This window comes from Vibrio sp. 10N.261.51.A3, from assembly GCF_041471965.1.
Classification (GTDB): Bacteria; Pseudomonadota; Gammaproteobacteria; order Enterobacterales; family Vibrionaceae; genus Vibrio; species Vibrio crassostreae_C.
Genome location: NZ_JBFRPK010000001.1, coordinates 1 through 87,647, shown reverse-complemented (window position 1 = coordinate 87,647; position 87,647 = coordinate 1). Strand labels below are relative to the sequence as shown.

The following is an 87,647-nucleotide window of genomic DNA, read 5'->3' as shown; positions in this document are numbered from 1 at the left end:
GGTGTTGTAGCTAAAATCTTCGCTTAATAGCATTTAGATTTTTGCACTCTCTTCATTAAAAGAGCACGCATCTGAAAAGGGGAGCTTCGGCTTCCCTTTTGTTTTCTCAAAAGAAATATTACCTTCCATCTATCTTCTTCCCTCTCGATACAAAACCAACTTCCAATAAATTGCGATTATTTTCCAACACTACTTGCATACTAAAGTGTGATCTGTATAATGCATCGCACTGGCTAACGCTGGTTGTGAACCAATGAGCACTGAGGAGTAGGTCTTACCTAGTAATGTATACTCAGCTTATGTTCGCGGTTAATAAAAATAGTAAACTTCTTGTTTACTTCAAAAGTTAACTGACAATGCGTCCTAATTTTGGGTGCTACGGTTTCACATAAATCAATCGGCATTCTCTCGTTTTATCGGGCTTGAGTGGCGATATTGTTTGTGTAATTTTTAATAATTGGAGCTCTGTCTCATGCAGAACCAACGTATTCGTATCCGCCTTAAAGCGTTTGATTACAAGCTAATCGATGCTTCAACTGCGGAAATCGTTGAAACAGCAAAACGTACTGGCGCACAGGTTCGTGGTCCTATTCCACTTCCTACTCGTAAAGAGCGTTTCACTGTTCTTACCTCTCCACACGTCAACAAAGATGCACGTGATCAGTACGAAATCCGTACTCACAAGCGTTTGATCGACATCGTTGAGCCAACAGATAAAACTGTTGATGCTCTAATGCGTCTTGATCTTGCAGCTGGCGTTGATGTTCAAATCAGCCTAGGTTAAGGGAGATAAGAATAATGATTGGTCTAGTCGGACGTAAAGTGGGTATGACCCGCGTATTTACTGAAGAAGGCGTTTCTATCCCAGTAACTGTTGTTGAGGTTGAAGCGAACCGTATTTCTCAAGTTAAAACTCTTGAGACAGACGGCTACGCAGCAATCCAAGTAACTACTGGTGCTAAGAAAGCTAACCGTGTAACTAAACCTGAAGCTGGTCACTTCGCGAAAGCGGGTGTAGAAGCAGGTCGCGGTCTTTGGGAATTCCGTTTAGAAAACGGCGAAGAGTTTGAAGTTGGCGCTGAGCTAAACGTAGAACTTTTCAACGAAATTAAAAAAGTAGACGTTACTGGTACATCTAAAGGTAAAGGCTTCCAAGGCGCTATCAAGCGTTGGAACTTCTCTACTCAAGATATGACTCACGGTAACTCTTTGTCTCACCGCGCACCGGGTTCAATTGGCCAATGTCAAACTCCAGGCCGCGTGTTTAAAGGCAAGAAAATGGCAGGTCACATGGGTGCTGAGCGTGTAACGACTCAAAACCTAGAGATCGTACGTGTTGACGCTGAGCGCAATCTACTCCTTATTAAAGGTGCAGTACCGGGCTCAACAGGCGGAAACGTGATCGTAAAACCTGCTGTTAAAGCATAACGTCTAGGAGTAAGTAATGGAATTGATGGTTAAAGGTGCTGATGCACTAACTGTTTCCGAGACTACTTTCGGACGTGACTTCAACGAAGCTCTTGTACACCAAGTAGTTGTTGCATATGCAGCAGGTGCTCGTCAAGGTACTCGTGCTCAAAAGACTCGTTCTGAAGTATCTGGCGGTGGCGCTAAGCCATGGCGTCAAAAAGGTACTGGCCGCGCACGTGCTGGTACAATTCGTAGCCCAATCTGGCGTACAGGTGGTGTTACTTTTGCTGCGAAACCACAAGATCACAGCCAAAAAGTAAACAAAAAAATGTACCGCGGTGCTATGAAGAGCATTCTTTCTGAGCTAGTTCGTCAAGAGCGTTTAATCGTTGTTGATAACTTCTCTGTAGAAGCACCAAAAACAAAAGAACTTGTAGCTAAGCTTAAAGAGCTTGAGCTAAGCGACGTTCTGATTGTGACTGGCGAAGTAGATGAAAATCTATTCTTAGCTGCTCGTAACCTATACAAAGTAGATGCACGTGATGTTGCTGGTGTTGATCCAGTATCACTAATCGCTTTCGACAAGGTTCTAATGACTGCTGACGCAGTTAAGCAAGTTGAGGAGATGCTAGCATGATCACTGAAGAGCGTATCTTAAAAGTTCTACGTGCTCCGCACATCTCTGAAAAAGCAACTATGGCAGCTGAGAAAGCGAACACTATCGTTTTCAAAGTAGCTAAAGATGCAACTAAGAAAGAGATCAAAGCAGCTGTAGAAAAGCTATTTGAAGTTGAAGTTAAGTCTGTAAATACTCTTGTATTAAAGGGTAAGACCAAACGTCAAGGTATGCGTGAAGGCCGTCGTTCAGACGTTAAGAAAGCCTACGTTACTTTGAAAGAAGGTCAAGATCTTGACTTCGTTGGCGGCGCGGAATAACAGGAGTAGTAAAAATGGCTATTGTTAAATGTAAGCCGACTTCCCCTGGTCGTCGTCACGTCGTTAAAGTTGTTAACGCTGACCTACACAAGGGTAAGCCATACGCACCACTTCTAGAGAAAAACTCTAAGAACGGTGGTCGTAACAACAACGGTCGTATTACAGTACGTCACATCGGTGGTGGTCATAAGCACCATTACCGTGTAATTGACTTCAAACGTACTAAAGATGGCATCCCAGCGAAAGTTGAGCGTCTAGAATACGATCCAAACCGTAGTGCTAACATCGCTCTAGTTCTGTACGCAGACGGTGAGCGTCGTTACATCATTGCACCTAAAGGTGTTAACGCAGGCGACCAGATTCAATCTGGCGTAGATGCTGCAATCAAAGCAGGTAACACTCTGCCGATGCGCAACATCCCAGTAGGTTCTACTGTACACTGTGTTGAACTTAAGCCTGGTAAAGGTGCTCAACTAGCTCGTTCGGCTGGTGCTTATGCTCAAATCATCGCTCGCGATGGTGCATACGTAACTATCCGTCTACGTTCTGGTGAGATGCGCAAAGTTCTTTCTGAAGGTCGTGCAACGATCGGTGAAGTTGGTAACTCTGAGCATATGCTACGTGAACTTGGTAAAGCTGGTGCTTCACGCTGGCGCGGCGTACGTCCAACCGTACGTGGTGTAGTAATGAACCCGGTGGATCACCCACATGGTGGTGGTGAAGGCCGCACATCTGGTGGTCGTCACCCAGTTTCTCCTTGGGGCGTTCCTACTAAGGGCTTCAAGACTCGTAAGAACAAGCGCACTGACAAGTACATCGTACGTCGTCGCACTAAATAATTTATAAAGAGGAATCGCCATGCCACGTTCTCTCAAGAAAGGTCCTTTTATTGACCTACACTTGCTGAAGAAGGTAGAGAAAGCGGTGGAAAGCGGAGACAAAAAGCCTATTAAGACTTGGTCCCGTCGCTCAATGATCATCCCAACAATGATTGGTTTGACCATCGCTGTCCATAATGGTCGTCAGCACGTTCCAGTTTTCGTTACCGAAGAAATGATCGGTCACAAACTGGGCGAATTTGCACCAACTCGTACTTATCGCGGTCATGCTGCAGATAAGAAAGCTAAGAAGAAATAAGGAGTAGATGATGGAAGCTTTAGCTAAACATAACTTTGCTCGTATTTCTCCACAGAAAGCTCGCTTAGTTGCAGACCAAATTCGCGGTAAGTCGGTAGACCAAGCTCTAGAAATTCTAACTTTCAGCAACAAAAAAGCTGCTGTATTAGTTAAGAAGGTTCTTGAGTCAGCTATCGCTAACGCGGAACATAACGAAGGTGCAGATATCGACGATCTAAATGTCGCTAAAATCTTCGTAGATGAGGGCCCTATCATGAAGCGTATTATGCCTCGTGCTAAAGGTCGTGCGGATCGTATCTTGAAGCGTTCAAGCCACATCACTATTGTTGTAGCAGATCGCTAAAGACTAGGAGAGTAAGCAATGGGTCAGAAAGTACATCCTAATGGTATTCGTCTTGGCATCGTTAAGCCTTGGAATGCTACATGGTTTGCTAATACCAACGAATTCGCTGACAACCTAGACGGCGACTTCAAGGTACGTCAGTTCCTTACAAAGGAACTACAAAAAGCATCATTATCTCGTATCGTTATCGAGCGTCCAGCTAAGAGCATCCGTGTGACTATTCACACTGCTCGTCCTGGCGTTGTTATCGGTAAGAAAGGTGAAGACGTAGAGAAGCTACGCGCAGCTGTAGCTAAAATCGCAGGTGTACCAGCGCAAATTAACATCGCTGAAGTACGTAAGCCTGAGCTAGATGGTCAGCTTGTAGCTGATAGCATCGCGTCTCAACTAGAGCGTCGTGTTATGTTCCGTCGTGCAATGAAGCGTGCGGTACAAAATGCTATGCGTCTAGGCGCTAAAGGCATCAAAGTACAAGTAGGCGGCCGTCTTGGCGGTGCTGAAATCGCACGTTCTGAGTGGTACCGTGAAGGCCGTGTGCCTCTACACACTCTACGTGCAGACATTGATTACGCAACTTCTTCGGCTCACACTCAATACGGTGTGATCGGCATTAAAGTTTGGATCTTCAAAGGTGAGATTCTAGGCGGTATGCCAGCTGCTAACGCAGTAGAGCCAAAAGGCGATAAGCCTAAGAAGCAGCGTAAAGGCCGTAAGTAAGGAGTCGAACGATGCTACAACCAAAACGTACTAAGTTCCGCAAGGTTATGACTGGTCGTAACCGTGGTCTAGCTAAAGGTACTGAAGTAAGCTTCGGCGAATTCGGTCTTAAAGCTGTTGGCCGTGGTCGTCTGACTGCACGTCAAATCGAAGCGGCACGTCGTGCTATGACACGTCACATTAAGCGTCAAGGTCAAATCTGGATTCGTGTATTCCCAGACAAGCCAATTACTGAAAAGCCTCTTGAAGTTCGTCAAGGTAAAGGTAAAGGTTCAGTTGCGTACTGGGTTGCTCAAATCCAACCAGGCAAAGTTATGTACGAGATGAATGGCGTACCTGAAGAGTTGGCACGTGAAGCGTTCCGCCTAGCGGCACGTAAACTGCCTGTTAAAACTACTTTTGTAACTAAGCAGGTGATGTGATGAAAGCACAAGATCTACGCGAAAAGAACGTTGAAGAGCTTAACGCTGAGCTATTGAATTTGCTACGTGAACAGTTCAACTTGCGCATGCAAGCTGCAACTGGTCAACTTCAGCAAACTCATACTCTAAAAGCTGTACGCCGTGACATCGCACGTGTGAAAACTGTTTTGACTGAAAAGGCAGGCGCATAATGAGCGAAACTAACCGCATCCAGCAAGGCCGTGTAGTAAGCGACAAGATGGACAAGTCTATCGTTGTTGCTATTGAACGCACTGTAAAACACCCAATTTACGGTAAGTTCATCAAACGCACGACTAAAGTACACGCACACGACGAAGACAACACTTGTGGCCTAGGCGACAAAGTTGAAATCGCTGAGTGTCGTCCTCTGTCTAAGACTAAGTCTTGGACATTGGTTAAAGTTCTAGAAAAAGCGAAGATTTAATCTTTGTAATTCTATAACTTATAAGCGGCTCCAAATTATTTTTTGGAGCCGCTTGTTTTTTGTCTACCCAATTTAAAAAAAGGGTGGTACAATTCGCGTCCCTTTTAAAGAGGCAGCCCGACCCGAGAGGGTCTAGTTTTAATATTTAGCGGAGCACTAACAATGATCCAGATGCAAAGTACACTTGACGCAGCAGATAACTCTGGCGCGCGCAAGGTAATGTGTATTAAGGTTCTGGGTGGCTCTCACCGCCGTTATGCACATATCGGTGACGTCATCAAGGTTACAGTGAAGGAAGCGATTCCTCGCGGTAAAGTAAAGAAAGGTGATGTTCTGAAGGCGGTAGTAGTGCGCACCCGTAAAGGCGTTCGTCGCCCAGACGGTTCTGTCATTCGCTTCGACAGTAATGCTTGTGTATTGTTAAATGACACTACTGAGCAACCAGTCGGCACACGTATCTTTGGTCCTGTGACTCGTGAACTTCGTAACGCGAAATTCATGAAGATTGTATCACTAGCACCTGAAGTTCTGTAAGGAGCGGCAATATGGCAGCTAAAATCCGTCGTAATGACGAAGTAATCATTCTTGCTGGTAAAGATAAAGGCAAGAAAGGTAAAGTAACTAAGGTTCTGACAACTGGTAAAGTTATCGTTGAAGGCATCAACCTTGTTAAGAAACACCAAAAGCCGGTTCCGGCTCTAGGTCAACAAGGTGGCATCGTTGAACAAGAAGCAGCTATTGATGCTTCTAACGTTGCTGTTTTTAACGCGGCTACTGGTAAAGCAGACCGTATCGGTTTCCGTATCGAAGATGGCAAGAAAGTTCGTTTCTTCAAATCTAACGGCGAAACTGTTTCTAACTAATTAGAAGTAATTTGGAGTTCTACTATGGCGAAACTGCATGATTACTACAAGTCGTCTGTAGTCGCTGAGCTTACCAAAGAGTTCAGCTACACAAGCGTCATGCAAGTCCCTAGGATTGAGAAAATCACCCTAAATATGGGCGTTGGTGAAGCAATCAACGATAAGAAACTGCTAGAAAACGCAGCAGCTGATATGGCAACGATCTCTGGTCAAAAGCCACTTATCACTAAAGCGCGTAAATCTGTAGCTGGTTTCAAAATTCGTGAAGGCTACCCAATTGGTTGTAAAGTAACCTTGCGTGGTGAGCGCATGTGGGAATTTTTAGAGCGTTTAATCTCTATCGCACTTCCACGTGTACGTGATTTCCGTGGTGTTAGCGCTAAGTCTTTTGACGGTCGCGGTAACTACAGCATGGGCGTTCGCGAGCAAATCATCTTTCCGGAAATCGACTACGATAAAGTCGATCGTGTCCGCGGTCTTGATATCACTATCACGACTTCTGCGGGTTCCGATGAGGAAGGCCGAGCTCTGCTGGCTGCCTTTAACTTCCCATTCCGTAAGTAAGGGTAGGGTTACTGTTATGGCTAAACAATCAATGAAAGCACGTGAAGCTAAACGTGCAAAACTAGTAGCTAAGTTCGCTGAAAAGCGTTCTGCGCTAAAAGTTATCATTAGCGATGTAAACGCATCTGAAGAAGATCGTTGGAATGCGGTTCTTAAACTGCAATCTCTTCCACGTGATTCAAGTGCATCACGTCAGCGCAACCGTTGCAACCAAACTGGTCGTCCACACGGTTACCTACGTAAATTCGGTCTAAGCCGCATTAAGGTTCGTGAAGCTTGCATGAAAGGCGAGATTCCGGGTCTTCGTAAGGCTAGCTGGTAATTGCCACTTAATCATTTGGAGTAAATCTTATGAGCATGCAAGATCCGATTTCGGATATGCTGACCCGAGTTCGTAACGGTCAGGCAGCAAACAAAGTTGCTGTAAAAATGCCTTCTTCAAAGCTTAAAGTTGCAATTGCTGCATTACTTAAAGCTGAAGGTTACATCGTAGACTTCGCTGTTAACAGCGAAGCAAAACCTGAGCTAGAAGTTACTCTTAAGTACTTCCAAGCTAAACCTGTAATCGAGCAAATCAAGCGTGTATCACGTCCTGGTCTAAGAGTTTATAAAAATAAAGACTCTTTACCTACAGTGATGGGTGGTCTTGGTATTGCAGTTGTTTCTACTTCCAAGGGTCTGATGTCTGACCGTGCTGCTCGTAAAGCAGGTCTTGGCGGTGAAATCATCTGTTACGTAGCTTAAGGAGTAGATTATGTCTCGTGTTGCTAAAGCACCTGTCGCTATTCCAGCTGGCGTAGAGGTGAAACTAAACGGCCAAGAAGTTACTGTAAAAGGTAGCAAAGGTGAGCTTACTCGCGTTCTTAACAGCGCCGTAGTTATTGCACAGGAAGAAACCAACCTAACTTTCGGTCCGAAAGAAGGTGTTACTAACGCATGGGCACAAGCTGGTACAGCTCGCGCTCTAGTTAATAACATGGTTGTGGGTGTTACTGAGGGCTTCACTAAGAAGCTAACTCTTAAGGGTGTTGGTTACCGTGCTGCTATGAAAGGCAACTCTGTAGCTCTAACTCTTGGTTTTTCTCACCCAGTAGAGCACGCTCTACCTGAAGGTATTAAAGCTGAGTGCCCTAGCCAAACTGAGATCATCATTACTGGTTGCGATAAGCAAGTAGTAGGTCAAGTTGCGGCTGACATTCGTTCTTACCGTGCTCCTGAGCCTTACAAAGGCAAAGGTGTTCGTTACGCAGATGAAAATGTGCGTACTAAAGAAGCTAAGAAGAAGTAAGGTATCACTATGGATAAGAAAGCATCTCGCATCCGTCGTGCTACACGTGCACGTCGTAAGATTGCAGAACTTGGTGCAACTCGCCTGGTAGTACACCGTACTCCTCGCCATGTTTACGCACAAGTTATCGCGGCAAACGGCTCTGAGGTTATCGCAGCTGCTTCTACTGTAGAAAAAGCGATCCGTGAGCAAGTTAAGAACACTGGTAACGTTGATGCAGCTAAAGCAGTTGGTAAAGCTGTTGCTGAGCGCGCTCTTGAAAAAGGCGTAGCTTCAGTTGCATTTGATCGTTCTGGTTTCCAATACCACGGTCGAGTAGCGGCGCTAGCAGAATCTGCTCGCGAAGCTGGTCTGAAATTCTAAGGTAGGGTTGGAAGATGGCTAAAGAACAACAACAAGCTAATGATTTGCAAGAAAAGCTGATCGCAGTTAACCGTGTATCTAAGACGGTTAAAGGTGGTCGAATCATGAGCTTTACTGCACTAACAGTAGTTGGTGACGGTAACGGTCGCGTAGGTTTCGGTTACGGCAAAGCTCGTGAAGTACCTGCTGCGATTCAAAAAGCAATGGAAAAAGCGCGCCGTAACATGGTTACAGTATCGCTTAACGAAGGCACTCTTCACCACCCGGTGAAAGGTCGTCATTCGGGCTCTAAAGTTTACATGCAGCCAGCTGCAGAAGGTACAGGTGTTATTGCCGGCGGTGCAATGCGTGCTGTACTTGAAGTTGCGGGCGTACATAACGTACTTTCTAAAGCATACGGTTCAACGAACCCGATCAACATCGTTCGTGCAACGATTGGTGCTCTAGTAGACGTTAAGTCACCAGAAATGGTTGCTGCTAAACGTGGTCTAACTGTTGAATCTATTTCGGAGTAAGCACACGATGGCAACTATTAAAGTAACTCAAACTAAAAGCTCAATTGGTCGCCTACCTAAGCACAAAGCGTGTCTTAAAGGTCTAGGTCTTCGTCGCATCAACCATACAGTAGAACTTGAAGATACACCGTGCGTACGCGGTATGATCAACAAGGTTTACTACATGGTTAAGATTGAGGAGTAATCAGAATGCGTTTGAATACTCTATCACCGGCTGCTGGCTCTAAACCTTCTAAGAAGCGTGTAGGTCGTGGTATCGGTTCTGGCCTTGGTAAAACAGGTGGCCGCGGTCACAAAGGTCAAAAGTCACGTTCTGGCGGCTCTGTTCGTCCAGGTTTTGAAGGCGGTCAAATGCCTCTAAAACAACGTCTACCTAAATTCGGTTTCACTTCTCGTAAGAGCCTAGTGTCTGCTGAAGTTCGTCTAGCTGAGCTAGCGAAAGTAACAGGTGACGTAGTTGATCTTAACAGCCTTAAAGCTGCTAACGTTATCACTAAGAACATCGAGTTTGTTAAGATCGTTCTTTCTGGTGACCTAAGCAAAGCTGTGACTGTTAAAGGTCTACGCGTGACTAAAGGCGCTAAAGCTGCAATCGAAGCTGCAGGCGGTAAAATCGAGGAATAATCTCGAGGAACGAGGTACAGATGGCTAAGAAACCAGGACAAGATTTTCGTAGTGCTCAGAGCGGCTTAAGTGAACTAAAGTCGCGCTTATTATTCGTAATTGGTGCACTTTTAGTATTCCGAGCCGGCTCTTTTGTGCCGATCCCTGGTATTGACGCAGCTGTACTTGCCGATTTGTTCGATCAGCAAAAAGGTACCATCGTAGAAATGTTTAACATGTTCTCCGGTGGTGCTCTTGAGCGTGCATCTATATTAGCATTGGGTATCATGCCGTACATTTCGGCATCGATCGTAGTCCAATTGCTAACTGTAGTTCATCCAGCGTTAGCGGAACTCAAGAAAGAGGGTGAAGCAGGCCGTCGTAAGATAAGCCAATATACACGCTACGGCACGCTTGTACTTGCAACATTCCAAGCTATTGGTATCGCAACAGGCTTACCAAACATGGTCGACAATCTGGTTGTTATCAACCAAACCATGTTTACGCTTATTGCTACCGTGAGTTTAGTAACTGGTACCATGTTCTTAATGTGGTTAGGTGAACAAATCACTGAGCGAGGAATCGGTAATGGTATTTCCATTCTGATTTTTGCAGGTATTGTTGCTGGATTGCCTTCTGCAATCGGTCAAACAATCGAGCAAGCGCGTCAAGGTGAATTGCATGTGCTTCTTCTGCTGTTGATTGCTGTATTGTCTTTTGCTGTTATTTACTTCGTAGTTTTCATGGAACGTGGTCAACGTCGTATCGTCGTTAACTATGCGAAACGTCAACAAGGTCGTAAAGTTTTTGCAGCACAAAGCTCTCACTTGCCTCTTAAGATTAATATGGCAGGTGTTATTCCAGCGATTTTCGCATCAAGTATTATTTTGTTCCCAGGAACATTAGCGCAGTGGTTTGGTCAAAATGGTGAAAGCAGCGCGTTCGGTTGGTTAACTGACGTGTCATTAGCTCTTAGCCCAGGTCAACCTTTGTATGTAATGCTTTATGCAGCAGCTATAATCTTCTTCTGTTTCTTCTATACAGCGTTGGTGTTTAACCCACGTGAAACAGCTGATAACTTGAAGAAGTCTGGTGCATTCGTACCCGGTATCCGCCCAGGTGAGCAGACAGCGAAATATATCGATAAAGTGATGACTAGACTAACCCTTGCGGGCGCTCTATACATTACTTTTATATGTCTGATTCCTGAGTTCATGATGGTCGCGTGGAACGTTCGTTTCTACTTTGGCGGCACATCACTACTAATCGTAGTGGTAGTTATCATGGATTTCATGGCACAGGTACAGACTCATCTGATGTCACAACAGTATGATTCTGTGTTAAAGAAAGCGAATCTGAAGGGTTACGGCCGTTAATTCGGTGGTAACAATTTCGATTCCATTTACGGAGTTTAGCAATGAAAGTTCGTGCTTCCGTTAAAAAAATCTGCCGTAACTGTAAAGTTATCAAGCGTAACGGTGTCGTTCGCGTGATTTGCAGTGAGCCAAAGCATAAGCAACGCCAAGGCTAATTAGCAGAAATTTTTACTTGAAATACAAGGTAGAGTCGAGTATATTCCTCGGCCTACCTTTTGCGTGCAAAAGAAGTAGTATGCCGCAGCGTATCCATAACGGGCTTTGCTGCGGATAATTCTTTTATGAACCCCTTAGGAGTGAATAATGGCCCGTATAGCCGGCATTAACATTCCTGATCATAAGCATTCTGTAATTGCACTTACTGCAATCTACGGTATCGGTAAAACTCGCTCTCAAGCTATTCTAGCTGAAGTGGGTATTGCTGAAGATGCTAAGATCAGTGAACTAACTGAAGAGCAGATCGATCAACTGCGTGATGGTGTAGCTAAGTACACTGTAGAAGGTGATCTACGTCGTGAAGTATCGATGAACATCAAGCGTCTTATGGACCTTGGCTGTTACCGCGGTCTTCGTCATCGTCGCAGTCTACCACTACGTGGACAGCGTACTAAAACCAACGCTCGCACCCGTAAGGGTCCGCGCAAGCCGATCAAGAAATAGTCGGATAAGGTAGAGTACAATGGCAAAACAACCAACTCGCGCGCGTAAGCGCGTACGCAAGCAAGTAGCTGATGGCGTAGCGCACATTCATGCTTCTTTCAACAACACAATCGTAACTATCACTGACCGTCAAGGCAACGCTCTTGCATGGGCTACAGCAGGTGGTTCAGGTTTCCGTGGTTCTCGTAAATCTACTCCGTTCGCAGCACAAGTTGCAGCTGAGCGTTGTGGTGAAATGGCTAAAGAATATGGCCTAAAGAACTTGGAAGTTATGGTTAAGGGTCCAGGTCCAGGTCGCGAATCTACTGTTCGTGCACTGAACGCTGCTGGTTTCCGTATCACTAACATTGTTGATGCGACACCAATCCCTCATAACGGTTGTCGTCCACCTAAGAAACGTCGCGTTTAAGTTTCGTTTCTAGGAATATTGGAGAAAGATCATGGCAAGATATTTGGGTCCTAAGCTTAAGCTTAGCCGTCGCGAAGGTACTGACTTATTCCTTAAGTCTGGTGTCCGTGCGATCGATACCAAGTGTAAAATTGATAACGCACCAGGTGTACACGGCGCTCGTCGCGGTCGTCTATCTGAGTATGGCGTTCAGCTTCGTGAGAAGCAAAAAGTTCGTCGTATCTACGGCGTTCTAGAAAAACAATTCCGCAACTACTACAAAGAAGCTGCACGTCTTAAAGGCAATACAGGTGCAAACCTGCTTCAGCTTCTTGAAGGTCGTCTTGATAACGTAGTTTACCGTATGGGCTTTGGCGCTACTCGTGCTGAATCTCGTCAACTAGTTAGCCACAAGTCTATTCTAGTTAACGGTAAAGTTGTAAACGTTCCTTCTTTCAAAGTAGCGGCAAACGACGTTGTTTCTATCCGCGAGAAAGCTAAACAGCAATCTCGTATTAAAGCGGCTCTAGAAGTTGCTGAACAACGTGAAAAGCCAACTTGGATTGAAGTAGATGCTGGCAAAATGGAAGGTACATTCAAGCGTATGCCTGAGCGTTCTGACCTATCAGCTGACATCAATGAACACTTGATCGTCGAACTTTACTCTAAGTAAGGTTAAAAAAAGAGAGGACACAATGCAGGGTTCTGTAACAGAATTTCTTAAGCCGCGTCTTGTTGACATTGAACAGATCAATACGACACACGCGAAAGTAACTCTTGAGCCATTAGAGCGCGGTTTCGGCCACACTCTAGGTAATGCTCTTCGCCGCATTCTTCTATCTTCTATGCCGGGTTGTGCCGTAACAGAAGTTGAAATTGAAGGTGTGCTACACGAATACAGCACTAAAGAAGGCGTTCAGGAAGATATCCTGGAAATCCTTCTAAACCTTAAAGGTTTGGCTGTACGCGTTGCTGAAGGCAAAGATGAAGTGTTTATTACACTGAACAAATCAGGCTCAGGCCCTGTTGTTGCAGGTGACATCACCCACGATGGTGATGTAGAGATCGCTAACCCTGAGCACGTAATTTGTCACCTAACGGATGACAACGCTGAGATCGCTATGCGTATCAAAGTAGAACGTGGTCGTGGTTACGTTCCAGCTTCAGCTCGTATCCATACTGAAGAAGATGAGCGTCCTATCGGTCGTCTACTAGTTGACGCTACTTACAGCCCGGTTGATAAAATCGCTTACGCTGTAGAAGCGGCACGTGTAGAACAACGTACTGATTTAGACAAGCTTGTTATCGATATGGAAACGAACGGTACTCTAGAACCTGAGGAAGCAATCCGTCGTGCAGCTACTATTTTAGCTGAACAACTGGATGCGTTCGTAGATCTTCGTGATGTACGTGTACCTGAGGAGAAGGAAGAGAAGCCAGAATTCGATCCTATCCTACTACGTCCTGTAGACGATCTTGAACTAACAGTTCGCTCTGCTAACTGTTTGAAAGCAGAAGCGATTCACTACATCGGTGATCTTGTACAGCGCACTGAGGTTGAGCTACTTAAAACGCCAAACCTTGGTAAGAAATCTCTTACAGAGATTAAAGATGTGCTTGCTTCACGTGGTCTTTCTCTAGGCATGCGTCTAGAAAACTGGCCACCAGCGTCAATCGCTGAAGATTAATCGAAAAGTTAGAAGGATTAGGTCATGCGCCATCGTAAAAGTGGTCGTCAACTCAACCGCAACAGCAGTCATCGCAAAGCGATGTTCAGCAACATGGCTAGCTCTCTTGTTCGTCACGAAGTTATTAAAACTACCGTGCCTAAAGCAAAAGAACTACGTCGCGTAATTGAGCCATTGATTACCCTAGCTAAGACAGACAGTGTTGCTAACCGTCGTCTTGCATTTGCTCGCACTCGTGATAACGAAGTTGTGGCAAAACTATTTAATGAACTAGGCCCGCGTTTCGCGGCTCGCCAAGGTGGTTACACTCGCATTCTTAAATGTGGTTTCCGTACTGGTGATAAAGCTCCAATGGCTTACATTGAGCTTGTAGACCGCCCAGCTGCTGAAGAAGCTGCTGAGTAATCTATACTAGATTCTTAATACAAAAGCCGAGCATTAGCTCGGCTTTTTTGTGTCTGTAGAACAAGGAATAGACAATAGAAATTGCACCATGATGTTTGGCATTTTTTGCTTGTCTTGTCTGCGCCATTTTTCAAAAATATCTCGTATCTCGTATCTCGTATCTCGTATCTCGTATCTCGTATCTCGTATCTCAAATATCTTTTCTTCCACGCACAAAAAAGAGCACCGAAGTGCCCTTATTAGATTTTAAGCTAGCTATTAATAACTAACGATTATTGCCATATAGCTGAAAGTGAATCCATCAGGCCGCTCGTCGCACCTTGTGACTGCAATGCTTGAAGAATGATTGGCGCAAATGTCGTAACCATTGATGGATCCATGCCTAATCCAGAAAACGCACTTTCAACGGCACCTTGTGAGCTTAGTAGCGATGATAGACCAGTAGACTCAAGGCTCGACATACCCGGAATAAGTGTCGCGAGTTCTTTGTTGTCGGCTGTGCCAAGAGAGTTTTGTGCAAGGGCTAACATTGAACCAATACCGCCAACTGCTTGGTCGCTGGTAACAGAAGCTTGGTCAGCTACCGTATCCACAAGCGGTGTTGTTTCGTTCTGCTGAGACCACATATTCACTGCAGCCATCAGTGCAGTTTGGGATAGTTGGGAATAGTTGGTATCTGATGATGAACTGGTTTGTTCAGAGTCGCTAGTGCTAGCGCAAGAGACAACAGCAAGGCTGCTTAAAACTGTGATGAGTACTTTCTTCATTATTCGTCCTTAAGTAATAAAGTAATTTACTCTTTCACTATAAACGAAAAACGGCGATGTAGTCACATCGCCGTTGGATTATTTCAATTTTATTTACCTATAGTATTTTGTTTTACTAAAGGTTTTTATAAAAATCAAAGAATTGCTAGAAGTTCTACTTCAAATACTAGAGCAGCAAATGGTGGGATTGCAGCACCTGCGCCACGCTCACCGTATGCTAGATCTTGAGGGATGTATAGCTTCCACTTAGAGCCAACAGGCATCATTTGTAGAGCTTGTACCCAACCTTGAATTACGCCAGTTACTGGGAATTCAGCAGGTTGACCGCGAGATACAGAGCTGTCGAAAACAGTACCGTCAGTTAGTTCGCCGTGGTAGTGAACACGTACTTGCTTGTCTGCAGTTGGGATTTCGCCAGTACCTTCAGTTAGTACTTCGTACTGAAGACCAGACTCAAGAACCGTTACTTCTGAACGAAGAGCGTTGTCAGCTAGGAAAGCTTCGCCGTCAGCAGCAGCAGCTTTAGCTAGTTCTTGACGTGCAGCTTCACCACGAGTGTGTAGCTCTTGTAGTGCGTTGTTGATTTCGTCAACTTCGATAGCTGGCATGTCGCCAACTAGAGCTGTTGCGATACCAGCAGCGATTGCGTCAACGTTTAGGCCTTCAAGACCAGAACCAGCAAGTTGTTGGCCCATTTGTAGACCGATACCGTAGCTAGCTTTTTGCTCTACAGTTTCAAATTTTACTTCAGACATGAAAAGTCACTCTTTTTGTCAGTACGAAAAGGGTAAGAATACCAGTATTAGCAGCGTGAAGAAACGGCTAGTCCCTGATCACTTGCGCTTTACCGTGCCCAAATCACAGCCATGTCAATTTTCTCGCTTTGGGCCTTGTTGTGACGGAAAGATCTATACTGTTGGTACTTTGGTTTTTATACTGTAGTTATTCAATGTATAGGACGCAGTGGTATGAATCGTCGTCAAAAGAAAAAACAGAAAGTTGACCACTTAGCAGAATTCAAGGATCGACTGAATCAGGTCAAAGAGAAATTGAGTTCGATCGATGTGAAGAAAATGAAAACCTCGACAGCGCAAACTTGGGGTTCATTGCCGAAGTTACACCAAAGACTGTTGATGGTGATTTCTCCGATCGTACTGATATTACTTTTTGTGCCGCTACCAGAACCTAAAGTAGACACAGCTCCAACAACATCGCGCGTTGAGCTTGAAATAAACACCGTCGGCTTAAGCGAACAGCAAAATGCCAAGAACAGCTCATTAGAACCGAGTAACAAAAATTGGCAGGAGTACCTTGTTAAGCAAGGGGATACGTTAGCGCAGGTTTTTCGAAACAACGATTTGCCATTGTCTGACTTGAATGCGTTAGTGCGAATTGAAGGTGCAGATAAGCCGCTCAGTCAGATTCGTAAAGGCCAGCTGGTTCGTTTCAAACTTGCTGAAACTGGGCAGTTGGACATTCTTCAGCTAGAGAAAGGCGACACTTCGGTGATGTTCTTCCGCTTATCCGATGGTGGCTTTGGTCGCAGTAAGTAGATGAATAGTGAGCCTGAGTTAAAGCGCTTCACCAGACACAGATAAACGATAGAAAAGAGCTAAGCATTAGCTCTTTTTTTTGGTCGCTTGAAAGGGGCGAGTGGCAAGATGATAAGCATGATTCCGATAAAGGTTAATGTATCCGGAATCTCATCGAACCATATTGCACCTATTAGCGCGACAAACACCAATCCTGAATACTCAGCCAAGGCAATTTGGCTAGAGTGTGCTTTTTGATAGGCAGCAACCGCAAGGCCGTTGTAACTTAAGATTAGCGTCGCACTCAGGGCTATGTATCCCAAATGCTCCACAGACACTGGCTGCCAGTATAAGAAGCACAGTACTAATGAGGCTGGAATAGAGAATAAGGTTGTCCACCACAGCGTAGTGACCACCGTTTGCTCACTAGGAAGCTTTCTTACGAGTACATTAAATAGTGCTAGGGTGAGTGCTGTCCCCAAAGCAAACAGTGCCGCCCAATGAAATTGTGATGGCCTCAAGACAATCAATGCACCAATAAAACCTATGGTTGTGCCGATAACCTTGCCGAGTGCCGGTTGCTCTTTCAATAGCAACATTGAGAGCGGCAACATCAGTAAAGGCGCGACATAAAATACTGCGTTGGCGGTTGCCAAAGACAAGTGAGTGATCGCGACCACCATGCACCCACTGCCGATCAGAATTAACTGACCTCGAATGAAGGTTACCTTAGCCTGCTGTAAGCGCCGTTGTTCTTTTTTCTGCTGTAGCCACAAAGGGGTGATGATGAGCAGAGATATCAACTGTCGGAAAAAAATATACTGTAAGGGCGGTACTTCGCCATTTAACAGCTTTACCGCTACGTCGGAAAGCGAGGCAAACAAGTTACCTGCAACCAACAATAGAATACCGGCAGTGATATTCGTCATTATTTTTCTAATCTCATGTCTATATGAGGAATGTCATCTTCGAGGTACATATCCGAGATGGTGTTGAAGCCGTGGCTCGCATAGAAGTTTTCTAGGTGTTGCTGCGCGCCAATATCAATGGCCGTATTTGGCCAAAGAGCCTCGCAGCGTGTTAATGCTTCTTTGATTAATTGATGCCCCAAGCCACCACCTCTTGCCGATTGCTTGGTTGCGACTCGACCGATGCTGGTGTTGTCGTAAGAGGTACCTGGTGGTAATAAACGTGCACACGCTACCAACTCTTCATCAGCATAGCCAAGCAGGTGCTCAACACCCGCGAGTGTATCTTTACCGTCCAGCTCTGGATAAGGACAAGTCTGCTCGACCACAAATACATCGACTCTTAATTTAAGTAGTTGATAAAGCTGTTGTGTTGAGAGTTCAGAAAAAGGAATTGAGTGCCAAGTAATCATGTTTACATCCAGAGATTATCGATGCTCTGAATGTACTATGCGCGATGATTGTTGGCATTAACTATTGTTAATTCGACCTTTAATTCTGCTCAGGCTGATTGCGGTTATTCCTAGGTAGGCTGCAATTTGATTGTCGTTCAAGCGCTGCTCAAGGTCGGGATAGTGCTCGCAGAACAGCTGATAGCGTTGCTCTGGTGTATAGAGCAGCATGAAGCGTTCTTTGTTTTCCTTATGCATCAGTTGTGTTTCTAACAGCTTTAAATACAAAGGATTATTTGATGCACGCCACTCGATAACCGCATTCATTGGCAGCTCTAACATGGTGATGGGTGTCAGCGTTTCTAATAGGTAAGGAGAGGCTTGGTTCTTTATCAGACTCTCAAAGCCGATGATCCAATCTTGTTCCCAATAGAACTCTTTGCTGTATTGCTTACCATCATCAGTGAGGTAGCAGGCATGGCACAAGCCTTCAAGTACAAAGTAGATTGAACTCGCCATCTCACCTTGATTGATCAAGATGTGTCTGGTTGGCAGCTCAAGTGGCTTGGCGACAGCGAGTAGAGATTCAATCTGGCTTTCAGAGAAGTCGAAGCTTTGTAGTTGTTCGATAAAAGAGGTGTGCATGAAAAATAACCTAACCCAAATAAGTGCCGAAATCATCGCACTTATTTGGAGAGAGGTACAGAGCGGGATAAATCAGCGGCGTGCGTGTTGCTCTAGGTAATCTTGAGCAAGCTCTCTGCCCATGTATTTACCCAGAGTCTTCAGTGGTACCTTTTTAAGGTTCACCACAATCAAGCCATCCAAGGCATCATTAAACGATGGGTCGACATTAAAACACACCAGTTTACCGTTCATCCCTAGATATTGGCGCAGCAGTACCGGCAGGCCTTTACCTTGCTCCATGCGTGCTAACACTTTAGAGAGCAGAGGCACACTCGCCAGTGAAGAGAGCAGGTGATTTTGCCAGAACACATGACTGCTGGTATTGAGTGGTGACGAAGGTGAAACCAAATTCGCCTTTTCCTCATCATAATGGTGGATTGATAACGTGGTCGCGATCAACAGACGCGCATTGTGGCTGTAATCATTGCTGATACTGACTGGGCCGAACAGATGGGTATATTGAGGGTGACGAGACACAAAGGTCGCAATGCCTTTCCACAATAGTAACAGTGAGTTCAGGCTCTTTTGGTAAGGTTTACTTACTACCGATCGCCCAAGCTCAATGCTGTTTTCTAGAGTATCAATGAATTCTTGGTTGTAGTTAAACAAGCTACGAGAGTAGAGCTGATCAAGCCCGTGCTCAGCGATGAGTTTGTCGACCATACCGAGTCGATACGCGCCAACCAGTTCTGCCTTGGTTTTATTCCACACAAACAGTTGATGGTAGTAAAGGTCATACTCATCTAAATCACAGGCCAGCCCGCTGCCTTCTCCGACTTCTCTAAAGCTTTCTTCTCTTACTCGACCAATCTCGCGCATTAAGTTAGGAATGGATTGGCTTGGTGTGCAGTAGACCTCAAAGTTCCCTTGCTCGAGCAGTTTCATCTCTTCAGGGAGTGAGTCTATCTCTATTGATAAGACTTCTGGTGGAATAGGCGCTATCACTTGGGTATCGAAAGAGGGCGCGTGGATTGGCGTGTTCGGACTATCTTGTTGACTCATTAGATAGGTATTAAGTCGTAGGTAGTTGACGATATCCATCTCTTTTTCAAACGATTTTATCTCTGAATACGGAATCGATGAGCCAATCGAGATAGAGATAGTTGTCGCTTGTTTATTAAGAAGTTCACGCCCGAGTAGAGCGGTTCTCAACAGTGGATGAACGCGACCCGCTTGATAGAAAAGCTCACTGTTCTTGCCATTGATAAAGATAGGTACCGTGGTGGCTTGGTGACGTTTGACGAATTTCGCTACCGACTTGCTCCACTCGATGTCTGTCAGTGTTTTTGCCCCTTTACGGTAGCTTGATACTTCACCTGCTGGGAATACAATCAATAGTCCACCATCAGCCAAATGACGATTGGCATCTCGAATCGCTTTGGCATTGGTGCGTTTCGATTCTTTACTGTTAAAGACATCGACACCGATGAAAAGATCATCCAGTTCAGGCAGGCGCTTAAGTAACTCATTGGCCAGCACCTTCACATCCTTTCTTACTGATCCTACGAGATCGGCAAGGATCACGCCTTCGATGGCGCCAAGCGGGTGGTTCGCCACAATCACGACAGGCCCTTCTTCCGGGATGTTTTCCGTGCTTCCCGATGCAACCGAGTAGTCGATATTGAGCGCCGACAGGGTGTGATGCATGAATTCAAAGCTAGATAACTCGTTTGGTCGATCTTGATAGAGTCGGTCTAGCTTAGATAGCCCAGTTGCCCACTCGACAACAGACTCACCTAAACCAAAAGGCGTGTAACGTGGTAAACGAAAAGGACTATCAATCATAATGAAATTACCTTACTTAATCAGTTGCGGCCAAACTTTATCGGCTTGTTGAATATGCTGTGCTTGGTCTTGTTCCCAACGCTGCTTAATCTCTTGGTCGTAGTTGAGGTAAAGCTTGTTATCAACAATCGTCCATTGATGTGGGTCACCCGGTGCAAAGTCACTTTTCGCTGATACAGCCCAAGCGCAATAGCCACCATATTGAGGGGCATATTTTTCAGGATTATTAACAAATAAAGTCAGATTCTTTTCAGAAGAGAAATACCAATCCGCGCCTTTGTACTCAGTGCTGAATTTTTTACTGCCTTCAATGGGCTTACCGGAAGTGAAATACGCGACGGTATCGTAGCCATCGAGCGCCTTACTGCTAAAGAAGCCAGTGTAGATTTCATCGGCAGCAAATACGTACGGGCTAACAAGTAGCAGAACCATGGTGAATAGTTTTCTCATGATGGACTCCATCTATAGATTGATTGCGGGTGATAAATCAAAGGTAAAGCGCTGCTGATTTATCTGGCATGGTTTAATGGGTTCGCATGGTGAGCCGGGTGCATAAAACATAGAGGCTTGGCCATGCAGATTACGTAAGTGTGTAAAGCTCACTGTATGTGCGTCTTCGCGATGCATACAGGTTGCTAAATGAGGTTGTTCGTTGTGATGGTGAGAGTGAAACTTAAGTAAGTTCTGTTGATTCTTACCTGTTGCCATAAGCTGATCGTATTTTGCTTGTCGGTAAGCTTGCACTCGCTCTAAATCAACACCGGATGAGAAGAGTGGAGAATCGGTGTCGACTATTTGCTGTTGAATACCATCCCACATGTAGGCGATAACCAGACCATTGTGTTGGGTTAGATTGGGCGCGAAAGCCAGCAAGGTAAATGGGGCAAAAGAGTGTAGGTCTAGCTTGTGAAATGCTTCAGAGAGCTGACTGATATTACGACTCGATGATAGGTTTTTAAGTAGCAAACCGCGGCTTACTAAAGGACCAACGGGCACTGTGCCTTGATAGTTATTGAGTAGGCACAGCGAAAGCCCGAACTCATTAATACTTATCCAGCTACCGCCGCCAGTTGGGTCGAGTGGCATGATGATATCGACACCGTTGACTCGATATTGTCTAGGTGGCATTGCCAGTGCCCGCGTCTTTTGTTCATCACGATTAAAAAAGACCTGATAACCATTTTCTTCAAGCAGCCAAGATACTGAACACATATTATTGCTCCCTCAGATAGCTGCTGGTGGTTGGGGCATAACCAAAGGTGTTGCAGGTCTCGACGTCTAGGAAGGTGGTGATCACCTTGATCATAGCGTAATGATGATTGGCATGCAGTGCGGCAAAGGTGACCTCTCTTTCGAGCGTTGAAGGCAGGCTTGCGAACACTTGAGCGTCCATCGAAACTTCGGTTTGGATCATGATAGGCGCTTCGAGATCTCGACGGTCTAATCGCTCAAGCCAGTTGATCACATAGTGGATCTCTTTGACTGCAATAGAGCGGTCGTATTCGACAGGATGACCACGACGACGAGTGTTGTAATCAACGGTCTCATCCTCTTTTAAAATCAAGGCGTGAAAAAGATCCAGTGTGTGACGAGTATGTTCACCGATAGAGCTTGTAACGTGTGGCTTTGCTCGTGTTAGGTAATCGCTGTCAGAAATCGCTAACAAAAACTCTAGACCCTGATTCAATATCTCTACCGCTCCCTTGATGCTAGGAGAGAAAGAAGTAAGGGCGCTCGGCTGGGCTATGGGGTTCATTCATGATCCTCGTGAAAAGTTAGTCGGTAGTCGGATATTGTTGAACAAGACGTCGCTCTTCTTGCCACGCCGCAAATAAGCTCTTGAAAGAAGGGGATTGGTGGCCTCGTTGTTTTTGCTGAGCGCCAATATCAAAAAGAATGCGATATTGCAGAAGTAGCGTGGAAAATATCTCTCGCAATGGGGTGTTGCGATCCCAGATATGTCCAGCCTCACTGCTTGCGCCATTGACCTCAAGAATCGTGAAATCCTCGCCGTTCATTAGGCTGTGCATGTCCTTAAACTTGACGTCGAGTCGACCAAAGTGAAAGCCATCGAAGTCGTCGAATATCTCGTCTAAGCGTTCGGTTAAAGCCTGAGTGATGTATTGATTACCGTCTCGGAAGATACAGCCACGGCTATGGCTGCCTGCAAACGCGAGTTGGAACTCTTCGCCCTCTGCGAGCACTTGATCCAATTTATCTTCATGTCTCGGTAGATACAGGTGACTAAGCTGCCCAGCACGCGGGCTATTTTCAATTAACTGTTTGAGTGTCGACTTGCCATCACCCATCACCATTGGTGCGTATTTGAGTGTGATCGAGATGATCTCGCCTTGCTTTTTGTTTGGGTAACGAACATAGAAAACACCCGCTTCGGCTTGATAAGGCGCCTTTTTCTGCAGTAGAAAGCGAGCATTATTTGGGAAAGATTCAACATACTGCTCAAGTTGATCTTGTGTGTTGATCAGCTTAACTCCGACACCTCGACAGCCAAGATCCGGCTTAGCCACGATAGGGAAATCAAGATCCGTTTGTATGAGTGCGCTGCGTGCGTCTTCGGCTTGTTTTTTACTGCTGAGATCCGTTTTGGTTAGGGTGATAAACGGTGAGATCCAACGCTGACTTGAAGATCCGGCAAGGCTTAATATCTCGTGTTTTGATTCGCCGACCATGCCACTGAGTTTGATGCTCGGATTGGCGATGAGCGGCAGCGCCCAGTCAAAGTGCCGTAACCCTTGCATCAGGCTTTGAATCACCACTGGCGTGTAGAAGAACCAAGTTGGAAGAAACTCATAAGGAGAGACGCTGCGCACGGTATCTTTTTCAAGCAAAGGCATGCCTGCATTAATTTGATGTGCTGGAATGATGCGAATATCTTGCGGTGAACTCATGATAATCCTCTAGAGTAGGTTCTATTCATTAATCGATTGCCGATAAACAGCAAAGCGATGGCACACGGGATGATGATCCATTGATATTCAGAGGCTTGCAGCCACGCTGATGTCCCTAAATAGTAGATGGCAGAGAAGACAATGCCAGTCCAGAGCGCAGTGGCACTAATCACGGCAAACAAGAAAGTAGGCAGTGGGATGGCGAAAAAGCCACTTAAGGTAAAGCCGACGGTACGAAGCCCGGGAATAAAGCGGATAACAAAAAGGCTGCTGAATGCGTTCTGACGTAATTTGGTACGAAGCGAACGAAAGTACTTATTAGTGAGGGCTTTATATCGAACACCTCGGAAGTAACGTCCTGATTTACCCAGGTAATAAAGACCGAGATCACCCGTGGCAATACCGATGAAAATAGCAAGCAGCGCATATTGAGGAAGTATTAGACCTTGAGTCGCGATACCTGCCGCCGTAACAATCGCAAGATCTTCAAGCAGATAAGAAAGCGCGATGATGCCAAGCATCAGCCATAGCAGCGACTCCTCCCCTGAATGTAACCATGCTTGAATGCTCTCGACGGTGCTCATTAAATGCCCTTATCTATCCTATAGATGAATGGCTTAACCACCATTCATTGAGTGTGGTAAATTAAATAGACAGGAGGAGCAGATAAAAACTTACAGCTGATTAGTGTTTTTTTGTGTTGGATTCATTCAATTGGTGGTTTGAGTCGTGCTGTTTGACTGCTGTTTGACTGCTGTTTTGAAGCTGAAGGCGTGGCATTTGGAAGCGGGTTGAACGAGAGTTTGTCGTTCGAAAATTAGGGCTTTGGGCTGAACATTTAGAAGAAAAGAAAAAGGCTGAGTCGTAAAACTCAGCCTTTCAGAACGTTAACTATGGATTACTTAAGCAATCTATTTAGTTAGGTCAATCTGGTAAACAGCAAAACCAACATCGTCAGTCGCAACACGTTTCATCGGGTATTGACCTTTCTCTTTAATGAACTCTGCTGCTTTGTCGCTTGGAGATGTTTCAAAGCGGATATCTAGCTTGTTATCCGTTTTGATTGGTGCAAATGACCAATTGTTATCTGCGCTTGGGCTCACTTGACCTTGTTCTTTGCTTACGCGAGAGATGTAGTTTGCAAGAACAGTACGGTTCTCATCTGGTGCATCAAATGCGATGAAGTTTTCACCTGTGCCTGGGAACTTAGCGCTGTATGCACGGTAGTTGTTGGTTGCGATCAGGAAGTCTTGCTTCATGTCGATTGGCTTACCTTGGTAAGTTAGGCCAACAATACGCTGTGAGTCAGGGTTAACGACTTTACAGTTTGCATCGTATTTCGCAGGTTGAGTTACGTCGATTTGGTAATCAACACCGTCGATAACATCGAAGTTGTAAGTGCGGAAGTTCTCCCACTCGATCAACTGTTGTGGTGCTGTTGAGTTAACATCAACTTGGTTGAATTGACCAGCAGAACACTCAAGCCACTCTTTTACTTCGTGACCTGTTACCTTCATCGCAACTAGTGTGTTCGGGTAAAGGTATAAGTCAGCTGCGTTACGGAATGTCAGTTGACCAGATTCAACTTCAGTGAAGTTCGCTGGGTCATTCTTACGGCCACCAGCTTTGAATGGTGCAGCCGCGGAAAGTACTGGCGTACCATCTAGGTCAGGGTCACCTTGGATGAACTGTTCAACGTAATCTTTCTGTGCAAGGTTAACGATTTGAACTGTTGGATCGTCTTGTACTAGAGACAAGAAGCTGTACATCACATCGTCTGCTTTACCAATCGGTTGGTTAACAAACTCACGAGTACCAGCGTGGTCTTTTTCTAGTGCTGTTACGATGCCTTCATCAGCCGCAGCAAGAGATTTCTTCTCGATCTTGTCGTAGATAGGGCGTGCTTCTGATTGGCCTTTAACGACTTCCCACTTACCGTCTTTTTGTGCCAGTGTTAGGTCCATAACACCAACGTGGCTACCCCAACGACCTGGCATTACTGCCGCAACGCCGTTCATTGTGCCCGTTTCGTTGTCGATGCCTTGAATGTCATCAAAACCTTTACCTGGGAACACTGCGTGAGAGTGGCCGAATGCGATCGCATCAATGCCATCTACTTCAGATAGGTAGAACGTTGAGTTCTCTTCGCCATTTTTGTATGGGTCAGTTGATACGCCTGAGTGAGGGATAGCAACGATAACTTCAGCGCCTTCCGCTTTCATTTGAGGCACTAACTCGTTAGCCGTCTCAATGATGTCACGAGCGATTACTTTACCTTCAAGGTTCTTCTTATCCCACGTCATGATTTGTGGTGGAACGAAACCGATGTAGCCGACTTTTACTTCATGCTCTACGCCTGCAGTATCTTCAAACGTGTGCGTCTTGATGATGTAAGGTGTGAAGTAGTGTTCTTTGGTTTTTGCGTCGTAAACGTTAGCACTGATGTACGGGAAATCAGCGTCGTTGATTGACTCTTCTAGGAAATCAAGACCGTAGTTGAATTCGTGGTTACCTATGTTTGCAGCGTCGTAGCTTAGCTGGTTCATAGCTTTGTATGCAGGGTGAACTTCACCCGCTTCGATGCCTTTGTCTGCCATGTAGTCACCCATTGGGCTACCTTGCAGCAAGTCACCGTTATCAACTAATACGCTGTTGGTTACTTCGTTTTGAGCTTCTTTTACTAGAGTTGCAGTACGTGCTAAGCCGATTTTTTTCGATGGCTTGTCTTTGTAGTAATCGTAATCCATTAGGTTGGTATGGATGTCCGTTGTCTCTACGACACGTAGTTTAATCACTTCATCGGTATCTGGTGTTGTTGTACAGCCTGCTAGAGTCAAACCAAGACCCGCAAGCACAGCCAATGACAAAGGTTTCATTGCAACTTTCATTTTGTAGCTCCAAAGTGGATAGTAGAAAATTCGTTGCGTAATGTAACAAAATGGAATGAAACAATGATTACAACGAATGTTAATTCGTGACTTAGATCGACTACTTTATGGTGTTCTGCAAGACGCCTCCCAAACCTGATTAATCGATGTGCAACTGATATCGATAATATTAGTCCATTCATTTCACCTGCTTATCGATAAATTCAATCCCTTATCAGCTTTTCGAATAAAAAATGAAATTTTAGAATTTCCAGTAATATGAGAGGCTCGTCATAATGCCTATATCAAGGACGTATCAGGCAGACGAATAGCAAGGATAGCTCAACACGAAGCTTCTGTTTTCTTCTAGTGCCAATACTCCCATTCACTCAAGTGGATGAGTTAAATCCCATGCTTGGCAAGACCAAGTAATGAATTGCTCGTAACGCGAGCCTTAAAGGAAGCACTGAAATGGACCAAGAACGTTTAACCCACCTAAAACAGCTCGAAGCGGAAAGTATTCATATTATCCGTGAAGTAGCGGCTGAGTTTGATAACCCAGTGATGATGTACTCCATCGGAAAAGATTCTTCTGTGATGCTTCATTTAGCTCGCAAAGCGTTTTATCCAGGCAAGATTCCATTCCCGCTATTGCATGTAGATACGGATTGGAAATTCCGCGAGATGATTGAGTTTCGTGATCGTACGGCTAAAAAGTACGGCTTCGACCTTTTAGTACATAAGAACCCAGAAGGTATTGAGATGGGTTGTAGCCCATTTGTACATGGTTCTTCGAAGCACACTGACATCATGAAAACACAGGGCCTTAAGCAGGCGTTAAACAAGTATGGGTTCGATGCGGCTTTTGGTGGTGCGCGTCGTGATGAAGAAAAATCTCGTGCGAAAGAACGTGTTTATTCTTTCCGTGATAAGAACCATACGTGGGATCCAAAAAACCAGCGTCCAGAGCTTTGGCACACCTACAACGGTCAGGTTAATAAGGGCGAAAGCATTCGTGTCTTCCCGCTATCTAATTGGACTGAGCTCGATATCTGGCAATACATCTATCTAGAGAGCATCGATATTGTTCCACTTTACCTTTCAGACAAACGCCCTGTAGTTGAGCGTGATGGCATGCTGATCATGGTTGATGATGACCGTATGGAGCTGCAAGAAGGTGAAGTGATTGAAGAGAAAAGCGTTCGTTTTCGTACTTTAGGCTGTTACCCATTAACCGGAGCGGTTGAATCTGAGGCGAATACGCTAACGGGCATTATTGAAGAGATGCTGGTGGCGACGTCTAGTGAGCGTCAAGGTCGAGCGATTGACCATGATCAGTCGGGCTCTATGGAGCTGAAAAAGCGCCAAGGTTATTTCTAAGAATCTAAGGAAAGAAAAATGAATAGTGCAGTAGAAGCCGAATTGGCTGAACTAGGGATTGAAGGTTATCTAAGTCAGCATCAGCATAAATCTATGCTTAGATTTTTAACTTGTGGCTCGGTAGATGACGGTAAAAGTACGCTAATCGGTCGCTTACTCCATGATACAAAACAGATTTATGAAGATCAGCTAGCGGCGGTTCACTCGGATAGCCAACGAGTGGGAACGACAGGTGAGAAACCTGATTTGGCACTGCTTGTTGATGGTCTGCAGGCTGAGCGTGAGCAAGGGATCACGATCGATGTGGCTTACCGCTACTTCTCGACTCAAAAACGTAAGTTCATTATTGCTGATACTCCTGGGCATGAGCAGTATACGCGCAATATGGCAACAGGCGCTTCAACGTGTGATCTGGCGGTGATCTTGATTGATGCTCGTAAGGGCGTTCTGGATCAAACACGTCGTCACTCGTTTATCTCTAACCTGCTTGGTTTGAAGCATTTCATCGTTGCTGTAAACAAGATGGATCTCGTGGATTACGCGCAAGATCGTTTTGAAGAAATTCGCGATGAATACCTAGAGTTTGCAGAAAACCTAGAAGGCGAAACCAATATTCAGATCTTGCCAGTATCGGCGCTTGAAGGCATCAACGTTGCTGCACCAAGTAAAGAGCTTGCATGGTTCGAAGGCCCATCTCTGCTAGAAGTGTTAGAGAACGTCGACATTGACCAAAAGCGTTCGGCAGGTGAATTCCGATTCCCAGTTCAGTACGTCAATCGTCCTAACTTAGACTTCCGCGGTTTTGCTGGCACCGTTGCCTCTGGCCGTGTCAGTGTCGGTGATGAAATCAAGGCGCTGCCGTCGGGTAAAACCTCTAAGGTTGCACGCATTGTAACTTTTGATGGTGATTTGGAGTCTGCGCAAGCGGGCTTGGCAGTAACACTGACTCTTGAAGATGAGATTGATATCAGTCGTGGTGATTTGATTGTGCTAGAAAACGCGCAGATTGAATCCACTAACCACGTATTGGCTGACATCGTGTGGATGACAGAGCAACCATTGCAACCAGGCAAAGCTTACGACATCAAGATCGCAGGCAAGAAAACCGTTGGTCAGGTTGAAACGGTTCGTCACCAATACGACATCAACAACCTATCGACTCACGCTGTCGATGAGTTGCCATTGAATGGCATTGGCTTGTGTGAATGGTCACTGAACGAGACTGTCGCGCTGGATAAATACCGTGAAAGTGCCGATACCGGTGGCTTCATCGTTATCGACCGACTAACCAACGTGACGGTTGGCGCGGGTTTGATTCGAGACCGTTTGGACTCTGTTGAACAGCAAGTCGGTAACTTCTCTGCATTTGAACTTGAGTTCAACGCATTGGTTCGCAAACATTTCCCTCATTGGGATGCCAAAGATCTAAGCCAACTACTGAAGTCATAAACGACCAAGTAACAGCTTATTGAATCAGGCGGAAACCGATCGTTTCCGCCATAAAGGACGGGTATATGTGGCAACAAGGATTTGTATTAGCGATTTTGCTCGGCATCATTACTTGCCTGCTCGTTACCCGTATTAAGCCAAGCTTTATCTTTGCTGGCGCGGCGTTTATTGCTTTTATGGCTGGCATGATCGACTTGTCGAGCTTGGCTAATAACTTCACTAACTCCTCGTTACTGACTTTAATTCTTCTGATCCTCGCATCAAGTGCGTTGGAGAAAACTCGCTTAATCAGCTGGGTTAGCCGCAATATCTCTGAAGGTAGGCTAGGTACCGTGGTTGCGAAGTTGGGTATTTCTACAGCGTTACTTTCTTCTTTTACTAATAACACCGCGGTGGTTGTTTCTTTGATCGGGGCGATCAAACGTAATCAACAGCACGCGCCGTCTAAGTTACTTATCCCTTTGTCATACGCTGCCATCTTAGGTGGCACCCTGACATTGATCGGCACCTCTACCAATTTGATCATCAATAGTTTTGTTGAAGATGCAGGTTTACCGAGCTTAAACTTTTTCACACCTACCTTGATCGGTTTAGCGGTTTTGGTCGGTGGGGTATTGATCCTTATTCCTCTTAGCTATTTTCTACCCAGCTACGATGATGGTTCTCAAGATGATCTGCCTTACTTTCTCGAGGCGCGAGTTGAGCCAGGTTCTCCATTAGTTGGCCGTAGCGTCAGTGAAAATAATCTTAGAGCTCTTAGAAAACTGTTCTTAGCCGAAGTGATTCGAGACGGTAAAACCACCGCGTCGATTGACCCTGATTTTATTCTTCAAGCTCGCGACCGATTGCTGTTTTGTGGTGATGTAGAGAGTGTTGCAACACTGCAAGAAATCCAAGGTTTAACCCTGTTTGGTCAGCATCATTTGAATGGCCAGAGCTTTGTTGAAGTGGTGGTGAGTTCGTCGGCAAGCTTCTGTAACAAAACCCTGAAAACCAGCCAATTTAGAGATCGTTTCGATGCGGTTGTGGTTGCTATTCGTCGTGGCCATGAACGCCTAGAAGGTGGGCTAGGGAATATCACATTGACCGCTGGTGATACCTTGATTTTGGTTCCAGGTAAACGCTTTGAAGAACAGCGCCAACAACACAACAAAGAGTTTGTGTTGATGAATGACTTAGATTCGAGTGCCAAGCTTGATGCCGACAAATCGACGTTCGTGTTGCTCGGCTTTGCTAGCGTGATTGGTTTAGCCCTTATCGATGCAGTACCTATTATCAAAGGCTTAGCTGGTTTTCTACTGTTGCTGGTGGCATTTGGCGTGGTGCAACTGGGTGAGCTCCGCCGCCGTTTCCCTGTTGATATTGTGGTGATCGTGGGCTCTGCACTTTCTATTGCTCAACTGATGATTTCATCGGGTTTATCTGAGCGGATGGGGCTGATGTTTATGGAGGCGTTTAATGGCTGGGGCGTATTCGGTGCGTTAGTTGCTACCTACTTTATGACTTTGGTTTTGACAGAGCTGGTGACCAATAATGCGGCTGCAGCACTCTCATTTCCGATTGGCTACAGTATGGCAGTAGGTTATGGCGTTGACCCTATGCCGTTCATCATGGCGGTACTGTTTGGTGCCAGTGCCAGTTTTATCTCTCCATACGGCTACCAAACCAACTTACTTGTTTATAGCGTAGGTAATTACCATTTAACGGATTATCTGCGTATCGGCATTCCAATCTCGATTGTATATTCGGGCTTGGTGCTGACCCTAATTCCTTATTTTTTCCCATTTTAATGCTGTTTATTTAAAGGACTAATTATGACCGCAGTACTCAAATCCAAAGATGAGAATGTTGTGTGGCATCAACACTCGATTGATAAAACATTTCGCGCGGATCTGAAATCACAAAAGCCAGCCGTGCTCTGGTTCACGGGGTTGTCTGGTTCTGGTAAATCGACAGTCGCTGGAGCATTAGAAAATCGCTTGGCACAGCTTGGTTACCATACTTATTTATTGGATGGCGACAATGTGCGTCATGGATTATGTAGTGACCTTGGCTTCTCTGAGCAAGATCGTCGAGAGAACATCCGTCGTATTGGTGAGCTTGCTAAATTGATGGCAGATGCAGGCTTGATCGTGTTGTCAGCCTTTATTTCTCCGCATCAAGCTGAAAGGCAACTCGTGAGAGATTTATTGCCGGAAGGTGAGTTTCTTGAGGTGTTCGTCAATACGCCATTAGAGGTTTGCGAACAGCGTGACCCTAAAGGTCTGTATAAGAAAGCACGTGCCGGAGAGATCCCGAACTTTACAGGTATTAGTTCAGTGTACGAAGCGCCTCAGAACCCTGAGATTGATCTACCTGCAGGTGAGAAGACACTCGATGAATTGGTCGAACTGTGTATTGATGCGTTGGAGAAGCGAAATATCTTAGCCAACTGAGATCGTTGGTATGACTAAGGCTACTCAGCTGTTTATCTGTTTATTCACGACCGATAAATAGTGCAGCCTTAGTTTACCGAGACAAGAAACCTATCCTCTAGATTCTCTTTATTCCTCTCTATACTTCACTTTTTACACCGTCTATTTTAGCTCCGTCGAGTGTCTAGACGGTGTAATTTACGCTGCTTTTCACTTCTGTCTGTACTGTGAATTTCTGGCTCAATAGTGCAATCAGTTGATCGTAATACTGCGTGTTTGGCTTGTTACCGAGCAAGGTACAAAGCTCATTGCCTGTAGGGCTGAATCGGTAGTAAACCAGCTTCACGCCTTTTGATAATGGTGCCAGTGACATGCTCTTACCTTGATAGGTTAGGTGCAGGGCTGGATCGAAATCAATCTCTCCGGATTCTAATTCTGTGCCCAGAATAATCCCGAGCTCTATCAAGTGGAGCAAGCTGGAGTAGGGCAGGTTGTGCCCACCAAGGTTGATGGTGTTGGTGGTGTCCCTTTTGCCAAAGTTGAATAGCCCAGCATGAGATTTAAAGCCGAGTAAGAGCTTTCTGCTGTTATCGCTACCAAAGCTACAACCCAGTGATGCTGCCCTTTGTAGGGTTAACGCTTCTTTTGGTGTCATGTCTTTTAAGATTTGCAGTGCCTTCATCGACGTCGAGCCTGGGTTGGTGACTTCTCGTTTCAGTACTTGAGCCCATAGCCTCTGCATCGATGTATTGTGGATCTCTTGTGCCATGTCGAAGAAACGGTATAACCAGTCCTGATCCGGGTCTCCAGCCGCTTCATCCTTACATGAAGAGTGCGCCAACTTTAGAATCTGTTCTAGGTTCTTTTGGCGAAGCTCTCTACGTTTTTTCTCTCGCAATAGTGCCCGTTCGATAAGCGTACTCTCAGCTTTATCCTTTGGCTTGGCACTATGACTAATTAAGAAATCGAGGCCGAAGCTTTGTGCGATGTGCAGCATTCTGCTGGCACTGTCGGCAATATGAGGCTTTTTCTCATGCTTATGCTGTGTGTCGCTAGCATGCTCAATGATCACTGGCTGTTTGGTTTTTGACATAAGAGTACCGTTAGGAGACGACTCAAAACCAATCGTAGTAAATAATTGCTCAGCCTAGCTTGTTAAAACGCTTGATAACTGAGCTACAATTTTTGATTGTAGAATAACTACTTATCAAAAAGCTCCGCCTTGTTCTCAAGGCTTTTTCCTACGCTATTTCTGAACACTTACTTATTGTGATTGGTATAACTGTCTAAAATGTAACTCTTTATCTTATTGGTGGCTAGATTTTGCGAGCATAGTTGAAGGTTTCAACAAATTTTTACTTTTGTTAATGATAATAAAATGTTAAATTTGTTGTAATTCTCAAGGAGGAGTTATGAATCAAGTCAATGATAACAAGCTGAAGAAACAGCTTAGTATAGGGTTATTACTCGCGATTTATGTCGCTGTTCTAGCTTACTTATCTAATTACATCGCGTAATTCAGAAGAAAATTATCGTTATTAAACTGTTATTGAATGATCACACTCGTTCAGTGACGGCAGCTCATCCTTGAGCCACCCTTCTAATGACTACATGTCGTCATACTCTTCAATCGCAGTACCTTCAATAAGATAACCGGTTTGCGCTAAGTCATGGCTGATTGACTCAGTTTTCAGCGTTCCGACCAAATAGATCACATCCCATAACTGCTGTATTGGTGCACCTTTCGGGAACTTCACGTAGATGATTTGGTTCGGTGGCGGCGGTGGCACGTGGATACATGCGCCAAAGTACGGTACCAGCAGAAACTCAGTGATCATATTCTCATCACCTTCCAATGGAATCACAAAGCCAGGAATCTTCACTGTGCTGCCATTCAGCTCTGGGCGAACAGCACCAAGTGTCGATTGTTGAGGTTTGTCCATACTATTGTGGTCAACCATCGGCATACCAAATGAATCTAGCTGAGCACGTTCTGATTCTGGAATCAAATCAATCCATTCAAGTGTTAATACCGATTCGTCATTCTGAGTGGTTTCAGCGTGAGCTGTACTGATAAATGGGAACAGAAGTAGCCCAAGTATCAGTAGGAATTTGCGTTGCATCGTAGGTTCCTATTTTAGATTCGAATCGTCATGCCATCAGACAATGACTGGCGGTAAGCCCTGAAAGCGGGAATAAAGCCGATAATGATTCCGGCAACTTGTACCAGCATAAGCAGTTTCCACTCATGCGGTGTGATTGCGGATATCGATATGTTGATACCATAACTTTGTTGCACAATAGGAGCAACTACTGCGATCAGCGCAAACAGCACTGCAACACCTAATGTAATGCCAAGGAAGGTTAGTGCACTGGCTTCACTGATCAGTAAACCAAACACATGACGAGGTCTTGCGCCCATCGCACGTAGGATAGCCATCTCTCGACGCCTTTCTTGCAAGCTAGTGAGTAGGCTACTGAGCATACCCAATAATCCGGCGACAACAACAAACCCTGAAACAATCAGTAATGCTTGTTCTGCTACAGCCATCATTCCCCACAATTCGTGAAGCGCAATGCCCGGCATAATGGCGCTTAAAGGTTCTTGGCGGTAGTTATTGATTTCTCGTTGCAGTGCGAAGGTTTGGATCTTCGATTTAAGGCCAACCATCATCGCGGTAATCTGCTTCGGTTGGAAGTCACGTTGCTTTAGCGCTTCAGCATTCGGTGTGTGCCCGAGGTTGGCACCTGATTCCCAGCCAACATGAATTGCTTCGATTGCCTCTAGCGATACGTGTACGGTTTTGTCTACTGGTGTTCCTGTTGGCGCGAGTATTCCCACAATCTTGAAGGGCAGATTATCGTGACGGCTAAACGCAACATCACTGATACCGTGCGCAAGAATGATTTGATCACCTATTTTGTAATCTAGCTTCTTCGCGACGTCGGCACCAATCACTACGTCAAATAGCTGATTAAACTCTTTGCCTTGCTGAAAAGTAAGTGGTTGCTTACTTCCATAGCGATAATTCTCGAAGTAGCTATGGTTCGTGCCCATTACGCGGAAGCCTTTATGTGAATCACCCAATGAGATTGGGATCGCCCACTTTACAGCGTTGTGCTGGCTAAATTCTTCATAGCTTTTCCAGTCGATGTTGTTGGTCGCATTACCGATTCTAAATACGGAATAAAGCAGCAGGTTTACCTGACCAGAGCGGCCACCGACGATAAGGTCAGTACCTGAAATCGTATTGGCGAAGCTGCTCTTAGCTTCGGTTCTTACACGTTCCACACCGAGTAATAGAATGACGGATACAGCCACAGTGAGAATAGTTAGAATGGCTGTGGCTTTACGGTTGAGTACGCTTTTTAAGGCTAAGTGAGTAATTACTTTCATACGACAACCTTAGCTTGGTTAACGGTTTTTAAATCTATGGTTCGAGTGAACAACTTTTCTAGTGTTGGATCATGGCTAACAAAGATAAGAGTAGAACCTGCCTGGTTGGCTTGTTCTAACAACAGTTCGATAAAAGCTTCTCGGTTGTCATGATCCAAAGCCGAGGTTGGCTCGTCGGCAATAATGATTTTGGGTTGGCCGATCAAAGCACGAGCGGCAGCAACACGTTGTTGTTGACCGATGCTCAACTCGGTAACGGGCTTGTCCATTAAAGCTTGAGGTAGCTTTAATCGGAGTAACAACTCTCGAGCCGTCTCTTGTAAGCTTTTCTGGCTTTCAGCGACTTGCTGTTTACGAATCTGTGAAAACTGGCAAGGAAGCGTCACGTTATCGATAACTGATAGATAAGGAAGCAGGTTAAATTGTTGGAAAATATAACCAATATGATCGGCTCTGAATTTATCTCTTTGACGAGGTGTAAGCTGAGTGAGGTCTTGATCAAGGATAGAGACTTCTCCTTGCTCAGCTTGGTTGATTCCGGTCAGTAGCCCTAACAAAGTTGATTTTCCACAACCACTTGGTCCTTTAATAAAAAGGTGCTCTTGGGCTTGGATGTGAAGAGAGGGGATCTCTAGCGTTGGTGGTAATTCAGGCTTCCAACGAAAGCTGATATTTTCGAGTTTGACCACAAGTGATGAACTGTCAGAAGACATGCTAGCTCCAATAATTAAAGCGGTGTATCTACTGGACAGTAATTTGAAACATAAATTCCCAGGAACACACCGATTTGAACAGCCAAGTAAGCGATGACTTACCTGGCTGTTTATTTTACGTTTAATCCGATCTATGAGTGATTAGAATCGGAAACTAATACGCTCTGCGTTAAGCACTTCTTGTACTTGAGCTGTGTCTGTTAGTAGGTTCACCGTCATTTTTTCAGTGTTGCTGAACTTAGAGAACCACTGAGTGCTAACTGTGTCTAGCTTAGCAACATCTGAACATTCATAGTGGTACTCAACAGTGAACTCACCGTGGCCACCTTCTGAGTGATCGTGGTGGTCGTGACCTTCGTGGTCATCATGATCGTGCTCAGCGTGGTCATGGTCTTTGTGGTCATCATGATCGTGTTCAGCGTGGTCATGGTCTTTGTGGTCGTCATGATCGTGTTCAGCGTGATCATGGTCTTTGTGGTCGCCATAACCGTGTTCCGCATGGTCATGGCCTTCATGGTCGTTATGACCGCCTTCTAAGGTGTTTGCTACTGACTTGAACTTCAGAGTACAACTCGCATTGTTAAAACTAAACAGCTCTTCTGGCTTGTTTAATTGTGCGATAGCCTGTTCAAACACTTTCTTCTGTTCTGCAGTTTCTGGAGCATGTTCAAACCCAACCACATCAGCGCCGGGAGCTGTCACTTCAACAAGCAATTCTTGCCCATCTTGCGCGATGTTTACTTCAACTTGGCCATGTACGTGTGCATCATGAGAGCGGAATTCTTCGTTAGCTAGAACATTTGTAGAGACAGTCATGCCGATAACAACGGCTAAAAAAGTAGGTTTCATGTTTTTTCCTGAATAAAGGTTAATTAAAAAGTAGTGGTAATTAAGCGATATTTACAGGAGGTGAGCGTGCCAAATAAGCGAAATATAGCCGCTGTAGTGAAGTTACTGACTCTGTAATAGCGACAGTAAATTCCGAATGGAACTCTGGAATCTGTGGTAGTGAGTGCGCTGTGATGAACTGATTAAGCGAAAACAGCTCACAATGGTGTGAAGTGTGGTGCTCTGGTGCGATATCCACAATGTGTGTTGCGGCTAACACGCTTAACATGAGCATAAGCCCAAGCAAGAAGCCTGTTTTGCGTTTCACATTGTTGGGTGTGTTTTGCCACATCAGGATGATTAACCACAGAATTAAAAAAAGGATACTGTTATAATATAACAATATCCTTTGGTTAGGTCTCGAAAAAGACGCGAATATCTTATTAAAGGCTCGCTTTAATCAACTCAATGACTTGAGTGACTTCTGATTCGTTTAATGCACCTTCTTTTACAAACAAGATTTTACCTTGCTTGTCTTGAACGATAATCGCTGAGCTTTCTTCTTTTAGAGCCCATGTTGACGCAACGGCGCCGTCTTCATCTAGGACCATAGAAGACCATGGAAATTCTTCTTTGCTGCTTTCGGCAGAGGACTTAACAAAAGACCCAGTACCCCAAATCGCATCATCTTGGTTGATGATAGTGGTGGTTTGGTAGCTGTCTTCTGAGAATTTCGATGCGGTAATGGCTGCCATCAGTGGTGCGTTGAGCTCTTTAGAGCTGCTGCGGCCAGCGATAGCTTGAACGACGCGAACTTTACCTAGAAGATCATTGGTTGCCCAAGCTTGATATCCAGTATTTCCGTCGTTTAGAACAATCTCACCATAGTTACTCACATCGACGGCAGGTAGGGTAGCGCCTACTGATAGGTTGTGAGCATTGGCGAAGAGTGGAGAGGCTGCGGCTAGAAAAGCCAGTAGAGTTTTGTTTTTCATTATATTTTTGTTCCGCTTATTGGTTTGCACAGGAAGTATAATATGAAATTTGAAAAATGCCTCTTTAACTTTTTTATCGTACGACGTAGAAAGAAGTTGCAGGCTTGTTACCAAAAGGTATAATGCATCAATATCAAGATGAACAATAGATTATCTTGCTGTTTGCTAAAGGAATTAGCGATTAAATGTGCTTTGAACAGCGACGCTGTTCAGGTATGTGACTGTAGTACTCAAATGGAATTGAGGTTGTATTATGTTAAGAAAATTTTCTACTTACCGTCCACGTCAGGTGGCGCGTTTCGTTAAAGTCCTGTTCAAAGGCCAATTTGCTATTGAAGGTGTTGGAGAGTTTCGCTTCGACCAAGGCAAGGTGCTACTTCCTGAAGTTTCAGACAAACAAAAGCTCACTATTTTTAAAGAAGTTAACGGCACCATTGCAGCGTTGCCGGTGTAACTGAGCTTTATCGATTTGTCTTGCACCGAATAGATTAACAATGAAAAGGGCTTCCTGATGGAAGCCCTTTTTTAATGCGTGTCGTTCACGATGGTATGTCGAACGGCACTTTATTGTGGAGGGAAGCACACACCTGTTCCACCCAACCCGCAATACCCATTCGGATTTTTAGCTAGGTATTGCTGGTGGTAGGTTTCTGCGAAAAAATATTTTCCAGCAGGCAGAACTTCCGTCGTGATCTCGTTGCCTAAAGATTCAGTCATTGCTCGTTGATATTCACGTTTAGAGTGCTCAGCGATAGATTGTTGTTCTTCACTGAAGGTGTAAATCGCAGAACGGTACTGAGTCCCTAAATCGTTGCCTTGGCGCATCCCTTGAGTTGGGTCATGACGCTCCCAAAAGGTTTCAAGTATTCGAGCTAGAGAGGTTTGTTCACTATCAAATATGACACGAACGACCTCGGTATGGCCGGTTTGCCCAGTACATACTTGTTCATAAGTGGGATTAACTGTGTATCCGCCAGCGTAACCAACGGATGTTGAAATAACGCCATCCAATTGCCAAAACAAACGCTCAGCTCCCCAGAAGCACCCCATACCAAACAGGACTTCTTGTTGAGAGCCCGTGGGTGCATCGAGCAGGTCGGTTTGATTGACGAAATGGCGCTCAGTGATTCGAATTGGGTCAGCATTTCCCGGTAGTGCGGTTGCTGCAGAAACCAGTTGTTGTTTGTTTAGCATGTTATATTCCTTTTCGCATACGTTTACCGCGCTGGCTTTTATTTAACGTGGGTTCATATTAACTGTTGGTCAATATTGAATAAGTCTTTAAATTAGACCGTGTTATTCCAGGATTTATTACAGACTCAATGCCTATTTAGCGGTATTATTTCTTTTCACTTATTAACGTATTGATAACTTCTTCACCAATTAAACATGATAAGAAAAACTTTACCAGTTCTGATTGGCACTCTATTGTCATCGACGCTCGCTTTCGCTGACGTTTCCCTTGAAATCAAAGGGCTAGATGGAGCGCTTGAGGATAATGTTGATGCTTATCTGAGTGCGATCCCTGAAGAAGAGTATTCGGTTTCACTAAGATTCCAATCCCGCTTGGAATCTATGATTAAAGAAGCCCTGAATGCGTTAGGCTACTACCACCCTATAATCACATTTACTCACTCCGAAGATGATACCGAAATGACCGTTACGGTTGAGCCGGGAGAGCCTGTTGTTATTTATACTTCAGATATCGTTCTAACTGGTGAAGCCAAGGATGACCCAGACTTTTTAGCCTTGATAGCGAAGAGTAGCTTGTCTAAAGGTTCGACTCTGAATCATGGTAATTATGACTCTTTGAAATCGTCGATCCGCAACCTTGGCTTAGCGAAAGGCTACTTCGATGGTGCTTATGATCTTAGTAAGCTAGAAGTCGCTCCTGAATTGAACCGCGCTTATGTTCGTCTTCATTATAACAGTGGTATCCGCTATCACTTTGGTACTACTCAGGTTACTGGTAGCCAGATAGAAGAAGATAAGGTGCAGTCACTTAAACCATTTGAGGATGGCGAACCTTACTCAATCACCAAAGTCGGTGAGTACAACCAAAACCTGTCCAATACGGATTGGTTCTCCTCGGTATTTGTTGAACCAGATTTAAGCCAGTTAGGCGAAGGCCGAGAGATCCCGATGAAGGTTAGCCTTGCTCCGCAAGCTCGTAACCAAATCGAAACGGGTATCGGTGTATCCACCGACCTTGGCGTAAAAGGCACTCTGAAGTGGAAAAAACCTTGGGTTAATGAACAAGGCCATAGCTTCAATAGCAGCCTGTCGATTTCTAAACCTGAACAGACGATTACCGCTACCTATAAAATCCCTCTGGATGACGTGCTGAACGACTACTATCAAGTTAAGTACGGTATGAAAAACTTGGATAATCGTGATACCAAGAGTTTGGAGTCAAACTTAGCGCTAGAAAGATATTGGCGACTGGATAACGGTTGGCAACGCACGGTCTTCATTCGATACTTGGTCGAAAACTATGAGCAAGGTTTGCAGGATGATTTAGCGCAATTTGTGCTGCCGGGTATCTCTTTCTCACGCACTCGAACGCGAGGCGGTTCGATGCCGATGTGGGGCGATAAACAAACCATTATGGTTGAAGCGGGTGATGATACCTTGTTATCTGAAACTAAGGTTGTTCGTTTTCAAGGTCAAACCGCTTGGATTCGAAGCATTGGCGACAATCACCGAGGCTTAACTCGACTTCAATTTGGCGGCAACTTTGCCGACGAGTTTGATAAGCTATCTCCCTCCCTAAGATTCTTTGCTGGTGGTGACAATAGCATTCGTGGTTATGGTTATGAGTCGATCTCTCCTCGAGATGAAAGTGGCGCACTAACGGGTGCCAAATTCATTGCAACCAGCTCGTTTGAATACCAATACCGCTTGGTTGGAAACTGGTGGGGCGCAGCATTCTACGACATTGGTGATGCCTTCAATGATAAACCTGAATGGAAACATGGTACCGGCGTCGGGGTTCGTTGGGCGTCGCCCGTCGGCCCTGTGAGCTTAGATTTTGCTTGGGGTCTAGATGCAGCAAAAGGTGATGAGTTCCAGTTACACTTTAGTTTAGGGCCAGAATTATGATCAAAGTGATGGGCAAGTGCATCAAGTGGACGTCGATCTCATTGACGTCTATTTTGCTGTTGTTGATAGCCTTGCTAGGTTTTGTTTTGTTCACCAATCCAGGGTTGAACACTGTGTTGTGGGGCGCTGAAAAAGCGTTGCCACAGCTTAAAGTGGAAAGCACTAAAGGGGCTCTGTTCCCGAGCTTTACGCTTAATAATGTTCAGTTTAAAGATGACAGCCTGCATATAGACACCAAAGTTCAAAAGCTGAACTTGGCGATTAATCCTCGCTGTCTGCTCGACCCTAAGTTGTGTGTCGATCGTTTAGCGATTCAAGGATTGGACTTCGCATTTACTGAACTGCCTCCGGCCTCTACAGAAGAAACAGAACCTACTCCGCCCGTAACATCGGTAAAAACACCGTTGCCAATCGTAATCAACCGTATCGCTTTGTCTGATATCAAGTTGAATATCTTAGGGCATGAAATTGAATGGAGCTTGTTCTCTACGGCTTTGAGTATGCAGGGCGAAAAGCTAACTGTATCGCCAACCTTATTCAATGATCTTAAGGTTAAACTCGCTGAGTCGACAGAAGAACCGCAAGCAGAAAAGGTTGAGCCAAAAGCTGCCGTTAAAACGGCTATCGAATTGCCGGAAGTCTGGATTCCTCTGCAGGTTGTGTTGGAGCGTTTTGACCTCAACCGTTTCACCTTAGAACAAGAAACACCAATCGTTGTTAACCACCTTGGGCTAGAAGCTCGCGCGGGCAAACACACGGTTGATGTTTCAACTCTCGAACTCGATATGCCACAAGCAAGCGCCAATCTAACCACGAAGGTTGAGCTCAAGGGCGGTTACCCGCTAGAACTTTCTTTGGATGCGTTGGTGAAAGAAACCGACCTTGTTGGGCAGAAGTTGTCTCTGAAAGCACAAGGCAGCGTGGCTAAGCTAAACCTAGACTCCCAATTTTCTGAGCTGATTGAGGCAAAGTTGTCTGGGGATATTCAACCCTTAGAACCGACTCTGCCATTTGACCTTCTTTTAGAGGGCGGACAAGCACAGTGGCCCCTTACCGGAAAAAGCGATTACCAAGCGACAATTGAGCAATTTAAAGCTGATGGCTCACTAGATGGTTTTAATGTTCTTCTTAAAGGTGAAGCCGATGGTAAGGAAATCCCTGAATTAGCCATCGATCTACAGGGTAAAGGCACGACGGAACAAATTGTTCTCGAGCGTCTAAAGCTCAACACGCTAGGCGGTGAGCTTAACGGTGTCGTTAAAGCGAACTGGAAGAGTCTCGTTAACTGGCAAGCTGACGTGACACTCAAAGATATTCAACCGGGTCTGCAGTGGCCAGAAGCTGAGGGCAACATTAGTGGAAACATCGTCACCTCAGGTGAGTTGACTGAAGCGGGCGGCTGGGCGATTGAACTGCCTAAATTGGATATTGAAGGGATCTTGCGAGAATACCCTCTGGATATCGAAGGTCAGTTGTCAGCGTCTGATCGCAGCGCGAGCGGTGAACCAAAACTGAAAACCAGTGGTTTGAGCTTAGCTCACGGTGTTAACTCGATTAAGGCTCAGGGTGAGCTTGATAAGAAATGGGACATGGGTGTTGAGATTCACTTCCCTGAGCTTGTAAAAAGCGTCCCTGATTTGAAAGGTAAAGTGATTGGTAACATCCAGCTCAGTGGTCCAACGAAAAAGCCTGAAGTCGATCTCGCTCTAAATGTGGATAAGGTAGATTGGAATAACGAAGCAACACTAGAATCCTTGTCGCTTAATGGTTCTGTGGTTCCTCTGCCATTGCCTGAAGCTCAAGCTGATCTTGAATTAAAAGCTAACAACCTAACCTATCAAGATCAGAGCGTAAAAAGCATTGATCTCACGGTGAGTGGTGGTGAGAAGAAACACACAGTGACACTTGATGTGATATCCGACATCGTGTCTACAAGCTTAGCTATTTCCGGAGAGTTGATTCAAAAGCCTTCTCTTATTTGGTATGGATCGTTAGACAGAGTCAAAATCACCACTCAGCAAGGCCCTTGGGTGTTAGATCAACCTGTCGCGATAAATGCGGATGTTGATAAACAGTTTGCCGATGTTCAAGCGCACTGTTGGAAACAATCGGGTTCGAGCGTGTGTTTGGATGAAGACGTTCGTGTCGGAAAATCGGGTGAGGCCAAGGTAGCCATCAATCAATTCGATTTCGAGCAGATTAAAGCCTTTGTGCCTAAAGAGACGCAATTACAGGGCTTAGTCAATGCGACTGCTCATGCAAAGTGGTCTGAACAAGATGAGCCTGAAGTCACGGTAAGCGTTGATATGCCGAAAGGTCAGGTTGTTCAACAAGTGGGTGAGCCAATCACACTGGGTTGGGAAAGCGTTGCATTGAATGCCCAACTGAAAGACAACAAACTGGATGCCGATTTTAAGTTGGATGTTTCCGACAATGGTGACCTGTCTGGCACGGTGTCGTTACCGGATATTCTTGCCGAAGACAAAATGGTCGATGCGGCAATTAAGCTGACCACGTTCCATCTTGATTTCTTACAACCAATTCTAGGTGAATACAGCTTATTGAAAGCCGACCTTGAGAGTGATCTTCAAGTTAAAGGCTCTCTGATGCACCCTCAAGTCTTTGGTCAATTCTCTGTTGATGGTATTCAAGTCAAAGGCGATGTTACGCCTGTTGATGTGAAAGGTGGCCGCATCGACCTCGACTTTGATGGTTATAGTGCAAAACTGGATGCGAATGTCGAAACACCTGATGGTCACCTTGATATTGAGGGAACCGGAGATTGGCAAGATCTTAAAGCATGGCATTCGAACGTTAGAGTTTTCGCTGATGAGTTGATGGTTGATATCCCACCGATGGTTAAGGTGAAGGTCGTACCTGATATGACTATTGATGTCACACCAGATCTGGCGAAAATCACCGGTGATATTGCATTACCATGGGGACGAATTGTTGTTGAAGATTTACCACCGTCAGCGGTTGGCGTCTCTTCTGATCAGGTTATTTTGAATAAAGATCTAGAGCCAGAAAACGAAGATACGAATCCATTCAATGTGATGACGAATATTAATATCTCCATTGGTGATGACTTTAAACTGTCTGCCTTCGGTCTTGAAGGTGATTTGGTCGGTAAGCTCAACGTGGCTCAAAAAGACCAAGGTCCATTTATTACAGGTGAAGTGAACATCGTCGATGGTACTTATCAATCATTCGGGCAAGACCTCTTGATCGAAGAGGGTAAGATCCTAATGAATGGACCACCGGATCAGCCATACGTAGCCATCAACGCGATTCGTAATCCTGATAATACTCAGGATGACGTGACCGCTGGTATTCGAGTGACTGGCCCTGCGACAGAGCCTACCATCGAGATTTATTCTGACCCAGCGATGCCACAAGCGAACGCACTGTCTTATATTTTGCGTGGCCAAGATATCGACGGTGAGTCGAGCGGTTCGATGACAACGACTTTAATCGGTTTGAGTTTAGCGAAGAGTGGTAAGGTTGTTGGTGAAATCGGTGAAGCCTTTGGTGTAAAGGACTTGCAACTGGATACTGCAGGCTCTGGCGATGACTCTCAAGTGACGGTAAGTGGTTACATCCTGCCTGGCTTACAGGTGAAGTATGGTGTGGGTATCTTTAACTCGTTAGGTGAGTTTACCGTTCGTTATAGATTGATGCAGGATCTCTATGTTGAAGCTGTTTCTGGCCTAGACAGTGCTGTGGATCTTCTCTATCAATTTGAGTTCGAGTAGAGCCGTATGGGAGGGCATATGCAGCATCTTGTTTTTGTCTATGGAACCTTGAGGCAAGGTCAGTCCAATCACCATTATTTGCAGGGCTGCGATTTATTAGGGCAGTTTGATACACCTAAGGAATACGCACTTTTTGATTTAGGTGCCTATCCGGCGATGATTTTGGGAAAGAAAAGTGTCGCTGGTGAGGTCTATATCATTAACGACGAAATTTTAGAGTCGCTCGATCGGCTAGAAGATGTTCCTGTTGAGTATCGTCGCGAGCAAATAGAGACTATATTTGGATTAGCATGGGTATATTTGTATCAGCTTGATCTAACAGCTAATAAAGAAATACTTTCGGGTAACTGGTGTCAGCGGAACAATGATTCCTAACTAGTTAATCACCTTACGAGACAACAAAAAGCCAGCACTGAGGTGCTGGCTTTTTAATAGCGTTAGTTTGAGAATGAAATGAGAGGGTTACTCAGGGTTCAGCTCAAGAAACTCTTCTACTTTACGTACCATTTTTGTTGAACCAACGAAGAAAGGCACACGTTGGTGTAGCTCAGTTGGTTTGATATCCATGATACGCTGTGCACCGTCTGATGCAATACCGCCAGCTTGCTCCATAAGGAAAGCAATAGGGTTGCACTCGTAAAGCAGACGCAGTTTACCTTGAGGGTGACTTTGCGTGCTTGGGTACAAGTAGATGCCGCCTTTCAAAAGGTTACGGTGGAAATCTGATACTAGAGAACCGATGTAACGTGATGTGTAAGGGCGGTTGTCGCTTGGCTCATTTTCTTGGCAGTACTTGATGTACTTCTTAACACCCGTAGGGAAGCGGATGTAATTACCTTCGTTGATTGAGTAAATCTTACCTTCGTCTGGAATCATCATGTTTTCATGAGATAGGCAGAAGGTACCCAGTGATGGGTCGTAGGTGAAGCCATTTACGCCAGCACCTGTTGTGTATACAAGCATGGTTGAAGAACCGTAAATCACGTAACCCGCGGCTACTTGCTTGTGTCCTGGCTGTAAGAAATCTTCTTGTGTTGGTGGTGTACCGATCGGTGATACTCGACGGTAGATAGAGAAAATTGTACCAACCGATACATTTACATCGATGTTTGATGAGCCATCTAGTGGATCCATCAGTACAACGTATTTTGCGTTTTTGTTGAGCTCTTTATTGAAGGCGACAGCTTCGTCTTCTTCTTCACTTGCAACACCACAAACTTGGTCGCGGGCTTCTAGAGCCGCTTTAAATTTGTCGTTCGCGTAAAGGTCTAGCTTTTGCTGCTCTTCACCTTGCACGTTGTCTGTACCAACAGCGCCAGTGATGTCGACTAGGCCAGCCTTGTTGATCTCACGGTTAACAATTTTTGCAGCAAGTCGAATAGACGACAAAAGGGATGATAGATCACCGCTTGCATGGGGGAAGTCACTCTGTTTCTCAACAATGAACTCACCAAGGGTGCGCATCTCAGACATGTTATTTCCTTAAACTTCTCTCAATATTAGGGGGGATTTGAGCACTGTAGATTCGGCCTCTTGAGTGGGCTTTATTCATCTAGACGCTTACCTAAATTCTAAAGGTTAGATCTTTTTAATGGTAATGAACTAAGCGACACAGATCTCACTTACTATGTCGACTCAATTTGTTTTGCATTGCCGCTCGCTTTTAATCGCCATTTAATGATAATGAGTGCAAGCCGTTTTAATTAGACATCGTTTATTTAGCCAAGCGTTTGGAAGCAATTTATGCATATTCATATCTTAGGAATTTGTGGCACCTTCATGGGTGGTGCTGCGGTATTGGCTCGTCAATTAGGTCACAAGGTTACGGGTAGTGACGCGAATGTTTACCCACCAATGAGCACCTTGTTGGAATCACAAGGGATTGAAATTATTGAAGGGTTCGACCCTAGCCAATTAGAACCAAGGCCAGATCTCGTGGTTATCGGTAACGCAATGAGCCGCGGTAATCCGTGTGTAGAGTATGTGTTGGATAACAACCTTAGATACACCTCTGGTCCTCAGTGGTTGCAAGAGTTCCTGCTGCAAGACCGTTGGGTGTTAGCGGTATCGGGAACGCACGGTAAGACCACGACATCAAGCATGTTGGCTTGGATCTTGGAAGACTGTGGCTATGCACCGGGCTTCTTAGTTGGCGGAGTGTTGGGTAACTTTGGTATCTCTGCTCGCCTTGGTGAAAGTATGTTCTTCGTGGTAGAAGCCGACGAATACGACAGTGCTTTTTTCGATAAACGATCTAAGTTCGTTCATTACCACCCAAGAACCTTAGTGATGAATAACCTAGAGTTCGATCATGCGGACATCTTTGACGATCTTGAAGCGATTAAGCGTCAATTCCATCATTTGGTGCGCACTGTGCCGAGCAATGGCCGTATATTCTCACCTAAGCAAGATACTGCTATTGAAGATGTTCTAGCTCGCGGTTGCTGGAGTGAAACTGAATCGAGTGGCGATCAAGGCGACTGGGATGCCAAGAAACTGGTCAAAGACGGCTCTCAATTTGAGGTTTACTTCCAAAATGAATGTGTTGGAACCGTAAATTGGGACTTGGTTGGCGACCACAACGTAAATAATGCTTTGATGGCGATAGCAGCTGCACGTCATGTGGGCGTGACACCTGACCTTGCTTGTGAATCACTAGCTACCTTTATTAATACTAAGCGCCGCTTGGAGTTTAAAGGCGAGGTGGCAGGTGTGTCTGTTTATGACGATTTTGCTCATCATCCAACGGCGATTGAACTTACGCTTGGCGGATTACGTAATAAGGTCGACACTAAGAAAATCATTGCCGTTTTAGAGCCTCGTTCTGCCACCATGAAACGTGGTGTGCACAAAGAAATACTGGCTGATTCGTTGAAGCAGGCGGATTCTACCTACTTATTCCAACCGGATAACATTGATTGGTCAGTTCAAGATGTTGCAGACGCTTGTCACCAACCGGCACACGTGAGTGATGACATGGATGCATTCGTTGCTAAAATTGTCTCAGAGGCACAAGCTGGCGACCAAATTTTGGTAATGAGTAATGGTGGCTTTGGTGGCATTCACCAAAAACTGTTGGATGGATTGGCACTCAAAGGCTAACTGCATCCACGACCTTATAATTTGAAGTAATTGAGAACATGACAAAACACGATAAAGCGATAACTCTTGCTTTCACTGGCGCATCCGGTGCGCCTTATGGCCTGCGTTTGCTTGAATGCCTTTTGGCAGCCGATTATCAGGTCTACTTGCTGATTTCATCGGCAGCGCGAGTGGTATTGGCGACCGAGCATGAACTTAAGTTACCGGCTGGGCCAGATGCGGCGAAACAAGCTTTGGTTAAACATCTTGGCTGCGACCCTGAGAAGCTGGTGGTGTGTGGCAAAGATGATTGGTTCTCGCCGGTTGCCTCTGGTTCAGCAGCGCCGAAGCAGATGGTCGTTTGTCCATGTTCAGCGGGAAGCTTGGCTTCGATTGCACATGGCTTGTCGGATAACCTGATCGAGCGAGCAGCAGATGTGGTCATGAAAGAGCGAGGCCAATTGTTGTTGGTGGTTCGTGAGACGCCATTTTCGACGCTTCATCTAGAGAACATGCACAAGCTTTCGACCATGGGCGTGACGATCATGCCTGCAGCCCCAGGTTTTTATCATCAACCTAAGTCAATTGAAGATCTGGTCGACTTTATGGTAGCGCGTATCCTTGATCACTTAGGTATCGAACAAGGTTTAGTGCCACGTTGGGGCTACGATCAACGTAATTGATCTAAACTTGATAGCTTATTGTTAAAAATCAAATTACAATTCTGAACACTCATCGGGGAGCGAACCATTCAAATAATGAATGCGAGCTGAGATCAAGCAGGTGCTTGGGACCCGTAAACCTGAACCAGATAATGCTGGCGTAGGAATTGAGTTAGGAACAACCTCTACCGTTCTCCTCCCTCAAACCTGTGCCGCTCAGACCATGGAGAGCGTCCAGTGAAATTCACATTAACTACCCTTGCTGTTACTACAGCTATTTCTTTTTCTGCCTTTGCTGCAGACAACACTTTGACTATATACACCTATGACTCTTTTGCTGCGGATTGGGGCCCTCGTCCTGCCGTTGAAAAAGCATTCGAAGAGAAGTGTGGTTGTGATGTGAATTTTGTCGCTCTAGAAGATGGCGTGTCTATTCTTAACCGTTTACGTCTTGAGGGCGGCAACAGCAAAGCCGATATCTTGCTAGGTCTCGACAACAACCTGATGGCTGAAGCGAAAGCGACGGGCTTATTGGCTGAGCATAATGTTGATACGTCATCGGTAACGCTTCCTAATGGTTGGAACGACAGCACTTTTGTACCCTATGACTTTGGCTACTTTGCTTTTGTTTACAATAAAGAGAAACTGGAAAACCCGCCGAAGAGCTTGAAAGAACTGGTTGAGCAGCGTGATGATCTTAAGGTCATCTACCAAGATCCACGTACATCAACACCAGGCCAAGGCATGATGCTTTGGATGAAATCAGTATACGGTGATGAAGCGACAGCAGCATGGAAGAAGCTTGCTCAGAAAACAGTGACTGTAACCAAAGGCTGGTCTGAAGCTTACTCTATGTTCCTAGAAGGCGAGTCGGATTTAGTGTTGTCTTATACAACTTCTCCGGCTTACCACATTATTGCTGAAAGCGATTCTAAGTATGCAGCAGCAAGCTTCGAAGAAGGGCATTACACTCAAGTGGAAGTGGCCGCTAAGGTTAAAGGCAGCAAGAACGAAAAGCTTGCTGATGAGTTTATGGCGTTTATCCTAAGTGATGAATTCCAATCGGCGATGCCAACAGGCAACTGGATGTACCCAGTGACCGATATTGAGCTTCCAAAAGGGTTCGAGCAACTTACGGTTCCTCAGCAAGCGTTAAGCTTTACGCCCGAAGAAATTGCAGCTAAGCGTAAGCCATGGATTCGTGAATGGCAGAGTGCACTTACTTTTTAATTTGCTTTTAAAAAATTAGCTTTCTAACTTTCTGTATTTAAAGGTTTGTTCGATGTTAACTGAGCGAACCATTTACGGTAAAAAATCAATCTATGATAAAGAAAACACCTAAGGTTGGGATTTGGGTAGCGATACTCATTACCGCCTTCGTGGTTTCAGCAGTTGGGGCATTGCTTAGCAATGCCCCTTCTCTTGATATCAGCCAAGTATGGTCCGATCCCTACTATTGGCATGTAACGAAATTCAGTTTTTATCAGGCGACACTCTCAACGGTGCTGAGTGTTGGCTTTGCTATACCTATTGCTCATGCGCTGTGTCGTAGACAATTTTTTGGACGCGCTTTGTTGTTAAGGCTGTTCGCGTCGACCTTAGTCCTGCCAGTGTTAGTGGGTGTATTTGGCTTACTTGCGATCTATGGCAATAGTGGTTGGTTAGCTAAGTTTTTGGCGAACTTCGATATTGAATTGCCATTTTCCATATACGGATTGAATGGTATTTTGCTGGCGCACGTTTTCTTCAACTTGCCTTATGCCAGTCGCTTACTTCTGCAAGCGTTAGATACCGTGCCTGCCGAGCAACACAAGCTTTGTGCTCACTTGGGTATGAGTCATTGGAACAAATTCAGATGGGTTGAATGGCCTCGCTTAAGACAGCAATTACCACATGTGTGTGGCTTAGTCTTCATGTTGTGTTTTACCAGCTTTGCTACCGTGATGGCGCTAGGCGGTGGACCTAAATCAACCACTATCGAGCTCGCTATTTATCAGGCGATTAAATTCGACTTTGACCTTCAAGCTGGTGCCTTGCTCGCGATATGGCAAATGCTGCTGTGTGGTGTGCTAGCGGTGAGCATTCAACGCCTATCGAAGCCTATTTCAGTGACGGCCAGTCAGTTGTCTGAAGAGAAATATTTGGTTAAGGACAGCTGGTGGTCAAAAGCTTGGGATAGCTTTTGGATCATCATGGTCTCAATGCTGGTATTGCCGCCATTAGCTATGGTTATCGTCAGTGGAATTAACTCGCAGGCATTAACCGTACTCAGCAGCGAGCCGTTTTGGGCGGCGTTAATGACCTCGGTTAAAGTCGCGTCATTAGCAAGTGTTATCGCAGTTGGTATTGGTATCGCCATACTACTGACTAGCCGAGCATGGCGTTTACAGAACAAGAATTTTCGAGCCGATAAAATCGAGCTGATTGGCACTATTATCTTGGTGACTCCGGGGCTGGTGATCAGTACGGGTATCTTCTTATTACTGCGTTCATTCACCGATGTATTCAGTTTAGCTTTCTTTATCGTGATTGCCGTCAACAGCTTAATGGCGCTGCCTTACGTAATTAAAACCCTAGCTCAACCTATGCTGCATTTGTCTCAGCAGTACCAGTATGTGTGTGCAAGCTTGGGTATGACAGGTTTCACGCGTTTTAGGTTAGTGGAGTGGCGAGCATTGCGTAAGCCGATGGCGCAAGCCTTCTCGATTAGCTTTATGTTGGCGATGGGTGACTTAAGCGCGATTGCTTTGTTTGGTAGCCAAGATTTTAGAACTCTGCCTTTGTACCTATTCCAATTGTTAGGCAGCTATCAAATGGAAGCGGCGGCGGTAGTTTCTGTGAGCTTACTGTTACTGAGTGTCGGCAGTTTTAGCTTAATAGAATTCTTATTTACTCGAAGATCTAAGCTCGATGCTAAAGAATTAAGGAACCGATGATGTTAGTGATGAAAGATGTGGATTACCATTATCACAGAGAGTTGTTTAGCTTTGATTTTCAAGCTGAGCAGGGCGATATTGTTGCGCTTATGGGGCCGAGTGGTGCGGGTAAGTCTACACTGTTGGCGCTAGTTGCTGGTTTCATCGAGCCTACATCGGGTGAGATATCAGTGGCTGGGCAGTCGCTTATTGGTAAAGAAGCACATCAGCGTCCGTTGGCGATGTTGTTTCAAGAGCACAACCTGTTTGCCCATCTCACGGTACGTGAAAATATTGGTTTAGGTCTGCACCCGGGATTAAAGCTTACGGCAACCCAAAAGCTCAAAGTTGAGCAAGCAGCCGCACAAGTAGGTGTTGCAGAGTATTTGGATAGATTGCCTGAGCACTTATCCGGTGGTCAACGCCAGCGTGTCGCGTTAGCGCGTTGTTTTGTCCAACCTCATGATATTTGGCTGCTTGATGAACCTTTCTCTGCGCTTGACCCTTTGCTGCGTGAAGAGATGCTTAGCTTAGTGAAGCGATTAGCGGCAGAGCGAAATATTACGGTCTTGATGGTGACTCACCATTTAGGTGACGCACGCAGTATCGCGAATAAGTTTGTGTTTGTGGCGCTAGGTAAGGTGTTGGTTGAAGACTCGATAGAGGCACTGACGGCGGATCATCCACAGACAGAATTAAGCTCATTTGTTAAAGCGGGTGAGTGACGAATCATCACTCCTGTGAGTATTTATTGATATTGAGTGCTTCTTGATATCGAGTACGTCAAAAACAAAAAGACCTAGCATGTGCTAGGTCTTTTATTCACTCTATGAGTAAAGCGAGATAACGATTAGTCTTCTAGCTTTAGCTCTTTTAAGATTTGGAAGATTTCACGAGAAGCCTTTGCTGGCTTGTTCGCTGATTTCTCTTTGTTAGCTTGGCGAGCTAGCTGACGAAGACGCTGACGGTCTGCTTCAGGGTACATGTCCATGACTTCTGAAATGGCAGCATCGCCTTCAGCAACAACGCGATCACGCAGTTGCTCAAGCTTGTGCAGTTCAGCGGTTGCTTGCGAGTGCTTGTTACGTACTTTATCCAAAGCCGCTTGAATTGGCTCAGGATCAACATTGCGCATTACTTTACCAATGTATTGAAGTTGACGGCGCTTCGCTTCATTTTTAAAGCGTTGTGCATCTTTAATCGCTTGTGCCAAATCTTCAGACAGAGGAAACTTGTCTAATACAGAAGGCTTCAGGGAAACAAGTTCTTCCCCCAGTTTTTGTAGCGCTTCCATGTCGGTTTTCATTTCTGTCTTACTTACCCAGATGATTTCTTCTTCTGGTTCCCATGGGGCTTTTTGGTTTTTGCGAGCCATCTTTTCTGCCTATGTCACTATCTCAAACGAATATATTGCCTATTTTAGCAAGAATCTTGGGGAGAAAGCGAAATTCTTGTTATCCTACGTAATATTGACCTAAAAAATTAGAATAGATATGGATGTAAAACAGCAAGTCGCCCAGCAAAGAGTTGAGCTAGAAGCCGCAGTAGCTAAAGCGTTGGATATGGCATCAGTGAGTGCAGACGCAGCTGAGGTCGCTATTACTAAGTCAACGGGTTTAAGTGTTTCAACACGTATGTGTGAAGTGGAAAACGTTGAATTTAATAGTGATGGTGCGCTAGGTATTACTGTTTATCGCGGCCAGAAAAAAGGCAGCGCATCTACATCTGATCTGAGTGAAAAGGCGATTGCTCAAACCGTCGCGGCCGCACTTGATATCGCTCAGTACACTTCTGAAGACCCATTTGCCGGTCCTGCGGCAAAAGAATACATGGTAAAAGAAATTCCAGATTTGGATCTTTTTCACCCTGATGAACCAAACCCTGACTATGCCGCTGAGATTGCGATTGCTGCTGAGAAGCAAGCGTTAGCTTATAGCGATAAGATCAAACAGAGTGATGGCGCAAGCTACGACAGCCACTATGGCGTTAAGGTTTATGGTAACAGCCATGGCTTACTAGCAAGCTATGCTTCTAGTCGTCATAGCACGAGCTGCTGTGTAATTGGACAAGGCGCTAACGGTGAGATGGAGCGTGACTACAGCTACACCGTTGCACGTCACCGTGACGAGCTGTGGACGCCTGAGCGTGTAGGTCAAGAAGCTGCAGAAAAGACCATTAGCCGTTTGGATGCGAAAAAGCTACCAACAGGCCAGTACCCAATTATGTTCGCTAATGATGTGGCAACTGGCTTGATTGGTCACCTTGTTATGGCGATCAGTGGCGGTAACCTTTACCGCAAGTCGTCATTCCTATTGGATCATCTCGGTCAGAAAATCCTACCTGACTGGTTTAACATTTCTGAGCGACCACATATCTTGCGTGGTTTGGCTTCAAGCCCATTCGATAGCGAAGGTGTGTTCACTCAAGATCGTGAAATCATCACTGACGGTGTGCTAGCAACTTACCTACTAACGAGCTATGCCGCACGTAAGATGGATATGACGCCAACCGGTCATGCTGGTGGTATTCATAACTGGTTCGTTAAATCGACCGGTCAAAACTTTGAGCAGATGCTAAAAGAGTTGGGTACTGGCTTCCTAGTCACTGAAGTGATGGGCCAAGGCGTAAACACCGTAACGGGTGATTATTCACGTGGCGCTGCAGGTTTCTGGGTTGAAAACGGAGAGATCCAATACCCAGTATCAGAAGTAACAATCGCAGGTAACCTAAAAGACATGTTTACTCAGATTGTTGCTGTGGGTAACGACGTAGAAACACGTTCGCAAATTCAAACGGGTTCTATCCTGCTTGAGTCGATGAAAGTCGCGGGTGAGTAATTCAATTAAAGCGAATCTGATGAATTAAAAAAGGGAGCCGTGGCTCCCTTTTTGTTTTCTGTATTTCGCCAAAAATTGGCTAACTGCTTATGCTAACTAGATCAGTATGGTCGCTAAGCCTAGGAACACCGATAGGCCAATAACATCGGTTACTGTGGTCAGTGCCATACCGCCAGCAAGGGCTGGATCGATATTCATCTTCTTCAACATCACTGGGATAGTTACACCAGCAATACCTGCGACAATCAAGTTGGTCATCATCGCCGCTGAGATGATGCCTCCCAGTATCCAGTTACCTTTCCAAGCTACAACGATACCACCAATGATAACGGCCCATAGAACGCCGTTTAGGAAGCCGATGGCTGCCTCTTTGAGTAGCAGTTCGCGTTTGTTACTGTCACCGATATGACCGAGTGCCAAACCACGAATCACCAGAGCAACGGTTTGGTTACCCGCAACACCCCCCATCGAAGGCACGATAGTCATCAGAACCGCAATCGCTGCCATTTGATCGAGCGTTGCTTCAAACATGTTTGATACAGATGCTGCCGCCAGTGCTGCGAGTACGTTAGCACCAAGCCACACACTACGACGACGAGCAGATTTTACGACCGGTGCGAAGGTATCTTCGTCATCGTCCATACCCGCCATACTCATCATTGAGTGTTCGGCATCTTCACGGATAACATCAACCACGTCATCGATGGTGATACGACCAACAAGGTGCTGGTTACTATCGATGACAGGCGCAGAAACCCAGTTACGACGTTCAAACAGGCTCGCGATATCTGACGCACTGGTTTCTACCGCGATCGCTTCGTCGGCATCATCCATCACTTCTGAAACAGGGACATCAGGTTGAGTCGTTACTAGCGTGGTAAGTGATAGGTTACCGATAAGACGTTCTTCTTCATCAATAACATACAGAGCATCAGTTGCATCCGGCAGTTCGCCACGCATACGCATGTAGCGCAATACAACGTCAACATCGACATCACCACGAATCGTGATTACGTCGGTGTTCATGATCGCACCCGCTGAATCTTCAGGGTACGACAGGGCAGTTTCAACTAATGCACGATCGACGGAGTCCATTTGAGAAAGGACTTCGCGAGAAACATCGTCGGGTAGGCTTCGAAGTACGTACGCGACGTCATCGGTTTCCATACCTTCGGTTGCTTCTGCCAAGGTCTCAGGTGCCATTTTCGACACAAGAGCATCTTTGACGTCTTCGTTTAGTTCATCAAGAATTTCACCGTAGTCTTCAGGATCGGTGAGTTGCCAGAGTACGTCACGACTTTTGCGAGGGGAGGCTTCTAAAAGGTGTGCAATATCTTCAGGCTCCATGTCCTGAAGTTGTCGGCGTACGTGAACAAATCGGCCGTTTTCTAGGGCTTCGCTGACTTCTTGGAGGGTTTGGTGAGCTTGGTCGAATTCTAATTGCTCTGCCATATTTTCCTCCTATCTCATTATTCTAACAATGGTTGGAATAGTAACTTAATTCTGGGGCTTATTTAAATCATAAACTTAGATAGAACTAAGATTTAATATTGGTTGGTTCGTTGTTTGAGTCTTAGGCGTTGTGAGTGAAGCGTTTTCGCTACTCACCCTCATCAAACTTGTCTTCAATGAGATGACAGACGGCATCCAGTGCTTGCTGTGAATCGGTACCTGCAGCTTGAATCGTAATATGTTGCCCTTGCGCTGATTCCAGCATAAGTAACCCCATTACGCTGTCTGCTGTTGCTGTTTTATCTTCTTCGCTATGGATAGTGATGGTTGCATCAAAGCTTTGTGCAAGCTCAACCAACTTTACGGCTGCTCTAGCGTGAAGACCCAAGCGATTTTGGATCAGTACAGTTCGAGTTAATTCCATGGTTAGCCCTGTTGGTGCTTCTCTAGGGAGGCGTGTCTGATTTGAACTTGATGGCCAAGTTGCTCAAAGTACTCACCAATTTTCTGGGTTAGATAAACCGAGCGGTGTTTGCCGCCAGTACAGCCAATCGCGACCGTTAGGTAACTGCGATTGTTCTTCTCTAACATTGGTAACCACTGTTCAACAAAGCCTTGGATCTGTTGCTTGAGTTCCAGAACTTCTGAGTGTTCTTCTAGAAAGGAGTGAATTGGTGCATCTAGCCCGGTTAGTGGTCGTAGTGCAGGTTCCCAGTGAGGGTTTGGTAAGAAGCGAACATCAAACACGTAGTCGGCATCACTTGGCAAGCCATACTTAAAACCGAAAGATTGAAAGACGATGATCAGCTCTTGCTTCTCTTTGCCTTCAACTTTAAATCGAACCTTTTCACTCAATTCGTAGAGGTTGCAGTCACTGCTGTCGATCACAATGCTGGCGTGCTCTGCGAGAGGTGTCAGAAGTGTCTTCTCTAAATCAATCGCTTGCTCAAGAGAGAGCTTTTCTTGGCCAATTGATAAAGGGTGGATTCTGCGGGTTTCGCTGTAGCGCTTAAGGAGTGTCTGCTTGCTGGCATCGAGGAACAATACATCAACATCGATGTTTGTAGCTGACTCGAGTTGCTCGAGCGTGTCGGTGACTAACTGAGGCTCTTTCGGTAGGTTACGTATATCAATACTTACCGCAACGTTTTGGTTGCTTTCGCGTACCGATTCGACAAAGTTGTTGAGCAGGTTTACTGGTAGATTATCGACACAGTAATACCCCAAGTCTTCTAGGACTCGTAACGCAACACTTTTCCCGGCCCCTGATTGGCCACTAACCACGATTAATCGCATGTTATTGCTCGCAAGTTGGCACTTGAATCATGATGTCGTAAAGCTCTTGATCGCTCTGAGCATTACGCAGCTGTTTAAGAGTCTGCTTGTCGTTTAGTCGTTCTGCCATACAAGAAAGGGTTTTTAGATGCTCTTTGCATTGTTCGCTAGGAACAAGCAGGGCAAATAGTAGGTCGACAGGACGATTATCAATCGCATCAAATTCGATAGGATCTTGGCATTGCAGTAATACAGCTATCGCTTTATCACTGACATTCATACGAGCATGGGGAATCGCGATACCATTACCAATACCGGTACTGCCCATCTTCTCACGGCTCAACATACACTCAAATAGCTCTGTTGAATCTTGACCGCAGCTCTCAGCTGCTATCTGGCTGATGAGCTCAAGGGCTCTTTTTTTGCTTGTGCATTGGACTGCACTTTTGGTGCAGTCCAATGAAAGTACTTCGCTTAATTGCATGTTAGTGACTACTTAGCTTTTCTTTGTGCTTGTTGAGTTGGCGGACGAGTTTATCAACCAATGAATCAATCGCGGCATACATGCTTTCATCTGTTGCTGTCGCATGGATTTCCCCCTGATTTATATGCAGGGTAGCTTCTGCGATTTGATTGATTTTCTCAACTTTTAAAACAACCTGAACGCTATTGATATGATCAAAGAAGCGCTCAAGTTTGTCGAATTTGGTGTGAACATAGTCTTGCATTGAATCGGTAAGATCAACGTGATGGCCTTGAATATTGATTTGCATAGACTTTCCTTTTCAGTTAGTTGCCTGATCATAGTTGCTAAGTAACTAGCGACTAAATGAGCTTATAGCAGGCGTTTACGCTGACTCGATGGGGCAATGCCCAGAGACTCACGGTATTTCGCTATGGTACGTCTAGCTACCTGAATTCCTTGGTCAGCCAGTAAAGCAGCAATCTTACTATCACTTAGAGGCTTCGCGGTATTTTCCGCTGCGACAAGCTTCTTGATGAGTGCGCGAATTGCTGTAGATGAACATTCACCGCCATTGTCAGTGCTGACATGGCTTGAGAAAAAGTATTTGAGCTCGAAGATGCCACGTGGCGTATGCATGAATTTTTGAGTCGTCACACGAGAGATCGTGGATTCGTGCATATCAACAGCTAACGCAACATCATTAAGAACCATTGGCTTCATCGCTTCTTCGCCATGTTCGAAGAAATCACGCTGATGTTCAACAATGCATCGCGCAACTTTGAGTAGCGTCTCATTTCGGCTCTCTAGGCTTTTAATTAACCACTTTGCTTCTTGCAAATTTGAGCGGATGTATTGATTGTCGGCGCTGTTGCCTTTACTGCCCAGATCAGCGTACTGCTGATTCACTTTCAACTTAGGCACGCTATCAGGGTTAATGGTCACTAACCATTTGCCAAGGTCTTTGAAGACAGATACATCTGGAACCACATACTCAGTTTCATCCGGAGTAATCTTACTGCCAGGACGAGGGTCCAGCTGTTGAATCAGTTGCAAAACTTCACGTAGTTCTGCTTCTTTCAACTTGGTCTCTTTGATAACCAGTTTGTAATCGCGATTGCCGAGTTGGTCGATATGGCTAGTAAGTACTAACTTAGCTTCGTTAAGCCAAGGCGTATCTTGGGGAAAGGTTGCCAGTTGCAGTAACAAGCAATCTTGCAGGTTGACTGAACCGACACCTAGCGGATCAAACTGCTGAATTCGTTTACGTACCGCTTCAATTTCATCAAGCTCGATCTCTTCATTGTCGAAGTTTTCAAGGATGTCTTCACAAGTTACAGTGAGGTAGCCGTAGTCGTCGATGGCATCGATTAATGCAAAAGCGATGCTTCGGTCGGTGTCAGTGAATGGCGTTAAGTCGAGTTGCCAAAGTAGGTAATCGTGCAGGCTTTGAGTGGTTTCGCCTTGATAAACCGGCATGTCGTCATCAATCGCAATACCCGTGTTACCGGTGTTCGCGCTGTAGACGTCTTCCCAAGTTGTGTCGATTTCTAGTTCGTTGCCAATCTCTGATTTTTCGATTAAGTCTGAGCTATCAGGTAAGTCTTGCTCTGTGGCTTCAACAGTTTCTTTTTCGTCACTGCTAGGTTTTTCTTCCGATGTTGGCGTATCTTCATTGCCTTCTTCGACATCGAGTAGTGGGTTAGATTCAAGTGCTTCTTGAATCTCTTGCTGCAAATCTAAAGTAGACAATTGCAACAAACGAATCGCTTGCTGCAATTGAGGAGTCATTGCTAACTGTTGGCCTAGCTTAAGTTGTAATGAGGGTTTCATTCAGTGTGACTTACCTAGTTATTATTCTTAGAACTCTCGATACTCTCTATATAATCATAGACGGAATTGTTCGCCTAGATAAACTTGTTTAACTTGTTCGTTATTGAGAACATCTTCAGGAGTACCCTCAGCGATCAGGTGTCCTTGGCTTACGATGTAAGCTTTTTCACACACGTCTAATGTTTCACGAACGTTGTGGTCGGTAATCAAAACGCCCAAGCCGCGATCACGCAGGTGAACAATGATTTTTTTGATATCGATTACTGAGATCGGGTCAACACCGGCGAATGGTTCATCCAATAGAATGAACTGCGGGTTTGCTGCTAGTGCACGAGCAATCTCTACACGACGACGCTCACCACCCGACAGAGCCATACCATTGCTGGTGCGGATATGTTGGATGTGGAACTCTTCTAGCAGGTCTTCCAGCTTATCTTGGCGTTGTTCGTTGGTCATTTCATCACGGGTTTGTAAAACCGCCATGATGTTGTTCTCTACGGACAACTTACGGAAAATCGATGCTTCTTGAGGCAGGTAACCGATACCAAGACGAGAGCGGCTGTGCATTGGTAAGATACTGATGTCTCGGTCATCAATGCTGATGGTACCTTCATCACGCGCCACCAAACCAACAATCATATAGAAAGATGTGGTTTTACCTGCACCGTTAGGCCCAAGCAGACCGACGATCTGGCCTGACTCTACCTGTAAGCTTACATCGGTAACAACCTTACGTTTACTGTAGGTTTTCGCTAGGTTTTTTGCTTTAAGAACAGCCATCGTTACTTATTCACTTCCGTTGGTTGTAAAACCGTTGACACTCGTTTGTTTTCACCACTGTCAGCGACTAATTTCTGAGAACCGATCTGGTAAGTGATCTTAGAACCGCGAATGATGCTGCCATCTTGAGATAACATCGCATTCTTAGTCATGATCAGTCGGTCGGCAACAAGCTGGTAGTGCAGGTCGTCAGCTTCACCGTAGAGTGTCTTACCGTCGTCAGTAAGCTGAGAGAAGGTTGCTGGCTTACCGAAGCCTTGAATTTCTTCAATCTCACCGTTTACGGCGTTACGAGTAACAATAACCTTATCGGCATTGATATTGATGCTGCCTTGTTTAAGGTTCACATCACCAAGGAAAGTCACTTGGTTACTTTTCATATCCAATTGCTGGCTGTCTGAGTCAATGTAGACAGGTTGCTCACTATCCGAAGACAGAGCATAGACATTTGGTGCCGCAAGGGTCAAAGCGAATAAACTAAGGTGTAAGAGTTTCATATCTACCTTGAACAGAATTAAAGAGGATTGCATTGTTGGTACCGAAGTTACCTTTCATTGCTTGTCCCTCAGTTTCAAAAAATGTACCGATCATATGGACCGGAGTCTCTGAATAAAAATCTCGGCTAGGCAGCTCAACAACCATTTTATCTGTGGTCATTGTATCGAAGCTGGCTTCTGGCAACAGGTTCTTTGCCACGACGTTGTCATAAAACGTGACAACTTGATTCTCATCCATAATCGCGCGATCAGCGGTGACTTGCCATTCAATCGTGTGCCCTTCACGGAATACCGAAAGAACTGGGTTTTGAAAGTGCGTATCGCCAACTACTGAGTAGTGTTCTAAATACGTCGATTCAACCTGATAGCTGCGAATACCGCTTTCGTCGTAGCTAATGTTGTTCAGGCTTTTGCCACTAAACGCGGGCAGCTCCAAATTTGGAGCCACTTGTATCGTTGATGTTTGCTCTTTGTCGTACAAGTAATAGGTCGACCAAGAGGCAATAAATATGAGTATTAAATAGATAATACGAGTAAAACTCATATGCTTAAACCTTTATGCACGTCGAGTTCATTTCTTGCTTGTAAAATAAGGTCACAGACTTCACGTACCGCGCCATGACCACCGTTAATGGCTGTCACGTAGTTTGCACGCTTTGCAAGTAGCGGGTGCCCATCTGCCACACAGACCTTCAAGCCAACTTTTTCCATTACAGGCCAGTCAATCAGATCGTCTCCGATGTAACCTGTATTTTCAGGGTTTACAGAAAGCTTATCGCAAATATCTTGGTATGCCTTAACTTTATCGTCTTGACCTTGATAAATCAGCTTAATGCCTAGAGCGGTCATACGATTCTCAACAATTTGAGATTTGCGACCCGTGATGATCGCGATTTCAATGCCTGCGTTCATCAGTGATTTGATACCGTAACCGTCACGAGTGTGGAAGGTTTTCAGCTCTTCACCGTTGTTGCCCATGTAGATGCGACCATCAGAGAAGACACCATCGACATCGCAAATCAGCAGTTTGATCTCTTTTGCAATTGCAAATACATCTGAATTAACAGTGCCGTATAGAGTTTCGACTGTCTGTGTCATTACATTACTCCTGCTTTCAGTAAGTCATGCATGTTTAACGCTCCGACTAATTTACCTTCTTGGCATAACATCAGGCCATTGATGCTCTTCGCTTGCATCAAGTTTAAGCCCTCAACCGCGAGCATGTTTGGCTCGGCTACCGTCGGGTTTAGCGTCATCACATCACCGATCTGCGTGTTATGGATATCAACGCGTTTGTCTAAGATACGGCGTAAATCACCATCGGTAAAAATACCGGCCATTTGGCCATCTTCACCAACGATTGCTGTCATGCCTAAGCCTTTCTGAGATATCTCTAGTAGAGCGTCTCTTACTAGTGCGTCGGGTGCTACAACAGGAAGTGAATCGCCTGTGTGCATGATGTCGTCGAGCTTCAACAGCAGCTGACGACCTAAAGCGCCACCAGGATGAGACAGGGCAAAGTCTTGAGCGGTGAAGCCTCGAGCCTGCAAAAGTGCAACGGCTAATGCATCACCCATGACCAAAGTCGCCGTGGTGCTTGTTGTTGGTGCTAAGCCCAGCGGACAAGCTTCTTCCGGTACTGAAATTTGTAAATGGATATCAGACAGGGTTGCCATGTTTGATGCTGGCTTGCCTGTCATGCTGATGATCTTGATGCTCAGACGCTTTAACACAGGAAATAGGCTGAGGATTTCTCCCGATTCGCCGGAGTTGGATATTGCAATCACAATATCACCAGGTTCGATCATGCCTAAGTCGCCATGCGCCGCTTCGCCTGGGTGAACAAAGAAAGCCGATGTCCCGGTACTTGCCAATGTTGCTGCGATTTTGTTGCCAATGTGGCCTGATTTACCCATGCCCATCACAACGACTTTGCCTTTGTTGTTCAGGATAAGGTCGCAAGCTTTACAAAAATCATCATTAAAATATTGGTCTAATTGAGTGAGACCTGCAACTTCGGTTTCCAAAACTTGTTTTGCAACGCTGCGGTAATCAAATGGCTGAGACATCAAATACTCCAAGTACGGGAAGTTAAATCAACAATTAAGCCGACATGTTCATTAATAGGTAACTTTGGTAGGCCACGAACGTCACAATTAACACGCCGCCTTCAATACGATTCACACTACGAGATTTTCCTAGTGCCATCACAACAAGTAGTAGCGATACGCCTAGCATTACCCAGAAGTCACGACCCATAGCGAACTCGCTCAAGATCGAAGGGTTTAGGATGCCCGGGATACCCATAACAGCAAGGATGTTGAATACGTTTGAACCAATGATATTACCTACAGCCATATCATCTTCACCCTTCATAACGCCGGCTAGTGATGCTGCAAGTTCAGGAAGGCTAGTACCAACAGCAATGATGGTTAAACCAATGACAAGGTCGCTCATGCCGAAGAACTTCGCGATGATCACAGCGTTATCTACCAGCATATCAGCAGCTAAAGGTAGGACGATTAGACCAATCACGACCCACATTGCAGCCTTAGGGTTACTTACGCCTTCAGGGATCTCTGATTCTTGCTCATCAAGGAAAGCATCGCCGTTCTTTTTCTCGCTGCGGCTGATTTGCAACATAGCAAACAAAAACGCGGCAAAAAGAACAAACAACAACACGCCTTCATAGAAGCCTAAATGGTTATCCCACAATAGGGCGCCCGCTAGCAGAGTGACACCGATCATTAATGGTAGTTCACGACGAATCACGCCTGAGCTAATCGATAACGGCTTGATAAGGGCTGTAATACCTAAAATCAGCGCGATGTTGGCGATGTTAGAGCCCAGTACGTTGCCTACAGCTGTATCTGTTTTGCCATCAAGGGCTGCTGTCGCAGAAACCATCATTTCAGGAGCCGAAGACCCCATTGCTAAGATCGTCATACCGATAACTAGTGGTGAAATACCGAAGTTGCGAGCAAGAGCAGCGGCACCGTAAACCAGCTTATCTGCACTCCACACCAAAAAACCTAGACCGATAATAAGAAACGCAATCGCTTCAAGCATGATGATTCCTAAAAAATTAATAAAAACGGAGAATTAACCGCTAATTTTGACCTGTTGCTAGATAAAAGGGAAGTCACTCGGCAAATTAATTACCAGTTAGCAGGCAAGAAAGAGAGCTCAATAGATAATTTCCTAATGCTTTCAAATCCCTGCATAGATTCCTGTTTAATATGAATTAATTGAACAGTGCTTTTAATTCTAAAGTAGACTCATTATTATTGCAGCCATAATTGGCGTTTTTTAAAGCAAGGAAACAACAAAAATATGTTGAACACTGAGCTTGTGAAAGTTAAGAACCTCAGCTTCTCACGTGGTGAGCGCGTTATCTTTGATGACATCAGTTTAGAGGTGCCTCAAGGCAAGATAACCGCAATCATGGGGCCGTCTGGGATTGGCAAAACGACTTTACTGCGTTTGATTGGTGGGCAACTGCCGCCAGATGAAGGCGAAATTTGGTTTGATGGCGACAATGTCCCTGCATTATCACGTCGAAAGCTGTATCGAGCACGTAAGAAAATGAGCATGCTATTTCAATCGGGTGCGCTTTTTACGGATCTCAATGTCTTTGATAATGTGGCGTTTCCGCTGCGAGAGCACACTGAACTTAATGAAAAATTCATTCGTACCATCGTATTACTTAAGCTTGAAGCGGTAGGATTACGTGGTGCTGCGCAATTGATGCCGAGTGAGTTGTCTGGCGGAATGGCTAGGCGTGCCGCACTGGCGCGCGCAATCGCACTGGATCCAGAACTTATCATGTACGATGAGCCGTTTGTTGGCCAAGATCCCATCACCATGGGCGTATTGGTTGAATTGATACGAAATCTCAATCAAGCCTTGGGCTTAACCTCGATTGTTGTTTCTCACGATGTGCCAGAGGTGATGAGTATTGCTGATTGGGTTTACCTCATGGCAGATAGCAAGATTATTGCCGCTGGAACACCTGATGAGTTGTACAACAATAGCGATCCGAGAGTGCAGCAATTTTTGCAAGGCGAAGCCGATGGTCCAGTACCATTTAGATTCCCTGCGAAGAGCTTAGAAAAGGATTTGTTTTAATATGATTGTTAAAACTATTGCGGGTGTCGGTAAGCGTACACTTGCGAGCTGTGAGTCATTTGGTCGAGCAAGCCTGATGTTATTTGGGGCTTTGTTTGGCATCCCGCGACTAAAAAACTTCCCCTTATTAGTAAAACAACTTTATAGCGTTGGCGTTCAGTCATTGGCTATTATTTTAGTTTCGGGTCTGTTTATCGGCATGGTGCTCAGCCTGCAGGGCTATGTCGTGTTAATTGACTACGGCGCTGAGGGAAACCTTGGTCAAATGGTCGCGCTTTCACTGTTGCGTGAGTTGGGGCCTGTGGTGACTGCGTTATTATTTGCAGGTCGAGCCGGTTCAGCACTCACGGCAGAGATTGGGTTAATGAAGGCAACAGAGCAGATCTCAAGCCTTGAGATGATGGCCGTTGACCCTCTTAAACGCATTATTGCACCACGTCTTTGGGCCGGGCTTATCTCAATGCCATTGCTTGCTATGATTTTTATGGCGGTAGGTATTTGGGGCGGTCAACTGGTTGGTGTTGATTGGAAAGGCATTGATCACGGCAGTTTCTGGTCTGCGATGCAGTCTTCAGTAGAACTTGGCCGAGATATTGGTAACAGCATGATCAAATGTATGGTCTTCGCTATCACCGTAACTTGGATCGCACTTTTCAATGGTTATGACGCAGTACCGACTTCAGAAGGTATCAGTCAGGCAACCACACGCACTGTAGTGCACTCTTCTCTAGCGGTACTAGGGCTAGATTTTGTTCTTACCGCATTGATGTTTGGGAATTAATCATGCAACAAACTCGAAAATTAGAATTATGGGTCGGCACCTTTGTTATTGCCGGAATTTGCGCAATCTTAATCATGATCTTTCAAGTCGCTGACGTAAAAGGCATAGGTTCGAACCATACTTACAATCTAAAAGCGACCTTTGACAACATTGGCAGCCTAAAAGTTCGTTCTCCAGTGAAAGTGGGTGGCGTCGTTGTTGGACGAGTTAAAAGCATTGAGCTTGATACCGAGAGCTACCTTCCTGTCGTTGAACTGTCTATTGACGGGAAGTACTCACAATTTCCAGATACCTCTAGTGCTCAAATTTTAACATCTGGCTTAATTGGTGAGCAGTACATTAGTCTGGTTCCAGGCTTCATTTTTGATGATGAAGAGATGTTGGTCGATGGTGATTCAATTGAAGACACTAAGTCAGCATTGGTACTAGAAGATTTGATTGGCCAAGTGCTGTATAGCGTTGGTGGTTCTAATGACAGCGAAGCTAAGGAATAAGATAATGTTGAAAACTATTAGTTATTTAAAAGCTATTGGTTACTTGAAATCAATGTTTATGGCGGCAATGGCGTTGCTTATTTCTACCCAAGCCTTTGCTGCAGAATCGATTGACCGTACTCAGCCTTACCAGATGATGACTCAAGTTGCCGAAGTGGCATTTGAGCGTTTGAAGAGTGAACAAGACAACATCCACCAAGATCCAGAGTTATTGAAGGTCATCGTGGAAGAAGAGTTGATGCCTTATGTGAATGCACAATATGCAGCTCTTAAGTTACTTGGACCAAACTTGAAAGGCGCGGATAGAAAAGACGTGGGCGTGTTTATCGATTCATTCCGTAAATACCTTGTTTCTTCTTATGCCCAAGTGCTGACTCAATACACAGATCAGACGATTGAATTTGGTCCAGAACCAAAAATCAAAGGGGATAGCCGCATTACCAGTATCAAGGTCGACATCATCGATACGCCGCGACCAAACATTAAGCTTGAATTTAAGCTTCGCAAAGACAAGAAATCTGGCGAGTGGAAAGCATTTGATATGGTTGCCGAAGGTATTAGCTTGTTGTCGAGCAAGCAATCGGAGTGGAATACTAAGATTCGTCAAGAAGGCATCTTACAAGTTGCAGACGAACTAGAGAAATTAGCCGCACAACCGATTCGTTTTGAGAGTAACAAATAATGAGCCATTCTCAATGGCAAGCACTAAGCTCTAAAGAGTATCAACTGTTCGGTGATTTAGACCGAGACAGTGTCCCTGCAATCTGGCGTATATTGGAAAAGTGGCAAACGACGGAATCGAGCGTTGAAATTGACCTTAGCCATATAAATCGAGTCGATTCAGCAGGAATGGTGATGCTAATTCACTTATTAGAGCATGCAAAAAATCAAAACTGTCATATAATGCTCAGTTTCGTGCCAGAACAATTACGAACGTTGTTCCAATTGAGCAATATCCAGCCAATGATGGCAGAACACATAAAAAATTAGGCAGGAGCTATTTGTGGACAGCACAAAAGTACAAGAATTATTAGCAGAAGCACTGAACCTTCAGGAAATTTTCGTGAAAGGGGAAGGCAGTCATTACGAAGTTGTTGCGGTTGATCCATGTTTTGACGGCATGAATCGAGTTAAGAAGCAGCAACTAATCTACGGCCCACTAATGGAATACATTCAACGCAATGACATCCATGCTCTTTCTATTAAGGCTTTCACGCCGGAAGAGTGGGAACGTGATAAGAAACTGATGTCACTTTAAGGTTTATGATGGAAAAGTTTCGAGTTATTGGATCGGATAAGCCGCTAAGCGGTGAAGTGACGATCTCAGGCGCAAAAAATGCAGCGCTACCTATCTTATTTGCTTCAATTCTTGCTGAAGAGCCAGTGGAAGTAAGTAACGTTCCTCACCTACGTGACATCGATACTACGATGGAACTGCTTAAGCGTTTAGGCGCAAAAGTATCGCGTAATGGTAGTGTTCATGTTGATGGCAGCGAAATTAATGAATTTTGTGCGCCTTACGATTTAGTGAAAACAATGCGTGCTTCTATCTGGGCTTTAGGTCCTCTAGTCGCTCGTTTTGGTGAAGGCCAAGTGTCACTTCCAGGCGGTTGTGCAATTGGTGCTCGACCTGTTGATCTGCATATCCACGGCCTAGAGCAACTAGGTGCGACCATTAAGTTGGAAGATGGTTATGTGAAAGCAAGTGTTGATGGCCGTCTGAAAGGCGCGCACATCGTGATGGATAAAGTAAGTGTGGGTGCCACCATTACTATCATGTGTGCAGCAACGCTAGCGGAAGGAACAACAGTACTCGATAACTCAGCGCGTGAGCCTGAGATTGTTGATACGGCTGACTTCCTAAACAAACTGGGTGCTAAAATTTCTGGCGCAGGTACAGATACGATTACTATCGAAGGCGTTGAACGTCTTGGTGGTGGCCAACACTCTGTGGTTGCTGACCGTATTGAAACAGGTACTTTCCTGGTTGCTGCTGCTGTTTCTGGCGGTAAAGTGGTTTGTCGCAACACCAACGCTCATCTTCTTGAAGCTGCCTTAGCGAAGCTTGAAGAAGCGGGTGCGAAGGTTGAAACGGGCGAAGACTGGATCAGTCTTGATATGACGGGTCGTGAACTGAAAGCGGTGAAAATCGTAACGGCACCTCACCCTGGTTTCCCAACCGACATGCAAGCACAGTTTACTCTGCTTAACATGATGGCGAAGGGCAGTGGTGTTATCACTGAGACTATCTTTGAAAACCGTTTTATGCACATTCCTGAGTTACAGCGAATGGGTGCAAAAGCGGAAATCGAAGGCAACACGGCTATCTGTGGTGAAACGGAAAAACTGAGCGGCGCTCAAGTAATGGCAACGGACCTTCGCGCATCTGCGAGCCTTGTAATTGCTGGCTGTATTGCTCAAGGTGAAACCATCGTTGACCGTATTTATCACATCGATCGTGGCTACGATAAGATTGAAGATAAATTGTCAGCCTTAGGCGCAAACATTACACGATTTCGTGAGTCGAGCTAACTTAGGTTAGTGACTTCATGAATCAGTAAGATAAAAACATAAAAGTCGGAACCTTGGTTTCGGCTTTTTTATAGTTGTATTTACCGCAAGTAAATCTATTGCTCATTTTTGCGTGAATAGATGAATCAACTTGGCGGTCGGTGAGGAACAAAATGATAGCAATATTACGTATTTTCGCAGTGGCGATATTTGCGATTCTTATGTTTGTATTTGGTTGTGGTTACTGCCTATTAAGTCCACGCAACCCGAAACACGTATTTACCTTTGGCCGTTATTTCGGTCGCATGTCGAAGATCTTCGGCATGAAGTTAGAGCTTCGCATCCCAGAAGATGCTTACTCTCGCGGCCAACATGTTTATGTAGCGAACCACCAAAACAGCTGGGATCTATTCACGATTTCATCTGCGGTAACGCCAAAAGTGGTAACTGTTGGTAAAAAGAGCCTAGTGTGGATGCCTCTATTTGGTCAGCTTTACTGGTTGACGGGTAACATCCTAATTGACCGTGCTAACCGCAGCAAAGCGGTAGGTACGATTGATCAGGTCGTGACGAGTCTAAAAGAGAGCGATGTTTCAGTTTGGATGTTCCCTGAGGGCACTCGTTCTCGTGGCCGTGGTCTGCTGCCATTCAAAACAGGTGCATTCCATGCTGCGATTGGTGCTGGCTTACCTATCATCCCTATCGTATGTAGCTCAACAGGTGGCGTGAAGCTAAACCGTTGGAACAATGGCCACGTGATTGTTGAAATGCTGCCACCAATCAGCACCGAAGGCTACGACAAGTCTAATGTTCGTGAACTGGCTAACCTAGCTCGTGAGCAGATGGCTGCGAAACTTGAAGAGTTAGACAAAGAAGTGGTTGAGCTTAATAAAAAGTAATTATCTAAGCGAAACGATGAACAATAAAAAAGGTTGCCAACGGGGCAACCTTTTTTGTATCTAATAAACACTCAGCATTACGCTAAGTCGTTTATCCGAAGGTGTTTAATCTAGAGATTAAAAGCTATTTGCGAACCGCAATAGCTTCGATCTCGATACCTACATCTTTTGGTAGACGAGCTACTTCAACACATGAACGTGCAGGGTAGTTTGCAACGCCGTGCTCATCGAAGAATTTGCCGTAAACCTCGTTTACTGTGCCGAAGTCGTTTAGGTCTTTAACGAATACCGTTAGTTTTACGATGTCTTTTACAGTCAGGCCTGAAGCTTCAACAACCGCTTGAACGTTGTCTAGAGATTGGCGAGCTTGCTCTGCGATATCAGCAGATACTTCACCAGTTGCTGGGTTTACTGGGATTTGACCAGAAGTCAGTACCATGTTGCCAAGGTCAACGCCTTGTACGTATGGGCCGATTGCAGCTGGAGCAGATTCTGTGTGAAGTACTTTAGTCATTGGTTTATTCCATCAGTTATTAGATAAAAATCAATTTTCAGTGTGCCTTCAAACTTTGGATAGGTAAAGTGCAAAATACCCCGCACAGGCGAGGTATTTGATAGTTTTTACATTCGGTCTGCTTTGCCGTATGACGTTATCTTTCTGTTACGATCTCGCGAGAGAAGACTTTTTCGCAATACTTACACTTCAATCGAATATCTTCTTTCTTTTCAAAGATCTTAAAGCTACTTTCAACCGGTTCATTGTGAGTAATACAGTTAGTATTTGGACACTCGAACACATCGTTGATTTGCTCAGGAAGTTCTAGTGGTAGCTTCTTAACTACTTCGTAATCTTCGATTTGGTTTACTGTTGCATGAGGCGCATAAAGTGCCAGCTTGCTCGCCTGTTCTTCTGTGATAAACACATTCTCAATCTTGAGCAGGTCTTTTCCGCCTAGTGCAGAAGACGGTAGATTCAGGCCAATCGTCACGCGCTGATGAGAATTGTGCATGTCGAACAGTTTTAGCACCTTGATCCCGATATTAGCTGGGATATGGTCGATAACAGTACCGTTTCTGATTGCTTCAACTTTTAATTGAGTCTCTTTAGACATGATATCTCTCCTCTACAGCGTTTCGTTAAGAACAAGGGCTAGCAATGCTTCACGAGCGTAAACACCATTCTCTGCTTGCTGGAAGTAGTAAGCGTAAGGTGTTTTATCGACATCGACAGTAATTTCATCAACGCGAGGAAGAGGGTGCAGAACCTTCAGGTTATCGCGTGCATTTTCCAGCATCGAAGCGGTCAGGATGTATGCGGATTTTATGTGCGCGTATTCTGACTCATCGAAGCGCTCTTTTTGAACTCGAGTCATGTACAAGACATCGAGCTCAGGAATCACATCTTCCATGTCCGTCAATAGTTGGTACTTGATGCCCGCTTCATCAAGCTCTTCGCAAATGTAGTCTGGCATCGCTAGAGCTTCTGGAGCCACGAAGTAGAAACAGATGTTGTCGAACTTCGCTAGTGCTTGAGTCAATGAGTGAACCGTACGGCCGTACTTAAGGTCACCAACGAATGCAACGTTTAGGTTGTCGAGGCGGCCTTGTGTCTCAGCGATAGAGAATAGGTCTAGTAACGTTTGTGTTGGGTGTTGGTTTGCGCCGTCACCTGCGTTAATAACAGGTACACCGTTTGAGAACTCAGAAGCCAGACGCGCTGCGCCTTCTTGAGGGTGACGCATCACGTAAGCGTCAACGTATGAAGAGATAACCTGTACCGAGTCCGCTAGCGTTTCGCCTTTCTTTGCCAAAGAAGTGTTACCACCACTGTCGAAACCAATCACATCACCACCGATGCGTTGAATCGCAGTTTCAAAAGAGAGACGAGTTCGCGTAGAAGGTTCGAAGAAGCAGCTGGCAACAACTTTGTTCTTGATGAGTTCTGGGTTTGGCTCAGCCTTTAGCTGACCTGCCGTTTGAACAATTAATTCTAGCTCTTCACGAGAAAGCTCTGGAATTGAGATGATGTGCTTTTGATAGAGCGAATTCGCCATGATCTTCTTCCCCACAATAATGTATTGGCCATAAAAAAGCCCCCCATAATGGGAGGCTTTAAAAAAGTGCTGAAAAGCAGAATAGACGGCCTGGTAAGCATCTTAGCTTACGAGCAATATTTGGTGTTTTCACAATATTACTATGTGTTATCACAATATTGGTTGGCGTCATTTTCACTACTCTCAGACAAATTGCCAAGAATTATACGCTTTCAATTTGTGAGCGCAAGCGATTACATCAAGCTTTTGTTTACTTTCATTATTGTCTATTGACCAAGCGTCGCGACCATCACCGCCTTGATGGTGTGCATGCGATTTTCAGCTTCATCAAATACAATCGAGTAGTCAGATTCAAACACTTCGTCAGTCACTTCCAAGCCGTTCATTCCATACTTGTCAGAGACTTGCTGACCAATCACAGTTTCATTGTTGTGGAAAGCGGGTAGGCAGTGCATGAACTTCACTTGAGGGTTACCAGTTAGCTTAATGACATCCATATTCACTTGGTATGGTTTCATTACCGCCACACGTTCGTCCCAAGCTTCAGGGGCTTCGCCCATCGAAACCCAAACATCGGTGTATAGGTAATCACAACCTTTCACGCCTTCAGCAACGTCTTCAGTTAACGTGATTTTTGCGCCAGTGTTTTGCGCAATGGTTTGGCACTCTTCAACAAGCTGCTCTTCTGGCCAAAAGGCTTTTGGCGCGACAAGGCGAATATCCATGCCCATCTTCGCGGCTCCGACTAACAGAGAGTTACCCATGTTATTGCGTGCATCGCCTAGATAAGCAAAGCTGATTTGGTGTAGATGCTTCCCGCGGCCATGCTCAAGCATAGTGAGGAAATCAGCCAAAATCTGAGTAGGGTGGAACTCATCGGTTAAACCATTCCAAACCGGCACGCCCGCATAAGCGCCTAAGTCTTCAACGATACTTTGGCCAAAGCCACGATATTCAATGCCATCGTACATGCGTCCCAATACACGCGCCGTATCTTTCATTGATTCTTTTTGACCAATCTGAGAACCAGAAGGGCCAAGGTAAGAGACTTGAGCACCTTGATCAAAGGCGGCCACTTCAAACGCACATCGTGTTCGAGTTGATGCTTTCTCGAAGATCAAAGCAATGTTTTTGCCGTTGAGTTTCTTCTGCTCAGTGCCTGCATACTTAGCTTTTTTTAGGTCAGCAGACAGGTCGAGTAAAAACTGAATCTCTTTAGGAGTAAAGTCGAGAAGTTTTAGAAAGTTACGATTGCGAAGATTAAAGGCCATCTCTCGCTCCTTGCGTATATAGAATCAATGAAGAACTTAGTTAAACATAAAAATGCTATATTTGTGAATATTTATTTTATTAATTTGATAAAAAAGGCCAGTAAATGAATACTGGCCTAGATAAGATTATTGAGTCTGTTTAACTGAGCTCTTTGACTTAGATACCATCTCTTTCGATAGGGCAACTCATACAGCGCGCGCCGCCACGACCACGGCCTAGCTCGTTGCCAGGAATCGTTAGAACTTCGATACCCGCTTTGTCGTATTTCTCATTGGTGTAAACATTACGTTCATAACCAATCACGGTACCTGGTTTCACTGTCAGTACGTTGTTAGCGTCATTCCACTGTTCACGCTCAGCTTCGTAGTTATCACCGCCGGTAGTGATGATCTTCAGTTGATCAAGGCCTAGTGCGCCTTCAATCGCTGACAGGTAGTTTTCAGCTTTCTCGACACGCATTTCGCCGTTTTCTTTTGGCGTTAAGCGCCAAGTGTCGAGGTCTTTACGAACGATCTCTGGATAGACAGAGAACGTGTCGATATCCATGTGTGTCATCACCGTATCAAGGTGCATACAAGAGCGGTGTTTTGGTAGATCGATCGCAATCACTTCGCTCGCTTGGCCTGATCTAAATAGGCTAGCCGCTAGGTTTTCGACACCTTGTGGTTTCGTACGCTCTGAAATACCAACCAGTACCGCACCTTTACCGATAACCAGTACGTCACCGCCTTCAATGTTAGCGTTGTCGTAGTGAAGGTCTTCGTCACCAAAGTACTTAATGAAATCTTGGCCTGCGAACACTGGGTGCCAGCGGTAGATAGCACGCAGGTGGTTCGTTTCACGTTGACGTGCAGGCTTCATCATTGGGTTAAGCGATACACCACCGTAAACCCAGCAAGAAGTATCTCGCGTAAATAGGTGGTTAGGCAGTGGCTCGATAACGAAATCGAGTGGTCGATGCATTTTAGGCAGCATCGATGATGATTTGATAGGAAGCTCAGAGTAGGCCAAGCCACCGAGTAAGATCGTTGCTAGATGCTCATTATCCATTTGAGCAAGGTAGTTTCTTAAGTCACGGGCGAAAGTCGGCCCATAACGGAAATCTGAGATTTGAGTATTCAGCAACCACTCACGAGCCTGAGATACGGCAAGCGTTTCTACTAGCAGGTCATGTAGCAGTAGTACTTCTACGTCTTGGCTGCGCAGCGTTTCTGCAAAGGCATCATGTTCTTCACCAGCGGCTTCAACGGCAAGTACATCATCAAATAGAAGATCATGACAGTTTGAAGGGGTGAGGTGGGTGAGTGCTCTTTCAGGTCTATTTAGGAGAACTCGTCTCAATTGACCGACTTCGGAGCCAACGTACAGCTTACTCATTTTGCATCCTTACTATTAATCCAGCGTCTATTTATGACAAGCTTGTCCGTAATATGCAAGTTTTGTAGATTGAGTTAATACAAGGTATTTGGGTAATAATTGGTCATAAAACCTGTGATTTTTAAGTTTATACAGATTAAATTCCAACTAACTGGCTATCGAACGGAACAACGTTTTTGAGGATCTATGCTCAATTCGTGGCTTGTTAGAATTGAATTTTGCTTATTAATAGTGATTTTTTATTCACTATTATGCACTTTTTGATAACAAGCTGAGGATTTATGCACCCCAAAAGCGGTTTAGCGTATGCACCTAACGTGACTAATCACGCAAGTTTTATTCAATAAGCCCTAAAGTGGCCACAAAAACGAAATGCTAAAATACGGCGCAGTTAATAAAATGTTGAAAATTTGTTTCTGTGATTTTGATTTCACTTTTGAATTGATATTGGCGCTGCGATCTCGCGATAAACTTACCTTTCTAGGCCTGATCTGGGTGGCTTTTCTGGACGATCCGTGCCATATTTCGTGGCAATCAAATTTGATCTTTTCATAGTCAACACTCTGGAGCAGACACATGTCTCACGAAGATGAATATCTATCAGTAGCGGAATTAATTGAATTTCAAAAGGAAGAGACTCGCGACATCATTACAGCATTAATTGAAGATGGTAGCGATCCTGAAGCTCTATACGATATCGAGCATCACCTATTTGCTGAAGATTTCGATGTGCTTGAGAAAGCGGTTGTTGAAGCATTCAAAATGGGCTTTGAAGTGCTTGAAGCTGAAGAGACAGAAGACGAAGATGGCAATAAGCTACTTTGTTGTGATGCAACGATGCAATGTACTCTGAATGCAGAAGCGATTGATGAGCAAGTTGAGAAGCTTGTAAACCTTGCAGAGAAGTTTGACATTATCTACGACGGTTGGGGCACTTACTACGAAGGTGAAGATGCTATCTACCCAGACGAAGATGATGAAGGCGAAGAGTAATTCTTTCCCAATTTTAAAAAATGCCAGCCTCGAGCTGGCATTTTTTTACCCTCAGAAAAATAAATGTCTTTATATGCATTCATTCATTATAATGCGGTCAAAATTGATCTAGCTCAAGGAATGATATGCGGTTGCTTCTCGATGGTCTTTGGCAAATTTCGCCACTGACGGATCTCTCTATCCCACAAGATGACATCACCTTTCCGGCTCCGTTAAGCTCAAAGCTCCCTGATAGCTTGAGTGAAAGTCAAATTGCAGAGCAAGAGTGGCACCTGATGCACGACATCGAAGTGGATGACGCTATGTTAGCGTGTCCATTTGTTGAGTTAGTGATGGCTGGAGTCGATTATTTTGCTGAAGTTCGACTTAATGGTGTGGCTGTTTTTGATTGTGATGGTAGCCAAGCTGAATACCGTAAAGATATCCGTCCTTATATGCAGTCCGGCCGAAACCGTTTCGAGATCCTTTTCCTTGAAGAAGAGGAGAGCCTATTGCTTGAAGAAGACATGGATGACTCTGTATCTTCACAGGCTATCGCTAAATCTGATTCACGCATCGGGATTTGGCAAGCGCCATACCTGCAGTTCGTTCGAAACGTCAAGCTAGAGCAAGTTGTCACAGAGCAGATCTGGCACCACGGTGGTGGCTGTGAGTTTAAAGTGGATGTTATCTATCAAACGCTAAAGGCGGGGTTAGTATCGGCATCCATCAAGTTTAATGGTATGACTCTCGTGATGCCGATTGATGTACGCGCTGAACATACTGGCGTCGTGTTCCAGGTCGAAGCTCCTATCATTTTTGATATTGAGAATCCTAACCCCAAGTATCTATACCCATTAGAAGTGGTACTTGATGGGCAAGAAGAGAGTTCTTTTGTTGCCTTGAACCCAACTTCTTGCGTCAGTAACTTTTTACGCTAATTCATAATCTTTTAGTGCTACCTTCTTTCGCTATAGCGGCGCATTCTGCTTATAACGACTTGGCCATGACAACCTCACAAGCGTCGTGGCCTGTTTCTCCCCAAGCTGACTCAAGATGCTCAAACCCAAGCTTCTCATAGAGTTTGACCGCAGCACCCAAGCACTTCGTCGTTTCTAAATACATGTGTTGATACCCAAGTTGCTTGGCTTGCTTTAAGCTCAAAGCGACAATTCGCTTGGCTAGGCCATGCCCTCGAGTTTGCGGTAAGAAGTACATCTTTTGTAGCTCACACACATTGGGTTTACCTGCTAGAGGGGCAAAGCCACCGCCTCCGACGATCTTTCCGTTGTGTTCGATAACCCAGTACATTGCATTCGCTTGGCTATAGACAGAGTACATATCATCGAGTGTTGGGTCGGCTACGCCATAACCTTTATCTTCTGTGAGTCCATGCTCAGCCGAAACTTGGCGAATGATTTGTGCGATGCTTGGGTTGTCTTGCGGTGTAATGGGTCTAAGGGTGAACTCAGCAATTTGTTCCATGATCTGCCTATGAAAGGGTCACTAATATGTGACCCAATATATGGTGACTAAGCATGTTGGTGCAAACAGAATTGTTGTTGTGCCATTTGGTCGCCTGATTTACGTAACCAGACTTTCTCGTGGAAGTAGTAAGCAACGGTATTTAAAGTTGGCTCTAGCAAAGCCATCACGCCGCCTATGAAAGCATCTCCAGTCAACAAGTAGACAACGGTAAAGGCAACACTAAAGTGGATGGTAGCAAAGCTTGCTGTTTTTAATTTGGTCATCCACTGGCGAGCTTTAAGAGCTGGAACTTGAGCCCACGCCTTTTCATGAAAATAGAAGGCAACAGTATTCACAGAGGGCTCAATCATAGCGATTAAGCTACCAATTAAGATGTCGCCTGTTAGTACATAAGCGACACTAAATGCGATAGTAAAATGTAATGCAGCAAAGGTTAGTGTCTTTTTCATGATAATTACTCAGTCGTTGTGTTGTTTTGATAGGTCTATTATTGAGAATTATTATCATTAAGTATAATGGGAAGTAGAGATTAATTTGATAGATGAAACCTATCAATCAGTGTGGCTAGAGTGAGAAGCATTGGATTATTGGAATCAGGGACATAAAAAAAGGCTGGTCACCAAGACCAACCTTTCTATTTAGACCGAGAAGTTTGAAGCCTTCTCGTTCACTCGGTTTTAAAGCGCAGCGATTGTCGCTTTTTGCTCTTCAAGCTTAACAAGAGTTTCCTTGTAGCCTTCAAGCTTTTCACGCTCTTTCGCGATAACTGCTTCTGGTGCTTTAGCAACGAAACCTTCGTTACCTAGCTTACCTTCGATACGTTTAATCTCGCCGTGAGTCTTAGCGACTTCTTTATCTAGACGAGCAAGCTCTGCATCTTTGTCGATAAGACCCGCCATTGGGATCATCAACTCAGATTTGCCAACCAGTTTAGTTGCACAAGCAGGAGTCTCTTCACCATCAGCTAGAACTTTAATATCGTCTAGCTTAGCTAGAGAAGTAAGAACGATCTTGTTCGCTTCGATACGAGCGGCATCTTTCTCATCAGCAACCTTGATCATTACTTCTAAGCCTTGGCTTGGTGCAATGTCGTATTCCGCACGTAGGTTACGGATAGCAGTGATGAAAGTCTTAACCCATTCGATGTCGTCAACGATCTCAGCATTGAAGTTAGCTTCATTAAACTGAGGAAGCGCTTGAGTCATGATTGTCTCGCCTTCAACGCCGTCTACTAGCGGATTAACGCTCTGCCAGATAGATTCAGTGATGTAAGGAAGAACAGGGTGAGCAAGACGCAGAGTCTTCTCAAGAACCGTGATAAGCGTGTAACGAGTCGCTTGTTGTTGAGCTTCAGTACCTTTCCAAAGAACAGGTTTAGTTAGCTCTAAGTACCAGTCACAGAATTGGTTCCAGATGAATTCGTAAAGCGTGTTTGCTGCCATGTCTAGACGGTAGTTGTCTAGGTGAGCATTAAACTCTTTCGCTGCAACTTCAAACTGAGACTCAATCCACTTATCGGCTAGAGAGAATTCCATGTTTGCGCGGTCTTCTACAGACAGTGACATGCCACAGTCGTGCTCTTCTGTGTTCATTAGTACGTAACGGCTTGCGTTCCATAGCTTGTTACAGAAGTTACGGTAACCTTCAAGACGCTTCATATCCCAGTTGATGTCACGGCCAGTTGAAGCCATAGCAGCAAGAGTGAAACGCAGTGCGTCAGTACCGTATGGTTCGATACCGTTTTCGAAAGTCTTACGTGTCGCTTTTTCGATCTTAGCAGCCAGTTTAGGTTGCATCATGTTGCCACAACGCTTTTCTACTAGCTCTTCAAGGCCGATGCCATCAATCATGTCGATTGGGTCAAGTACGTTACCTTTCGACTTAGACATCTTATCGCCGTTTTCATCACGGATAAGACCTGTCATGTAAACAGTTTTGAAAGGTACTTGAGCCTTGCCATCTTCGTCTTTCACGAAGTGCATGGTCATCATGATCATACGAGCAACCCAGAAGAAGATAATATCAAAACCAGATACTAGTACTTCAGATGGGTGGAATGTTTTCAGTGCTTCAGTATCTTCAGGCCAGCCTTGTGTGCCGAACGTCCAAAGTGCAGAAGAGAACCAAGTATCCAGTACGTCGTCGTCTTGCTTAAGCACAACAACAGGCGCTAGGTTGTTCTTTTCACGAACTTCTTCTTCAGTGCGACCTACGTAAACTTTACCATCGTTGTCGTACCATGCTGGGATACGGTGGCCCCACCAAAGTTGACGAGAGATACACCAGTCTTGCACGTCACGCATCCACGCGAAGTACATGTTTTCGTACTGCTTAGGTACGAATTGGATTTGACCATCTTCAACCGCTTTAACTGCAGGTTCTGCAAGAGGCGCTGTGCGCACGTACCATTGGTCAGTCAGCATTGGTTCGATAACCACGCCACCACGGTCGCCGTAAGGGACAGTCAGGTCGTGATCTTTGATCTCTTCAAGAAGACCAAGCTCATCGAATTCAGCAACGATAGCTTTACGTGCAGCAAAACGCTCCATACCTTGGTACTTAGCAGGGATACCTGTTGAGTAAACATCGCTTTCTTCGCCGTTAGTCGTGAAGACTTCAGCAGCATCACGGATATCAGCATTGAACGTTAGGATGTTGATCATCGGTAGGTTGTTGCGCTTACCCACTTCGTAATCGTTAAAGTCATGAGCTGGAGTGATCTTCACACAACCCGTGCCTTTTTCCATGTCTGCGTGCTCATCGCCTACGATAGGGATAAGACGGTTTACAACAGGAAGTAGGATTTCTTTGCCGATAAGATCTTTGTAACGAGGATCTTCTGGGTTAACAGCAACACCAGTATCGCCAAGCATGGTTTCAGGACGAGTAGTCGCAACAACGATGTAGTCTTTACCATCTGCCGTTTTAACACCGTTCGCTAGCGGGTAGCGGAAGTGCCACATGAAACCTTTTTTGTCTTTGTTTTCAACTTCAAGATCCGAGATTGCAGTGTGCAGTTTAGGATCCCAGTTTACTAGACGTTTACCACGGTAGATTAGGTCTTCTTCGTATAGACGAACAAACACTTCTTGAGTCGCAGCCGATAGGCCGTCATCCATAGTGAATCGTTCACGATCCCAATCTACAGATGCACCAAGACGACGAAGTTGTTGAGTGATCGTGCCACCTGATTCGCCTTTCCATTCCCAGATCTTGTCGATGAAAGCTTCACGGCCGTAGTCGTGTTTTGTTTTGCCTTCTTCGGCAGCAATCTTACGCTCAACAACCATTTGAGTTGCGATACCTGCGTGGTCAGTACCCACTTGCCAAAGCGTGTTTTTGCCTTTCATACGTTGAGCACGGATAAGCGTATCCATGATCGTATCTTGGAACGCGTGACCCATGTGTAGGCTGCCAGTGACGTTCGGTGGCGGGATCATGATGCTGTAAGCTTCTTTTGATGTGTCACCGTGTGGCTTAAAGTAGCCTTTCTCTTCCCAAGTCTTATACAGAGCTTGTTCGATTGATGTTGGGTTGTATGTCTTTTCCATAGTGCTCTTAAACGGATACTGTGAATGGTTAATCGTGGTCAAACTTCATAAGTGAAGCTTCTTGAATCTAAATCCAAAGATAGCTTTAACTATGAGGTTTGACTATGGATGTTGAATCTCGATAGTTTGTAGCTGATATCTAGCTTGACGGTAAATTTTATACCTTTCTCGAGCGAGTTGCTTAGCTTTTTCTTCGCAAGGGACGAAGTCTATCACCTGAGCAAAGGCGTTCGCAAAGGTTGTATGATTATCGGCCAGATTAATTACTAGCTGACGATTCCAATTATGTTTTACGCCTTGATAGCCAATTTCGATGTTGGTTGAATACTTCGGGCCTTCGCCAACCAAGTTGTGCGCAATAAAATCACAGGGTTCGACTTGCCAGAAAACTTCAGCAATACGCTCGGCATGCTCTTTGTCATTACAGTTGAGATAAAGTTTAGCGCCTTGTTTTGCAAAGTGCTGAGCAAGAAACAGCACATAGTGAGCAAAACCATCTTCGCTGGCTTGCGGGCTGTCTGAAGGCACAATGTAAAATGTAGCAGTCTGCATACTTAATACTCGAACTGAAAATCGTGGATATCAATGTTACTTGGTTAACAGGGTCTAACAAATAGCGCTTATTAAAAAAGGGCCCGTAGGCCCTTTTTATTATTTTGAAGATTGCTCTTCAGTCTCTTGGCCGCTGCGGTTCAATAAGAATTGGACTAGCATTGAGACAGGACGACCTGTCGAGCCTTTCGCTGCGCCTGACTTCCAAGCTGTACCAGCACTGTCGATGTGTGCCCAGTGGTACTTCTTAGTGAATTTAGACAGGAAACAACCAGCAGTGATTGTGCCGCCAGGACGGCCACCGATGTTCGCCATATCAGCGAATGGGCTGTTTAGCTGCTCATGGTACTCGTCTGCCATTGGTAGACGCCATGCACGGTCACTTGCTTGCTCTGAAGCATTAACAAGTTCGTGAGAAAGTGGGTTGTGGTTCGATAGAACGCCACTGATGTGGTGACCTAGAGCGATAACACATGCGCCAGTTAGCGTAGCAACATCGACAACACAGTCAGGTTCAAAACGCTCAACGTAAGTTAGAGCATCACATAGAACCAAGCGACCTTCAGCATCAGTGTTGAGTACTTCAACCGTTTGGCCTGACATTGTCGTTAGGATATCACCTGGACGGTAAGCATTGCTGCCCGGCATGTTTTCACAACCGGCTAGGATACCAACCACGTTAATAGGCAGGTTCAGCTTAGCCAGTGCTTTCATTGTACCGAATACAGACGCCGCACCACACATGTCGTACTTCATCTCATCCATGCCTTCACCAGGCTTAAGCGAGATACCGCCTGAATCGAAAGTCAGACCTTTACCTACTAATACAATCGGCTTCGCATCTGGATCCGGAGCGCCTTTGTATTCCATGATAGACATCATCGATTCATTTTTAGAGCCACGGCCAACTGCTAGGTATGATGTCATACCCAGTTTTTCCATCTCTTCTTCGCCAATGATCTTAGTCTTCACTGTCTCGTAATCGTCGGCTAAACGACGAGCTTGAGAAGCAAGGTAAGCAGGGTTTGCGATGTTTGGTGGCATGTTGCCTAGATCTTTAGACGCTTTTACACCTGAAGCAATAGCAAGGCCGTGAGAGATTGCTTTCTCACCCAGGCTCAATTCGCGACGTGTTGGTACATTGAATACCAATTTACGTAGTGGGCGACGAGTCTCTGGCTTGTTGCTCTTGAATTGGTCAAATGTGTAAAGACCATCTTTAGTCGCTTCTACCGCTTGGCGAACTTTCCAATAAGTGTCGCGACCTTTAACGTGAAGTTCTGTAAGGAAACATACAGCTTCCATAGAACCTGTTTCGTTTAGTGTACTGATGGTTTTTTGGATAATTTCTTTGTATTGACGCTCGCCTAGCTCACGTTCTTTACCACAGCCTACCAGTAGAACACGTTCTGAAAGTACACCAGGTACTTGATGCAGTAGTAGCATCTGGCCAGGTTTACCCTCTAGATCACCGCGACGAAGCAGTGAACTAATGTAGCCATCGCTAATCTTATCTAATTGCTCGGCTACTGGAGAAAGGCGGCGCGGTTCGAATACACCGACAACGATACATGCGCTGCGCTGTTTCTCTGGGCTGCCACTTTTTACACTGAACTCCATGCGTACTCCTACATCCTGAAGACAAATCGAACTAAATGTTAGATAATGGGTTCTTACTTGTTGGATCCTATAATGGAACTAACCTTAAAGAAGAACGCTAACACTTAGCTAAAAATTTAAAAAAATAAAAGGTTCAACGGGAAATTATAGTGATTCAATCAAAAAAACAAGTTTTGTATAGGTAATTTGAGCGTGATTATTGTTAGATATTTGATCCGCGAGACAATCAAGAGCCAATTTGCGATCTTTTTTGTTCTCTTTCTCGTGTTTCTCAGCCAAAAATTCATCAGTGTTTTAGCGGATGCCTCTGATGGTGATATCCCTGCGAGTCTTATATTGTCGATTGTTGGCTTAAATATGCCAGCGATGGGCCTATTGATGCTTCCACTCAGTATCTATATTGGTATTTTGCTTACTTTTGGCCGCCTTTACGCTGAAAGTGAAATAGTGGTCATGAACGCCACCGGTATCGGTAATAAATTCCTGATCCAATCTGCGCTTTACCTCGCTTTAATTACGGCATCTGTTGCAGCCTTTAACTCATTTTGGTTATCTCCTTGGTCACAAGACAAAGTTGAACAAATGTATGAAGAAGTAGCTGCAGAGAACAGCGTTGATTTGCTACCAAAAGGTAAGTTTGAAGGTACGCCGGATGGCTCTTCTGTCGTGTTTATTGATGATATCGACGGTAATAAGTTAGAAAACGTGTTCGTAGCTCAAATGCGTCCGCGTGATTCTGTACTGCCAAGTGTGATGTTCTCGAAGTCAGGTGATGTAAAAGAGCTCAGTGATGGTCGCCAAGTGATCGTAATGTACGATGGTACTCGTCATGAAGGCATTCCGACTCGCCTCGACTACAGGGTGACGCACTTTGAAGAATACGAAGGCCTGATTGGTCAGCGTGAAGTTGAGAAGAAAGGTCGAGACTGGGAAGCGATCCCTACGCTTGAACTGATTGGTAACTCAAATAATAGTGCGAAAGCAGAGTTGCAGTGGCGTATTTCTTTGGTACTTTGTATTCCATTGTTGACCATGCTTGTCGTGCCACTGTCTGCGGTAAACCCTCGACAAGGTCGTTTTGCGAAAATCGGCCCAGCAATACTGATTTATCTCACCTATTTCTTAGCAATCAGTGCAACCAAGTCTTCAATCGAAGAGGGGAGCATTCCTGCGGTAATCGGCATGTGGCCAATCAATGCGTTATTGTTATTTGTCGCGATTGGTGCCAACTTTATGGATAGCGTGCCAGTAAGGCGTTTGAAAGAAAAATTCAAGAATAAGAGGTTGGCTTAAGCCGTGTTTAAGATTCTCGATTTATATATAGGCAGAACCATCATCGCAACGACGTCACTGGTATTGGTGACGTTTGTTGGTCTCTCTGGGATCATCAAATATGTAGAACAGCTAAGAAAAGTTGGCCGTGGTACATACGATCTATTACAAGCGCTGTATTTCGTTTTATTGAGTATCCCTCGTGATATCGAAATGTTCTTTCCAATGGCTGCATTGCTTGGCGCATTGATAGGGCTTGGTATGCTTGCTGCAAGTTCTGAGCTTGTCGTTATGCAGGCAGCTGGTTTCTCTAAGTTAGATATCGGCCTATCAGTACTTAAAACAGCTATTCCACTGATGATCGTGGTGACATTGCTTGGTCAATGGGGAGCACCGCAAGCGCAGAAAATGGCTCGTGATTTAAGAACTATCTCGATTGCTGGTGGTAATATTATTTCGACGCAAAGTGGTGTCTGGGCTCGTGATGCCAATGACTTCATCTTCATTGTCAAAATCGATGACCAGAAGCTATATGGAATGAACATGTGGCGCTTTGATGAAAACAAGGCACTTAAAACCGCTATTTATTCTGACGAAGTTGATTACGTTGGAGACAACGTGTGGACGATGAAGGATGTAGAGATCACGTCTTTTGAAAACGAACTTCAAATTACTAAAGAAAGTTTACCGACTTACTCTTGGGAAACGTCATTAGCTCCAGATAAGTTGGCGATAGTAACGGTTAAACCAGAAGAGCTATCGTTAAGTGGGTTGTATGATTATGTTTCTTATCTGAAGGCGTCAGAGCAAGATGCATCACGCTATGAATTGGCGCTGTGGAGAAAGATAACCCAGCCAATTTCGATCGCGGTTATGATGTTGATGGCACTGTCGTTTATCTTTGGTCCTTTGCGTAGTGTGACCATGGGTGCGAGGATTTTGTCAGGTGTTATTGCTGGCTTTACCTTCTATATATCCAGTGAGTTCTTTGGCCCAGTGAGTTTGGTTTATCAAATACCACCCGCCTTTGGCGCAATAGCCCCGAGCGTGGTGTTCCTTGGAATTGCCATCATGCTCTTGAGGCGGAAACTGTAAATAGTAAAAAGGAAGGCATAACGCCTTCCTTTTTTGATCTTGATTGGAGCTAACTTAAATCACATTATCGTGCTTGTGGTAACACAACGACTTCGGTCTTTGCCCAGATATCGTGAAAGCCACGTTTTTCAGGATCGAATGGAACACATAGGTTTGCTAGTCCAAAACCTGAAGTACCTAAACGAATCAGCGCCTGAGTTACTGTGATCGCTGAGCCATCTTTGTTTTGAACGCGCAGCTTCCAAGCTCTCATGCCGAGAGTTTGACCAGCTCTAGTCCAGAAGAACACGAAGAAATATACCCAAACGGCGACTAAGTAAAAGGTATATGCAGGGCTCCAAATCGGATGGTTGGTTAAGAAGTCACTAACATCGGCATAACCGCTGTGGTTAAAAATGCCGAGAGCCATGAGCGCGTGCAGTAGAGCGACAATGACGCCAGCCGCCAACATTTCAATAGCGATTACGATCAGAGCGTCGTAGAACAAGGCACCAAATCGGCGCATGACTCCTGCTGGTGGCAGAGTGTTTGTTGATGTCATGTGTTATTACTTCTTTAAAAATTGAGGCGTCAGAATATAGTTTAAGGCTTAGCCTGAAAAGAGACATGACGCACAGCTTATGACTTAGTGGCGAAATTATCGGCAAACACACATGAATTCAAGTTTTTATACTTGCCACATCAGTTCGCATACGTATAATGCCAAACATCGAAAGGGCAATGCCCCAAGATAATGCCGGTATGGTGAAATTGGTATACACGACGGATTCAAAATCCGTTGCCTTCGGGCGTGGCGGTTCAAGTCCGCCTACCGGTACCATATTTAAATGACAAAGCCTCGACGAAAGTCGGGGCTTTGTTGTATCTGGGATATAGGAAGCGTTGCCTTCGCGGTGGCGGCAGGAATGCCTGTCCAATCAGTCCGCCTACCGGTACCAAACATAGAAAGGTCGCTTTTATAGCGACCTTTCGTCGTTTTGGGCGTTTGTGAATTTTAAATCCAGCGTGTCGGCTTGGATGCAAGCCCAGCCAAGTCACCTACCGGCACCATATTTAAATGACAAAGCCTAGATGAAAATCGGGGCTTTGTTGTATCTGGGGTATAGGAAGCATTGCCTTCACGGTGGCGGCAAGAATGCCTGTCCAATCAGTCCGCCTATCGGTACCAAACATAGAAAGGTCGCTTTTATAGCGACCTTTCTATGTTTTGGACGTATGTGAATTTGAAATCCGGCGTGTCGTTGCAGTTGCTCTTCAATCAGACAGATCTTGATGTTTCACTCCTAAATCTCATAATTTCCCTTCGCTATTCGATCTGATAATGAATTAATTATCTTAAATCATGATGTTACCTGTCATTCTCTTTTCTATTGTCTATGTTTAAAGGACTAACAGAGGAGATAGATATGCTGACAGTAACCCCTTACTTGTTTTTTGATGGTCGTTGTAATGAAGCGTTGGATTTTTATCACAAGTGTTTTGGTGGTGTGGTTTTATCTAAGCAGCTTTTTAGTGATGCACCACAGGTAATCGAGGGCGCTCAACCTGATTGGGTTATGCATGCTGAGTTCGAAGCGTTTGGTATGAAGCTGATGATGTCTGATGGTGTTAAGGCAAAAGAACTTGAAGGCAACAATCTCGCTCTCTCTCTTGTGACTGAAGATACCGCGACTCAAGAACAAATCTTTGAAAAGCTCAAGAAGGGAGGGCGGATAATGACTCCACTCGCAGATACTTTTTGGGGGGCTCGATTTGGCAAAGTAGAAGATAAATTCGGTATACGCTGGATGGTGCACTGCGACTCTTTAAGTTGAGCCTGTGAAATTGGATAGTGAAATTGCTGCTTGGTTTTATTAGAATTATAAATAGAGATTAATCATCAATATTATATATAAAAATGGGCAGCATAAAGATTACCGTAGATCGCATTCAGCCCGGTCTGCATATACGACTCCCCGTAAAATGGAATGAACACCCATTTTTATTCAACAGCTTTAAAATCAAAGATGACGCTCAAGTAAAAGTAATTCGACATCTTGGGATTAAGCACGTCTATATAAACCTGAGTCAAAGTGATACCTCACCTTTACCTGTTAATCACGTAGGTGAACAAGAAGTCGATATTGATTCACAGGTAAGCCTTGAAACGGAAAGAATGTGGAAAGATAAGCATGAGCGTATCGAAACCCTTAGCTCTTACCGCCGCAGGGTGAGTCATTGTGAGAGAGAGTTTGAACGTTCGCTTGCTCGAATGCGATCTGTGATGACCAAGATCCGTAACAGACCTTTAGATGCGGTAGGGGAGGTTAAGGCTCTTGTTGATGATATCGTTGAAACTCTAGTGAGCGATGATAACGTCACCTTGCACCTTATGAATGCTAAAGCAGATTTCGAAGATATTTACTTTCATACTCTAAATGTTTCGGTTGTTGCACTGATGATAGGAAAGGCCAAAGGCTATAACACACAGCAATTGAAAGACCTCTCATTCGCAGCGTTGTTTCACGATGTAGGCAAGATCAAAATACCAGTCGCGATACTAAGAAAGCAGAGTGCACTAACGGTGCCAGAAGAGAACTACCTGAAGCTTCATACTAAATACGGTGCGGATATTGTATCGGCAATTGATGACTTTCCTGAAAGTGCTAAAAAGGTGATCGCTCAACATCATGAGATGAATGATGGTTCTGGCTACCCCGAGGGCTTAAAAGAACATGAGATTGATGAATTTGCCAAGATAGTCGCCGTGGCTAATGCATTTGATAACCTTTGCCATGGTAAAACGCAATCTCAACAAATGATCCCGTATTTGGCACTGTCCCACCTATATAAGAGCTGCAAGCATCTATATAGCCAAGATAACTTGGGGCTGTTAGTTAAGTTCATGGGAGTCTATCCACCAGGAACTGTAGTACAGCTTTCAAATGACTCGATTGGGATTGTGATATCCGTTAACGCTAAACATATGCTTTATCCAAATGTACTTATCTATGATCCTAGCGTGCCAAGAACCCAAGCTCCGATCATTGACCTCTTTATTAAAGAGATCAAAATCGTTAATGCCGTTCATCCAAGCAAATTACCTGAACAAGTTCGAGAGTATCTAAACCCTAGGGCTCGTTTATCTTACTTTTTTGATAGTGGAGAGTAGTTATCCACAGGTCGTTGTGGGTAATTTGTTCGAAACTTGGGGTGAAAGTGGTATAAATAAGCCCTTGGTTGAAATGTCTTCGCTTAACCTCTTTTTTTAATAAAAAACGCATTTATTGCTTGCCAATATGAGCGGCATCTCTATAATGCCGCCTCACTGACACGGCAGACGCCACAAGGCTTCAGCGAGAAATGTTAGTAAGGCAACTAGCTTTAAGCGATGATTCGCTTCTACTTTTAGAAAGTAGGAATTAATTCCAAATAAGTGTTTGACACTGAGAATTAAATCGCTAGAATGGCCGCCTCTTCCGAAGTGATGTAAGTCACAACGAAGAGAAGCTCTTTAACAATTTAAACCTATCAATCTGTGTGGGCACTCGTTGATGAATATCAAAACGTTTTATCTTCCCTTTTTTAAAGAGAAGTAAAACAGATTCCTCGGAATCAAATTTGGTTTCAATGAACTGAGTGACCAATACGAATAACTTCGGTTATTTGGCACAGTCAATTCATTGCCATTCTGTTGGAATGGTAATAGCTTTAGAATTACATAGTAGTTTTGAAGTCAGTATT

At 45.0% G+C, this 87,647-nt stretch carries 102 protein-coding genes, 1 tRNA gene and 1 riboswitch; of the genes, 58 read left to right on the top strand and 45 right to left on the bottom strand.

The genetic code is table 11. The annotated features are described in order from the left end of the window. Positions 1–472: 472 nt before the first annotated feature. The 28 genes from rpsJ to rplQ all read left to right on the top strand — a co-directional run bounded on the left by rpsJ (position 473) and on the right by rplQ (position 14,123). Positions 473–784, top strand: coding sequence for a 30S ribosomal protein S10 (gene rpsJ / locus AB4371_RS00515; protein ID WP_004736761.1), 312 nt, complete (start codon positions 473–475; stop codon positions 782–784). A 14-nt stretch (positions 785–798) separates the two neighbouring features. Next, positions 799–1,428: a 50S ribosomal protein L3 gene (gene rplC / locus AB4371_RS00510; protein WP_004736763.1), complete on the top strand. Its 630-nt coding sequence runs from the start codon at positions 799–801 to the stop codon at positions 1,426–1,428. 16 nt (positions 1,429–1,444) lie between these two features. Beyond that, positions 1,445–2,047 carry a 50S ribosomal protein L4 gene (rplD, locus tag AB4371_RS00505; RefSeq protein ID WP_004738803.1) on the top strand — a complete coding sequence of 201 codons (603 nt, stop codon included), beginning with the start codon at positions 1,445–1,447 and terminating at the stop codon, positions 2,045–2,047. Then, positions 2,044–2,346 carry a 50S ribosomal protein L23 gene (gene rplW, locus AB4371_RS00500; protein WP_004736765.1) on the top strand — a complete coding sequence of 101 codons (303 nt, stop codon included), beginning with the start codon at positions 2,044–2,046 and terminating at the stop codon, positions 2,344–2,346. The genes rplD and rplW overlap by 4 nt, the downstream gene beginning before the upstream one ends. A 14-nt stretch (positions 2,347–2,360) precedes the next feature. After that, the gene (gene rplB / locus AB4371_RS00495; protein ID WP_010435149.1) at positions 2,361–3,185 is read left to right on the top strand and encodes a 50S ribosomal protein L2; all 825 of its coding nucleotides are present in this window, start codon (positions 2,361–2,363) and stop codon (positions 3,183–3,185) included. 19 nt (positions 3,186–3,204) lie between these two features. Continuing rightward, a complete protein-coding gene (gene rpsS / locus AB4371_RS00490; protein WP_004736729.1) occupies positions 3,205–3,483 on the top strand; it encodes a 30S ribosomal protein S19 in 279 nt (92 codons plus the stop codon). Positions 3,484–3,493: 10 nt separating this feature from the next. After that, a complete protein-coding gene (gene rplV / locus AB4371_RS00485) occupies positions 3,494–3,826 on the top strand; it encodes a 50S ribosomal protein L22 (protein WP_004736732.1) in 333 nt (110 codons plus the stop codon). A gap of 18 nt (positions 3,827–3,844) precedes the next feature. Further along, positions 3,845–4,543: a 30S ribosomal protein S3 gene (rpsC, locus tag AB4371_RS00480; protein ID WP_004736734.1), complete on the top strand. Its 699-nt coding sequence runs from the start codon at positions 3,845–3,847 to the stop codon at positions 4,541–4,543. A gap of 11 nt (positions 4,544–4,554) precedes the next feature. Next, a complete protein-coding gene (gene rplP / locus AB4371_RS00475; RefSeq protein ID WP_004736736.1) occupies positions 4,555–4,965 on the top strand; it encodes a 50S ribosomal protein L16 in 411 nt (136 codons plus the stop codon). Then, positions 4,965–5,156 (top strand): 50S ribosomal protein L29, encoded by a 192-nt coding sequence (gene rpmC / locus AB4371_RS00470; RefSeq protein ID WP_004736737.1) that lies wholly within the window; start codon positions 4,965–4,967, stop codon positions 5,154–5,156. Before rplP ends, rpmC begins: the two co-directional genes overlap by 1 nt. After that, entirely contained in the window at positions 5,156–5,410 is a 255-nt protein-coding gene (rpsQ, locus tag AB4371_RS00465) for a 30S ribosomal protein S17 (RefSeq protein ID WP_004736739.1), read from the top strand. Before rpmC ends, rpsQ begins: the two co-directional genes overlap by 1 nt. Positions 5,411–5,572: 162 nt before the next feature. Next, positions 5,573–5,944, top strand: coding sequence for a 50S ribosomal protein L14 (rplN, locus tag AB4371_RS00460; protein WP_004736740.1), 372 nt, complete (start codon positions 5,573–5,575; stop codon positions 5,942–5,944). Positions 5,945–5,955: 11 nt separating this feature from the next. Continuing rightward, positions 5,956–6,273 (top strand): 50S ribosomal protein L24, encoded by a 318-nt coding sequence (gene rplX / locus AB4371_RS00455; RefSeq protein ID WP_004738792.1) that lies wholly within the window; start codon positions 5,956–5,958, stop codon positions 6,271–6,273. Between the two features lie 24 nt (positions 6,274–6,297). Further along, positions 6,298–6,837: a 50S ribosomal protein L5 gene (gene rplE, locus AB4371_RS00450; RefSeq protein WP_004738790.1), complete on the top strand. Its 540-nt coding sequence runs from the start codon at positions 6,298–6,300 to the stop codon at positions 6,835–6,837. 16 nt (positions 6,838–6,853) lie between these two features. Further along, entirely contained in the window at positions 6,854–7,159 is a 306-nt protein-coding gene (rpsN, locus tag AB4371_RS00445; RefSeq protein ID WP_004738789.1) for a 30S ribosomal protein S14, read from the top strand. 29 nt (positions 7,160–7,188) lie between these two features. Further along, entirely contained in the window at positions 7,189–7,581 is a 393-nt protein-coding gene (rpsH, locus tag AB4371_RS00440) for a 30S ribosomal protein S8 (RefSeq protein ID WP_017061309.1), read from the top strand. Between the two features lie 10 nt (positions 7,582–7,591). After that, a complete protein-coding gene (gene rplF, locus AB4371_RS00435) occupies positions 7,592–8,125 on the top strand; it encodes a 50S ribosomal protein L6 (RefSeq protein ID WP_017063712.1) in 534 nt (177 codons plus the stop codon). Positions 8,126–8,134: 9 nt separating this feature from the next. Further along, entirely contained in the window at positions 8,135–8,488 is a 354-nt protein-coding gene (gene rplR, locus AB4371_RS00430; protein ID WP_004738784.1) for a 50S ribosomal protein L18, read from the top strand. A gap of 14 nt (positions 8,489–8,502) precedes the next feature. Next, positions 8,503–9,003, top strand: coding sequence for a 30S ribosomal protein S5 (gene rpsE / locus AB4371_RS00425; RefSeq protein ID WP_017061307.1), 501 nt, complete (start codon positions 8,503–8,505; stop codon positions 9,001–9,003). Positions 9,004–9,010: 7 nt separating this feature from the next. Beyond that, positions 9,011–9,187 (top strand): 50S ribosomal protein L30, encoded by a 177-nt coding sequence (gene rpmD, locus AB4371_RS00420; protein ID WP_004736756.1) that lies wholly within the window; start codon positions 9,011–9,013, stop codon positions 9,185–9,187. Positions 9,188–9,192: 5 nt separating this feature from the next. Beyond that, positions 9,193–9,627: a 50S ribosomal protein L15 gene (rplO, locus tag AB4371_RS00415; RefSeq protein WP_004736758.1), complete on the top strand. Its 435-nt coding sequence runs from the start codon at positions 9,193–9,195 to the stop codon at positions 9,625–9,627. 20 nt (positions 9,628–9,647) lie between these two features. Next, the gene (gene secY / locus AB4371_RS00410; protein ID WP_004738781.1) at positions 9,648–10,982 is read left to right on the top strand and encodes a preprotein translocase subunit SecY; all 1,335 of its coding nucleotides are present in this window, start codon (positions 9,648–9,650) and stop codon (positions 10,980–10,982) included. Positions 10,983–11,023: 41 nt separating this feature from the next. Beyond that, the gene (rpmJ, locus tag AB4371_RS00405) at positions 11,024–11,137 is read left to right on the top strand and encodes a 50S ribosomal protein L36 (RefSeq protein WP_000868186.1); all 114 of its coding nucleotides are present in this window, start codon (positions 11,024–11,026) and stop codon (positions 11,135–11,137) included. A 148-nt stretch (positions 11,138–11,285) separates the two neighbouring features. Continuing rightward, positions 11,286–11,642: a 30S ribosomal protein S13 gene (gene rpsM, locus AB4371_RS00400; RefSeq protein WP_004738779.1), complete on the top strand. Its 357-nt coding sequence runs from the start codon at positions 11,286–11,288 to the stop codon at positions 11,640–11,642. 19 nt (positions 11,643–11,661) lie between these two features. Next, positions 11,662–12,051, top strand: a complete 390-nt coding sequence (gene rpsK, locus AB4371_RS00395; RefSeq protein WP_004738778.1) for a 30S ribosomal protein S11 — start codon at positions 11,662–11,664, stop codon at positions 12,049–12,051. A gap of 31 nt (positions 12,052–12,082) precedes the next feature. After that, entirely contained in the window at positions 12,083–12,703 is a 621-nt protein-coding gene (gene rpsD, locus AB4371_RS00390) for a 30S ribosomal protein S4 (RefSeq protein WP_004738777.1), read from the top strand. 22 nt (positions 12,704–12,725) lie between these two features. Continuing rightward, complete coding sequence (locus AB4371_RS00385; RefSeq protein WP_004729813.1) at positions 12,726–13,718, top strand: DNA-directed RNA polymerase subunit alpha; 993 nt, start codon at positions 12,726–12,728, stop codon at positions 13,716–13,718. A 24-nt stretch (positions 13,719–13,742) separates the two neighbouring features. Beyond that, positions 13,743–14,123: a 50S ribosomal protein L17 gene (rplQ, locus tag AB4371_RS00380; RefSeq protein ID WP_004729812.1), complete on the top strand. Its 381-nt coding sequence runs from the start codon at positions 13,743–13,745 to the stop codon at positions 14,121–14,123. Between the two features lie 272 nt (positions 14,124–14,395). Here the strand turns inward: rplQ and AB4371_RS00375 are convergent, their stop codons facing one another. After that, the gene (locus AB4371_RS00375; RefSeq protein WP_017058875.1) at positions 14,396–14,890 is read right to left on the bottom strand and encodes a DUF2780 domain-containing protein; all 495 of its coding nucleotides are present in this window, start codon (positions 14,888–14,890) and stop codon (positions 14,396–14,398) included. Between the two features lie 134 nt (positions 14,891–15,024). Beyond that, complete coding sequence (locus tag AB4371_RS00370; protein ID WP_008220519.1) at positions 15,025–15,645, bottom strand: FKBP-type peptidyl-prolyl cis-trans isomerase; 621 nt, start codon at positions 15,643–15,645, stop codon at positions 15,025–15,027. Between the two features lie 213 nt (positions 15,646–15,858). On the opposite strand from AB4371_RS00370, the gene AB4371_RS00365 reads away from it, so the two are divergent. Continuing rightward, positions 15,859–16,443, top strand: coding sequence for a LysM-like peptidoglycan-binding domain-containing protein (locus tag AB4371_RS00365; RefSeq protein ID WP_017068022.1), 585 nt, complete (start codon positions 15,859–15,861; stop codon positions 16,441–16,443). 59 nt (positions 16,444–16,502) lie between these two features. On the opposite strand, the gene AB4371_RS00360 is transcribed toward AB4371_RS00365, so the two are convergent. The 10 genes from AB4371_RS00360 to AB4371_RS00315 all read right to left on the bottom strand — a co-directional run bounded on the left by AB4371_RS00360 (position 16,503) and on the right by AB4371_RS00315 (position 26,051). Further along, positions 16,503–17,351, bottom strand: coding sequence for a DMT family transporter (locus AB4371_RS00360; RefSeq protein ID WP_017058877.1), 849 nt, complete (start codon positions 17,349–17,351; stop codon positions 16,503–16,505). Beyond that, on the bottom strand, positions 17,351–17,803 hold the full coding sequence (locus AB4371_RS00355; protein WP_017058878.1) for a GNAT family N-acetyltransferase: 453 nt from the start codon (positions 17,801–17,803) through the stop codon (positions 17,351–17,353). The genes AB4371_RS00360 and AB4371_RS00355 overlap by 1 nt, the downstream gene beginning before the upstream one ends. A gap of 57 nt (positions 17,804–17,860) precedes the next feature. Beyond that, positions 17,861–18,427 (bottom strand): Crp/Fnr family transcriptional regulator, encoded by a 567-nt coding sequence (locus tag AB4371_RS00350; protein WP_017067547.1) that lies wholly within the window; start codon positions 18,425–18,427, stop codon positions 17,861–17,863. A gap of 72 nt (positions 18,428–18,499) precedes the next feature. Then, complete coding sequence (locus tag AB4371_RS00345; protein ID WP_372148595.1) at positions 18,500–20,254, bottom strand: lysophospholipid acyltransferase family protein; 1,755 nt, start codon at positions 20,252–20,254, stop codon at positions 18,500–18,502. Positions 20,255–20,266: 12 nt separating this feature from the next. Then, positions 20,267–20,704, bottom strand: a complete 438-nt coding sequence (locus tag AB4371_RS00340) for a YHS domain-containing (seleno)protein (protein ID WP_048618618.1) — start codon at positions 20,702–20,704, stop codon at positions 20,267–20,269. Positions 20,705–20,716: 12 nt separating this feature from the next. Further along, positions 20,717–21,466 carry an NRDE family protein gene (locus AB4371_RS00335; RefSeq protein WP_372074948.1) on the bottom strand — a complete coding sequence of 250 codons (750 nt, stop codon included), beginning with the start codon at positions 21,464–21,466 and terminating at the stop codon, positions 20,717–20,719. Position 21,467: 1 nt separating this feature from the next. Beyond that, positions 21,468–22,010, bottom strand: coding sequence for a hypothetical protein (locus tag AB4371_RS00330; protein ID WP_081230983.1), 543 nt, complete (start codon positions 22,008–22,010; stop codon positions 21,468–21,470). Positions 22,011–22,029: 19 nt separating this feature from the next. Further along, a complete protein-coding gene (locus AB4371_RS00325) occupies positions 22,030–23,163 on the bottom strand; it encodes a D-alanine--D-alanine ligase (RefSeq protein WP_371725124.1) in 1,134 nt (377 codons plus the stop codon). After that, positions 23,160–23,747 (bottom strand): DedA family protein, encoded by a 588-nt coding sequence (locus AB4371_RS00320; protein WP_017100018.1) that lies wholly within the window; start codon positions 23,745–23,747, stop codon positions 23,160–23,162. Before AB4371_RS00320 ends, AB4371_RS00325 begins: the two co-directional genes overlap by 4 nt. A gap of 327 nt (positions 23,748–24,074) precedes the next feature. Further along, the gene (locus AB4371_RS00315) at positions 24,075–26,051 is read right to left on the bottom strand and encodes a bifunctional 2',3'-cyclic-nucleotide 2'-phosphodiesterase/3'-nucleotidase (protein ID WP_372148592.1); all 1,977 of its coding nucleotides are present in this window, start codon (positions 26,049–26,051) and stop codon (positions 24,075–24,077) included. Between the two features lie 414 nt (positions 26,052–26,465). Between AB4371_RS00315 and cysD the strand changes: the two genes are divergently transcribed. From cysD to cysC, 4 genes are all read left to right on the top strand, one after another. After that, the gene (cysD, locus tag AB4371_RS00310) at positions 26,466–27,410 is read left to right on the top strand and encodes a sulfate adenylyltransferase subunit CysD (protein WP_226088532.1); all 945 of its coding nucleotides are present in this window, start codon (positions 26,466–26,468) and stop codon (positions 27,408–27,410) included. A gap of 18 nt (positions 27,411–27,428) precedes the next feature. Next, positions 27,429–28,859 carry a sulfate adenylyltransferase subunit CysN gene (gene cysN / locus AB4371_RS00305; RefSeq protein WP_017058887.1) on the top strand — a complete coding sequence of 477 codons (1,431 nt, stop codon included), beginning with the start codon at positions 27,429–27,431 and terminating at the stop codon, positions 28,857–28,859. Positions 28,860–28,924: 65 nt separating this feature from the next. Further along, complete coding sequence (locus AB4371_RS00300) at positions 28,925–30,649, top strand: SLC13 family permease (protein ID WP_017067554.1); 1,725 nt, start codon at positions 28,925–28,927, stop codon at positions 30,647–30,649. Positions 30,650–30,673: 24 nt separating this feature from the next. After that, entirely contained in the window at positions 30,674–31,294 is a 621-nt protein-coding gene (gene cysC / locus AB4371_RS00295; protein WP_102320278.1) for an adenylyl-sulfate kinase, read from the top strand. A gap of 163 nt (positions 31,295–31,457) precedes the next feature. On the opposite strand, the gene AB4371_RS00290 is transcribed toward cysC, so the two are convergent. The 7 genes from AB4371_RS00290 to AB4371_RS00260 all read right to left on the bottom strand — a co-directional run bounded on the left by AB4371_RS00290 (position 31,458) and on the right by AB4371_RS00260 (position 37,206). Further along, the gene (locus AB4371_RS00290; RefSeq protein WP_102320277.1) at positions 31,458–32,366 is read right to left on the bottom strand and encodes a TIGR03899 family protein; all 909 of its coding nucleotides are present in this window, start codon (positions 32,364–32,366) and stop codon (positions 31,458–31,460) included. A 514-nt stretch (positions 32,367–32,880) separates the two neighbouring features. Next, positions 32,881–33,396, bottom strand: a complete 516-nt coding sequence (locus AB4371_RS00285; protein ID WP_017058892.1) for a DUF3299 domain-containing protein — start codon at positions 33,394–33,396, stop codon at positions 32,881–32,883. 14 nt (positions 33,397–33,410) lie between these two features. After that, positions 33,411–34,670 (bottom strand): ABC transporter permease, encoded by a 1,260-nt coding sequence (locus AB4371_RS00280; RefSeq protein WP_017058893.1) that lies wholly within the window; start codon positions 34,668–34,670, stop codon positions 33,411–33,413. Further along, complete coding sequence (locus tag AB4371_RS00275) at positions 34,667–35,383, bottom strand: ABC transporter ATP-binding protein (protein ID WP_017058894.1); 717 nt, start codon at positions 35,381–35,383, stop codon at positions 34,667–34,669. The genes AB4371_RS00280 and AB4371_RS00275 overlap by 4 nt, the downstream gene beginning before the upstream one ends. Before the next feature lie 141 nt (positions 35,384–35,524). Beyond that, a complete protein-coding gene (locus AB4371_RS00270) occupies positions 35,525–36,232 on the bottom strand; it encodes a DUF2796 domain-containing protein (protein WP_372148590.1) in 708 nt (235 codons plus the stop codon). A 40-nt stretch (positions 36,233–36,272) separates the two neighbouring features. Further along, positions 36,273–36,563: a DUF2607 family protein gene (locus AB4371_RS00265; RefSeq protein ID WP_017063722.1), complete on the bottom strand. Its 291-nt coding sequence runs from the start codon at positions 36,561–36,563 to the stop codon at positions 36,273–36,275. Between the two features lie 91 nt (positions 36,564–36,654). Beyond that, positions 36,655–37,206 carry a YtfJ family protein gene (locus AB4371_RS00260; RefSeq protein ID WP_017063723.1) on the bottom strand — a complete coding sequence of 184 codons (552 nt, stop codon included), beginning with the start codon at positions 37,204–37,206 and terminating at the stop codon, positions 36,655–36,657. A gap of 253 nt (positions 37,207–37,459) precedes the next feature. Between AB4371_RS00260 and AB4371_RS00255 the strand changes: the two genes are divergently transcribed. Next, positions 37,460–37,660 carry a DUF1107 family protein gene (locus tag AB4371_RS00255; protein WP_017058898.1) on the top strand — a complete coding sequence of 67 codons (201 nt, stop codon included), beginning with the start codon at positions 37,460–37,462 and terminating at the stop codon, positions 37,658–37,660. A gap of 110 nt (positions 37,661–37,770) precedes the next feature. Here the strand turns inward: AB4371_RS00255 and msrA are convergent, their stop codons facing one another. Next, positions 37,771–38,400 carry a peptide-methionine (S)-S-oxide reductase MsrA gene (msrA, locus tag AB4371_RS00250; protein WP_017058899.1) on the bottom strand — a complete coding sequence of 210 codons (630 nt, stop codon included), beginning with the start codon at positions 38,398–38,400 and terminating at the stop codon, positions 37,771–37,773. 195 nt (positions 38,401–38,595) lie between these two features. Here msrA and AB4371_RS00245 point away from each other — a divergent pair, with 195 nt between their 5' ends. The 3 genes from AB4371_RS00245 to AB4371_RS00235 are packed head-to-tail and all read left to right on the top strand — an operon-like array spanning position 38,596 to position 44,438. Then, positions 38,596–40,308 carry an autotransporter assembly complex family protein gene (locus AB4371_RS00245; RefSeq protein WP_372148587.1) on the top strand — a complete coding sequence of 571 codons (1,713 nt, stop codon included), beginning with the start codon at positions 38,596–38,598 and terminating at the stop codon, positions 40,306–40,308. Next, on the top strand, positions 40,305–44,063 hold the full coding sequence (locus AB4371_RS00240; RefSeq protein WP_372148584.1) for a translocation/assembly module TamB domain-containing protein: 3,759 nt from the start codon (positions 40,305–40,307) through the stop codon (positions 44,061–44,063). Before AB4371_RS00245 ends, AB4371_RS00240 begins: the two co-directional genes overlap by 4 nt. An 18-nt stretch (positions 44,064–44,081) precedes the next feature. Further along, a complete protein-coding gene (locus AB4371_RS00235; RefSeq protein ID WP_017069403.1) occupies positions 44,082–44,438 on the top strand; it encodes a gamma-glutamylcyclotransferase in 357 nt (118 codons plus the stop codon). A gap of 87 nt (positions 44,439–44,525) precedes the next feature. On the opposite strand, the gene fbp is transcribed toward AB4371_RS00235, so the two are convergent. After that, a complete protein-coding gene (fbp, locus tag AB4371_RS00230; RefSeq protein ID WP_017063728.1) occupies positions 44,526–45,536 on the bottom strand; it encodes a class 1 fructose-bisphosphatase in 1,011 nt (336 codons plus the stop codon). A gap of 270 nt (positions 45,537–45,806) precedes the next feature. On the opposite strand from fbp, the gene mpl reads away from it, so the two are divergent. The 5 genes from mpl to thiQ all read left to right on the top strand — a co-directional run bounded on the left by mpl (position 45,807) and on the right by thiQ (position 51,446). Further along, positions 45,807–47,165: a UDP-N-acetylmuramate:L-alanyl-gamma-D-glutamyl-meso-diaminopimelate ligase gene (mpl, locus tag AB4371_RS00225; protein WP_372056157.1), complete on the top strand. Its 1,359-nt coding sequence runs from the start codon at positions 45,807–45,809 to the stop codon at positions 47,163–47,165. A 38-nt stretch (positions 47,166–47,203) separates the two neighbouring features. After that, positions 47,204–47,827: a flavin prenyltransferase UbiX gene (locus tag AB4371_RS00220; protein WP_016787846.1), complete on the top strand. Its 624-nt coding sequence runs from the start codon at positions 47,204–47,206 to the stop codon at positions 47,825–47,827. A gap of 43 nt (positions 47,828–47,870) precedes the next feature. Further along, a riboswitch (TPP riboswitch) is annotated at positions 47,871–47,990 on the top strand. A gap of 53 nt (positions 47,991–48,043) precedes the next feature. Further along, positions 48,044–49,036 (top strand): thiamine ABC transporter substrate binding subunit, encoded by a 993-nt coding sequence (thiB, locus tag AB4371_RS00215; protein WP_372148582.1) that lies wholly within the window; start codon positions 48,044–48,046, stop codon positions 49,034–49,036. A 92-nt stretch (positions 49,037–49,128) separates the two neighbouring features. Further along, positions 49,129–50,742, top strand: a complete 1,614-nt coding sequence (gene thiP, locus AB4371_RS00210; RefSeq protein WP_372148579.1) for a thiamine/thiamine pyrophosphate ABC transporter permease ThiP — start codon at positions 49,129–49,131, stop codon at positions 50,740–50,742. Next, positions 50,742–51,446 (top strand): thiamine ABC transporter ATP-binding protein, encoded by a 705-nt coding sequence (gene thiQ, locus AB4371_RS00205; protein WP_017058908.1) that lies wholly within the window; start codon positions 50,742–50,744, stop codon positions 51,444–51,446. The genes thiP and thiQ overlap by 1 nt, the downstream gene beginning before the upstream one ends. Before the next feature lie 125 nt (positions 51,447–51,571). Here thiQ and yjgA read toward each other — a convergent pair whose 3' ends face one another. After that, positions 51,572–52,096, bottom strand: a complete 525-nt coding sequence (gene yjgA, locus AB4371_RS00200; RefSeq protein ID WP_017069408.1) for a ribosome biogenesis factor YjgA — start codon at positions 52,094–52,096, stop codon at positions 51,572–51,574. Positions 52,097–52,214: 118 nt separating this feature from the next. Between yjgA and pmbA the strand changes: the two genes are divergently transcribed. Continuing rightward, a complete protein-coding gene (gene pmbA, locus AB4371_RS00195; protein WP_017058910.1) occupies positions 52,215–53,558 on the top strand; it encodes a metalloprotease PmbA in 1,344 nt (447 codons plus the stop codon). 96 nt (positions 53,559–53,654) lie between these two features. Here pmbA and mgtE read toward each other — a convergent pair whose 3' ends face one another. The 12 genes from mgtE to AB4371_RS00135 all read right to left on the bottom strand — a co-directional run bounded on the left by mgtE (position 53,655) and on the right by AB4371_RS00135 (position 62,927). Beyond that, complete coding sequence (gene mgtE, locus AB4371_RS00190; RefSeq protein WP_017058911.1) at positions 53,655–55,010, bottom strand: magnesium transporter; 1,356 nt, start codon at positions 55,008–55,010, stop codon at positions 53,655–53,657. A gap of 148 nt (positions 55,011–55,158) precedes the next feature. Beyond that, entirely contained in the window at positions 55,159–55,434 is a 276-nt protein-coding gene (locus AB4371_RS00185) for an HPr family phosphocarrier protein (RefSeq protein ID WP_017066670.1), read from the bottom strand. Between the two features lie 2 nt (positions 55,435–55,436). Then, entirely contained in the window at positions 55,437–56,306 is an 870-nt protein-coding gene (gene rapZ, locus AB4371_RS00180; RefSeq protein ID WP_017063735.1) for an RNase adapter RapZ, read from the bottom strand. A gap of 1 nt (position 56,307) precedes the next feature. After that, on the bottom strand, positions 56,308–56,769 hold the full coding sequence (gene ptsN / locus AB4371_RS00175) for a PTS IIA-like nitrogen regulatory protein PtsN (protein WP_004738707.1): 462 nt from the start codon (positions 56,767–56,769) through the stop codon (positions 56,308–56,310). A gap of 1 nt (position 56,770) precedes the next feature. Continuing rightward, the gene (gene hpf / locus AB4371_RS00170; protein ID WP_009847742.1) at positions 56,771–57,058 is read right to left on the bottom strand and encodes a ribosome hibernation promoting factor; all 288 of its coding nucleotides are present in this window, start codon (positions 57,056–57,058) and stop codon (positions 56,771–56,773) included. A 62-nt stretch (positions 57,059–57,120) separates the two neighbouring features. Continuing rightward, positions 57,121–58,581: an RNA polymerase factor sigma-54 gene (locus AB4371_RS00165; RefSeq protein WP_017058913.1), complete on the bottom strand. Its 1,461-nt coding sequence runs from the start codon at positions 58,579–58,581 to the stop codon at positions 57,121–57,123. Between the two features lie 54 nt (positions 58,582–58,635). Further along, the gene (lptB, locus tag AB4371_RS00160; RefSeq protein WP_004735304.1) at positions 58,636–59,361 is read right to left on the bottom strand and encodes an LPS export ABC transporter ATP-binding protein; all 726 of its coding nucleotides are present in this window, start codon (positions 59,359–59,361) and stop codon (positions 58,636–58,638) included. A 2-nt stretch (positions 59,362–59,363) separates the two neighbouring features. Beyond that, entirely contained in the window at positions 59,364–59,858 is a 495-nt protein-coding gene (gene lptA, locus AB4371_RS00155) for a lipopolysaccharide transport periplasmic protein LptA (RefSeq protein WP_017058914.1), read from the bottom strand. After that, on the bottom strand, positions 59,839–60,402 hold the full coding sequence (lptC, locus tag AB4371_RS00150; protein ID WP_017058915.1) for an LPS export ABC transporter periplasmic protein LptC: 564 nt from the start codon (positions 60,400–60,402) through the stop codon (positions 59,839–59,841). Before lptC ends, lptA begins: the two co-directional genes overlap by 20 nt. After that, the gene (gene kdsC / locus AB4371_RS00145; protein WP_372148577.1) at positions 60,399–60,956 is read right to left on the bottom strand and encodes a 3-deoxy-manno-octulosonate-8-phosphatase KdsC; all 558 of its coding nucleotides are present in this window, start codon (positions 60,954–60,956) and stop codon (positions 60,399–60,401) included. The genes lptC and kdsC overlap by 4 nt, the downstream gene beginning before the upstream one ends. Then, positions 60,956–61,927 carry an arabinose-5-phosphate isomerase KdsD gene (kdsD, locus tag AB4371_RS00140; protein WP_017058917.1) on the bottom strand — a complete coding sequence of 324 codons (972 nt, stop codon included), beginning with the start codon at positions 61,925–61,927 and terminating at the stop codon, positions 60,956–60,958. The genes kdsC and kdsD overlap by 1 nt, the downstream gene beginning before the upstream one ends. 34 nt (positions 61,928–61,961) lie before the next feature. Continuing rightward, positions 61,962–62,927, bottom strand: a complete 966-nt coding sequence (locus tag AB4371_RS00135) for a calcium/sodium antiporter (protein ID WP_017063737.1) — start codon at positions 62,925–62,927, stop codon at positions 61,962–61,964. Positions 62,928–63,191: 264 nt separating this feature from the next. On the opposite strand from AB4371_RS00135, the gene mlaF reads away from it, so the two are divergent. From mlaF to AB4371_RS00095, 8 genes are all read left to right on the top strand, one after another. Next, positions 63,192–63,986, top strand: a complete 795-nt coding sequence (mlaF, locus tag AB4371_RS00130; RefSeq protein WP_102427917.1) for a phospholipid ABC transporter ATP-binding protein MlaF — start codon at positions 63,192–63,194, stop codon at positions 63,984–63,986. 1 nt (position 63,987) lies between these two features. Beyond that, on the top strand, positions 63,988–64,767 hold the full coding sequence (mlaE, locus tag AB4371_RS00125) for a lipid asymmetry maintenance ABC transporter permease subunit MlaE (RefSeq protein WP_017058920.1): 780 nt from the start codon (positions 63,988–63,990) through the stop codon (positions 64,765–64,767). 2 nt (positions 64,768–64,769) lie between these two features. After that, the gene (mlaD, locus tag AB4371_RS00120) at positions 64,770–65,261 is read left to right on the top strand and encodes an outer membrane lipid asymmetry maintenance protein MlaD (protein ID WP_017058921.1); all 492 of its coding nucleotides are present in this window, start codon (positions 64,770–64,772) and stop codon (positions 65,259–65,261) included. Positions 65,262–65,313: 52 nt separating this feature from the next. Continuing rightward, a complete protein-coding gene (locus AB4371_RS00115) occupies positions 65,314–65,943 on the top strand; it encodes an ABC transporter substrate-binding protein (RefSeq protein ID WP_372148597.1) in 630 nt (209 codons plus the stop codon). Continuing rightward, positions 65,943–66,251, top strand: coding sequence for a lipid asymmetry maintenance protein MlaB (locus AB4371_RS00110; RefSeq protein ID WP_017058923.1), 309 nt, complete (start codon positions 65,943–65,945; stop codon positions 66,249–66,251). The genes AB4371_RS00115 and AB4371_RS00110 overlap by 1 nt, the downstream gene beginning before the upstream one ends. A 13-nt stretch (positions 66,252–66,264) precedes the next feature. Beyond that, on the top strand, positions 66,265–66,519 hold the full coding sequence (ibaG, locus tag AB4371_RS00105; RefSeq protein WP_017058924.1) for a BolA family iron metabolism protein IbaG: 255 nt from the start codon (positions 66,265–66,267) through the stop codon (positions 66,517–66,519). 8 nt (positions 66,520–66,527) lie between these two features. Then, positions 66,528–67,793, top strand: coding sequence for a UDP-N-acetylglucosamine 1-carboxyvinyltransferase (murA, locus tag AB4371_RS00100; RefSeq protein WP_048605883.1), 1,266 nt, complete (start codon positions 66,528–66,530; stop codon positions 67,791–67,793). Positions 67,794–67,945: 152 nt separating this feature from the next. Further along, positions 67,946–68,671, top strand: a complete 726-nt coding sequence (locus AB4371_RS00095; protein ID WP_017058926.1) for a 1-acylglycerol-3-phosphate O-acyltransferase — start codon at positions 67,946–67,948, stop codon at positions 68,669–68,671. A gap of 124 nt (positions 68,672–68,795) precedes the next feature. Here AB4371_RS00095 and AB4371_RS00090 read toward each other — a convergent pair whose 3' ends face one another. From AB4371_RS00090 to arcA, 5 genes are all read right to left on the bottom strand, one after another. Beyond that, positions 68,796–69,185 (bottom strand): RidA family protein, encoded by a 390-nt coding sequence (locus tag AB4371_RS00090; protein ID WP_004735319.1) that lies wholly within the window; start codon positions 69,183–69,185, stop codon positions 68,796–68,798. Positions 69,186–69,321: 136 nt separating this feature from the next. Then, positions 69,322–69,783 (bottom strand): aspartate carbamoyltransferase regulatory subunit, encoded by a 462-nt coding sequence (pyrI, locus tag AB4371_RS00085; protein WP_017058927.1) that lies wholly within the window; start codon positions 69,781–69,783, stop codon positions 69,322–69,324. A 12-nt stretch (positions 69,784–69,795) separates the two neighbouring features. Next, a complete protein-coding gene (pyrB, locus tag AB4371_RS00080; RefSeq protein WP_012604860.1) occupies positions 69,796–70,725 on the bottom strand; it encodes an aspartate carbamoyltransferase in 930 nt (309 codons plus the stop codon). Between the two features lie 266 nt (positions 70,726–70,991). After that, positions 70,992–71,996 (bottom strand): ornithine carbamoyltransferase, encoded by a 1,005-nt coding sequence (locus AB4371_RS00075; RefSeq protein WP_017063738.1) that lies wholly within the window; start codon positions 71,994–71,996, stop codon positions 70,992–70,994. Positions 71,997–72,153: 157 nt separating this feature from the next. Further along, a complete protein-coding gene (arcA, locus tag AB4371_RS00070; protein ID WP_017069412.1) occupies positions 72,154–73,374 on the bottom strand; it encodes an arginine deiminase in 1,221 nt (406 codons plus the stop codon). Between the two features lie 576 nt (positions 73,375–73,950). On the opposite strand from arcA, the gene rraB reads away from it, so the two are divergent. Continuing rightward, a complete protein-coding gene (gene rraB, locus AB4371_RS00065; protein WP_017058930.1) occupies positions 73,951–74,367 on the top strand; it encodes a ribonuclease E inhibitor RraB in 417 nt (138 codons plus the stop codon). 125 nt (positions 74,368–74,492) lie between these two features. Next, entirely contained in the window at positions 74,493–75,287 is a 795-nt protein-coding gene (locus tag AB4371_RS00060) for a glycosyl hydrolase 2 galactose-binding domain-containing protein (RefSeq protein ID WP_017058931.1), read from the top strand. Between the two features lie 49 nt (positions 75,288–75,336). Here AB4371_RS00060 and AB4371_RS00055 read toward each other — a convergent pair whose 3' ends face one another. The 5 genes from AB4371_RS00055 to pepA form a co-directional block, all read right to left on the bottom strand. Beyond that, a complete protein-coding gene (locus AB4371_RS00055; RefSeq protein ID WP_017066666.1) occupies positions 75,337–75,831 on the bottom strand; it encodes a GNAT family N-acetyltransferase in 495 nt (164 codons plus the stop codon). Positions 75,832–75,878: 47 nt separating this feature from the next. Beyond that, positions 75,879–76,283 carry a DUF2061 domain-containing protein gene (locus tag AB4371_RS00050; RefSeq protein ID WP_017058933.1) on the bottom strand — a complete coding sequence of 135 codons (405 nt, stop codon included), beginning with the start codon at positions 76,281–76,283 and terminating at the stop codon, positions 75,879–75,881. Positions 76,284–76,511: 228 nt separating this feature from the next. After that, positions 76,512–79,385 carry a valine--tRNA ligase gene (locus AB4371_RS00045; RefSeq protein ID WP_372148574.1) on the bottom strand — a complete coding sequence of 958 codons (2,874 nt, stop codon included), beginning with the start codon at positions 79,383–79,385 and terminating at the stop codon, positions 76,512–76,514. A 102-nt stretch (positions 79,386–79,487) separates the two neighbouring features. Further along, positions 79,488–79,937, bottom strand: coding sequence for a DNA polymerase III subunit chi (locus AB4371_RS00040; RefSeq protein ID WP_017066664.1), 450 nt, complete (start codon positions 79,935–79,937; stop codon positions 79,488–79,490). Between the two features lie 99 nt (positions 79,938–80,036). Beyond that, entirely contained in the window at positions 80,037–81,557 is a 1,521-nt protein-coding gene (gene pepA / locus AB4371_RS00035; RefSeq protein WP_017058936.1) for a leucyl aminopeptidase, read from the bottom strand. A 192-nt stretch (positions 81,558–81,749) separates the two neighbouring features. Here pepA and lptF point away from each other — a divergent pair, with 192 nt between their 5' ends. Both lptF and lptG read left to right on the top strand, forming a co-directional pair. Further along, positions 81,750–82,850 carry an LPS export ABC transporter permease LptF gene (gene lptF, locus AB4371_RS00030; protein WP_017058937.1) on the top strand — a complete coding sequence of 367 codons (1,101 nt, stop codon included), beginning with the start codon at positions 81,750–81,752 and terminating at the stop codon, positions 82,848–82,850. A 3-nt stretch (positions 82,851–82,853) separates the two neighbouring features. After that, positions 82,854–83,924 (top strand): LPS export ABC transporter permease LptG, encoded by a 1,071-nt coding sequence (gene lptG, locus AB4371_RS00025; RefSeq protein WP_017058938.1) that lies wholly within the window; start codon positions 82,854–82,856, stop codon positions 83,922–83,924. A 64-nt stretch (positions 83,925–83,988) separates the two neighbouring features. Here lptG and AB4371_RS00020 read toward each other — a convergent pair whose 3' ends face one another. Continuing rightward, complete coding sequence (locus AB4371_RS00020; protein WP_017058939.1) at positions 83,989–84,465, bottom strand: RDD family protein; 477 nt, start codon at positions 84,463–84,465, stop codon at positions 83,989–83,991. A gap of 194 nt (positions 84,466–84,659) precedes the next feature. Between AB4371_RS00020 and AB4371_RS00015 the strand changes: the two genes are divergently transcribed. The 3 genes from AB4371_RS00015 (at position 84,660) to AB4371_RS00005 (ending at position 87,075) form a co-directional block, all read left to right on the top strand. Next, positions 84,660–84,744: transfer RNA gene (locus AB4371_RS00015), tRNA-Leu, on the top strand. A gap of 586 nt (positions 84,745–85,330) precedes the next feature. Continuing rightward, positions 85,331–85,738, top strand: a complete 408-nt coding sequence (locus tag AB4371_RS00010) for a VOC family protein (RefSeq protein WP_017055297.1) — start codon at positions 85,331–85,333, stop codon at positions 85,736–85,738. A gap of 83 nt (positions 85,739–85,821) precedes the next feature. Next, positions 85,822–87,075, top strand: coding sequence for an HD-GYP domain-containing protein (locus AB4371_RS00005; RefSeq protein ID WP_017063746.1), 1,254 nt, complete (start codon positions 85,822–85,824; stop codon positions 87,073–87,075). The last annotated feature ends 572 nt before the right edge of the window (positions 87,076–87,647 follow it).

Coding starts and splice junctions, on each gene's coding strand:
- rpsJ (WP_004736761.1), top strand. CDS start 473: ATGCAGAACCAACGTATTCGTATCCGCCTTAAAGCGTTTGATTACAAG.
- rplC (WP_004736763.1), top strand. CDS start 799: ATGATTGGTCTAGTCGGACGTAAAGTGGGTATGACCCGCGTATTTACT.
- rplD (WP_004738803.1), top strand. CDS start 1,445: ATGGAATTGATGGTTAAAGGTGCTGATGCACTAACTGTTTCCGAGACT.
- rplW (WP_004736765.1), top strand. CDS start 2,044: ATGATCACTGAAGAGCGTATCTTAAAAGTTCTACGTGCTCCGCACATC.
- rplB (WP_010435149.1), top strand. CDS start 2,361: ATGGCTATTGTTAAATGTAAGCCGACTTCCCCTGGTCGTCGTCACGTC.
- rpsS (WP_004736729.1), top strand. CDS start 3,205: ATGCCACGTTCTCTCAAGAAAGGTCCTTTTATTGACCTACACTTGCTG.
- rplV (WP_004736732.1), top strand. CDS start 3,494: ATGGAAGCTTTAGCTAAACATAACTTTGCTCGTATTTCTCCACAGAAA.
- rpsC (WP_004736734.1), top strand. CDS start 3,845: ATGGGTCAGAAAGTACATCCTAATGGTATTCGTCTTGGCATCGTTAAG.
- rplP (WP_004736736.1), top strand. CDS start 4,555: ATGCTACAACCAAAACGTACTAAGTTCCGCAAGGTTATGACTGGTCGT.
- rpmC (WP_004736737.1), top strand. CDS start 4,965: ATGAAAGCACAAGATCTACGCGAAAAGAACGTTGAAGAGCTTAACGCT.
- rpsQ (WP_004736739.1), top strand. CDS start 5,156: ATGAGCGAAACTAACCGCATCCAGCAAGGCCGTGTAGTAAGCGACAAG.
- rplN (WP_004736740.1), top strand. CDS start 5,573: ATGATCCAGATGCAAAGTACACTTGACGCAGCAGATAACTCTGGCGCG.
- rplX (WP_004738792.1), top strand. CDS start 5,956: ATGGCAGCTAAAATCCGTCGTAATGACGAAGTAATCATTCTTGCTGGT.
- rplE (WP_004738790.1), top strand. CDS start 6,298: ATGGCGAAACTGCATGATTACTACAAGTCGTCTGTAGTCGCTGAGCTT.
- rpsN (WP_004738789.1), top strand. CDS start 6,854: ATGGCTAAACAATCAATGAAAGCACGTGAAGCTAAACGTGCAAAACTA.
- rpsH (WP_017061309.1), top strand. CDS start 7,189: ATGAGCATGCAAGATCCGATTTCGGATATGCTGACCCGAGTTCGTAAC.
- rplF (WP_017063712.1), top strand. CDS start 7,592: ATGTCTCGTGTTGCTAAAGCACCTGTCGCTATTCCAGCTGGCGTAGAG.
- rplR (WP_004738784.1), top strand. CDS start 8,135: ATGGATAAGAAAGCATCTCGCATCCGTCGTGCTACACGTGCACGTCGT.
- rpsE (WP_017061307.1), top strand. CDS start 8,503: ATGGCTAAAGAACAACAACAAGCTAATGATTTGCAAGAAAAGCTGATC.
- rpmD (WP_004736756.1), top strand. CDS start 9,011: ATGGCAACTATTAAAGTAACTCAAACTAAAAGCTCAATTGGTCGCCTA.
- rplO (WP_004736758.1), top strand. CDS start 9,193: ATGCGTTTGAATACTCTATCACCGGCTGCTGGCTCTAAACCTTCTAAG.
- secY (WP_004738781.1), top strand. CDS start 9,648: ATGGCTAAGAAACCAGGACAAGATTTTCGTAGTGCTCAGAGCGGCTTA.
- rpmJ (WP_000868186.1), top strand. CDS start 11,024: ATGAAAGTTCGTGCTTCCGTTAAAAAAATCTGCCGTAACTGTAAAGTT.
- rpsM (WP_004738779.1), top strand. CDS start 11,286: ATGGCCCGTATAGCCGGCATTAACATTCCTGATCATAAGCATTCTGTA.
- rpsK (WP_004738778.1), top strand. CDS start 11,662: ATGGCAAAACAACCAACTCGCGCGCGTAAGCGCGTACGCAAGCAAGTA.
- rpsD (WP_004738777.1), top strand. CDS start 12,083: ATGGCAAGATATTTGGGTCCTAAGCTTAAGCTTAGCCGTCGCGAAGGT.
- AB4371_RS00385 (WP_004729813.1), top strand. CDS start 12,726: ATGCAGGGTTCTGTAACAGAATTTCTTAAGCCGCGTCTTGTTGACATT.
- rplQ (WP_004729812.1), top strand. CDS start 13,743: ATGCGCCATCGTAAAAGTGGTCGTCAACTCAACCGCAACAGCAGTCAT.
- AB4371_RS00375 (WP_017058875.1), bottom strand. CDS start 14,890: ATGAAGAAAGTACTCATCACAGTTTTAAGCAGCCTTGCTGTTGTCTCT.
- AB4371_RS00370 (WP_008220519.1), bottom strand. CDS start 15,645: ATGTCTGAAGTAAAATTTGAAACTGTAGAGCAAAAAGCTAGCTACGGT.
- AB4371_RS00365 (WP_017068022.1), top strand. CDS start 15,859: ATGAATCGTCGTCAAAAGAAAAAACAGAAAGTTGACCACTTAGCAGAA.
- AB4371_RS00360 (WP_017058877.1), bottom strand. CDS start 17,351: ATGACGAATATCACTGCCGGTATTCTATTGTTGGTTGCAGGTAACTTG.
- AB4371_RS00355 (WP_017058878.1), bottom strand. CDS start 17,803: ATGATTACTTGGCACTCAATTCCTTTTTCTGAACTCTCAACACAACAG.
- AB4371_RS00350 (WP_017067547.1), bottom strand. CDS start 18,427: ATGCACACCTCTTTTATCGAACAACTACAAAGCTTCGACTTCTCTGAA.
- AB4371_RS00345 (WP_372148595.1), bottom strand. CDS start 20,254: ATGATTGATAGTCCTTTTCGTTTACCACGTTACACGCCTTTTGGTTTA.
- AB4371_RS00340 (WP_048618618.1), bottom strand. CDS start 20,704: ATGAGAAAACTATTCACCATGGTTCTGCTACTTGTTAGCCCGTACGTA.
- AB4371_RS00335 (WP_372074948.1), bottom strand. CDS start 21,466: ATGTGTTCAGTATCTTGGCTGCTTGAAGAAAATGGTTATCAGGTCTTT.
- AB4371_RS00330 (WP_081230983.1), bottom strand. CDS start 22,010: ATGAACCCCATAGCCCAGCCGAGCGCCCTTACTTCTTTCTCTCCTAGC.
- AB4371_RS00325 (WP_371725124.1), bottom strand. CDS start 23,163: ATGAGTTCACCGCAAGATATTCGCATCATTCCAGCACATCAAATTAAT.
- AB4371_RS00320 (WP_017100018.1), bottom strand. CDS start 23,747: ATGAGCACCGTCGAGAGCATTCAAGCATGGTTACATTCAGGGGAGGAG.
- AB4371_RS00315 (WP_372148592.1), bottom strand. CDS start 26,051: ATGAAAGTTGCAATGAAACCTTTGTCATTGGCTGTGCTTGCGGGTCTT.
- cysN (WP_017058887.1), top strand. CDS start 27,429: ATGAATAGTGCAGTAGAAGCCGAATTGGCTGAACTAGGGATTGAAGGT.
- AB4371_RS00300 (WP_017067554.1), top strand. CDS start 28,925: ATGTGGCAACAAGGATTTGTATTAGCGATTTTGCTCGGCATCATTACT.
- cysC (WP_102320278.1), top strand. CDS start 30,674: ATGACCGCAGTACTCAAATCCAAAGATGAGAATGTTGTGTGGCATCAA.
- AB4371_RS00290 (WP_102320277.1), bottom strand. CDS start 32,366: ATGTCAAAAACCAAACAGCCAGTGATCATTGAGCATGCTAGCGACACA.
- AB4371_RS00285 (WP_017058892.1), bottom strand. CDS start 33,396: ATGCAACGCAAATTCCTACTGATACTTGGGCTACTTCTGTTCCCATTT.
- AB4371_RS00280 (WP_017058893.1), bottom strand. CDS start 34,670: ATGAAAGTAATTACTCACTTAGCCTTAAAAAGCGTACTCAACCGTAAA.
- AB4371_RS00275 (WP_017058894.1), bottom strand. CDS start 35,383: ATGTCTTCTGACAGTTCATCACTTGTGGTCAAACTCGAAAATATCAGC.
- AB4371_RS00270 (WP_372148590.1), bottom strand. CDS start 36,232: ATGAAACCTACTTTTTTAGCCGTTGTTATCGGCATGACTGTCTCTACA.
- AB4371_RS00265 (WP_017063722.1), bottom strand. CDS start 36,563: ATGTGGCAAAACACACCCAACAATGTGAAACGCAAAACAGGCTTCTTG.
- AB4371_RS00260 (WP_017063723.1), bottom strand. CDS start 37,206: ATGAAAAACAAAACTCTACTGGCTTTTCTAGCCGCAGCCTCTCCACTC.
- AB4371_RS00255 (WP_017058898.1), top strand. CDS start 37,460: ATGTTAAGAAAATTTTCTACTTACCGTCCACGTCAGGTGGCGCGTTTC.
- msrA (WP_017058899.1), bottom strand. CDS start 38,400: ATGCTAAACAAACAACAACTGGTTTCTGCAGCAACCGCACTACCGGGA.
- AB4371_RS00245 (WP_372148587.1), top strand. CDS start 38,596: ATGATAAGAAAAACTTTACCAGTTCTGATTGGCACTCTATTGTCATCG.
- AB4371_RS00240 (WP_372148584.1), top strand. CDS start 40,305: ATGATCAAAGTGATGGGCAAGTGCATCAAGTGGACGTCGATCTCATTG.
- AB4371_RS00235 (WP_017069403.1), top strand. CDS start 44,082: ATGCAGCATCTTGTTTTTGTCTATGGAACCTTGAGGCAAGGTCAGTCC.
- fbp (WP_017063728.1), bottom strand. CDS start 45,536: ATGTCTGAGATGCGCACCCTTGGTGAGTTCATTGTTGAGAAACAGAGT.
- mpl (WP_372056157.1), top strand. CDS start 45,807: ATGCATATTCATATCTTAGGAATTTGTGGCACCTTCATGGGTGGTGCT.
- AB4371_RS00220 (WP_016787846.1), top strand. CDS start 47,204: ATGACAAAACACGATAAAGCGATAACTCTTGCTTTCACTGGCGCATCC.
- thiP (WP_372148579.1), top strand. CDS start 49,129: ATGATAAAGAAAACACCTAAGGTTGGGATTTGGGTAGCGATACTCATT.
- thiQ (WP_017058908.1), top strand. CDS start 50,742: ATGTTAGTGATGAAAGATGTGGATTACCATTATCACAGAGAGTTGTTT.
- yjgA (WP_017069408.1), bottom strand. CDS start 52,096: ATGGCTCGCAAAAACCAAAAAGCCCCATGGGAACCAGAAGAAGAAATC.
- pmbA (WP_017058910.1), top strand. CDS start 52,215: ATGGATGTAAAACAGCAAGTCGCCCAGCAAAGAGTTGAGCTAGAAGCC.
- mgtE (WP_017058911.1), bottom strand. CDS start 55,010: ATGGCAGAGCAATTAGAATTCGACCAAGCTCACCAAACCCTCCAAGAA.
- AB4371_RS00185 (WP_017066670.1), bottom strand. CDS start 55,434: ATGGAATTAACTCGAACTGTACTGATCCAAAATCGCTTGGGTCTTCAC.
- rapZ (WP_017063735.1), bottom strand. CDS start 56,306: ATGCGATTAATCGTGGTTAGTGGCCAATCAGGGGCCGGGAAAAGTGTT.
- ptsN (WP_004738707.1), bottom strand. CDS start 56,769: ATGCAATTAAGCGAAGTACTTTCATTGGACTGCACCAAAAGTGCAGTC.
- hpf (WP_009847742.1), bottom strand. CDS start 57,058: ATGCAAATCAATATTCAAGGCCATCACGTTGATCTTACCGATTCAATG.
- AB4371_RS00165 (WP_017058913.1), bottom strand. CDS start 58,581: ATGAAACCCTCATTACAACTTAAGCTAGGCCAACAGTTAGCAATGACT.
- lptB (WP_004735304.1), bottom strand. CDS start 59,361: ATGGCTGTTCTTAAAGCAAAAAACCTAGCGAAAACCTACAGTAAACGT.
- lptA (WP_017058914.1), bottom strand. CDS start 59,858: ATGAAACTCTTACACCTTAGTTTATTCGCTTTGACCCTTGCGGCACCA.
- lptC (WP_017058915.1), bottom strand. CDS start 60,402: ATGAGTTTTACTCGTATTATCTATTTAATACTCATATTTATTGCCTCT.
- kdsC (WP_372148577.1), bottom strand. CDS start 60,956: ATGACACAGACAGTCGAAACTCTATACGGCACTGTTAATTCAGATGTA.
- kdsD (WP_017058917.1), bottom strand. CDS start 61,927: ATGTCTCAGCCATTTGATTACCGCAGCGTTGCAAAACAAGTTTTGGAA.
- AB4371_RS00135 (WP_017063737.1), bottom strand. CDS start 62,927: ATGCTTGAAGCGATTGCGTTTCTTATTATCGGTCTAGGTTTTTTGGTG.
- mlaF (WP_102427917.1), top strand. CDS start 63,192: ATGTTGAACACTGAGCTTGTGAAAGTTAAGAACCTCAGCTTCTCACGT.
- mlaE (WP_017058920.1), top strand. CDS start 63,988: ATGATTGTTAAAACTATTGCGGGTGTCGGTAAGCGTACACTTGCGAGC.
- mlaD (WP_017058921.1), top strand. CDS start 64,770: ATGCAACAAACTCGAAAATTAGAATTATGGGTCGGCACCTTTGTTATT.
- AB4371_RS00115 (WP_372148597.1), top strand. CDS start 65,314: ATGTTTATGGCGGCAATGGCGTTGCTTATTTCTACCCAAGCCTTTGCT.
- AB4371_RS00110 (WP_017058923.1), top strand. CDS start 65,943: ATGAGCCATTCTCAATGGCAAGCACTAAGCTCTAAAGAGTATCAACTG.
- murA (WP_048605883.1), top strand. CDS start 66,528: ATGGAAAAGTTTCGAGTTATTGGATCGGATAAGCCGCTAAGCGGTGAA.
- AB4371_RS00095 (WP_017058926.1), top strand. CDS start 67,946: ATGATAGCAATATTACGTATTTTCGCAGTGGCGATATTTGCGATTCTT.
- AB4371_RS00090 (WP_004735319.1), bottom strand. CDS start 69,185: ATGACTAAAGTACTTCACACAGAATCTGCTCCAGCTGCAATCGGCCCA.
- pyrI (WP_017058927.1), bottom strand. CDS start 69,783: ATGTCTAAAGAGACTCAATTAAAAGTTGAAGCAATCAGAAACGGTACT.
- pyrB (WP_012604860.1), bottom strand. CDS start 70,725: ATGGCGAATTCGCTCTATCAAAAGCACATCATCTCAATTCCAGAGCTT.
- AB4371_RS00075 (WP_017063738.1), bottom strand. CDS start 71,996: ATGGCCTTTAATCTTCGCAATCGTAACTTTCTAAAACTTCTCGACTTT.
- arcA (WP_017069412.1), bottom strand. CDS start 73,374: ATGAGTAAGCTGTACGTTGGCTCCGAAGTCGGTCAATTGAGACGAGTT.
- rraB (WP_017058930.1), top strand. CDS start 73,951: ATGTCTCACGAAGATGAATATCTATCAGTAGCGGAATTAATTGAATTT.
- AB4371_RS00060 (WP_017058931.1), top strand. CDS start 74,493: ATGCGGTTGCTTCTCGATGGTCTTTGGCAAATTTCGCCACTGACGGAT.
- AB4371_RS00055 (WP_017066666.1), bottom strand. CDS start 75,831: ATGGAACAAATTGCTGAGTTCACCCTTAGACCCATTACACCGCAAGAC.
- AB4371_RS00050 (WP_017058933.1), bottom strand. CDS start 76,283: ATGAAAAAGACACTAACCTTTGCTGCATTACATTTTACTATCGCATTT.
- AB4371_RS00045 (WP_372148574.1), bottom strand. CDS start 79,385: ATGGAAAAGACATACAACCCAACATCAATCGAACAAGCTCTGTATAAG.
- AB4371_RS00040 (WP_017066664.1), bottom strand. CDS start 79,937: ATGCAGACTGCTACATTTTACATTGTGCCTTCAGACAGCCCGCAAGCC.
- pepA (WP_017058936.1), bottom strand. CDS start 81,557: ATGGAGTTCAGTGTAAAAAGTGGCAGCCCAGAGAAACAGCGCAGCGCA.
- AB4371_RS00020 (WP_017058939.1), bottom strand. CDS start 84,465: ATGACATCAACAAACACTCTGCCACCAGCAGGAGTCATGCGCCGATTT.
- AB4371_RS00010 (WP_017055297.1), top strand. CDS start 85,331: ATGCTGACAGTAACCCCTTACTTGTTTTTTGATGGTCGTTGTAATGAA.
- AB4371_RS00005 (WP_017063746.1), top strand. CDS start 85,822: ATGGGCAGCATAAAGATTACCGTAGATCGCATTCAGCCCGGTCTGCAT.